The organism is Actinomyces capricornis (assembly GCF_019974135.1).
In the GTDB taxonomy this organism is placed as follows: Bacteria; Actinomycetota; Actinomycetes; order Actinomycetales; family Actinomycetaceae; genus Actinomyces; species Actinomyces capricornis.
This window is the reverse complement of the sequence record NZ_AP025017.1, coordinates 691108-806450: the sequence shown is the minus strand read 5'-3', so window position 1 is coordinate 806450 and position 115343 is coordinate 691108. Positions and strand designations below refer to the sequence as shown.

General features: G+C 71.0%; 95 protein-coding genes and 3 tRNA genes (2 of these 98 only partly in view). 76 read left to right on the top strand and 22 right to left on the bottom strand.

Annotation, left to right across the window (positions count from 1 at the left end):
• A protein-coding gene (locus MANAM107_RS03255; protein WP_308443639.1) for a M48 family metallopeptidase crosses the window boundary here: on the bottom strand, positions 1-38 show its 5' portion. Its footprint begins 1375 nt before the window's first position; the window shows 38 of its 1413 coding nt (coding positions 1-38); the start codon lies at positions 36-38; the stop codon falls past the left edge of the window.
• Positions 39-301: 263 nt separating this feature from the next.
• Between MANAM107_RS03255 and MANAM107_RS03250 the strand changes: the two genes are divergently transcribed.
• Positions 302-1021: an aminoacyl-tRNA hydrolase gene (locus tag MANAM107_RS03250; protein ID WP_223912815.1), complete on the top strand. Its 720-nt coding sequence runs from the start codon at positions 302-304 to the stop codon at positions 1019-1021.
• A gap of 238 nt (positions 1022-1259) precedes the next feature.
• Here MANAM107_RS03250 and MANAM107_RS03245 read toward each other — a convergent pair whose 3' ends face one another.
• Positions 1260-1802: a GtrA family protein gene (locus tag MANAM107_RS03245; RefSeq protein ID WP_223911067.1), complete on the bottom strand. Its 543-nt coding sequence runs from the start codon at positions 1800-1802 to the stop codon at positions 1260-1262.
• A gap of 270 nt (positions 1803-2072) precedes the next feature.
• Positions 2073-2762, bottom strand: coding sequence for an HAD family hydrolase (locus MANAM107_RS03240; protein WP_223911064.1), 690 nt, complete (start codon positions 2760-2762; stop codon positions 2073-2075).
• Between the two features lie 802 nt (positions 2763-3564).
• Here MANAM107_RS03240 and MANAM107_RS03235 point away from each other — a divergent pair.
• Both MANAM107_RS03235 and MANAM107_RS03230 read left to right on the top strand, forming a co-directional pair.
• Complete coding sequence (locus MANAM107_RS03235; RefSeq protein WP_223911061.1) at positions 3565-4992, top strand: M18 family aminopeptidase; 1428 nt, start codon at positions 3565-3567, stop codon at positions 4990-4992.
• A 2-nt stretch (positions 4993-4994) separates the two neighbouring features.
• Positions 4995-5468: a YchJ family protein gene (locus MANAM107_RS03230; RefSeq protein ID WP_223911058.1), complete on the top strand. Its 474-nt coding sequence runs from the start codon at positions 4995-4997 to the stop codon at positions 5466-5468.
• Positions 5469-5668: 200 nt separating this feature from the next.
• On the opposite strand, the gene MANAM107_RS03225 is transcribed toward MANAM107_RS03230, so the two are convergent.
• A complete protein-coding gene (locus MANAM107_RS03225) occupies positions 5669-6775 on the bottom strand; it encodes an oxidoreductase (RefSeq protein WP_223911055.1) in 1107 nt (368 codons plus the stop codon).
• Positions 6776-6888: 113 nt separating this feature from the next.
• Here MANAM107_RS03225 and MANAM107_RS03220 point away from each other — a divergent pair, with 113 nt between their 5' ends.
• Entirely contained in the window at positions 6889-7986 is a 1098-nt protein-coding gene (locus MANAM107_RS03220) for a patatin-like phospholipase family protein (protein WP_223911051.1), read from the top strand.
• Between the two features lie 194 nt (positions 7987-8180).
• Here the strand turns inward: MANAM107_RS03220 and MANAM107_RS03215 are convergent, their stop codons facing one another.
• Positions 8181-8720, bottom strand: coding sequence for an NUDIX domain-containing protein (locus MANAM107_RS03215; protein ID WP_223911048.1), 540 nt, complete (start codon positions 8718-8720; stop codon positions 8181-8183).
• A gap of 208 nt (positions 8721-8928) precedes the next feature.
• On the opposite strand from MANAM107_RS03215, the gene MANAM107_RS03210 reads away from it, so the two are divergent.
• The 14 genes from MANAM107_RS03210 (at position 8929) to MANAM107_RS03145 (ending at position 29561) form a co-directional block, all read left to right on the top strand.
• A complete protein-coding gene (locus tag MANAM107_RS03210) occupies positions 8929-9513 on the top strand; it encodes a P-loop NTPase family protein (RefSeq protein WP_223911045.1) in 585 nt (194 codons plus the stop codon).
• Positions 9514-9533: 20 nt separating this feature from the next.
• The gene (locus tag MANAM107_RS03205; RefSeq protein WP_223911043.1) at positions 9534-10535 is read left to right on the top strand and encodes an alpha/beta fold hydrolase; all 1002 of its coding nucleotides are present in this window, start codon (positions 9534-9536) and stop codon (positions 10533-10535) included.
• A 119-nt stretch (positions 10536-10654) separates the two neighbouring features.
• On the top strand, positions 10655-11266 hold the full coding sequence (locus MANAM107_RS03200) for a biotin transporter BioY (protein ID WP_223911040.1): 612 nt from the start codon (positions 10655-10657) through the stop codon (positions 11264-11266).
• A gap of 255 nt (positions 11267-11521) precedes the next feature.
• On the top strand, positions 11522-12748 hold the full coding sequence (locus MANAM107_RS03195) for an MsnO8 family LLM class oxidoreductase (protein ID WP_223911037.1): 1227 nt from the start codon (positions 11522-11524) through the stop codon (positions 12746-12748).
• A gap of 388 nt (positions 12749-13136) precedes the next feature.
• Positions 13137-14096: an ABC transporter permease gene (locus tag MANAM107_RS03190; RefSeq protein WP_223911033.1), complete on the top strand. Its 960-nt coding sequence runs from the start codon at positions 13137-13139 to the stop codon at positions 14094-14096.
• A gap of 2 nt (positions 14097-14098) precedes the next feature.
• A complete protein-coding gene (locus tag MANAM107_RS03185) occupies positions 14099-15049 on the top strand; it encodes an ABC transporter permease (RefSeq protein WP_223911031.1) in 951 nt (316 codons plus the stop codon).
• On the top strand, positions 15046-17235 hold the full coding sequence (locus tag MANAM107_RS03180) for an ABC transporter ATP-binding protein (RefSeq protein WP_373314067.1): 2190 nt from the start codon (positions 15046-15048) through the stop codon (positions 17233-17235). Before MANAM107_RS03185 ends, MANAM107_RS03180 begins: the two co-directional genes overlap by 4 nt.
• 258 nt (positions 17236-17493) lie before the next feature.
• The gene (locus MANAM107_RS03175) at positions 17494-19164 is read left to right on the top strand and encodes an ABC transporter family substrate-binding protein (RefSeq protein WP_223911028.1); all 1671 of its coding nucleotides are present in this window, start codon (positions 17494-17496) and stop codon (positions 19162-19164) included.
• Positions 19165-19399: 235 nt separating this feature from the next.
• Complete coding sequence (locus tag MANAM107_RS03170) at positions 19400-20203, top strand: hypothetical protein (RefSeq protein ID WP_223911025.1); 804 nt, start codon at positions 19400-19402, stop codon at positions 20201-20203.
• A gap of 278 nt (positions 20204-20481) precedes the next feature.
• The gene (gene typA / locus MANAM107_RS03165) at positions 20482-22404 is read left to right on the top strand and encodes a translational GTPase TypA (protein WP_223911023.1); all 1923 of its coding nucleotides are present in this window, start codon (positions 20482-20484) and stop codon (positions 22402-22404) included.
• A gap of 14 nt (positions 22405-22418) precedes the next feature.
• Positions 22419-25538, top strand: a complete 3120-nt coding sequence (locus tag MANAM107_RS03160; protein ID WP_223911020.1) for a VanW family protein — start codon at positions 22419-22421, stop codon at positions 25536-25538.
• Positions 25539-25660: 122 nt separating this feature from the next.
• Positions 25661-25999: a ferredoxin gene (fdxA, locus tag MANAM107_RS03155; protein ID WP_179900368.1), complete on the top strand. Its 339-nt coding sequence runs from the start codon at positions 25661-25663 to the stop codon at positions 25997-25999.
• Positions 26000-26301: 302 nt separating this feature from the next.
• A complete protein-coding gene (gene dapC, locus MANAM107_RS03150) occupies positions 26302-27462 on the top strand; it encodes a succinyldiaminopimelate transaminase (RefSeq protein WP_223912812.1) in 1161 nt (386 codons plus the stop codon).
• 677 nt (positions 27463-28139) lie between these two features.
• The gene (locus tag MANAM107_RS03145) at positions 28140-29561 is read left to right on the top strand and encodes a citrate synthase (protein WP_223911018.1); all 1422 of its coding nucleotides are present in this window, start codon (positions 28140-28142) and stop codon (positions 29559-29561) included.
• Positions 29562-29656: 95 nt separating this feature from the next.
• On the opposite strand, the gene MANAM107_RS03140 is transcribed toward MANAM107_RS03145, so the two are convergent.
• Both MANAM107_RS03140 and MANAM107_RS03135 read right to left on the bottom strand, forming a co-directional pair.
• Positions 29657-31849 carry a GDSL-type esterase/lipase family protein gene (locus MANAM107_RS03140; RefSeq protein ID WP_223911003.1) on the bottom strand — a complete coding sequence of 731 codons (2193 nt, stop codon included), beginning with the start codon at positions 31847-31849 and terminating at the stop codon, positions 29657-29659.
• 30 nt (positions 31850-31879) lie between these two features.
• The gene (locus MANAM107_RS03135; protein ID WP_223911000.1) at positions 31880-32401 is read right to left on the bottom strand and encodes a hypothetical protein; all 522 of its coding nucleotides are present in this window, start codon (positions 32399-32401) and stop codon (positions 31880-31882) included.
• Between the two features lie 305 nt (positions 32402-32706).
• Here MANAM107_RS03135 and MANAM107_RS03130 point away from each other — a divergent pair, with 305 nt between their 5' ends.
• Entirely contained in the window at positions 32707-33462 is a 756-nt protein-coding gene (locus tag MANAM107_RS03130; RefSeq protein ID WP_223912811.1) for a class I SAM-dependent methyltransferase, read from the top strand.
• 265 nt (positions 33463-33727) lie between these two features.
• Entirely contained in the window at positions 33728-34174 is a 447-nt protein-coding gene (locus MANAM107_RS03125; protein WP_223910997.1) for a DUF2087 domain-containing protein, read from the top strand.
• A 93-nt stretch (positions 34175-34267) separates the two neighbouring features.
• Here the strand turns inward: MANAM107_RS03125 and MANAM107_RS03120 are convergent, their stop codons facing one another.
• The 4 genes from MANAM107_RS03120 to dapD all read right to left on the bottom strand — a co-directional run bounded on the left by MANAM107_RS03120 (position 34268) and on the right by dapD (position 39009).
• Positions 34268-35023, bottom strand: a complete 756-nt coding sequence (locus MANAM107_RS03120) for a succinate dehydrogenase/fumarate reductase iron-sulfur subunit (protein ID WP_223910995.1) — start codon at positions 35021-35023, stop codon at positions 34268-34270.
• Positions 35020-36897 (bottom strand): fumarate reductase/succinate dehydrogenase flavoprotein subunit, encoded by a 1878-nt coding sequence (locus MANAM107_RS03115; RefSeq protein ID WP_263421947.1) that lies wholly within the window; start codon positions 36895-36897, stop codon positions 35020-35022. Before MANAM107_RS03115 ends, MANAM107_RS03120 begins: the two co-directional genes overlap by 4 nt.
• A 197-nt stretch (positions 36898-37094) precedes the next feature.
• The gene (locus tag MANAM107_RS03110) at positions 37095-37874 is read right to left on the bottom strand and encodes a succinate dehydrogenase cytochrome b subunit (RefSeq protein ID WP_223910989.1); all 780 of its coding nucleotides are present in this window, start codon (positions 37872-37874) and stop codon (positions 37095-37097) included.
• A 151-nt stretch (positions 37875-38025) separates the two neighbouring features.
• On the bottom strand, positions 38026-39009 hold the full coding sequence (dapD, locus tag MANAM107_RS03105; RefSeq protein ID WP_223910986.1) for a 2,3,4,5-tetrahydropyridine-2,6-dicarboxylate N-succinyltransferase: 984 nt from the start codon (positions 39007-39009) through the stop codon (positions 38026-38028).
• 102 nt (positions 39010-39111) lie between these two features.
• Here dapD and MANAM107_RS03100 point away from each other — a divergent pair, with 102 nt between their 5' ends.
• Positions 39112-39846, top strand: a complete 735-nt coding sequence (locus MANAM107_RS03100; RefSeq protein ID WP_223910983.1) for a histidine phosphatase family protein — start codon at positions 39112-39114, stop codon at positions 39844-39846.
• Entirely contained in the window at positions 39843-40676 is an 834-nt protein-coding gene (locus tag MANAM107_RS03095) for a hypothetical protein (RefSeq protein ID WP_223910980.1), read from the top strand. The genes MANAM107_RS03100 and MANAM107_RS03095 overlap by 4 nt, the downstream gene beginning before the upstream one ends.
• Before the next feature lie 145 nt (positions 40677-40821).
• Here MANAM107_RS03095 and MANAM107_RS03090 read toward each other — a convergent pair whose 3' ends face one another.
• The gene (locus tag MANAM107_RS03090) at positions 40822-41355 is read right to left on the bottom strand and encodes a PLD nuclease N-terminal domain-containing protein (RefSeq protein ID WP_223910977.1); all 534 of its coding nucleotides are present in this window, start codon (positions 41353-41355) and stop codon (positions 40822-40824) included.
• 153 nt (positions 41356-41508) lie between these two features.
• Between MANAM107_RS03090 and MANAM107_RS03085 the strand changes: the two genes are divergently transcribed.
• Together MANAM107_RS03085 and MANAM107_RS03080 are read left to right on the top strand one after the other, a co-directional pair.
• Positions 41509-43083: an AMP-binding enzyme gene (locus MANAM107_RS03085; protein ID WP_223910974.1), complete on the top strand. Its 1575-nt coding sequence runs from the start codon at positions 41509-41511 to the stop codon at positions 43081-43083.
• A 43-nt stretch (positions 43084-43126) separates the two neighbouring features.
• Positions 43127-44101, top strand: a complete 975-nt coding sequence (locus MANAM107_RS03080; RefSeq protein WP_223910970.1) for a 1,4-dihydroxy-2-naphthoate polyprenyltransferase — start codon at positions 43127-43129, stop codon at positions 44099-44101.
• 252 nt (positions 44102-44353) lie between these two features.
• Here MANAM107_RS03080 and MANAM107_RS03075 read toward each other — a convergent pair whose 3' ends face one another.
• Together MANAM107_RS03075 and MANAM107_RS03070 are read right to left on the bottom strand one after the other, a co-directional pair.
• Positions 44354-44929, bottom strand: coding sequence for a YagU family protein (locus MANAM107_RS03075; protein ID WP_223910967.1), 576 nt, complete (start codon positions 44927-44929; stop codon positions 44354-44356).
• Positions 44930-45163: 234 nt separating this feature from the next.
• A complete protein-coding gene (locus MANAM107_RS03070) occupies positions 45164-45484 on the bottom strand; it encodes a hypothetical protein (protein ID WP_223910965.1) in 321 nt (106 codons plus the stop codon).
• A 190-nt stretch (positions 45485-45674) separates the two neighbouring features.
• Here MANAM107_RS03070 and MANAM107_RS03065 point away from each other — a divergent pair, with 190 nt between their 5' ends.
• The 3 genes from MANAM107_RS03065 (at position 45675) to MANAM107_RS03055 (ending at position 48874) form a co-directional block, all read left to right on the top strand.
• Positions 45675-47348: a cytochrome c biogenesis protein CcdA gene (locus tag MANAM107_RS03065; protein ID WP_223910961.1), complete on the top strand. Its 1674-nt coding sequence runs from the start codon at positions 45675-45677 to the stop codon at positions 47346-47348.
• A gap of 69 nt (positions 47349-47417) precedes the next feature.
• A complete protein-coding gene (locus tag MANAM107_RS03060) occupies positions 47418-47972 on the top strand; it encodes a sigma-70 family RNA polymerase sigma factor (protein ID WP_179901074.1) in 555 nt (184 codons plus the stop codon).
• On the top strand, positions 47969-48874 hold the full coding sequence (locus MANAM107_RS03055; RefSeq protein WP_223910957.1) for an anti-sigma factor: 906 nt from the start codon (positions 47969-47971) through the stop codon (positions 48872-48874). Before MANAM107_RS03060 ends, MANAM107_RS03055 begins: the two co-directional genes overlap by 4 nt.
• Before the next feature lie 216 nt (positions 48875-49090).
• Here the strand turns inward: MANAM107_RS03055 and MANAM107_RS03050 are convergent, their stop codons facing one another.
• Complete coding sequence (locus MANAM107_RS03050; RefSeq protein WP_223910953.1) at positions 49091-50218, bottom strand: 1,4-dihydroxy-2-naphthoyl-CoA synthase; 1128 nt, start codon at positions 50216-50218, stop codon at positions 49091-49093.
• A gap of 191 nt (positions 50219-50409) precedes the next feature.
• Here MANAM107_RS03050 and MANAM107_RS03045 point away from each other — a divergent pair, with 191 nt between their 5' ends.
• The 3 genes from MANAM107_RS03045 (at position 50410) to MANAM107_RS03035 (ending at position 55437) form a co-directional block, all read left to right on the top strand.
• The gene (locus tag MANAM107_RS03045; protein ID WP_223910950.1) at positions 50410-51507 is read left to right on the top strand and encodes an o-succinylbenzoate synthase; all 1098 of its coding nucleotides are present in this window, start codon (positions 50410-50412) and stop codon (positions 51505-51507) included.
• 86 nt (positions 51508-51593) lie between these two features.
• Entirely contained in the window at positions 51594-53522 is a 1929-nt protein-coding gene (menD, locus tag MANAM107_RS03040; RefSeq protein ID WP_223910947.1) for a 2-succinyl-5-enolpyruvyl-6-hydroxy-3-cyclohexene-1-carboxylic-acid synthase, read from the top strand.
• A gap of 169 nt (positions 53523-53691) precedes the next feature.
• On the top strand, positions 53692-55437 hold the full coding sequence (locus tag MANAM107_RS03035; protein ID WP_223910944.1) for a S1C family serine protease: 1746 nt from the start codon (positions 53692-53694) through the stop codon (positions 55435-55437).
• 63 nt (positions 55438-55500) lie between these two features.
• Here MANAM107_RS03035 and MANAM107_RS03030 read toward each other — a convergent pair whose 3' ends face one another.
• Together MANAM107_RS03030 and MANAM107_RS03025 are read right to left on the bottom strand one after the other, a co-directional pair.
• Entirely contained in the window at positions 55501-56913 is a 1413-nt protein-coding gene (locus MANAM107_RS03030; protein WP_223910940.1) for an isochorismate synthase, read from the bottom strand.
• 12 nt (positions 56914-56925) lie between these two features.
• Entirely contained in the window at positions 56926-57663 is a 738-nt protein-coding gene (locus tag MANAM107_RS03025; RefSeq protein ID WP_223910936.1) for a demethylmenaquinone methyltransferase, read from the bottom strand.
• Between the two features lie 183 nt (positions 57664-57846).
• Here MANAM107_RS03025 and MANAM107_RS03020 point away from each other — a divergent pair, with 183 nt between their 5' ends.
• The 28 genes from MANAM107_RS03020 to MANAM107_RS02885 all read left to right on the top strand — a co-directional run bounded on the left by MANAM107_RS03020 (position 57847) and on the right by MANAM107_RS02885 (position 89045).
• Positions 57847-58167, top strand: a complete 321-nt coding sequence (locus tag MANAM107_RS03020; RefSeq protein WP_179900833.1) for a hypothetical protein — start codon at positions 57847-57849, stop codon at positions 58165-58167.
• A gap of 63 nt (positions 58168-58230) precedes the next feature.
• Positions 58231-60342, top strand: a complete 2112-nt coding sequence (locus MANAM107_RS03015) for a DUF6571 family protein (protein WP_223910933.1) — start codon at positions 58231-58233, stop codon at positions 60340-60342.
• A 329-nt stretch (positions 60343-60671) separates the two neighbouring features.
• Complete coding sequence (locus MANAM107_RS03010) at positions 60672-61061, top strand: hypothetical protein (RefSeq protein ID WP_223910931.1); 390 nt, start codon at positions 60672-60674, stop codon at positions 61059-61061.
• Between the two features lie 469 nt (positions 61062-61530).
• Positions 61531-61920, top strand: coding sequence for a hypothetical protein (locus tag MANAM107_RS03005; protein ID WP_223910928.1), 390 nt, complete (start codon positions 61531-61533; stop codon positions 61918-61920).
• Between the two features lie 158 nt (positions 61921-62078).
• Entirely contained in the window at positions 62079-62774 is a 696-nt protein-coding gene (locus tag MANAM107_RS03000) for a hypothetical protein (protein WP_223910924.1), read from the top strand.
• Positions 62775-63133: 359 nt separating this feature from the next.
• Positions 63134-63637, top strand: coding sequence for a hypothetical protein (locus MANAM107_RS02995; RefSeq protein ID WP_223910921.1), 504 nt, complete (start codon positions 63134-63136; stop codon positions 63635-63637).
• Between the two features lie 231 nt (positions 63638-63868).
• Positions 63869-64432 carry a hypothetical protein gene (locus MANAM107_RS02990; RefSeq protein WP_223910918.1) on the top strand — a complete coding sequence of 188 codons (564 nt, stop codon included), beginning with the start codon at positions 63869-63871 and terminating at the stop codon, positions 64430-64432.
• An 84-nt stretch (positions 64433-64516) separates the two neighbouring features.
• A complete protein-coding gene (locus MANAM107_RS02985) occupies positions 64517-65215 on the top strand; it encodes a hypothetical protein (protein WP_223910914.1) in 699 nt (232 codons plus the stop codon).
• Positions 65216-65664: 449 nt separating this feature from the next.
• Positions 65665-66051, top strand: coding sequence for a hypothetical protein (locus MANAM107_RS02980; RefSeq protein ID WP_223910910.1), 387 nt, complete (start codon positions 65665-65667; stop codon positions 66049-66051).
• A gap of 455 nt (positions 66052-66506) precedes the next feature.
• Positions 66507-66896, top strand: a complete 390-nt coding sequence (locus tag MANAM107_RS02975; protein ID WP_223910907.1) for a hypothetical protein — start codon at positions 66507-66509, stop codon at positions 66894-66896.
• 455 nt (positions 66897-67351) lie between these two features.
• Positions 67352-67774 (top strand): hypothetical protein, encoded by a 423-nt coding sequence (locus tag MANAM107_RS02970; protein ID WP_223910904.1) that lies wholly within the window; start codon positions 67352-67354, stop codon positions 67772-67774.
• A 759-nt stretch (positions 67775-68533) separates the two neighbouring features.
• Positions 68534-69862, top strand: coding sequence for a geranylgeranyl reductase family protein (locus MANAM107_RS02965; protein ID WP_373314066.1), 1329 nt, complete (start codon positions 68534-68536; stop codon positions 69860-69862).
• Positions 69859-70218 carry an NADH-quinone oxidoreductase subunit A gene (ndhC, locus tag MANAM107_RS02960; RefSeq protein ID WP_179901774.1) on the top strand — a complete coding sequence of 120 codons (360 nt, stop codon included), beginning with the start codon at positions 69859-69861 and terminating at the stop codon, positions 70216-70218. The genes MANAM107_RS02965 and ndhC overlap by 4 nt, the downstream gene beginning before the upstream one ends.
• Positions 70219-70261: 43 nt before the next feature.
• A complete protein-coding gene (locus MANAM107_RS02955) occupies positions 70262-70876 on the top strand; it encodes an NADH-quinone oxidoreductase subunit B (protein WP_373314082.1) in 615 nt (204 codons plus the stop codon).
• The gene (locus tag MANAM107_RS02950; RefSeq protein ID WP_223910898.1) at positions 70873-71628 is read left to right on the top strand and encodes an NADH-quinone oxidoreductase subunit C; all 756 of its coding nucleotides are present in this window, start codon (positions 70873-70875) and stop codon (positions 71626-71628) included. The genes MANAM107_RS02955 and MANAM107_RS02950 overlap by 4 nt, the downstream gene beginning before the upstream one ends.
• A complete protein-coding gene (locus MANAM107_RS02945; RefSeq protein ID WP_223910895.1) occupies positions 71628-73019 on the top strand; it encodes an NADH-quinone oxidoreductase subunit D in 1392 nt (463 codons plus the stop codon). Before MANAM107_RS02950 ends, MANAM107_RS02945 begins: the two co-directional genes overlap by 1 nt.
• Entirely contained in the window at positions 73019-73771 is a 753-nt protein-coding gene (gene nuoE, locus MANAM107_RS02940; RefSeq protein WP_223910892.1) for an NADH-quinone oxidoreductase subunit NuoE, read from the top strand. Before MANAM107_RS02945 ends, nuoE begins: the two co-directional genes overlap by 1 nt.
• Positions 73768-75126, top strand: a complete 1359-nt coding sequence (gene nuoF, locus MANAM107_RS02935; RefSeq protein ID WP_223910889.1) for an NADH-quinone oxidoreductase subunit NuoF — start codon at positions 73768-73770, stop codon at positions 75124-75126. Before nuoE ends, nuoF begins: the two co-directional genes overlap by 4 nt.
• 95 nt (positions 75127-75221) lie before the next feature.
• Positions 75222-78035 (top strand): NADH-quinone oxidoreductase subunit G, encoded by a 2814-nt coding sequence (locus tag MANAM107_RS02930; protein WP_263421946.1) that lies wholly within the window; start codon positions 75222-75224, stop codon positions 78033-78035.
• Entirely contained in the window at positions 78035-79480 is a 1446-nt protein-coding gene (gene nuoH, locus MANAM107_RS02925; protein ID WP_223910884.1) for an NADH-quinone oxidoreductase subunit NuoH, read from the top strand. The genes MANAM107_RS02930 and nuoH overlap by 1 nt, the downstream gene beginning before the upstream one ends.
• Entirely contained in the window at positions 79473-80162 is a 690-nt protein-coding gene (nuoI, locus tag MANAM107_RS02920; protein WP_223910882.1) for an NADH-quinone oxidoreductase subunit NuoI, read from the top strand. The genes nuoH and nuoI overlap by 8 nt, the downstream gene beginning before the upstream one ends.
• Positions 80159-81151: an NADH-quinone oxidoreductase subunit J gene (locus MANAM107_RS02915; protein ID WP_223910879.1), complete on the top strand. Its 993-nt coding sequence runs from the start codon at positions 80159-80161 to the stop codon at positions 81149-81151. The genes nuoI and MANAM107_RS02915 overlap by 4 nt, the downstream gene beginning before the upstream one ends.
• Positions 81148-81453: an NADH-quinone oxidoreductase subunit NuoK gene (nuoK, locus tag MANAM107_RS02910; protein WP_179900628.1), complete on the top strand. Its 306-nt coding sequence runs from the start codon at positions 81148-81150 to the stop codon at positions 81451-81453. The genes MANAM107_RS02915 and nuoK overlap by 4 nt, the downstream gene beginning before the upstream one ends.
• 28 nt (positions 81454-81481) lie before the next feature.
• Complete coding sequence (gene nuoL / locus MANAM107_RS02905) at positions 81482-83548, top strand: NADH-quinone oxidoreductase subunit L (protein WP_223912804.1); 2067 nt, start codon at positions 81482-81484, stop codon at positions 83546-83548.
• A 13-nt stretch (positions 83549-83561) separates the two neighbouring features.
• Positions 83562-85106 (top strand): NADH-quinone oxidoreductase subunit M, encoded by a 1545-nt coding sequence (locus tag MANAM107_RS02900; protein ID WP_223910876.1) that lies wholly within the window; start codon positions 83562-83564, stop codon positions 85104-85106.
• Entirely contained in the window at positions 85103-86680 is a 1578-nt protein-coding gene (nuoN, locus tag MANAM107_RS02895) for an NADH-quinone oxidoreductase subunit NuoN (RefSeq protein ID WP_223910874.1), read from the top strand. Before MANAM107_RS02900 ends, nuoN begins: the two co-directional genes overlap by 4 nt.
• Complete coding sequence (locus tag MANAM107_RS02890) at positions 86677-87783, top strand: polyprenyl synthetase family protein (RefSeq protein ID WP_223910870.1); 1107 nt, start codon at positions 86677-86679, stop codon at positions 87781-87783. The genes nuoN and MANAM107_RS02890 overlap by 4 nt, the downstream gene beginning before the upstream one ends.
• Before the next feature lie 44 nt (positions 87784-87827).
• Positions 87828-89045, top strand: coding sequence for an MFS transporter (locus MANAM107_RS02885; protein WP_223910868.1), 1218 nt, complete (start codon positions 87828-87830; stop codon positions 89043-89045).
• A 120-nt stretch (positions 89046-89165) separates the two neighbouring features.
• Here MANAM107_RS02885 and MANAM107_RS02880 read toward each other — a convergent pair whose 3' ends face one another.
• Both MANAM107_RS02880 and MANAM107_RS02875 read right to left on the bottom strand, forming a co-directional pair.
• A complete protein-coding gene (locus tag MANAM107_RS02880) occupies positions 89166-90488 on the bottom strand; it encodes a hypothetical protein (protein ID WP_223910865.1) in 1323 nt (440 codons plus the stop codon).
• 205 nt (positions 90489-90693) lie between these two features.
• On the bottom strand, positions 90694-92022 hold the full coding sequence (locus MANAM107_RS02875; RefSeq protein ID WP_223910862.1) for a hypothetical protein: 1329 nt from the start codon (positions 92020-92022) through the stop codon (positions 90694-90696).
• A 462-nt stretch (positions 92023-92484) separates the two neighbouring features.
• Here MANAM107_RS02875 and MANAM107_RS02870 point away from each other — a divergent pair, with 462 nt between their 5' ends.
• The 8 genes from MANAM107_RS02870 (at position 92485) to MANAM107_RS02835 (ending at position 105948) form a co-directional block, all read left to right on the top strand.
• Complete coding sequence (locus MANAM107_RS02870) at positions 92485-97815, top strand: DUF7927 domain-containing protein (RefSeq protein WP_223910859.1); 5331 nt, start codon at positions 92485-92487, stop codon at positions 97813-97815.
• A gap of 381 nt (positions 97816-98196) precedes the next feature.
• On the top strand, positions 98197-99681 hold the full coding sequence (locus MANAM107_RS02865; protein WP_223910855.1) for an FAD-dependent oxidoreductase: 1485 nt from the start codon (positions 98197-98199) through the stop codon (positions 99679-99681).
• A gap of 149 nt (positions 99682-99830) precedes the next feature.
• Positions 99831-100955 (top strand): alanine dehydrogenase, encoded by a 1125-nt coding sequence (ald, locus tag MANAM107_RS02860; RefSeq protein WP_223910852.1) that lies wholly within the window; start codon positions 99831-99833, stop codon positions 100953-100955.
• A gap of 129 nt (positions 100956-101084) precedes the next feature.
• Positions 101085-101948: a zinc metalloprotease HtpX gene (gene htpX / locus MANAM107_RS02855; protein ID WP_223910849.1), complete on the top strand. Its 864-nt coding sequence runs from the start codon at positions 101085-101087 to the stop codon at positions 101946-101948.
• 105 nt (positions 101949-102053) lie between these two features.
• A complete protein-coding gene (locus MANAM107_RS02850; RefSeq protein ID WP_223912802.1) occupies positions 102054-102563 on the top strand; it encodes a P-loop nucleotide/nucleoside kinase family protein in 510 nt (169 codons plus the stop codon).
• Positions 102564-102568: 5 nt separating this feature from the next.
• Positions 102569-103861: a phosphotransferase gene (locus tag MANAM107_RS02845; protein ID WP_223912798.1), complete on the top strand. Its 1293-nt coding sequence runs from the start codon at positions 102569-102571 to the stop codon at positions 103859-103861.
• Between the two features lie 195 nt (positions 103862-104056).
• Entirely contained in the window at positions 104057-105316 is a 1260-nt protein-coding gene (locus MANAM107_RS02840; protein ID WP_223910846.1) for a sensor histidine kinase, read from the top strand.
• Positions 105304-105948, top strand: a complete 645-nt coding sequence (locus MANAM107_RS02835) for a response regulator transcription factor (RefSeq protein ID WP_223910843.1) — start codon at positions 105304-105306, stop codon at positions 105946-105948. Before MANAM107_RS02840 ends, MANAM107_RS02835 begins: the two co-directional genes overlap by 13 nt.
• A 21-nt stretch (positions 105949-105969) precedes the next feature.
• Here MANAM107_RS02835 and MANAM107_RS02830 read toward each other — a convergent pair whose 3' ends face one another.
• Positions 105970-106467 (bottom strand): YajQ family cyclic di-GMP-binding protein, encoded by a 498-nt coding sequence (locus tag MANAM107_RS02830; protein ID WP_179900712.1) that lies wholly within the window; start codon positions 106465-106467, stop codon positions 105970-105972.
• A gap of 231 nt (positions 106468-106698) precedes the next feature.
• Between MANAM107_RS02830 and MANAM107_RS02825 the strand changes: the two genes are divergently transcribed.
• From MANAM107_RS02825 to MANAM107_RS02800, 6 genes are all read left to right on the top strand, one after another.
• A tRNA-Tyr gene (locus tag MANAM107_RS02825) sits at positions 106699-106783 on the top strand.
• 111 nt (positions 106784-106894) lie between these two features.
• Positions 106895-106967, top strand: a tRNA-Thr gene (locus MANAM107_RS02820).
• 38 nt (positions 106968-107005) lie between these two features.
• A tRNA-Met gene (locus MANAM107_RS02815) sits at positions 107006-107079 on the top strand.
• 60 nt (positions 107080-107139) lie between these two features.
• Positions 107140-107310: a 50S ribosomal protein L33 gene (gene rpmG, locus MANAM107_RS02810; protein ID WP_179900713.1), complete on the top strand. Its 171-nt coding sequence runs from the start codon at positions 107140-107142 to the stop codon at positions 107308-107310.
• 208 nt (positions 107311-107518) lie between these two features.
• The gene (locus tag MANAM107_RS02805; protein WP_223910840.1) at positions 107519-108511 is read left to right on the top strand and encodes a MaoC/PaaZ C-terminal domain-containing protein; all 993 of its coding nucleotides are present in this window, start codon (positions 107519-107521) and stop codon (positions 108509-108511) included.
• Positions 108512-109020: 509 nt separating this feature from the next.
• Positions 109021-109824 carry a MarR family winged helix-turn-helix transcriptional regulator gene (locus MANAM107_RS02800; RefSeq protein ID WP_223910837.1) on the top strand — a complete coding sequence of 268 codons (804 nt, stop codon included), beginning with the start codon at positions 109021-109023 and terminating at the stop codon, positions 109822-109824.
• A 55-nt stretch (positions 109825-109879) separates the two neighbouring features.
• On the opposite strand, the gene MANAM107_RS02795 is transcribed toward MANAM107_RS02800, so the two are convergent.
• A complete protein-coding gene (locus MANAM107_RS02795; protein WP_223910834.1) occupies positions 109880-110524 on the bottom strand; it encodes a nucleoside triphosphate pyrophosphatase in 645 nt (214 codons plus the stop codon).
• A 149-nt stretch (positions 110525-110673) separates the two neighbouring features.
• Between MANAM107_RS02795 and MANAM107_RS02790 the strand changes: the two genes are divergently transcribed.
• The 4 genes from MANAM107_RS02790 to MANAM107_RS02775 all read left to right on the top strand — a co-directional run bounded on the left by MANAM107_RS02790 (position 110674) and on the right by MANAM107_RS02775 (position 114745).
• Positions 110674-111576, top strand: coding sequence for a biotin--[acetyl-CoA-carboxylase] ligase (locus tag MANAM107_RS02790; RefSeq protein ID WP_223910831.1), 903 nt, complete (start codon positions 110674-110676; stop codon positions 111574-111576).
• A gap of 68 nt (positions 111577-111644) precedes the next feature.
• Complete coding sequence (locus MANAM107_RS02785; RefSeq protein ID WP_223912795.1) at positions 111645-112706, top strand: adenylate/guanylate cyclase domain-containing protein; 1062 nt, start codon at positions 111645-111647, stop codon at positions 112704-112706.
• A 137-nt stretch (positions 112707-112843) separates the two neighbouring features.
• Positions 112844-113515 (top strand): response regulator transcription factor, encoded by a 672-nt coding sequence (locus tag MANAM107_RS02780; protein ID WP_179901033.1) that lies wholly within the window; start codon positions 112844-112846, stop codon positions 113513-113515.
• A 150-nt stretch (positions 113516-113665) separates the two neighbouring features.
• Positions 113666-114745 carry a sensor histidine kinase gene (locus tag MANAM107_RS02775; RefSeq protein ID WP_223910827.1) on the top strand — a complete coding sequence of 360 codons (1080 nt, stop codon included), beginning with the start codon at positions 113666-113668 and terminating at the stop codon, positions 114743-114745.
• Positions 114746-114838: 93 nt separating this feature from the next.
• Here MANAM107_RS02775 and MANAM107_RS02770 read toward each other — a convergent pair whose 3' ends face one another.
• Positions 114839-115343, bottom strand: the 3' portion of a protein-coding gene (locus MANAM107_RS02770; RefSeq protein WP_223910824.1) for a DUF368 domain-containing protein. It continues 479 nt past the right edge of the window; 505 of the gene's 984 nt are visible here — the last part of the coding sequence; its start codon lies off the right edge, out of view; the stop codon is at positions 114839-114841.

Below are 115343 nucleotides of genomic sequence, written 5' to 3'. Positions count from 1 at the left end.
CCGGGGGTCGTGGGCGACGACGGTTGGGTGAATGTCATGGGAGGAATCTAGTGCTCGGTGGCGGCCCTGCCCTGCGGCTGGAGGAGGAGAGGCGCCTGCTCCTCATCCGACCACGGGAGGAGGGCGGGCAGAGGTCTGCGGGCCAGGGCCGGGGCGGTACCGCCACTCCGGTCAGCCCCGCCGTAGGCTCGTGGCCGTGCCCGATCCAGCAGCGCCACCGCCCGCCCCGCACCCCGAGCGTCCCACGACTGAGCGCCCCGCCGCCATACCCCCGGGCGCTGACCACCCGGTGCCCTGGGGCATGCAGATCGCCGTGCGCTACGACAAGGTCCACCCGCCCCGCCGCATCGACGTCGCCGAGGCTGCCGCCAGGGCGGTCGTCTCACTCCTGGCCGCCCCCGAGTCGGCCCCCGGCGGCCCCTGGCACGACGACGTCGTCCACTGGCGCGACGGGCGCATCCGCAAGCTCGTGCGCCGAGCCCGGGGCAAGCGGTGGGAGGAGATCGGGCGGCTCCCCGGCGTCACCGTCACCCAGGAGGGGCCGCTGGGGTGGGGGACGGCAGCCGCCCGTGCCTTCGTGCCCGCCCCCGTGCGGCCACTGCCCGCGGCGCTGGCCAGGACCCAGGTGGAGGGCACCCACTTCCCCAGCGGTGAGGATCTGCCGCCCCCGCCTGCCGCCGTGACCGCCGGCCTCGCCGACCTGGCGCAGGCAGGCGGTGTCATCGACCTGGGGGCGGAGTCGACCACCGTCGACGCCCTGGTGACTATCGAGGTCACGCCCTTCCACGAGATGACCTCCGGCAAGCTCGCCGCCCAGTGCGCCCACGCCGCCCAGCTGGCCTGGGAGAGCCCGGACATGGGGGAGGGGCTGCGGCGGGCCTGGGAGCGCGACGGCTACCGGGTGCGCGTCGTGCGGCCCTCCCGCGAGCAGTGGGAGGCCACCCGCCGCCCCGTCAGTGTCACCGATGCGGGCTACACCGAGCTCGACGGCCCCACGCTCACCACCCGCGCCTACTGGTGAGGGGTCGCCGGTCGACGGCGGGACAGGACGGCGGGACAGGTTGGGCGTCACTTCACGACGGAGGCGTCACTTCGCGACGGAGGCGACACCTGTGAGGGGTGTTCACGTCGCGAAGTGACGCGCTTTTCGCGAAACGACGTCGTTCTTGAGCCTCCTCAGCTCCCGGGAGGCGCCGGCGGGGCAGTGAGGGGAGCCGGGGCCCGCGCCCCCTGGGCCGGGCGCCGCAGGGCCCTGTGATTCAGGAGCCCTCGGGCTCGGGAACACCGCGGAAGACCCACAGACGCATGAGCACATACAGGTAGACGCCCTCGCAGCAGGCCGACAGGAACCGTGCCAGCTCGGCGTTCATCCCCAGCCAGTGCAGCAGGGAGGACAGCCCCAGGATGAAGATGACGTACTGGCTGATGAGGCCCACCACGTAGCGCGAGCCCTGGGCCACCAGGTGGCCGTGGGCCTGGAAGTTCAGCCACCGGTTGAGCAGCAGGGAGTAGAGCCCGGCGATGGCGTAGCCCACGGTGACCGCCAGCGGGTAGAACCAGTGCAGCTTCTCGTAGAGGAACCACAGGAAGGCGATGTCCAGCAGGAAGGCCGAGCCGTTGATGATCGCGTAGCCGATGAAGGTCACCGGCACGCGGCGGCGCAGCACTGCGGGCAGACGGCGGTGGATGGCGTGGATGAGCGCCTGGAAGCGCATGGGGGCACGACGCGAGGAGCCCGGCTGCGGGTCCTGTACCCGCAGGCGCTCCAACGGCACCGGGTCGGTGTGCGTCGTGGTCGCCATGGGGCCTCCGTTTCTCTGGGCTGTTCTGAACGGCCCCTGCCTGCGTCGTTGTCGCACCTGGTGGTGCGGGGCACTCGACGTCGGCGATGCGGGCACTGTGGGCGAGTCTTCCCCCGCCCGGTCCCGGTGGCAAGTCTCCTTCAGGATGAGTTCGACGACGTCGTCCCCTCCTCCCGACGGAGGAGGAGACCCGCGTGGGTGCGGTGCCCGGCCGGCCCCGGGCGGGGCCTGCTCGGCACCGGCGCAGGGCAGTGCTGGTGCCCCGATGGCTCAGGCCTCGGGGCGCACCGGGGGCTGGGCCCGGCCCAGCTCCTCGGCCAGCTCGCGGCGCAGCACCCGGCCTCCGGCGTCGGCCGGGTGGTGGATGGAGCGGATGCCCAGGCTCTGGGCCACGGAGATGTTCTCGGCATTGTCATCGACGAAGAGGGCCTGCTCGGCGCTGACCCCCGCCAGGGCGAGGACCCGGTGGAAGAAGTCGGGGCTGGGCTTGGCCGCTCCCACCTCGCAGGAGTAGGCGTCCAGGTCGCACAGGCCGTCATAGCCCAGCACGGTGCGCATCCAGTCCCGGCGCTCATGCTGCTGATTGGTGGCCAGGACTGTGAGGTAGCCGCTGGCGCGCAGGTCGCGCACCACCTGCCAGGCGGTGGGGTCGGGGGTGGCCCGCCACCACAGGTCGAGCAGCTCCTCGGTGCCGGCCTCCAGCCCCAGGCGCTCGACCAGGCGGGCCAGCAGGTCGCGCAGGTCCTCGCGGCCCTCCAGCGCGTCGACCTCCTCATCGAGCAGGGCCCGGGCGAAGCTCGGGCCGCCGCCTGCGGCCAGGGCCTGCTCCCAGGGGGTGCCGATGAGCTGGAGGACGCCGTCGGCATCCAGCAGAACGGCGCGCACGGCGCTCGCGGGCGGAAAAGCTGCGGGGGCGGCTGCGGAGGGGTCGTCTGCTGCGGCAGGGGGCATCGGAGTCATGGGCGAAGTCTGCCACCCGCCCCCGGTGGGGAAGCGCCCGCTGGGTCCAGGGCGACGGCGGTGAGCTCGTTGGCCTCCGGCCCTCGGGGGCCGCTGCCGACGTGTGCTCCTGGTGCCGCCTCTCCTGCCGGCTTCCACCCCGGTGCGAGGGACAGCTCGTGGTGCGGGGGCGGCGTGGCCGGGACGATCCACCGGGGCCGGGCTCGTCCCGGAGCGCTGGATCGGCTGGGCGGAGGCTGTGCCGGGGGAGCCGCGCCGCCCGGGGGCGCGGGCTGGAGCGGGCCGGGCCAGTGCCGGCGGTGAGGGGGCGCGGTTGGGCGTCACTTCGCGACAAGGGCGTCACTTCGCGGAATGGACGTACCCTGTAGGTGGCGTCGAAGTCGCGAAGCGACGCTCTTTCCGCCAACCGACGCCGATCCTGAGCCCCAGAGGCCCCAGAGGCCCCGGACAGGCGATCCCAGGCGCTCAACAGGCCCGACTGGGCTCCAGCCGAGCAGCAGCCATGCTGCACCCTGCCGGCCGCGCCCACCAGCCTCCCGGAGCGCCGGACCCTCCTGGTGCGCACCCAGGCCCTGCCCGCGCCGACGGCGTCGACCACCGCCCGGGGAGGTGCACCTGGCTGCGCGGTGCTGTTCCTGCCCTGGTGCTTGGGGCCCGCTCGTGGGGCAGTTGGGCGGCATGGCGGCCGGGCGGTGCGGCTGGGAGGCGCGGTGCGGCGGCCGGGCGGCGCAGGGCCGGGCCCCGGCCGTGCGGCAGCGCAGCAACACACTGAAACACACCGCCCCAGTGACACACTGGGCCCATGACGACCCCCGACTCCGAGCCCGCCACCTCGTCTGAGCCCACTGAGCCCACAGGCACCGCCGTCGCCGACAGCCCCGGCCCCGCAGCCTCGGCCGCCGCTCCCGGCCCCCTGCGCGATGAGGAGGCCTACACCAACTCCCTCATCAGCTTCGTGACCGCCTCCCCCTCCAGCTACCACGCCGCCGCCGAGACGGCGCGCCGCCTGGAGGCAGCCGGCTTCCAGCGGATGCGGGAGACCGAGGCCTGGGAGGGGGCGCCTGCCCGCGGCTACGCCGTCCGCGACGGCGCCATCATCGCCTGGCTCCTGCCCGAGCGGCTGGAGGCCGATGCGGGCTGGAGGATCGTCGGCGCCCACACCGACTCCCCGGCCCTCAAGCTCAAGCCGCGGGCCGCCGTCGTGCGCGACGGCATCCAGGCCCTGGGCGTGGAGGTCTACGGCGGGCCCCTGCTCAACTCCTTCCTGGACCGCGAGCTCGGGCTGGCCGGGCGCCTGGTCACCCGCGACGGCGCCGTCCGCCTCGTGCGCACCGGCCCCGTGGCGCGCGTCGCCCAGGTGGCCCCCCACCTGGACCGCAGCGTCAACGACTCCCTCCACCTGGACCGCCAGGCCCACCTCATGCCCCTGTGGTCGCTGCCGGCCCCGGGCTCCGACCCCGAGGCCCTGCGCCAGTGGGCCCGCCCCGACGCCCCCGAGCGCCACCTGTGCGAGCTGGCCGGGATCGACCCGCACGACCTGGCCCTCCACGACGTCGTCACCTACCCCACGCAGGCCCCGGCGCGCTTCGGGCTGCGCGGGGAGATGCTGGCCTCGGCCAGGCTGGACAACCTCTCCTCCGTCCACGCCGCCCTGTGCGCCCTGGAGGAGGCCGCCGCACCCGGCGGGCACACCCCCACCGGGCCCCTCCTCATGGTGGCCAACGACCATGAGGAGGTGGGGTCGAGCACCCGCTCGGGTGCCGGCGGGCCCTTCCTGGAGAGCATCCTTGAGCGCCTGTCCCGGGCCCTGGGCGTCGAGGGCGAGGCCCGGGCCGCCATGATCGCCCGCTCCCTGTGCGTCTCGGCCGACGCCGCCCACGCCGCCCACCCCGCCTACGGCCACCTCCACGACCCGGTGGTCCGGCCGGTCCTGGGCGGGGGGCCGGTGCTCAAGATCAACGCCCAGCAGCGCTACGCCACCGACGCCGTCGGCGCGGCCGTGTGGGCCCGGGCCTGCGCGGTTGCCGGCGTGCCCAGCCAGGACTTCGTATCGAACAATGCGGTTGCCTGCGGCTCGACCATCGGCCCCATCACCGCCACCCGGCTCGGCATCACCACCATCGACGTCGGCCAGGCCCTGCTGTCCATGCACTCCCAGCGCGAGATGTGCGCCGTGGCCGACGGGCCCCTCCTGGCCCGCGCCCTGCACGCCTACTGGCTGGGGGCCTGAGCATGGGGCGGCGAGCACGGCAGGCCGGTACTCGCGCGAGCGCGGATGCCGGGGCCTCGCCGGTGCGCAGCGCAGGCGTGCGGGGCGCCGACCCCTGCCCCTGCGGCACCGGCGCCAGCTTCGCCACGTGCTGCGAGCCCATCCACGATGGTCGGGTCGCCCCCACCGCTGAGGCGCTCATGCGCTCGCGGTACTCGGCCTTCGCCGTCGGGGATGAGGACCACATCTTCCGCACCTGGCACCCGCGCACCCGCCCGCCCGGCCCCTACTGCCATCCCGGCACGCAGTGGCTGGGGCTGCGCATCGAGGAGGTCGTGGCCGGGCAGGCGGATGATGAGGCGGGCATCGTGGAGTTCACCGCCCGCTACCGGGCGGTCGATGGGCGGGGAGGCATCGCCGTCGACGAGCTGCGGGAGCGCTCCCGCTTCGTGCGCCGCGCCGGGCGCTGGCTCTACCTGGAGGCCCTGCCCCGCTGAGCCCTGCCCCCTTCTGCGGATTGCCCCTTCAAGATGCGGGTCGCCACCCCGGCAGGCGTCGGATCCGCGTCTAGGAGCGCTAGGAGCGGGAGAGCCGCGCAGGGCCCGGGCCGGCCAGCCGCAGGCCTGCCGCCGAGGACGGCCCCGCGGCGGGAAGGGGCAGCGCCCAGGCGGCCCGGCCGTCCCGGGCGGGGCCCCGCCTACTGCCAGGTCCCGCGCCAGTACTGGATGGGCCACGGGGCCTCGTCCCAGGCGCGGGCCCCCAGGTCCGCGGCCCAGCGCAGCGGCAGGTAGGGGTCGCGCAGGGCCGCACGGCCCACGGCGATGGCGTCGGCCTGCCCGCTCACCAGCGCCTGCTCCGCCTGGGCGGCCTGCTGGATGAGCCCCACGCCCACCACCGGGGCCCGCCCCTCCACCGCCCGGCGCACGCCCTCGGACAGCGGCAGCTGGTAGCCCGGCCCCACCGGCACTTCGGCGGGGGCATTGCCGCCGCTGGAGATGTGCAGGACATCGACCCCCGCCGTCACCAGCTCGCCCGCCAGCCCAGCGGTCTCCTCCAGGGTCAGCCCGCCCTCCAGCCAGTCGGTGGCCGACAGGCGCACTCCCAGGGCCCGCTCCTCCCCGATCGCCTCGCGCACGGCCTGCGCCACGCGCAGCGCGAAGCGCCGTCGACCCACCGCATCGCCGCCGTAGTCGTCGTGCCGCTCATTGGACAGCGGGGAGAGGAACTCGTGGATGAGGTAGCCGTGCGCCCCATGGAGCTCGATGACCTCGTATCCGGCCCGCACTGCACGCCGGGCCGCGGCGGCGAAGGCCTCGACCAGGCGGTCGATCCCGGCGGCGTCGAGCTCGGCGGGCTCGGCATGCCCGGGGTAGGCGATGGGGGAGGGGGCGAGCAGCTCCCAGCCCTCCAGGGTGGTGCGCCGCGCCCCCGGGGCGGCCGGGCACATCGCCGGGGTGCCGGCCTTGCGGCCCCCGTGCCCCAGCTGGATGCCGGGCAGGGCACCGCCCTTGGCGATGGCCCGGGCCAGGCGGCGGTGGCCCTCGACCTGCCGGTCATCCCACAGGCCCAGATCCTGGGGCGAGAGCCGGCCCTCGGGGGAGACCGCGGTGGCCTCCACGATGACGGTCCCGAAGCCGCCCACCGACCGGCTGGCGTAGTGGGTGAGGTGCCAGTCGGACACCCGTCCGTCGCCGGCCTCGGCGCTGTACATGCACATGGGCGGCAGCCACAGGCGGTTGCGCGCCCGGGTGCCGCGGATCGTCAGGGGCTCCAGGATGCGGGGGGAGGCGTGAGAAGGGCTCATGCCGGTCACGCTACGCCGGTGCCCGGGCGCCGTCGTCGGCCGATGCGGCGGTGCGCGGGCAGCGGACAGCGCCGCGGGCGGGAATAGCCGGGATGCCGCAATAGGGTGCGGGCATGCCGAGTCCCAGCAGCCAGACCGACTCCCCACCCCCGATCCCGCCGCGCCCGACGCCGGAGGCCCGCCCTGCCAGTGCCCGCGCCACAGCCCTGACGACGGCGCGCGCTGCCGGCACCGCCCACGCCGCCTCGGCCACGGCGCGCCCCGAGCGCGGCAGGCCCGCGCCCCCCGCCCCACGGGTGCCCTTCGGCCACCCCGACCACCGGCCCGCCCCCATCACCCATGGGCCCGACGATGTCGCCCTGATCTTCGAGGGCGGGGGCATGCGCGGGGCCTACACCGCCGCACTGGTGCGGGTGATGCTGGAGGCCGGCCTGTCCTTCCCCTGGGTGGGCGGCATCTCCGCCGGCTGCACGCACACCTGCAACTTCGTCTCGCGCGACACCTGGCGCACCCGGGAGGCCTTCGTGTCCCTGGCCGCCGACCCGAGGGCCGGGGGCTGGGGGAGCTTCCTGCGGGGCCGGGGCTACTTCAACTCCGAGTACATCTACGAGCACACCTCGGCGCCCCAGGAGGCCCTGCCCTTCGACTGGCCCTCCTTCAGCTCCTCGGCCTCCACGGTGCGCATCGGCGCCCTGCGCTGCGACACGGGGCGCAGCGTCTACTGGGGGCTGGAGGACATGCCGGCCATGGGGGACCTGCTGGTGCGCGCCCGCGCCTCGTCCTCCATGCCGGTGCTCATGCCGATGGTGCGCATCGACGGTGTTCCCTACATGGACGGGGCCCTGGGGCCCACCGGGGGATTCGCCCTGGATGCGGCGCGCGGGGCCGGCTATGAGCGCTTCCTGGTGGTGATGACCCGTCCGCGGGGCTACGTCAAGCCTCCTGTGGGGCGGCCCGCCGCCTACCGGCGGCTCTTCGCGCGCTACCCGGCGCTGGCCCGGGGCATCATCGAGCGCCCCGCGAACTACAACCGGACCGTGGCCGAGCTCGAGGCGCTGAGCCGGCAGGGCCGGGCCTACCTCTTCCGCCCCGAGCGCATGTCGGTGGCCAACGGCGAGCTGCGCTACGACCGCATCGTCTCGGCCTTCGAGGCGGGGCTGGCGCAGGCCCACCGGGAGCTGCCCGCCATCGAGGACTTCCTAGCGGGTTGAGGGGCTCGGGGCGCAGGACCGTGACTGCCTGAGGCGTGGCCGGGAGCCCGGGCCCGGATTGATCCGCGGTTCCCCCTGAGACGCGGATCCGCCGCCCTGTGCTCGTCGGGCCTGCGCCTCCAAGGCCGGGTGCGGGCGGTTCGCCCTCGTGGGCGCCGCCCCGCTCCTCCGCGCCTGTGCGGCCCCAGTGCCCCTCAGTGGGGCAGTGCCGTCCCGTAGCGGTCGAGGCGCTCGCCGGGATCGAAGCCCATGGTCATGATCGCGGGCAGGGCGGCCCCGCCGTCCAGATGGTCGGCCAGGAGGGCGAGCACGCGGCGCTCATGCGGGGGCGTGGGCTCGGGCAGGCGGTCGAGGGCGAACCACTCAAGGGCAGCGGTCTTGCCTGGCTCCTGGATGCGCGGCTCCCCCGACCATGAGCGCAGGGTGAAGAAGAAGTCCACTCGCTGCTCCCGGGGCGCCCCGCCGGGGTCGTTGCTGCGGTGCATGGCGGTCAGGGGAGCCAGGTCGCCGGCCCCGGCACTGACTCCGAGCTCCTCACCCAGCTCGCGCAGCGCGGTGGCCACGACGCTCTCCCCGTCCTCCACATGGCCGGCGGCCCCGCAGGCCCAGTACCCGTCCATATAGCCGGTGCGCTGCCGCAGCTGGAGGAGCACCTGGTCGGCCCCGCCCTCGGGGCAGGGTCGCAGGAGCAGGATGTAGGCGGCCGGGATGAGGGCGAAGGAATGAGCGGGCACGGGGCAACACTAGGTGGTCGACGCCGGCGGCGCCCCCGCTCGCGATCTCGTACCCTGGCCCGCCGGCTCGTACCCCTGACTGACGAGATCGAGTGCAGGGGTATGAGATCGTGGAGCTCGACCTGCGGTGGGCCCCGCACGGTGGCCTCGCGTCGTCCCTGCCCGGTAGCCTGGCCGCTCGCATCGAGCCCGAGCCCCAGGAGGCCCCATGCCCCGCGCGAGGATCGAGGATGTGGCCCGCGCCAGGCGCATCCTCCTCTACGGGGTCACCGGCTCGGGCAAGTCCACGGCGGCCGCGCGCCTCTCCCGCGCCCTGGGCCTGCCGCTGCACCTGGCCGATGAGGAGATCGGCTTCCTGCCGGCGCAGGAGGCGGCGTGGACCAATCCTCCGCGGGGCCGGCAGCTGGCCCTGGCCCGCACCCTGGTAGCCCAGGACGAGTGGGTGCTCGATTCCGCCTATGGCCTCTGGCAGGACAGCGTCCTGGAGCGCGCCCAGGTGGTGGTCGCCCTGGACTACCCGCGGGTGGTCTCCTTGGCGCGGCTCGTGCGCCGCACCGCCCGCCGGGTCCGTGACCAGGAGCGGGTCTGCAACGGCAACACCGAGTCATGGGCCCGGGCGGTGGGACCGGAGTCGATCCTGCTGTGGCACGCCCGGACCTTCTCGCGCAAGCGCCGCTTTGTGCGCGAGCTGGAGGACTCCGCCCAAGGCCCCCCTGTGCTGCGCCTGCACCGCCCCCACGAGCTCGACCGCCTCCTGGCCGGCCTGGGCCGGCACCGGGGCGCTGACGGGTAGCCTCGGCGCCAGGAGGACCCATGCACACCCAGATCACCCATATGACGGCGGCCGACGGCGCCCGGCTGGCCATCCACTCCTGGCTGCCCGACGGCGTGGCGCCCCTGCGGGACGAGGGCCCCGAGGCCCGGCCTCAGGCCCCCGCCGCGGCCCGGCCCCGGGCCGTCATCCAGGTCGTCCACGGTATGGCCGAGCACGCCGCCCGCTATGGGCGCTTCGCCGCGGCGGCCGTGAAGGCCGGCTACGCGGTCTACGCCGACGACCACCGCGGCCATGGCGCCACGGCCGCCGCCGAGGACCGGGGCCACCTGGCCGACGAGGACGGCTGGAGCCTGGTGGTCGGCGACCTGTCCGCCCTCCTGGACCGGATTCGGGCCGCCTACCCCGGCGTGCCCGTCGTTCTCATGGGCCACTCCTGGGGCTCCTTCCTGGCGCGGGATCTGGCCACCCGCCGTGGGGAGGAGCTCGCGGGCCTCATCCTCCTGGGCACCGGCTCGGGGGTGGGGACGCTGACCGCACCGGGCATGGCCCTGGCCTCGGCCGAGTCGCGCATGCGCGGCAGGAGCCGTCCCAGCCGCCTCCTGCACGCCCTGGCCTTCGGCCCCTACCGCAGGCACTTCACCCCCAACCGTACCGAGGTCGACTGGCTCAGCCGCGACCCGGTGGAGGTCGACCGCTACGTCGCCGACCCCCTGTGCGGCTTCGTGACCACCTCCGGCTTCTTCCTCGACCTCCTGGCAGGGATGGCTACGGTCAGCAGTCGCGATCATGCGCGCTCCATGCCGCAGGGCCTGCCGATGCTCCTGGCCTCGGGCGACCACGACCCGGTGGGCGCCATGGGAGCCGGGGTGCGCCGAGTGGCCACGATGTACCGCCATGCCGGCGTGCGCGAGGTGGCCCTCACCCTCTACCCGGGCGCGCGCCACGAGCTGCTCAACGAGACCAACCGCGAGCAGGTCGTGGCCGACCTCCTGGCCTGGATCACCGCCCACCTCGGACCCAGCACTGCCGTAGGCGGTTGACCCAGCGCTCCCGTGGACGGCGGAACCCACCCGTGTTGTGTGATTCCTACAAGATGAGCCGGTGCTTCTCGGAGCAATGTGGCCAAGCGCTGGGTGCTCGCTGCCCTTAGGGTTGTGGCATGACGACGAAGAACACCTCATCCGCCTCCGCCGGGGAGCTCGCTGCGCAGGCAGGCGTCCGCCCCCTGAGCCCGCTGCGAGCCATCGCGCGCGAATCCGCCCTCATCCTGTCCGGTACCGCCGCCATCGCCCTCATCGGCCAGCTGGCCATTCCGCTTCCCTTCACTCCTGTCCCCATCACTCTGGGCACCTTCGCCGCCCTGGCGGTGGGTGTCGTCCTGGGCTCGCGCCGCGGCGTGGCAGCCTCCCTCCTCCTGGCAGCGCTGGCCGCTGCGGGCGCCCCCGTGTTGGCCGGCTGGACCTCGGGGGTCGGCGTGACCTTCGGCTACGTCCTGGGCTACGCCCTCATCGCCGACATCGCGGGCCGGGCGGCGCGACTGTGGACCCGCAGCGCCGACGCCTCTGCGCTGCACCGCACCCTGGTGGCCTTCGCGGTCATGCTCGTGGCCTCCTCCATCGTCTTCGTCCCCGGCGTCATCTGGCTCAAGCTCGCCACTGGCATGGACTGGGGCTCCGCCCTGGGCCTGGGCCTCGTGCCCTTCCTGGTGGGTGACGTCATCAAGGCGATGGCGGCCACCAGCCTGCTGCCCTTCCGTGGTCGTCTCCATTGAGATCGGGGCCACGCGGCCCTGAGATCCTCGGGCTCATCGCCCGCACAGCCCCCACCCGGCTGTGCGGGCGTGTGTGTGCCGCGTGATGCTCTGCTGATTCTCCGCGCGAGGGAGGGCGCAGCTGCCCGGGGCTTGCACGTCTTCCGCCCCTGGAGCGGGCGTGGCGGTGCTGAGGATGTGCAGCGGGCGGCCCGGTGACGTCAGGGGTGGCGGCCCCGCACGGCCGGTGGGTGACGGCGGGGTTAGAGTGCCGTCATGACTCAGTCGCACAGGGGCGGTGGCCCCGTCCTGTCCGTCCTGGACATGGTGCCGGTCAGTGCCGGTAGGAGCCGCCGCGATGCCCTGGAGGAGATGGTCTCCCTGGCGCGCTGCGCGGAGGCGGCGGGCTACCGGCGCTACTGGCTGACCGAGCACCACGGCTCGACCACCTACCTCTCCTCGGCCACGACGATTCTCATGGGTCAGGTCCTGGCGGCCACCGAGCGCATGGGGGTGTGCTCGGGCGGGGTCATGCTGCCCAATCATGCCCCGCTGGTCATCGCTGAGCAGATCGGCACCCTGGCCACCCTCTACCCCTCGCGCGTGGGCCTGGGCCTGGGGCGCGCGCCCGGCACTGACCGCCTCACTGCGGCGGCCTTGCGGCGGCGCAACGCCTCCCCCCGCCATTTCGTTGAGGGGATCCTGGAGGTCCTCACCTACCTGGGGGCGGTGCCGCAGGATGGCGACGGCGCGGTGCCCGGCTCCCTGCTGCTGGGCTCGGACTCCCCGGCATCCCCGATGCCGTCCGGGGCCTCGGCTCCCGGCGAGCAGCACTCCTGCGCCATGCAGCCCGGCGCGCCTCGCACCGCCGGCGGCCCGGGCGCAGCCACGTCAACGGCGGGCGCACAGGCTCCGGCCCCGGCGGGTGCCGCGCCCGCGCGCGTGCGGGCCATCCCGGGGGAGGGGACGGCCCCGGCCGTGTGGATCCTGGGATCCTCGGTCAATGGGGCCCGGGTGGCCGGCAGCCTGGGCCTGCCCTTCGCGGTGGCCTCGCACTTCGCCCCCTCCCAGGCGGGGGCCGCGATCACCAGCTACCGCTCGGTCTTCGACGCCCAGGCCCCCACCAGTCAGGGCGCCCCGCGGATCGCGGCGGCGGTTAACGCCGTCGTCGCCCCCACCGCCCAGGAGGCGGAGCTGCTGTTCTCCACGGCGATGGCGGCGGCGGCGCGGATCCTCGGGGGCCGCCCCGGCCCGCTGGACCCGCCCGACCCCGCTCCGGGGGCATGGCGTGCCCTGGCGCCCGGCCGGGAGGCGATGGTGGAGGGCGCCATGGCCCTGTCGTATGTGGGCGCTCCCGACGACGTCGCTGCGGGCCTGCGCGACCTGGCCCTGCGCTGGGACCTCGACGAGATCCTCGTGGTCTGCCACGTCCACGACGCCGCGGCGCGGCGCCGCTCCTATGAGCTGCTCGCCCAGGCCATGGCCAGGCCGGCCACCTCCTGAGCGACTGGCGTCCGCATGGTGGTCTTGGTCGCATCTGCGGGGGTGCGATGGCGCCGGGGGCCGGGCTCCGCGGATGGCTCCCCGTCGTCGGTCCTGGTCTTGCCGCGCCAGTGGTGGTGCGGGCGCACGGGGCCGTGGGCATCGTCGGGCCGCCGCCGTCGGGAGGGCGAGGGGCGGAACCGGACCACCTTAAGTCTGTTCATTCCTGTTATCTGTAGCACACCCTAGGTGTACGGCAGGTTTCACTCTGAGGGTATGGTTCTCCACACCATCCGGACACGGTGTCGCGACGGTGTGCACCTGATCGGACGGTGATGTCCGTACACCCCTGGGGCGCTCTGTCCTCTGCGGCAGTGGGGCCTGGGGGTATCCCGGAAGAGAAGACCATATGCTCCCCTATCTAGCGCGGCGGCTCGCGAATTACGTGCTCCTGCTGTTCATAGCGACCTCCCTGGCCTATCTCATGGCCTCTTCCTCCCTCGACCCCACAGCGCTGTGGAACCGAGAGGATCCCAAGCTCAACTGGGATGCCATCAACGCCTCCCTCATGGCATACAACATCCACCCGGATATGCCCGTCTGGGAGCGCTACACCACCTGGCTCCAACAGGTCCTCCTCCACTGGGACTGGGGCAAGACCCCCAAGGGTGAGGCGATCAACGCCCTCATCGGCATCAAGATCGGGGTCTCCCTGCGCCTGGTGATCATCGGCGCCCTCCTGGGCATGGTGGGCGGTGTGGCCCTGGGCGCCTGGACGGCCACGCGCCAGTACTCCCTGTCCGACCGCGGCTTCTCGCTGGCCTCGATGGTCGTCATCTCCATGCCCGCCATGGTCATCGCGATCCTCCTGCAGGTCATCGCCGTGCGGATCAACAGCGCCACCGGCTACCAGATCTTCGAGTTCGTCGGGGAGGGGGATGGCTTCGCCGATAGGGCCCAGCATCTCCTCCTGCCCACGCTATCGATGTCCCTGGGGGCGATCGCCTCCTATTCGCGGTTCCAGCGCAACCTCATGCTCGACACCCTGGGCGCGGACTATGTGCGCACCGCCCGCGCCAAGGGCCTGGTCAAGCGCGCGGCCGTCACCCGGCACGCGCTGCGCACCGCCCTCATCCCCATGGCCACCTACTTCGCCTTCGCCCTGGCCACCCTGTTCACCGGCGCCGCCATCACCGAGCGCGTCTACGGCTGGCACGGCATGGGCGAGTACTCCATCAACGCCATCTCCCAGATGGACATCAACGGCACCGTGGCGGTGGTGGCCTTCACCGGCACCTGCACCCTGGCGGGCGCGCTGCTGTCCGACGTCTTCGTGGCCATCGTGGACCCGCGAGTGAGAGTGAGCTGACCATGGCCGCTGACATCCTCATCGCCGCCGCCGACGCTGCGGAGGCCGACCAGACCGGGGCGCCGAATGACGGCTCCCGCGAGACCCGGCGCCTGAGCCGCCGGCAGATCATCACCCGCCGCTTCCTGCGCAACCGCTCGGCGGTGGTGGGCCTGGTGGGCCTCATCCTGCTGGTGGCCTTCGCGGCCTTCGGCAACCTGCTCACCCCGTGGGGCTACAGCGAGGTGGACTCGGGCCACTTCCTGGAGGCGCCCAGCGCCGACCACTGGTTCGGCACCACCCAGGGCGGGCGCGACGTCTTCGCCATGGTGGTGGAGGGCACCCGCAAGTCCATGATCATCGGGCTGAGCGTGGCCCTGCTCCAGACGGGCATCGCCGCACTGGTGGGCTCCTCGGCCGCCTACTTCGGCGGCTGGTGGGAGAAGGTGGCGCTGTGGTTCACCGATATGCTCCTGGTCATCCCCTCCTTCCTCATCATCGCGATCCTCTCCCAGCGCTTCGGTGCTCAGCGGGGCTCGATCACCCTGTTCATCGTGCTGCTGGCGGGCTTCGGCTGGATGCTCACGGCGCGCGTGGTGCGCTCCTTGACGCTGAGTGTGAAGAGCCTGGACTATGTCACGGCCGCGCGCTTCATGAGCGTGCCCAGCCCGATCATCATCGCCCGGCACATCATCCCCAATATCGCCTCACTGCTCATCGTGGATGCCACGGTCAATGTGGCCTACGCGGTCATCAGTGAGACCACTCTGTCCTACTTCGGCTTCGGGGTGCAGTCGCCCAACACCTCCCTGGGCACGCTCATCGCCGAGGGGCAGCGCTCGGCCACCACCTACCCGTGGATCTTCCTGGCCCCGGCCGCGGTCCTGGTCCTCATGCTGCTGTGCGTCAACTTCATGGGTGACGGTCTTCGTGACGCGATCGACCCCTCGTCCAAGTCCGGAGGCAAGGCATGATGACCTCGAAGAAGCGCGCTGAGAAGGATGCTGACGCCTCGGCCGCCCTGCCCGACCCCTCTGCCGGTGCACCCCTGCTGGAGGTCACCGACCTCAAGGTCTCCTTCCCCTCCGAGGATGGCCGCGTCAACGCGGTGCGCGGGGTGAACCTGTCCGTGGCCCGCGGTGAGGTCCTGGCCCTCGTGGGCGAGTCCGGCTCGGGCAAGTCGGTGACCTCGACGGCGGTCATGGGACTGCTGGACGACTCCGCGGATGTCTCGGGCTCGATCCGCCTGCACGGCACCGAGCTCCTGGGCCGCTCGGACGACTACATGTCCAAGATCCGCGGCGTCCAGCTCTCCATGGTCTTCCAGGACCCGCTCTCGGCGCTGACGCCCGTCTACACGGTGGGCGGCCAGATCGTCGAGGCGCTGAGGATCCACCAGGAGATCTCCGAGGCCGATGCCTGGAAGCGCGCCGTCGAGCTGCTCGACCTGGTGGGCATCCCCAACCCGGAGGTGCGGGCCAAGAACTACCCGCACGAGTTCTCCGGGGGCATGCGCCAGCGGGCGGTCATCGCCATCGCCATCGCCAACAACCCCGACCTCATCATCGCCGATGAGCCCACCACGGCCCTGGATGTCACGATCCAGGCCCAGATCCTCGACGTGCTGCGCACGGCGCAGAGGGAGACGGGCGCGGGCGTCATCATGATCACCCACGACCTGGGCGTGGTGGCGGGCCTGGCGGACCGGGTGGCCGTCATGTACGCGGGCCGGATCGTGGAGACCGGCAGCGTCGACGAGATCTTCTACCGCCCGGCGATGCCCTACACCATCGGCCTGCTGGGGGCCCTGCCGCGCCTCGACGCCCGCAAGGATTCGGCCCTGGCCACCCTGGAGGGCAACCCGCCCTCCCTGCTCAGCCTCCCGCCGGGCTGCCCCTTCGCCCCCCGCTGCCCCCTGGCCGACGAGGGCTGCACCTCGGCGGAGCCGGGGCTGGTGGCACTGGCGGACCTGCCGGGGGCCGACTCGCTGCGGACGGGTGCCACCGAGTTGCCCGAGGGCGGCGTGACGGCGGGCCACCGGACGGCCTGCGTGAAGTCGGCGCAGATCCTGGGGGAGGGGCTGGACTACACCGATATCTTCCCGGTCCCCTCGCTCAAGACGCCCGCCGCCCTGGATCTGCCGCGCGCCGAGCGCGAGGAGGTCCTGAGGGTGACCGATATGGTCAAGGAGTTCCCGCTGCTCAAGGGCGCGGTGTTCAAGCGCCGCGTGGGCACGGTCCACGCCGTGGACGGCGTCTCCTTCGATGTGCGCGAGGGCGAGACCCTGGCGCTGGTGGGGGAGTCGGGCTGCGGCAAGACCACCTCCCTCATGGAGGTGCTGTCCCTCAGCGCCCCCCAGGAGGGCACGATCGTGGTGCTGGGCAAGGACACGCGCGAGCTGGGGCGCCAGGAGCGCAAGCGGGTGCGCCGCGACCTCCAGATCGTATTCCAGGACCCCATGGCCTCCCTGGACCCCCGCCTGCCGATCTTCGACATCATCGCCGAGCCGCTGCGGCACAACGGCTGGGCCAAGGCGGACATCCCGGGGCGCATCGAGGAGCTCATGAGCCTGGTGGGCCTGGAGCCCAGCCACGCCAACCGCTACCCGCGCAACTTCTCCGGCGGCCAGCGCCAGCGCATCGGCATCGCCCGCGCCCTGGCCCTGGAGCCGAGGCTGCTGGTGCTCGATGAGCCGGTCTCGGCCCTGGACGTCTCGATCCAGGCCGGTGTCATCAACCTGCTCGATGAGCTGCGCGCCACCCAGAAGCTGAGCTACCTCTTCGTGGCCCACGACCTGTCCGTGGTGCGGCATATCGCCGACCGGGTGGCGGTGATGTACCTGGGCAAGATCGTGGAGATCGGCGACGTCGACTCCGTCTTCGAGGCCCCGGCCCACCCCTACACCCAGGCGCTGCTCTCGGCGATCCCCATCCCCGACCCGGCCAAGGAGCGCGGGCGTGAGCGGATCATCCTGGAGGGGGACCTGCCCAGTCCGGCCAATCCGCCCAGCGGCTGCCGCTTCCGCACCCGCTGCCCCAAGTTCTCCCTGCTCAACGAGTCCCAGCAGGCCCAGTGCCTGGAGGCGATGCCCGAGCACCACTCCATGGGGCCGGACCATGAGGCCGCCTGCTACTTCCCCGAGCACCAGGCGGTGTTCTGAGCCCCGCTCCGGTCCTGGCACCCCAGGCCGAATGGGTGGCCAGGACCGGGGAGTCGGCTCCCTCCTGCCCGACCCGGGAGGAGGAGTCGAGCGGGTGGGGGTCAGGAGCAGTCCAGAACCGGCCCGACCCGCCACTGATCACTATCTGAGCGCAGCGTGATCACTATGGAAACAATTGTATGATTCACTACCTCATCCCCTGGGGCAGGTAACCCACCCGCCCGGGACAGCATCAACGATTGATGAACGGAGATCCCTATGAAGATCAACCGCCGCATGTTCCTGGCTGGCAGTGCCTCCACTGCCGCCCTCCTCGCCCTGGCCGCCTGCTCCAAGACGGACGGCTCCTCGGGCTCCGGGGGCGCTGAGGGCATCAACGCCGTCGAGCCGGACAAGATCGAGCAGGGCGGGGAGCTGAAGTTCGCCATCACGGCGCCCATCGCCAACTGGAATGCCAATACGGTGGCGGGCAACGGCGTGGATCTGCGCAATATCTACAACTTCGTCTTCCCCTACTTCTTCGACTATGACGACAAGGGCGTGGCCACCCCCAACCCCGACTTCCTGGCCTCGGCCGAGGCCGAGGAGGTCGACGGCAAGACGGTGGTGAGTATCGAGCTCAACCCCAAGGCTGTGTGGGGCTCGGGCAAGCCGATCTCCCCCGAGGACTTCGAGGCCTTCTATGCCGCCGCCAAGAGCGAGGACTACTCCTGGGCCTCCACCGACGGCATTGAGAAGGTGGAGAAGGTGGAGAAGGAGTCCGACACGAAGTTCAAGGTGATCTTCGAGTCCCCCTATCCCGACTGGACTGCTGTCCTCGCCAGCTGCGCCCCAGTGGAGCTCATGAAGGACGCCGAGACCTTCAACACCTCCATGGAGAAGGACTTCAACAACGACTTCTTCTCCGGCCCCTTCAAGATCGAGTCCTGGGACGCCACCCAGGAGGTGGTCACCCTCACCCCCAATGACAAGTGGTGGGGGGAGGCCCCCAAGCTGGACAAGGTGACCTTCAGGGTCCTCGACGACTCCGCCGTGGCCACCTCCTTCGCCAATAGTGAGATCGACGTCATCCAGTACATCATTAACGCCGACGCCTACTCCCAGGCCTCGGGCCGCTCCGACGCCGAGGTGCGCCAGGCGGGAGGGCTCCAGTGGCGCCACTTCACCATCAACGCCGCCAGTGGACCCCTGTCCGAGGAGAAGGTCCGCCAGGCCATCATGCGCGCCTGCGACCGCGAGGCCATCGCCAAGTCCGACCTGGCGGGCCTGCCGGTGGAGGACATCTCCGAGGTCATGCTGGGCAACCGCTTCTTCATGCCCAGCCAGGAGGGCTACAAGGACAACTCCGGGCCCTGGTCCTACGACGTCGAGGCCGCCAAGAAGCTCCTCGACGAGGCCGGCTGGATGCTGCCCGAGGGCGGGGAGGTGCGCGAGAAGGACGGCAAGAAGCTGGAGATCGTCTTCACCTACCCGCAGGGCGCCTCCGCCTCGGCCAACGAGGGGACCCTCCTGCAGTCCCAGCTCAAGGAGGTCGGCATCTCCCTGAGCCTCAACTCGGTCGAGAGCGACAAGTACTTCACCGAGTACGTCCAGGTCGGCAACTACGAGATGACCGCCTTCACCTGGCAGAAGACCCAGTACCCCATGGCCAATGTCGGCCAGATCTACGGCACGGGCAGTGGCTCGAACTACTCCGGCCAGTCCGTTCCCGAGATCGACGATCTCATCGCCAAGATCGACGTCGAGACGGACAACGCCAAGCGCGTGGAGCTGACCAATCAGGTCGACGAGCTCGTCTGGGAGCACGTGCTCAACTTCCCCATGTACGAGCGCCGCGAGTTCACCGCCGTGCCCAAGCGCCTGGCGAACTTCGGCGCCCAGGGCCTGGCCTCCTACCGCCCCGAGCGCATCGGCTACGTCGCCGAGTGATCGGCTGACACCGGCCGGGCCGGAGGCTCTGGCAGCCGACCGGCCAGGGCCACCGGCGGGCTCCCGGCCCCACCCGTCAGCGGTGGGTCCGGGAGCCCACCTCTTCACGGCTCATGCCCCCTGCGCCTCATCGCCGTGCGGCCCAGGGGGCCGCCGTATGCGGGTGAGGGCCCCGGCTCCTCGGAGGAGGGGGCCGGCATTCAGGGGGCTGGCACTCCTGGGGCATGATGGGGCGGTGCCCACCGTCGTCATCCGCTCCTGGACCGCCCGCGCCGCGACCCTCCTGGTGGCCGCCCTGTGCGCGCTCGTCATCGCCGTCGTGCTCATTCCCGGCAGCCCGAGCGGTCCGGGAGGCCCTGGTGGCGGCCGGATGGCGGTGCAGGTGACCGCCTGGGGCGCCCTGCTCACCGGCGCGGCCATCGTGCTGTGGTGGATGCCCGAGCTGCGCCTGGAGACTCATGGCCTCACCGTCCGCAACGCCTGGCGCACCTGGGTGCTGCCCTGGGCGCGGATCGAGCGCTGCGCGGGGCGCTGGGGGGTGGAGATCGTCCTGGATGACGGCAGGCGCGTGCGCGCCGCGGCGGCCCCCCGGGAAGGAGGCCTGGCCGCGGGGCTGCGCTACCACGCCGAGCAGCGCGAGCAGCAGGCGGATCGGGACTCCGCCGGGCGCGGCCGGGGATCGACAGCGGGGGCGCTGGCCAGCCGCTCCCGAGTGCGCGGGGGGCCGGTGGCGCGCGAGGAGCTGATCACCCCGGGACAGGGCACCCACCGCGTCCAGCTCGACGCGGCCGGGGCGATGGACCTCATCGAGCTCTACCGGGAGCAGGCCCTGGCCCTGGCCTCCCAGGACTCCCCAGGCGCGGGCCGCAGCGGCCAGGCCCGGCCCCGGGGCCGCCAGCATCCGGAGCCGGCAGGGCGGGCCGTCCGGCCGGAGGCGGACCCCCCGCAGCAGGGCGCGCCGCTGGCGCGCACCAACTGGGGCGTCGTCGTGGGCACCGGCCTGACGGCCCTCCTCCTGGCCCTGGCTATCCTGCTGTAACCCCAACCCCTGCTGCACATCTTCAAGAATCGACCGCCTGGTGGATCCGCATGACTCCGCGGTTCGCCTCAGCGCAGTCCTGCCGTTGGGTGCCGAAGATGTGCAGCGGGGCCGGGTGGGCCGCCGGCCCCGTGGCGAGCGGCACAGCACGGGTGTAGGCCTGACCATGGCAGGTCAGGCCCGCCGTCGCCTAGCCTTGCCCTGTTTCCCGCCCATCGGTGCGGTCGCCGCACAGGCGCGCCGGACCCGGGGCCGCTTGACCTGAGGAAGAACCCCGTATGAGCCTGCGCCAGGACCTGCGCAATGTCGCCATCGTCGCCCACGTCGACCACGGCAAGACCACCCTCGTGGACGCCATGCTCTGGGAGGCCGGCGCCTTCGGGGCCCGCGCCACCACCGAGTCCACCGGCGAGCGCGTCATGGACTCCGGGGAGCTGGAGCGGGAGAAGGGCATCACCATCCTGGCCAAGAACACGGCCGTCCACTACGCCGGTCCCGCCGCGGCGGACGCCGGCTGCCCCGAGGGCATCACCATCAACGTCATCGACACCCCCGGCCACGCGGACTTCGGCGGGGAGGTCGAGCGGGGCCTGTCCATGGTCGACGGCGTCGTCCTGCTCGTGGACGCCTCCGAGGGGCCCCTGCCCCAGACCCGCTTCGTGCTGCGCAAGGCCCTGGCCGCCAACCTGCCGGTCATCCTGGTGGTCAACAAGGTCGACCGCCCCGACTCCCGCCTGGCCGAGGTGGTCTCGGAGTCCACCGACCTGCTGCTGTCCCTGGCCAGCGACCTGGCCGACGAGCACCCCGACATCGACCTCGACGCCGTCCTGGACGTGCCCGTCATCTACGCCTCGGCCAAGGCCCGCCGCGCCGGCACCACCGCCCCCGCCGACGGCGCCCTGCCGGACAACGACGACCTCGAGCCGCTCTTCCGCACCATCATCGAGCGCATCCCCGGGCCCTCCTACGACGAGGGCGCCCCCCTCCAGGCTCACGTGACCAACCTCGACGCCTCCCCCTTCCTGGGGCGCCTGGCCCTGCTGCGCATCCACAACGGGACCATCCGCAAGGGGCAGTCCGTGGCCTGGGCCCGCCACGACGGCACCCTGGCCTCGGCGCGCATCTCCGAGCTGCTCGTCACCGAGGGCCTGGACCGCAAGCCCGCCGAGGAGGCCCACGCCGGGGACATCGTGGCCATCGCCGGCATCGAGGACATCACCATCGGGGAGTCCCTCGTGGACCCCGAGGACCCGCGCCCCCTGCCTCTCATCACCGTGGACGACCCGGCCATCTCCATGACCATCGGCATCAACACCTCCCCCATGGCCGGGCGCACCAAGGGCGCCAAGGTGACCGCCCGCCAGGTCAAGGACCGCCTGGACCGCGAGCTGGTGGGCAACGTCTCCCTGCGCGTCCTGCCCACCTCCCGCCCCGACGCCTGGGAGGTGCAGGGGCGCGGCGAGCTGGCACTGGCGATCCTGGTGGAGCAGATGCGCCGCGAGGGCTTCGAGCTGACGGTCGGCAAGCCCCAGGTGGTCACCCGCACCGTGGACGGCAAGCGGCACGAGCCCGTGGAGCGCATGACCATCGACGTGCCCGAGGAGTACCTGGGCGCCGTCACCCAGCTCATGGCCGCCCGCAAGGGCCGCATGGAGACCATGACCAACCACGGCACGGGCTGGATCCGCATGGAGTTCCTCATCCCGGCCCGCGGCCTCATCGGCCTGCGCACCCAGTTCCTCACCGAGACCCGCGGCACCGGCATCGCCTCCTCCATCGCCGAGGGCTACGAGCCCTGGGCCGGCCCCATCGACTCGCGCACCACCGGCTCCCTGGTCTCCGACCGCGCCGGGGCCATCACCGCCTACGCCCTCATCCGCCTCCAGGACCGGGGGACCTTCTTCGTCGAGCCCACCCAGGAGACCTACGAGGGCCAGGTCGTGGGGGAGAATCCCCGGGGCGAGGACATGGACGTCAACGTGGTGCGCGAGAAGCAGCAGACCAATATGCGCTCCTCCACCGCCGACTCCTTCGAGGGCCTCACCCCGCCGCGGCGCCTCACCCTGGAGGAGGCCCTGGAGTTCGCCGCCGACGACGAGTGCGTGGAGGTCACTCCCGAGGCGGTTCGCATCCGCAAGGTCATCCTCAACTCCCAGGAGCGCTTCCGTGATGCCGCCCGGCGCCGCCGGGCCGAGGCCTGAGAGGAGCCCAGCCCATGAGCCAGACCCCGCGCAGCCAGGGCGAGCATCCCGACGCCAGCCACGGGGGTGCCGAGCCCGAGGCCGTGGCCGATGGTCCCGCGACTGAGGAGGCCCTCAGCCCCCCGGAGGCCCCCGAGGCCGGGGGCGCCGGCCCCGTCGCGGGGCAGGACGCCGCCGTGAGCGGGGGCGCCCAGGACGCAGCGGAGGCTGGGAGCACCGTGGAGGCTGAGGGCACCGGCGTCGACGGCGCGGCCTCCGGCGGCGCGGGACCTGACACTGCTGATGGCGCGGGTGCCGATAGCGCCGGCCCGGTCGGCGTGGAGCGCGCCGATGACGGCACGGGCCCCGGCGGAGCGAGCCCAGACAGCCCCGGTGGCACGGGTGCTGGCATCGCCAGCTCCAGCGGTACGGGCGCCGAGGATGCCAGCGGCTCCGACGACGCCGCAGGCGCGGCCGGCGAGGCCCCGTCCGCCAGCACCGGTGATGGCGCCGAGGATGCCGGCGGCGCGGCCTCCGGCAGTGCCGGTCCCGGCGGGGCGAGTCCCGACAGCCCCGGCGGCCCGGCCGATGAGGTGGCCCGGCCGCCGTCGTCGGCCTCCTCCGATGAGGCCGCGACCCCCGCCGAGCCGGGCCCCGATGACTACGGCATCATGCCGGCGCCGGACCGGGGCGCCCACATGATCAGCTGGATCCAGCACGGCGGCGGCAAGCTCCCGCCCTCGATCGCGCCGGCCATGCCGCCGGTGGCCGCATCCCAGCCCAGTGACGACCCCGACCCCGCCCCGCAGGAGGACCCCGCCCCCCGGGAGGGCGGCTTCGAGTCCTCCATCACCCCCGCAGTGGTTGCCCACCACGCCGAGCGGGTCTGGTCCGAGCCGGGCCACGACGCCAGCGAGACCGTCCTGGGGGAGGCGCGCTGGCCCGCGCTGCGCGGCGAGACCACCCGGGACGGCGCCGCGGAGTCCTCGGCGGACTCCGCCGGCTCAGCGGCCCCGGCAGCCCCGGCGGGCGCCGCTCCGGCCGGCGCGGGGCAGTCCGGCGCCACGCCGTCGCCGGGACAGCCGGATGCCGGAGGCCCGGCCGCCGGCTCGCCGGCTCGGGCCGGGGCCGCCGCCTCCCCCTCCACCGCCAACTGGGCCACAGCCCCCGCCTGGCCCCTGGCCACGGGAGACTCGGGCGCTCAGGACGGCGAGGGTGCCACCGGCGCCGCCGGCACTGACGCCCGCCAGGGTGGCAGCGGCCAGTTCAGCAGTGATCAGGCCAGTGCCGAGACGGCCAGGGTCGATGCGGACGACGCCGAGGAGGCCGCCGCCGCTTCTGGCCAGGATGGCGACGATCAGGGCGGTGCGGCCGGTGACGGCGGGCCCGCCGCGGATACTGCCGGGAGCGCCAAGACCGCCGGTGGGGCCAAGACCGCCCCCCGCCGTCGCCGTCTGCTGCCCCTGGGCGCGGCCGCCGGCATCGCGATCCTCCTGGTCTGGGGCGGGCTTGCCTGGTGGACCACGCAGCACATCGCCTCGGGCACCACCGTCTCCGGCGTCGACCTGTCCGGGCTCAGCCCCGAGCAGGCCAGCACCCGCCTGAGCGACCAGATCGGCACCCAGCTCGCCCAGCCCGTCACCCTCACCGTCGGGCAGGGCAGCTCCGAGCTCGTCCCCGCCGAGTCCGGCGTCTCCCTGGACGCCGAGGCCACCATGGATGAGGTCGCCGGCTTCACCCTCAACCCCCTGACCATCGCCCAGCGCCTGGGCGGGGCCCAGAGCGACGCCGTCCTGCGCGTGGACTCCGAGACCCTCACCGGCGCGCTGGAGGACCGCATCGACTCCATGGCCAACGGCGCCGTCTCAGCCACCGTCTCCCTGGAGGGCACCGAGGTGACCACCACCCCCGCCCAGGACGGCGTGGGCCTGGACGTCAAGGCCTCCGTGGCACAGCTCTCCCAGGGCTGGCCGCTGGGGCAGCAGAGCATCGCCCTGGCCGAGGGCGTGGCCGTCCCGGCGATCACCGACCAGGAGGCCAAGGACTTCGTCGACTCCACCCTGAGCCCCATGCTCTCGGCCGACATGACCATCACCGCGGTGGGCACCCAGGTGGAGTCCAAGGCCACCACCCCCACCGTCACCCTCGCCCCTGAGCAGACCGCCTCCATGACCTCCATCAGCACCGACGGCGGGCGCCTGACGGCCACCATCGACACCACCATGCTCCACGACACCATCGTGGGCACCATGGGGGACGTGGAGAAGCCCGCCATCGACGCCTCCTGGACCATCGACGGCACGCAGGCCGGAGCCGCGGGGGACAAGCCCCAGTACGTGGCCCCCGCCGAGGGCATGGGCATCGACATGGACTCCCTGACCCAGTCCCTGACCACCACCGCCGCCCAGGGCACCGACCCCGCCTCGCGCACCGTCGCCCTGCCGCTGGCCGTGCTCAAGCCCGAGGACACCACCCCCGAGGCCGACTGGGGGGTCAAGGAGGTCGTGGGGGAGTACGCCACGCCCTACAACGCCGACGACCTGCCGCGCACCCAGAACCTCCGCCGCGGCGCCGAGCTCATCAACGGCTCCGTGGTCAAGCCCGGCGAGGTCTTCTCCCTGGAGGAGGCCTTGGGCGAGGTGGACTACGAGCACGGATTCGCCGACGCCGGGGTGATCTCCAACGGGGAGCACGTGGACTCCCTGGGCGGAGGGCTGAGCCAGGTGGCCACCACCGTGTTCAACGCCGGATTCGAGGCCGGGATGGACGACACCGAGCACCACCCCCACCAGTACTACTTCGACCGCTACCCCGCGGGCCGCGAGGCCACCCTGTGGACCGGCAAGCTCGACGTGAAGTTCACCAACTCCACCACTCACGGCGTCCTGGTCCAGGCCTGGCTCGATGGTGAGCAGATCCACGTGCGCCTGTGGTCCACCAAGTACTACGACGTGACCATCACCGAGTCCGAGCGCTACAACTTCCGCCCCGTGGTCACCGAGCGAAAGTCCGGCCCCCAGTGCCAGCCCTACACCGGCGGCAATCCGGGCTTCGACATCACCATCACCCGCAAGCGCAGCCACAACGGCCAGGCCGTGCCCGACGACGTCCTGACCACCGCCTACTACCCGGACAACAACATCGTCTGCGGGTGAGGCGCGGCAGTGCTCATGCCCACGTCAGCGCGCTCTTGGGTCCAGGGGCGCGGGAGACGATACTTGTCCGTACACCAGTGCCGCACGCCGTCGGCACAACAGCATCGAGAGGACACGCAGCCATGACGTATGTCATCGCCCAGCCCTGTGTCGACGTCAAGGACCGCGCCTGCGTCGACGAATGTCCCGTCGACTGCATCTACGAGGGCGAACGCAGCCTCTACATCAACGCCGACGAGTGCGTGGACTGCGGGGCCTGCGAGCCGGTGTGCCCCACCGAGGCGATCTTCTACGAGGACGACGTGCCCGAGGAGTGGGCGGACTACACCCGCGCCAACATCGACTTCTTCGAGATCCAGGGCCTGGGCTCGCCCGGCGGCGCCCAGGCGGCGGGGCCCCAGTCCTACGACGACCCCATGATCGCCGCCCTGCCGCCGCAGAACCAGCACCTCCAGGGCTGAGACCGCGCCGGCCGGGCCCCATCCACGCTGAACCGGGACCACCCGCCTGGCCCTTTCCACCGCAGCCCCTTTCGCAGTATGCGAGTGCGGGGTGCAGAATGCGAGTACCCCGCACTCGCTTTCTGCACCCCGCACTCGCTTTCCATCCCCGGCCGCGCGCAGGGCGGGCCGCCCGGGGCCGGCCTGCAGGACGCCGGGCCCACCCAGGTGGACACAGGAGGGACAATGGCCCGGTGAACGCCACTTCCAACGCCGCCTCCAGTGCCGCCGCCCCCACCACTCCCGACGCCCGCCCCGCCCGGATCCTGCCCCGGGCCTCGGTCCTGCCCGACTTCCCCTGGGACTCCCTGCGCCCCTACCGGGCCCGCGCCGCCGAACACCCCGACGGCGTCGTCGACCTGGCCGTGGGCACTCCCGTGGACCCCACCCCCGAGGTGGCGCGGGCGGCCCTCACGGGAGCGGCCAACGCCCCCGGCTACCCCACCACCGTGGGCACGCCCCAGGTGCGGGCCGCCATCATCGAGTGGATGGCGCGGCGCCGCGGCGTGGAGGGGCTGGGTGAGGCCGAGGTCCTGCCGACCATCGGGTCGAAGGAGTCGGTGGCCCTCCTGCCCCTCCAACTGGGGGCCGGCCCTGGCGACCTCGTGCTCCACCCCCGCGCCGCCTACCCCACCTACGACGTCGGGGCCCGCCTTGTGGGTGCCGTGCCCGTGCCCGTGGACACCGACGCCGACCCCACCACCTGGACCCTGCCCGAGCAGGGGCGGGTGGCGATGGTCTGGCTCAACAGCCCCGGGAACCCCGACGGGCATGTGCTCAGCGTGGAGCAGATGGCCCGGATCGCCTCCTGGGCGCGCGAGCGCGGCGCCGTCGTCGTCTCCGATGAGTGCTACGCCGAGCTGGCGTGGGAGGAGCCGTGGGCCAGCCGGGGCGTTCCCAGCCTCCTGGACCCCGGCGTGGGGGGAGCGGCCGGGCGCGAGGGCCTGCTGGCGCTCTACTCCCTGTCCAAGCAGTCCAACCTGGCCGGATACCGGGCCGCCCTTCTGGCGGGCGACCCGGTGCTGGTCGCGGCGGTCACCGAGGTGCGCAAGCATGCGGGGCTGCTCGTGCCCGCCCCCGTGCAGGCGGCGCTGGCCGCGGCCCTGGGCGATGAGGAGCATGTGGAGGCCCAGAAGGCCGTCTACCGACGCCGCCGCGAGGCCCTGGTGGAGGCGACGGCGGCCGCCGGTCTGGTCAACGACCCGGCCTCCGTGGCCGGCCTCTACCTGTGGCTGAGCGGGCCGGCCGGGATGAGCGCCTACGACCTGGTGGGGGCCTTCGCCGAGCTGGGGATCGTCGTGGCCCCCGGGGACTTCTACGGCCGGGCCGGTGCCGGGCGGGTGCGCATGTCGCTGACCGACACCGATGAGCGGGTCGCCGCCGCCGTCGAGCGCCTGCGCTCCACCGACCTCTTCCGCCGCTGAGGCGCGCTGCGGGCCGTGCGGGCGGCGGGCCGCATGCGCGGTGAGCCGCGCGGCTGGAGGGCGCCGGGGAGGCGGGTCCCGGGGGTCCGGCGGAGTTGCTGGTGAGTTGTTGTGGAGTTGTTGAAAGAACTCGTCAAGAACTCACGGCGGACCCAGGGGGAGGGATCGGCGTGAGGGAGAGGCGGTTTTCCCTGCAATGCCAAGGGATCCGAGGCCCGGGTGGAGTTGTTGCGAGTTCTTTGAAGCTCTTGCCGGGCCGTGGAGGGCCCGTCGCGTGGTGCCCCGGCGTCATCCAGATGGCCCTCCGGGCGGGGGAGGAGGGCCCGGGTCGCCCGGATCGCCGGCCCCAGGCGCCCAGGAGCCAGGGCCCCAGCGCACAGGGGCCACACCGTCCGCCCCGAGGGCGTCGGCGGGGCCTTCAGGCGGCGGGTGTGAGCAGCGCTTTCCCCTCCGCCCCGGGCTGCGTCGTCGGCCGCCCCACCAGGACGCAACTCCGGCCCCGGTGCCCGGAGCGACCCGGGCCCCGCCGTCGTCGGCCCAAGAGCCCCGGTGGGACGAGCGGGCGCGTGCCCTGCGCGAGCCCGTACAGTAGGACCAGCCCCGGCCACGAGACCCGGGGGACGACGTCGATACCCCGCCGGCCAAGGCCGGCACAGAGCCGGCACCCAAGGAGCACCATGACGAGCGCACCCGCCACCCCGCCAGCCGAGCAGCCCGAGGCCCAGGACGGCTCCGCCGCCGACGGCCCCGGCCTCCTGACCGTTGACGGCCAGAGCATGGAGCTGGCGCGCTCCTTCGCCACCGACGGCTCCGACGGCCTGGAGGTCGGCAAGCTGCTGGGCACCACCGGCCTGGTCACCCTCGACCCCGGCTTCACCAATACCGCCTCGTGCACCTCCCAGATCACCTACATCGACGGCGCCGCAGGGATTCTGCGCTACCGCGGCTACCCCATCGAGGAGCTGGCCAAGTCCTCCTCCTTCGCCGAGGTCGCCTACCTGCTCATCTACGGCGACCTGCCCGACCGCGAGTCCTTCGAGCGCATGGAGCGCCGCATCGCGCGCCACCGCCTCCTGCACGAGGACTTCCTCAGCTTCTTCACCTCCTTCCCCTCCTCCGGGCACCCCATGGCCATCCTCCAGGCAGGTATTGCGGGACTGGCCACCTACTACGAGGACACCCTCAACCCGCACGACCCCTACGAGCGCGAGCTGGCCACCATCCTGCTGCTGGCCAAGATGCCCACGATGATCAGCTATATCGCGCGGCGCGCCATCGGCCTCCCCCTGCTCTACCCCGAGCCCAAGCGCGGCTATGTCGAGGACTTCATCCGCATGACCTTCGGCATGCCCTACCAGTCCTACGAGATCGACCCCGCCGTCGTGCGCGCCCTGGATATGCTCCTCATCCTGCACGCCGACCACGAGCAGAACTGCTCCACCTCTACCGTGCGCCTGGTCGGCTCGGCCGACGCCAACATGTACGCCTCCGTGGCCGCCGGCGTGGGGGCGCTGTCCGGCCCGCTGCACGGCGGGGCCAACGAGGCCGTCCTGCGCATGCTCGACATGATCCAGACCTCGGGGATGTCCACCTCCGAGTTCGTGCGCAAGGTCAAGGACAAGGAGGACGGGGTGCGCCTCATGGGCTTCGGCCACCGCGTCTACAAGAACTACGACCCGCGCGCCGCCATCGTCAAGGAGACCGCCCACGACGTGCTGACCCGCCTGGGCGGGGGCGATGGCGACCGCAAGCTGGAGATCGCCATGGAGCTGGAGGAGGTCGCCCTCAAGGACGACTACTTCGTCTCGCGCAAGCTCTACCCCAACGTGGACTTCTACACCGGCCTCATCTACCAGGCCATGGGCTTCCCCACCAAGATGTTCACCCCCCTGTTCGCCCTGGGGCGCCTGCCGGGGTGGATCGCCCAGTTCCGGGAGATGATCGCCGACCCGGCCAAGCGGATCGGTCGGCCCCGCCAGGTCTACAACGGCTCCACCGAGCGCCACTACGTGGCCATGCACCGGCGCCGCCACGACGAGGAGTACTACCCGGCCACCCGCGTGGGCGTGCCCAGCCTGGACCGCGTCACCCGCGTCTGACCCCGCCCTTCTTTTCGACAATTTGCATGAGATCGTACCTTTCCGGGCCTGGAAAACGCCGATCTCATGCAAATTGTCGAAGGTTGGGGGCTGGGCTATGTCATCGAGGGCTCAGGTGCCGGCCATGCCTGGCCTGTCTGTGTGAAGAGAGCCGTCTCGGCTTCTGCCGCCCGGTCTCCGTCTTGCCTTCGGGTCGAGGACGAATCAGCCCCAGTCGGTGTTGCCGGTGCAGAGTCGCTGGACGGATCGGCCGAGGGCGACGGCGTGGGGGTGGTGCTGGGGGGAGTGTTCGAGGGGTTGTTCGAGCAGGTCTCGCCCACGACGCACACCCCCGGCAGATCCTGCGTGGGGAAGCCCGGATCGGCATCGCAGTCGTCACCGATGCCGTCGCCGTCATAGTCGCTCTGGCCGTAGTTGTTGACGTCGGGGCAGTTGTCGCTCTCACGTGGAGTGATGTCGCCGTCATCGGTGACGTCTACCCGGGTCGTTGCGGTGGCCGTCTGCCCATCGGTTTGAGTGACGCGGAGTCCGATGACCCCGCTGTACACCTCTGAGAAGGTGTGGTGAATGCGGGTTGAGGAGGAGGTTTCCTCATAGGTGCCGTCGCCGTTGAAGTCCCACTCGATCTTCGTGATCTCTCCCTTGGTCGCATGGGAGGCGGCAGCATCGATCTCGATAGCCTCACCTGCCTTGGTGACGTAGGGCCCTTGAATCCAGGCGAACGGTTTATTGAGCTCGGCGTCGATTGCCTGATTGATGAGCCCCGTGATGTCGTCCGGTGAGGCGGCGTCGGTGATGGTGCCCCCGCTTTGAGACACTAGTGATTGGAATTCGGTGGAATTCAAGGCGCCATTGGTGTTGATCCCATAAACACTCACTGGGTCGACATCATAGGCTGCCTTTGCGACAGATTCAGCTGTGTATCCGGTTCCGGGCTCCGGGTCGCGGGGAGGGGCGTCTCCGATAACGAGGGCGATCTTCTTGGCCCCGTCGCGCCACGTGAGCCCCAGGGCCTGCATCGTGCCGCTGTAGACCGTGGCGTTGGTGTTGAAGAGATTTCCGCCCTCGAAGGTGAGTGAGTCGAATCCCCGCTCGATCGCTGCAGGATCGGTGGTGAAGTCTACGTCGGTGCGTGCCAGGTAGTTATTCTGATCGAACTGGGGGTGGTCCTTGTAATCCACGAGGGCGAATCGGTAGGAGGAGGATCGCTTGCTGGTCTGATCCATGATGGAGCGTATGTTGTTCCGCGCAGCCGTGGCATCGTCCTGCATGGAGCCGGTGGAGTCCATGACGAAGACGATGTCGACTGTTCCCCTGAGGTCCTGGGGCCTCACAGAGTTGGGAATGCCGACCTTCGCCTGAATCAGCTCGGCGATCTGGGCATGGCCGATGAGGTTCGGGTGGTAGAACACGTTCGTGTCCTTGCTCGCCTTTGATTCCGTCTTCCCGTCCTTGCCCTGTACGCCTTCTGTCTCGAAGAACTCGTTGAGCCAGCGGTAGTCATTCTTATTTCTCACGGAGGGATCTGGCTCGTGCTCGTTAAAAGCGTCGATGACACCGTCGATGTAGGTGACCTTGAGTCCGGGGTGTGCGGCGTTCCAGTTGTTGACGAGCTCCGACTGCACTGTTCTGGCGGCATCGCTGAGACCTCGAACACCAGTGCCAGCATCGTATGTGGAGCCCCATTCGCTAAGGATATACTCATTGTCGGTTGCCAGGCGGGGGTAGCCGACGAGAATCACTTGGGCGCCATCCAGAAGTTTGTCATCGATCTTCTGTAGGATCTCCTCCGTGTGCGTCCTCACGTCCGCTAGTCCGGAATTTGCTGCATCAACCTTCTGCTTGCAGGTTTCCGGGTCTCTGATGCCGAGGGTGAAGCACTGCTTGACGATGTCACTGAAATGCACATCGTTGCCGCCGATCGTGAACATGACGACGTCGGAGTCTGTGGGAATATTGTCGATTTGACCATCTCGTTCCAATAATTGTTGTGTCGTATGTCCGTTTGCGGCAAGATTGGTGAGGATTGCCGGCGTTCCCTGGCTGTTGATCCAATCAACATACTTGTGCGCCCAGTTGTTGCGGCTCCTATAATAAGCCCTGTCGCCGTAATAATCTCCAGCTCCAGTTCCCGCTGAGTAGGAGTCTCCCAGGAGAGTGATGTGCAAGGTGTTCTTGGATACGTCTGCCATCGCGGTAGGGGTGATTGTGGGCGGGGTAGCAATTGTAATAAGGGTTAGAATCGCAATGAGGAAGAGGCTGATGGTATTCTTGGTGTGCGACCGCATGCTGACTTCCTCTCTCTGGGTGATTGAAGGTTAGCGATAGTCTAGGATGACAAGAATCGCTCCTTGGAGATTCGAGGGGGCATATGAGTCTTCGTCCGTCATCGCAATGCCGAGGTGCATGTAGTCATCGGAGTCTCTCTCGGTGTGACGCGCAGACCAGAGGTCATCACTGGAGAACTTTTCGTCCTTTGTCCAGCCATGACCTTCTGCGTGGGTGATGAATTCTTGCATGAAGGCGGCCGGTGGTTGTTCGGTCTGAAAGTAGCGCCTTAGATACATTGACGTTGTCTTTTCCAACCATCCGGGGAGTCTGGCTCTCTCTGTGTGGAAGGCGGTGTGGCCGAGGATGGTCTCGGCTCCCATGGGGTCGTTCTCCAGGGCCCGTAGTTTGCGGGCGTTCTCGCCCAGGTAGCCCCCCGGGCCGAAGGCCCACGCCAGGCCGGTGGGGACCACCGTGATCCCCGCAAGGGCCGCACTCGCGATGACCCACCTGCGCGAGCGTCGTCGCGGCTGCAGCTCGAGGTGGTGGTCCTGAGGCTGTGAAGCGGCCATGGCCCGACGATAACGACCCAATAACAACGTGTCAAAGATCACGTAACAACGGCGTAGCGGCAGATCTCTGCTGTCTCGCGGTGGACCTCAGCCCACTGTCTGCGGAGTCCTGCATCGGCAGGTGATCGTGGGTAGCAAGGGCTGTGAGCAGTGAGAAACCCCTGCTTTCGTGATCGTGGTAAGGCTAGGCTTAGCGTATGTCAGTGCCTGATGATGCCCCCTCTCCGGTCCCCACCACTCCAGCCAGCGCCTCCTCCCACGGCTCCGACCCTGCCGGCCTCCCCCTGCCCCAGGCGGGTCGGCCCATGGCCACCGCCCCCGGCCACTGGGTGCTGGCCCGCGCCGGCAAGCGCGTCCTGCGCCCCGGTGGCGCCGCCCTGTCCGCCGCGATGCTCCAGCAGGCAGGGCTCCCCGGCGCCGACGTCGTCGAGCTCGCCCCCGGCCTGGGGCGCACTGCCGCCGAGATCCTCAAGGCCGGCCCGGCCTCCTACACCGCCATCGACCGCGACCCCGACGCCGCCCGGCGAGTCGCCACCGTCGTCGGCACTCGCGGCAGCGTCCGCCAGGGCGAGGCGGCCAGGACCGGCCTGGGTGACGCCAGCGCCGACGTCGTCATCGGTGAGGCCATGCTCACCATGCAGGGCGACAAGGGCAAGGCCGCCATCGTCTCCGAGGCCGCCCGCATCCTGCGCCCCGGCGGGCGTTACGCCATCCACGAGCTCGCCGTCACCCCCGACGACATCCCCGAGGAGCGCTACACCGAGCTGCGCAAGGACCTGGCCCGCGCCATCCACGTCAACGCCCGCCCCATGACCCCCGCCGCATGGAGACGGCTCATGGAGGAGGCCGGCCTGGAGGTCGAGTGGACGAGCACCGCCCCCATGGCCCTGCTCAAGGTGGGGCGCAACCTCCGCGACGAGGGCGTGGGCGGCTTCCTGCGCATCGCCCGCAACGTGCTGGGCGACAAGGAGCTGCGCGCCCGCGTCCTGAGCATGCGGCGCACCTTCAAGGCATGGGAGAAGGACATGGCCGGCATCGCCCTGGTCGCCCGCAAGCCCTGACCCGCCGCCCCTTCTTTTCGACAATTTGCATGAGATCGTACTTCTCCAGGCCCGGAAAAGGCCGATCTCATGCAAATTGTCGAAAGTGGGGGAGGGGGTGAGTCGGGCTGCTACCATGTCCGCCACGGCGAGCCAACGCCGAGCGGACGACAGCCCGGTCCTGTCGGCGATCCCGCGAAGGGGAGCGAATCCTCCGGCAGTCCGCACCGAGTCCTTCCACCCGTGGCGGCGATGGCCGGGATCGCGACCGCCCGAAGGGCCGACCATGACCACCGACCATGACTTCAAGAGGCTCGTGCGAGCCCGCATGGCCACCACCGGCGAGAACTACACGACCGCCCGGGCCCAATTGCTCGCCCAGCGCCAGGAGGCTGAGCGCTTCCACCGCCGCACCCTGAGCTCCTTCCTGCGCCAGGGGCGGCTGGTCTCCATCCCCGCCAAGCGGCGGGCCCGCGTCGTCATCCTCCTGGAGCTCCTCAGCCGGTTCGAGACAGGCCGCGACTACACCGAGGCCGAGGTCGGCGACATCCTGCGCCCCGTGCACGACGACGTCGCCTACCTGCGCCGCGAGCTGGTCGACTACGGCTTCATGACCCGCAGCTCCTCGGTCTACCGCGTGGCCGAAGAACTGCCGCAGGCACAGGGCAACGTGCTCAGCGAACTGCCCCACGACGTCGAGCGCCGCTTCGCCGCCGCGGCCCGCAAGCCCTGACCCGCCGCCCCTTCTTTTCGACAATTTGCATGAGATCGTACTTCTCCAGGCCCGGAAAAGGCCGATCTCATGCAAATTGTCGAAAGATAGGGGTTAGTCGTCGTGGGTGGGGCCGCGCCAGGCGGCACGCAGCACCTCCCGATTCGCCGCCGCGATCGCCTCCAGTGGGATGCCCGCCGGGCAGGTGGGCACGCACTCCCCATAGACCGAGCACGGCCCGAAATGCTCATCCAGCGCCCGGGCCATCCCCCGCGCCCGGCGCGAGCGCTCATGAGCGCCCTGCGGCATGAGCGCCAGGTGGGCCAGCTTCGCCCCCGCGAACAGCATCGCCGCACCATTGGGGCATGCCGCCACACAGGCCCCGCAGCCGATGCACACCGCGAAATCCAGCGCCGCCTCGGCATCGGCACGGGGCTGGGCCACCGCATCGGCATCCGGCGCGGTCCCGGCCGCGACATCCACCGTGCCGCCGGCGCGCACCAGCTCATCCAGAGCGGTGCGATCCACCACCAGATCCCGGATCACCGGGAAGGCCCCCGCCCGCAGCGGCTCGATGCGCACCGTGGTCACCCCCGGGAAGGCCCGCAGGTGCTGGCGGCAGGCAGGCGTGTTGTCCACCGGCCCATGCGGGCGGCCGTTGACCAGGAAGCCGCAGGCCCCGCACACGCCCTCACGGCAGTCCGATTCGAAGACCACCGGCTCCCCACCGGCCTCGATGATCTGGTCATTGAGCCGGTCCAGCAGCTCGAGCAGGCTCATCTCCGCGGTGGCGTCCTCCACCACGTGCGTCTCGAAGCGGCCCTCGGCCCTCGGGCCGTCCTGCCGCCAGATCTCCAGGGTGATCCTCATCGGTAGTCCCTCTCCTGCAACTCGACGACGCGGAAGTCCAGGGGCTCACTGCGGCGCACATGGGCGCCGTCGGGCTCGGTGATCCAGGCCGACACGGTGCGCCAGGCCTCGTCGTCGCGCCGGGCCTCCCCGCCCTCGGTGGCGAACTCCTCCCGGAAGTGGGCGCCCGCGGACTCGCGGCGATCCAGGGCGTCGAGCACCATGAGCTCGGCCAGCTCCAGGAAGTCCGCCACCCGCCCGGCCCTCTCCAGCTCCTGGTTGAGGCGGTGCTCCCCGCCGACGACGCGCACATCCCGCCAGAACTCCTCGCGCAGCGCCCGCACCTGCGCCAGTGCCTCGATCAGCCCCTCCTCGGTGCGGCTCACCCCGCAGCCGGCGTAGAGGATCTCGCCCAGACGGCGGTGGAACCACACCGGCCGGCGGCTGCCGCCCACCGCCAGGAGCCGCGCCACCCGCTGCGAGGCCCGCTCGACGGCGTCGAGCGCCTCGGGGGCGCCCGTATCCAGCACCGGGGCGCCCACCAGGCCCGCCAGGTAGTCGGGCACCGCCAGGGGCAGGGTGAACCAGCCATCCACGCAGGCGCTCAGCAGCGAGTTGGCCCCCAGGCGGTTGGCCCCGTGGTAATTGTTCGAGGCCTCCCCGCCCACGAAGAGCCCGGGGATGGTGGTCATCTGGTCGAAGTCCACCCACAGGCCGCCCATCGTGAAGTGGGCCCCCGGCGCGATGCGCATCGGCATCTCGTAGGGGTCCTCGCCGGTGGCATCGAGGTACATGGCGAACAGGTTGCCGTAGCGCGCGGCGATGGTCTCGCGCCCCAGGCGCTCCAGGGCGTCGCGGAAGTCCAGGTAGACCGAGTTGCGCAGCGGCCCCACGCCGTGGCCGGACTCGATACGCTCGCGGGCGTTGCGCGAGGCCACATCGCGCGGCGTGAGGTTGCCGAAGGCCGGGTAGCGCCGCTCCAGGTAGTAGTCGCGCTCCTCCTCGGGGATGTCGCCCGGGGCCCGCTCGTCCCCGGGCTGGGCCGGCACCCAGATGCGCCCGTCGTTGCGCAGGGACTCGCTCATGAGCGTGGTCTTGGACTGCCAGTGGGAGCTGACCGGCAGGGCCGTGGGGTGGAACTGGATGTAGCTGGGGGAGGCGAAGGCGGCCCCGGCGCGGTGGGCCCTCCAGGTGGCGGTGGCGTTGGAGGCCATGGCCAGGGTGGAGAAGTGGAAGACCGAGCCGTAGCCGCCCGTGCACAGGACGACGGCGTGCGCGCCCCAGGCCCGGATCTGCCCGGAGAGCAGGTCGCGGGTAACGATGCCCTGGGCGCGGCCGTCGGCCACGATGAGGTCGAGCATCTCGGTGCGCGTGTGCAGGGTGACGGTGCCGGCGGCCACCTGCTCCTGGAGGGCCTGGGCGCAGGCCACCTCCAGCTGCTGGCCGGTCTCCCCGCGCGTGTAGTAGGTGCGCGAGACCTGCACGCCGCCGAAGGAGCGGGTGGCGAGCTGGCCGCCGTACTCCCGGGCGAAGGGCGCCCCGATGGCGTACATGTGGTCGATGACGCGCCCCGACTCCTGGGCCAGGCGCACCACGTCGGCCTCCCGCGCCCGGAAGTCCCCGCCCTTGATGGTGTCCTTGACGAATCGGCGCAGGGTGTCGCCGTCGACCTTGCGGGCGCGGGCGGCGTTGATGCCGCCCTGGGCGGCCACCGAGTGGGCGCGGCGGGCGGCGTCGTGCAGGCTGAAGCACTCCACCCGGTAGCCCAGGCGCCCCAGGGCGGCGGCGGCCCCCGAGCCGGCCAGGCCCGTGCCCACCACGATGACCGTGAGCCGACGGCGGTTGGCGGGGCTGACGAGCCGGTAGGAGTCGCGGCGGGACTGCCAGGCCCCCATCGGGTCCCCCTCGGGCAGGTGGGGGTCGAGGTCCTCCCCGACGCGGTAGTCGGGGGTGGCGGGGCCCGGCGGGCGGGGCGCGGGGCGGGCCCCCGGCTCACCGGGGGTGCTCGCGGCGCCGTCGGGCCCGGGAGGGGGTTCATCGGATTCGGCGGTGCCGTGGGAGCGGACGGCGTCGAGGACCCAGCGCAGGCGGCTCATGAGATCACTCCGGTCAGGACGAGGAGGGGGAGGGAGCCGTTGCCCACGGCGATGGCCAGGGCCACCAGGAGGGCCAGCGCCAGCCAGATGCGGCGCAGGCGGGGCGCGGTGCCGCCCAGGTCGTGCAGGACGCTCCACAGGCCCTGGGCCAGGTGGAGGCCGATGACCACCATGACGGCGGTGTAGAGCAGTGCCATCCAGGGGCGCGACAGGCTCGCCACGAGGTTGGCGTAGGCGTGGACCTCCAGGTGGGGGCCGTGCCCCGATGGGGGCCGGTAGGCGGGGGGTGCCACGAGGCGGCCGATGGTCAGGTCCAGCAGGTGCACGACGACGAAGACCCCGACGACGGCGCCCGAGAGCAGCATGGTGCGGGCGGCGAAGGAGCGTGGCAGCAGGCCCCGGCGCCGGTGCGGCCCGCGGGCGAGACGGGCGCGGCGCCACAGGGCGGCCCCGGCTGCGGTGTGGGCCAGGATGCAGGCCAGGAGCACGAGGCGCAGGGCCCACAGCAGCCCCTCGTGGGGCAGGAGCGGGTAGGCGAAGGTGCGCAGCATGGCGGCGTAGCCGTCGTAGGCGCGCGGGCCCTGGAAGACCTTGAGGTTGCCGATCATGTGGACCAGGACGAAGAGCCCCATGATCGAGCCGGTCACCGCCATCGTGGTCTTCAGCACGGCGTGCGGCAGGCGCCGGGTGGCGGGGGAGGGGCGGGTGGCGGGGGAGCGCGCGGGCGGGGAGTCCCCCAGGGGAGGTGCTGCTGGTTGCTGACCGGTGCTGCTCATGGCCCACGCTCCATGTGATCCCGCGGACAACAAGTGTATCGCGGATCACAGCAGCGCGCACCCGCCCCCCTTCCTTTCGACAATTTGCATGAGATCGGCCTTTTCCAGCGCCGGAAAAGGCCGATCTCATGCAAATTGTCGAAAGGTTGGGCTACTGGTTGGCGTGGAGGGCGGTGTTCAGTTCGATGCCCTTGCCTCCGCGCGCCAGGGCCTCGACGGCGCCGGACTGGGAGTTGCGGCGGAACAGGACGTTGGAGACCCCCGCCAGCTCGCGGGCCGAGACCACGCGCGGCTCCTTGAACAGGCCGTGCGCACCGGGGACGACGCCGCCCTGGGGCATGACCGAGACCTTCGTGCCCGCCGTGAGGTAGAGGCCGGCCTCCACCACGCAGTCGTCGCCCAGGGGGATGCCCAGGCCGGAGTTGGCGCCCAGCAGGCAGCGCTCGCCCAGGACCACGCGCTGGCGCCCGCCGCCCGAGAGCATGCCCATGGTCGAGGCGCCCCCGCCCACATCCGAGCCGTCCCCGATGACCACGCCCTGGGAGATGCGGCCCTCGACCATGGAGCGGCCCAGCGTGCCCGCGTTGTAGTTGACGAAGCCGGCGTGCATGACCGTGGTGCCCTCGGACAGGTAGGCGCCCAGGCGCACATTCGCCGCGTTGCCGATGCGCACCCCCGAGGGCAGCACGTAGTCGGTCATGCGGGGGAACTTGTCCACCGAGTTGACCTGGACCGGGCGGCCCAGGGCGGCGCGCAGGCGGGTGCGGGTGGCCTCGAAGTCCTCCGCGGGGCAGGGGCCGGCCGAGGTCCACACCACGTTGGGCAGGCGGGAGAAGATCCCATCGAGGTTGACGGTGTTGGGCTGGGCCAGGCGGTGGGACAGGACGTGGAGGCGCAGGTAGGCGCCGGCCACCGTCAGAGGCGCGTCGTCGAGGTCGGCCCAGGTGCGCACGACGGCGGTGCGCACCCCGCGGGCCTCGTCGCGGCGCTCCATGGCGCTGAGGGTCTCCAGGAGGTCGGCGTGACCGTCCTCGGGCTCATCGCCCAGAACCGGACGCGGGTACCACACATCGAGGGTGTTGCCGTCTTCGGTCACGGTCGCCAGACCGAGGCCCCATGCACTGCGAGTCGTCATGGCCGCCACGATACGGCAGGCGCGCCCATGGCGTCGCCTCGCCCGCGATCCGGGCGCCGTGCGCTCGTGCCACCCGTCGTCGGGGCGTGCGAGAATCACCGCATGGCGCGTACGACGATCCACCTGATGCGGCACGGCGAGGTCCACAACCCCGAGTGCGTCCTGTACGGCCGCCTGCCCGGCTACCACCTGTCCAACCTCGGCTCCCGCATGGCCCAGCAGGTCGCCGATGTCCTGGCCGCCTCGGGCCACGACCTCACCCACGTCATCACCTCGCCCCTGGAGCGGGCCCGCGAGACCGGCGCCCCCGCCGCCGCCGCCTTCGGCCTGACCCCCACCGTCGACGAGCGGCTCATCGAGGCCGGAAGCCACTTCGAGGGAGTCGCCGTCAACGACGACCGCCGCCTGCTGGCCAGCCCCCGGTACTGGCGCTACTACATCAACCCGATGCGCCCCTCCTGGGGCGAGCCTTATCGGGACATCGTGGCGCGCATGCGCGCCGCCGTCGTCTCGGCCCTGACCGCCGCCCACGGCCACGAGGCCCTCCTGGTCTCCCACCAGCTGCCCGTGTGGTCCCTGCGGCTGTTCCTGGAGGGCCGGCCCCTGGCACACGACCCCCGCCGCCGGCAGTGCTCCCTGGCATCCCTGACCTCCCTGACCTTCGAGGGGCGCACCCTGGTGGGCATGGCCTACTGGGAGCCCGCCGGCGATCTGCTGCGCGAGGCCCGCGACATGGTCCCCGGCACCTCCCCGGCCAGCACTGCCGCCGGCACCGGCGTCTATACCCCCGGGCACGACGACGCCGCGCAGGCCCCCGCGCAGGGAGCCCCGGCGTGACGCAGCAGCCGCCCTCCCGACCGACGGGCGGCGCAGGTGGGGGCCGTGACGGCGGGGGTCGCACCAACGGGCGCCCGGACGGCGTCGGGCCCACCGGGGGAGAGGTGGTGCGGGCCGGTGCGCGCGACCTGGCCGCCACGGCGCGCAGGCCCACCCCGCGGCGGCCCTGGACCGGGCAGGACTTCGTGTGGTGGAACACCGCTGCCGTCCTGACCGCCACCCGCCGCGGCTACCGGCCCAGCCCGGTCTCCCCGCATATCGACCCCGTGCGCCGTGTGTTCGCCGCCGATGAGACCATGCTCGCCACCTGCGACGCAGAGCTGCTCATGTGGCGGCGGGGCGACGCCACCTACAACCCCTCCCGGGGCTTCTTCCTCGCCGGGGGGGCCGTGGGCCTGGCGCTGACGGCCGCCTTCTTCGGCGGTCAGGCCTACCTCAACAACCGGCGTAAGAAGGCCGCCGAGGCCGACGCCGTCGAGAAGTGGCGCCACCTGGCCCGCGCCCGCCTGACCGTCTCCACCCACGGCATCTACCTGGGCACGGGGGAGGGGATCATGCCGGTTCCCTTCGAGCAGGTCCAGGAGGTCCAGCTCACCGCGCCCGGCGAGATCGTCATGGCCGCCACCAACGCCTCGGGCTCAGCGCGCTGGAAGCTGCGCGGCCAGTGGGCCGAGCTGGTCCTGGTGCTGTGGGCGGTGCGCTACCTGCCCAACCATCCCCAGCTGGTCTCCGGCAGCTGGCTGCCCGCCGACTGGCTCACCCACGCCGCCGCCCACGGCTACGAGGTCGACACCGGCCCCTGGCCCCGCGGGGGAGCCCACCTGCCCTGACGTCGCGCCCTGCCCGTTGCACATCTTCGGGGCCCGGGCGGGCGGTTGCTGGTGGCTGGTTGTTGGGATGGCGCCGATCTGCTGACCGGGGCAGTGCTGAAGATGTGCAGGCAGGACGGGCGGGGGCCCAGTGGGGCCTTCCAGGTCAGGGCGCCGGTGGGGCAGCGGTGGGATCCTCCGGCTCCTCGTCGGCAGGGCCTGTGCCGTCGGCAGGGCCTGTGCCGTCAGCCGGCCCCTCGGTGCCCGCTGCGGGCGTGTCCTGGCTCCTCGCGCCGCCGGTGCCGGGGGCCCCGCCCGCCTGCCCGGGCTGTGCGCTCCCCGGTGCTTGATCGCCCTGCTCCGGGTGGTGCCGACGGCGACGGATGCCCTGCTCCAGGTCCCGCAGGAACTCCGGGTCGTCGTCGGGCGCCACCGGGCGCGGTCGTTCCGGGCGGCGCAAGGTGGTGCCCTCCTTGGAGGACCACACGGTCGGCTCCACGTACCCGCCCCGCTCCTCGGCGGCCTTGACCCGAGAGACGATGATCCAGGCGATCGCCCCGACCGTGGGGAAGAGGATGATGAGCGCGATCCACAGGAACTTGGGCATCCGGGCGGGCATGCTCTCCTCAGGAGTGCGGGCGCAGTCCAGCAGCGAGTACAGGACGAGGGCGAACGCCAGGACGATGAGCACGATGCGCATGGGCACACCATAGAGGAACCCGGCGCCGGCCCGTCCACGCCGGCGCCTCCACCACCAGTGGCCCGAGCCCCTTGCGCCCGCCCCTGCCCGCATCCCTCTTCATGGGCCCCCGGTGGTACTCATCGGTCCCCGGTGGTGACATGCTGGCCCGCGATGAGCGCCCCGACCACCACGCCCCGCCCCCTCCTGCTGCTGCGCGGCGGAACCCGGCCCGACGACGTCGCCCGGCTGGGCCGGGCCCTCGCCGAGCGCCTGGAGGACCGCGGTCTTCAGCGGCCCGGCCCCGATGAGAGGCCTGACCGTCGAGCCGCCCAGCCGCTGCCCCTCATCGTGCCGATCGGCCCGAGGGAGGACCCGGCCCGGGTCCGCGCCGATCTCGCCCGACGGCTCGACCCCCATGGCCCCGGCACCGACCCGGGCACCGACCTGCTCCTGCGCACCTCGGGCTCGACCACCGGCACCGGGCGACTGGTGGCCATGAGCGCGGCCGCCATGCTCGCCTCGGCCCGCGCCACCCACGAGCGCCTCGACGGCCCCGGGCACTGGGTGCTCGCGCTGCCGGCGCACCATGTGGCGGGACTCCAGGTCATCCTGCGCAGCCTCATCGCGGGGGGCCCGCTCCGGGGTCCTGAGCCGGACCGGGGCTCCGGGACTCGCGGTGGCGCCGGGACCCACCACGGCCCCGGGATACCCCAGGATGACGGGGCCGGCCCGGGGCTCCACCTGCCCACCGTCGTCGAGACCACGGATGGCTTCGACCCCGTGGCCCTGGCCGGGGGCGTGACCCGCGCCCTGGCCGCCGCGGGCCCGAGCCCGGTCTACACCTCCCTGGTGCCTGCCCAGCTCCTGGCCGCCCTGGCCCCCGGTCAGGAGCGCGCCGCCGCGGCCCTGGCGCGGCTGGGGGCGGTCCTGGTGGGTGGAGCGGCGGCCGACGCCGGGATGCTCCGCCGTGCCCGCGATATGGGCATCCGGGTGGTGACCACCTACGGCATGAGCGAGACCGCGGGCGGCTGCGTCTACGACGGCCTGCCGCTGGAGGGCGTTCAGGTGCGCCTGCGGCAGGGCCGCATCCTGCTGTCCGGCCCCACCCTGTTCGCCGGCTACGCCGAGAAGGGGGGCGACGCCGAGGGAGCCGGCACTCTCCTGGTCGAGGACAGCGCCGAGGGGGAGGGTGTCGCCGGGGCCGAGGCCCGGGACGGCGCCCGGACCGCGGGGCCGGCGCGCGCGGTCATGCCCGAGGAGCCCCCTGTGCCCGCGCCGGCTCCGGAACCGCCGGCCGGGGATCCGGGAGCCGACCCGCGACGGGCCCGCCGGTGGCTGGCCACGACCGACCGCGGCCGCCTGGAGCCCGGCCCCGACGGCCGCCCCCGCCTCATCGTCGAGGGCCGCCTGGACGACATCATCATCACCGGGGGCATCAAGGTCGACCCGGCCCGGGTCGAGGCCGAGATGACGGCCCTGCCCGGCGTCGCCGAGTGCTGCGTGCTGGGCCTGCCCGATCCGCGCTGGGGGGCCGCGGTTACCGCCGTCGTCGTCCCCGAGCCGCAGGCCGCCGCCCGGCCCGGCCTGCCCGAGGCCCTCAGGCGCGGCGCGCGTCAGCGGCTCGACGGCGCCCACGCCCCCAAGCGGGTCGTCGTGGTCGAGGCGCTGCCGCGGCTGGGCCCGGGCAAGGTCGATCGGCGCGCCCTGGCCGCGCGGCTGGGGGCGGGCGGCGCCGGGGCGGGGTAGGCTCCCCAGGCTCCCCGCAGACCCATGACGATGAGAGGACACCATGACCACAGGCCGCCCCGCAGCCCGGCCCGACGGCGCTAGGCCCGACGCGCAGCCCTCCGCCACCAGCTGGAGCGAGGTGGTCCGCCTGCGCACCCTGCCCGCCGCCGTCGCCCCCGTCATCCTGGGGGCCGGAGCGGCCTGGGCCCTGGGCGCCTTCTCCGCGCCCCGCACCCTGCTGGCCGCCGGCGTGGCCCTGGCCCTGCAGATCGGCTCCAACCTGGCCAACGACTACTCCGACGGGGTGCGGGGCACGGACGACGAGCGCACCGGCCCGCCCCGTCTGACCGCCTCAGGTCAGGTCGACCCCCGCAGCGTCAAGCTCGCCGCCTTCGGCTGCTTCGGTGCGGCGGGCCTGCTGGGCCTGGCCCTGGTGGGGCTCTCGGGGCAGTGGTGGCTGGTGGCCGTGGGCCTGGCGGCCGTGGCCGCGGCCTGGTTCTACACCGGCGGCCCCCGCCCCTACGGGTATGCGGGCCTGGGGGAGGTCTTCGTCTTCATCTTCTTCGGGCTGGTGGCCACGGCCGGCACCGCCTATGTCCAGGTCGGCTCAGTGCCGCCGTGGCTGTGGCCGGCGGCCTGCGGGATCGGCCTCATCGCCTGCTGCCTGCTCATGGTCAACAACCTGCGCGACATCCGCACCGACCCCGCGCACGGCAAGCGCACCCTGGCGGTGCGCCTGGGGCAGGCCCGGGCGCGGGGCGCCTTCGTGCTCATGGTCGTCGTGGCCCTGGCGGCGGGGGCGGCCTGCCTGGTCTGGGCGGCCGGAGCGCTCCACCCGGATCGGAGCGCGGCGGTGGTCCTCGCGGTGACGGCCGGTTTCCTGGCGCTGACCGGGGCCGTGGCCTGGAGGGCGGTGCGTCCCGTCCTGCGCGGGGCGCAGGGTCTCGCCCTCATCCCCGTGCTTCGCGACGCCGGTCTCCTGGAGCTGGTCTACAGCCTGCTCCTGGTGGCGGGCCTGGCCGCCGTCCTGCGCTGAGGCCCGTGGGCCCCGGGGCTCCCCCGTGGCCCGCTTCAGGCCGTAGTCCCCGGCCCGGGGTGCAGTTCACGGGGGTTGTCCCCGGATTGCAGGCGCTGTCAGCACTATGCAGGTCTGGGACCCCGCCAATGCGCCGACAGCACCTGCAATGTGCCGACAACCCCCGCGATCTGCAGCCGGCCTCTCACAGGGGCGGGGGCAGTCACCATGGTGACTGCCCCCGCCCTCATGCCCTGACGGCTGCCGGGGCGCTCAGCGGGTGGCGTCCTTGAGGGGCACCTCGGCATCGGGCTCATGGGTGATGCGGTTGCGCAGATCGCGGCGCACGATCTCAATGGCCCACAGCCAGATGACGTGGCCGAGGATCTCGGAGAAGTGCTCGGCCCAGGTCTGGCCGCCGGCCACCCAGGGGAAGGGGGAGGGCACCCAGCCCAGCAGGGGCATGACCACCACGTGGGCGCCGATCCATACCAGGATGCCGAAGGCCGCCCCCTGCCACAGCTTGATCCTGGGGTAGTACTCGGCCACCACGCAGTAGATGAGGGCGAAGACGATGGCGAAGGCGAAGTGGACGATGAAGGAGTAGATCGGCAGGCCGTCATTGCCGTTGAAGGACACCGCCGTGTGCGACTGCTCGGGGGTCATCCCGAACCACTCCAGCATCGTCTGGGGCGGGTTGGTGGCGTTGCGCTCGGGGGTGCGGGGAGGGAAGGGCACCTCCCAGCCGAACTTGACGATGGCGGAGAACAGGCCGCCGATGATGCCGACGACGATGGCCACGCCGACCCGTCGGCGGGCCGGATCGGTCTTCTCAAGGAAACTGGACAAGGGAAACCTCCATGGGCTGGCGGCCAGGGGCCGCCGGGATAGGCGGGCCCCGAGTCCCCGGGGCCGTCAACCGCCTGGTAGGGGGCGAGTCGACTCAACAGACTGTGTCATGGATCTTCCCCCGTGGTCCAGCAGGGAGGCGGTGCAGCACCGGCCCGGCAGTCGGGCTCAGTGAGCCGCGGCGCCGGGCCGGTACGGGTGAGCCGGCCCCGCGGGGAGAGCCGGGGCGATCGGCTACTTGCCGTCGCTCATCGTGGCGTCGTCCATGGCCTTGTCCTTGTCGGACATGGCGCCGTCGGTGGCGCCGTCGCTCATCGCCCCGTCCTTGTCCGACATCTTGTCGTCGCTCATCTTGTCGTCGGACATCTTGTCGTCGCTCATGGCGGACTCGGTCATGTAGGGGGTGGCCTCGACCTTGTCATCGTTCCCGGAGTCCGAGGCGCCCCCGCAGGCGGCCAGGCCCAGGCAGGCGCCGGCCGCGAGAAGCGCGGTGGCCAGGGTCCTGGTGGTGGAGGTGGTCAGTCGCATGGCGATCTCCTTGCTCGTGGTGTTCATGGTTCTCAGATATGAGCGCGGGCCTCGTGCCCGTCCGAGGAGTGATTCGGAGCCGGCGGGCCCCCGGATCGCCCCACCAGCCCGACCCCGCAGTGATCATCGTCACATCACTGATCCCGGCTCCGATGGTGATCCGGCGGGCCCCCGGCTCCGAACCTCTCGCGACACGCTCAACGAGAGGACACACCTCATGACCAGCCTTGCGCTCATCGGCCTCCTGGGAGGCCTCATCACGGGAATCTCGCCCTGCGTGCTTCCCGTCCTGCCCGTCATCCTGCTCTCCGGAGCCCAAGGGGCGGCAGGACAGGGGCAGGCCGCCCCGCCCTCACGGCTGCGCCCCTACCTGGTGGTGGGCGGGCTCGTCATCAGCTTCACCGTCTTCACCCTCCTGGGCTCCACCCTCCTGACCCTGCTGCACCTGCCCCAGGACTTCATCCGCTGGACCGGCATCGTGCTGCTGGCCGCCATCGGCGTGGGCATGATCGTGCCCCGCGTCATGGAGATCCTGGAGAAGCCCTTCCTGCGCTTCCAGCGCTTCGGCTCGGCCAACCCCTCCAACGGCTTCCTCCTCGGCCTGGTGCTCGGCGCCGCCTACGTGCCCTGCGCCGGCCCCGTCCTGGCGGCCGTGGCCGTGGCCGGCTCCACCGGCATGATCGGCACCGACACCCTGGTCCTGGCCATCTCCTTCGCCCTGGGCACCGCCATCCCCCTGCTGGGCTTCGCCCTGGCCGGACGCGGCATCACCGAGCGCATCAAGGCCTTCCGCACCCGCCAGCGCGCCATCCGCGTCACCGCCGGCGTGGTCATGATCGGCCTGGCCCTGGCCCTGGTCACCAACGCCCCGGCCGCCCTCCAGCGCCTCCTGCCCGACTACACCGCCTCCCTCCAGGCCGGCACCGACGAGCTCCTCCAGCAGGGGCGGGGCGAGGGCCTGGGCGGCTGCGTGCCCGGAGCCGACGCCCTGGCCGACTGCGGCGCCCTGCCGCAGGTCGAGGGTGCCCTGGCCTGGCTCAACACCCCCCAGGAGGCCCCCCTGAGCGCCGAGGACCGGCAGGGCAAGGTCGTCCTCATCGACTTCTTCGCCTACTCCTGCATCAACTGCCAGCGCAATATCCCCAGCATCGAGCGGCTCCACGAGACCTACGCCGACCAGGGCCTGCAGGTCATCGGCGTCCACTCCCCGGAGTACGCCTTCGAGAAGGACGTGGACAACGTGCGCGGCGGGGTCAAGGACCTGGGCATCACCTACCCGGTGGCCGTGGACTCCGACCTCACCACCTGGACCAACTTCGACAACCACTACTGGCCCGCCCACTACCTGGCCGACTCCACCGGCAAGCTGCGCCAGCTGGGCTACGGCGAGGGCGGCCTGGCCACCACCGAGCGCCTCATCCGCGAGCTGCTCACCGAGGCCAACCCCTCGGCACAACTCCCCTCGCCCATCTTCTCCGACGACGACCCCTCGGTCACCGGATCGCGCACCCCCGAGCTCTACCTGGGCGCGGGGCGGGACTCCGGCTTCGCCGGCGGCGACCTGACCACGGGCGAGCAGGCCCTGGCCTTCCCCGAGACCCTCCCCGAGGACTCCTTCGCCCTGGAGGGGACCTGGAGGATCGAGGCCCAGCACATCGAGCCCGTCGACGGCCCCGGGCGCGTGCGGCTGTCCTACCACGGCAAGCAGGTCAACCTCGTGGTCTCCGGGGAGGGGGACCTGACCTGGACCGTGGGCGGCCAGGAGCGCACCATGCACATCTCAGGGGTGCCCAACGGGCTGGAACTGGTGAGCACCGAGGACACCCAGGAGGGCGTGGTCGAGATCACCGCATCCCCGGGCCTGAGCCTGTACTCCTTCACCTTCGGGTGATGAGTCCGGCACCCCGCGGTGGCGGACCTGCATCCCGGGCCCGCCACCGGCGGCGTCTAGGATCACGGCGTGACCAAGGAGAACCCAGATGAGGACGGGCAGTGCGTCCAGCAGGTGGCGGCGGGTGACGCCGAGGCCTTCGCCCGGCTCTACGACCGGTGGTCGGGCCGCCTCTTCGCCCTCATCCTCCAGATCGTGGTGGATCGTGCGCAGAGCGAGGAGGTGCTCCAGGAGCTCTTCCTGGAGGTGTGGCGCACCGCCGCCTCCTACTCGCCCCAGCGGGGCAGTGCCCGCGCCTGGCTGGTCACCATGGCCCGGCGCCGGGCGATCGACCGGGTGCGCGCCGCCCAGGCCGCGCGGGACCGCGAGAGCCGCTGGAGGGCCTACATGCCCGACACCGACCTGACCCTGCAGAGCGTCGAGGAGCGCATCGAGGCCGCCGAGGTCAGGCGGGCACTGGCCGCCGTCGGCGAGCCCCACCGCTCCACCATCGAACTGGCCTACTTCACGGGCCTGACCCACCAGGAGATCGCCGAGCGCACCGGGGTCCCCCTGGGAACCGTCAAGTCCCGCATCCGGGGCGGCATGGCACGACTGAGGAAGGAACTGGGGGTGGAGCAATGACGAACCGTGATGACAGCACCGGGGCGCCGGGCCAGCAGGGCCCGGCCCCCCGCACGGCGCCGCTTGAGACCGGGGCGCTCGCGGGCGCTGCCGGCGGGATGGGCGCTGCTGGCGCCACGGGGGCCTCGGGCGCTGAGGACATCGAGAGCCGCGAGGGCACGCAGCCCGAGGAGTACTTCAACGATGAGGCGGCAGCCCTCCTCGGCGCCGGCCTGACGCCCGTGCCGCCCCCGCAGGACCTGCGCGCCCGGCTGCTGGCCGCCGTCGCCCAGGAGCCCGCCCGCCCGAGGTCCCAGCCGGCGGCCGGGAGCCCCGGCGAGCCGGCGGGTGAGACGGCGGAGGCCCCGCAGCGGGCCGGCGCCGAGGCGGAGGCCGCCCCTGCGCCCCCCGACTCCCAGGAGGGCGCGCAGGTGGTCGCCCTGAGCTCGCGGCGCCGTCGACGCACCTGGATCATGCAGGCGGCCGCCGTCCTGGTGCTCATCAGCGCCGGCTTCGGCGCGGGGCGCTGGAGCGCCATGGAGTCCATGGAGCCCACCGAGCACTACGCCGATCTCAACCAGGCCCAGGACGTCCAGCGGGTGACCGACACCATGCCCGACGGGCATGTGGCCACTCTGACCTGGTCGCAGGACATGAGCATGACCGCCCTGAGCCTGCCCTCGCAGATGATGGATTCGGCCGGTGAGCGCAGCCTCCAGGTCTGGCTGCGCGACGGGCAGCAGCTGACCTCCCTGGGCATCTACGACCCCGACTCCGAGACCGGATTCTCCTTCCTCGACATCATGCCCCAGGCGGGCCAGGAGGTCGTCATCACCATGGAGCCGGCCGGCGGCTCGGCCCAGCCCACCAGTGAGCCCCTCGTGGTGCTGCGCGTGGGCGCCCCGGGAGCGCAGAGCACCTGAGCTCTCCAAGCGGTGTCCGAATCGCTGACACACGCCCGCGCTGCTCCCAGCTAGCCGAGCAGGATCTGCGGAATCATGCGGCTCGCGATTCCCCTGATCGGCGCGCGGAGCGCCTTTGTCAGCGATCTGGACGCCCACCGGCCCTCACCGGGCCAGGGCCGGCAGGTCAGAGCCGGTCGGGGCCGGCCAGAGCCGGCCAGGGCCGGCTGGAGGGGTTCAGAAGTAGTAGGGGAAGGGCGACCAGTCGGGGTCGCGGCGCTCCAGGAAGGCGTCGCGGCCCTCGAGCGCCTCATCGGTCATGTAGGCCAGGCGCGTGGCCTCCCCGGCGAAGACCTGCTGGCCCGCCAGGCCATCGTCGGCCAGATTGAAGGCGAGCTTGAGCATGCGGATCGCCTGGGGAGACTTGCCCGCCACGGTTGCCGCCCACTCCAGGGCCCGCTCCTCCAACTCGGCGTGGGGCACCGCCTCATTGACCACGCCCCAGCGCTCGGCGGTGGCGGCATCGTAGGTGCGGGCCAGGAAGAAGATCTCCCGGGCCCGCTTGTCGCCCACCTGCCGCGCCAGCAGCGCCGAGCCGTAGCCCGCATCGAAGGAGCCCACATCGGCATCGGTCTGCTTGAAGCGGGCGTGCTCGATCGAGGCCAGGGACAGGTCCGCGACGACGTTGAGGCTGTGCCCGCCGCCCGCCGCCCAGCCCGGCACCGCGGCGATGACCACCTTGGGCATGGTGCGGATGAGGCGCTGGACCTCCAGGATGTGCAGGCGCCCGGCCCGGGCCGTGTCCACCCGGGCACGGGCCGCGGCCACATCGGCCTCATGGGAGTAGGGCCCGGCGGTGGCCGCATCCTCGGCCTGCCCGCCGCTGCGGGCCGGCTCGGACTCGTAGCGGTAGCCGTCGCGGCCGCGGATGCGCTGATCCCCGCCGGAGGAGAAGGCCCAGCCGCCGTCGCGCGGGGAGGGTCCGTTACCGGTGAGGATGACGGCGCCGACGTCGCCGCTCATGCGCGCATGGTCCAGGACCCGGTAGAGCTCATCGACGGTGCGGGGGCGGAAGGCGTTGCGCACCTCGGGGCGGTTGAGGGCGACCCGCACCACCGGCAGGTCCCGCAGCCAGGCGCCGGAGGCATCGCGCAGGCAGCCCCGGTGGTAGGTGACGTCGGTCAGGGCCGGCTCGGCGCCGCCCCCGGTGCTCGGGCCGGTGGCGACGGCGCTCGCGGCGGGTGCCGCGCCGACAGCGGCATGGGGGAAGCCGGGGACCTCCCGCCAGCGGGACGGGTCGAAGATCTCGGAGACCCGGGCGGGCACGGGGTGGAGGGACACGGCGTCGGTGCTGGCCTCAGACATGGGCACAGCCTAGGCGCACTGCTCGGGCGGGTGGCTCACCCGGCCCGCGGGCCACGGGTGTCCGCCGGCCCCGCCCGCTCCGGCAGCGCGCGAGCCCGACCGCCTGCATCTGCCTGGCCCGCCCGCCAGCGCCCGCCCCGCGCGCGTCTCAAACGTCCTCCCCGCCCGTGACCTTTCCGTATCCTGACGCGGTGACTCCTGAACCCGCATCCCGACGTGGCGAGCTCGACCTCGCGGCGCTGCGCGCCCAGGACCCTACTGGTCTGCTGGAGGGCATCGACCGCGCCGTTGTCTGGGACATCCCGCTGACCACCCGATTCCGCGGCCTGACCCGCCGCGACGGCGTGCTGCTGCACGGTCCCGGGGGCTGGGGCGAGGTCGCCCCCTTCTGGAACTACGGCTCCGAGGCCGGTGCGCCGTGGCTCGCCGCGGGACTGGCCCAGGCCCGGGGCGCGGTGGCCCCGCCCCGCTACCGCGATGCCATCCCCGTCAACGTCACCGTCCCCGAGATCTCCGGCTCCCAGGCGGGCAAGCTCGTGGCCACCTCGGGGGCGGGCACCGCCAAGGTCAAGGTCTCGGGCAGCGACTCGGCCATGGACCTGGCTCGGGACATTGAGCGCCTGGAGGCCGTGCGTGACGCCCTGGGGCGCTCGGGCAGGATCCGCATCGATGCCAACGGCGGCTGGGAGCTGGAGGCCGCCACGCGGATCCTGCCCCGGCTGGACCGCGCCGCCGGGGGCCTGGAGTACGCCGAGCAGCCCTGCGCCACCGTGGAGGATCTGGCGGAGCTGCGCCGCAAGGTGGACGTGCCCATCGCGGCCGATGAGTCCATCCGCCTGTCGCCCGACCCCATGGAGGTGGTGCGCTCCAAGGCCGCCGATGTGGCGGTGGTCAAGGTGGCGCCCCTGGGCGGGGTGCACCGCGCCCTGGACCTCATCGAGCGCCTGGGGCTGCCGGCCGTGGTCTCCTCGGCCCTGGACACCTCGGTGGGGATCTCGGCGGGGGTGGCGCTGGCCTCGGCCCTGCCGGTGCTGGGGCATGCCTGCGGGCTGGGCACCGTCCGCCTCATGCGCAGTGATGTCGCCGTGCCCAGCGCCGTGCCCCGGGACGGCGAGCTGCCCGTGCGCGAGGTCCACGTCTCCGCCCGTCTGCTGGAGGCGACGGTGGCCGACGACGACCTGACCTCCCGCTGGCAGGTGCGCATGACCCACCTGCTGGGCGCCCTGCGCGCGCGGCGCGAGCGGGAGGCCCGCGACCCCTCGACGGCGGTTGCCGGGCTGCCGCTCTGAGCGCGGCGGCGCGGGCCGGGCGGGGGCGGGGAAGGCCCGTTTCCGCCTTTGTCACGGAACACGGGCAGGTCTCGTATTCTTGGCCGATGACCCTCCATCCATGCGCGCCGGTCAGCGCCGAGCCGCCGAATCCTTCGATGGTGGCCGCGTGCAGTCTCGTGGAGGCGCTGGTGGAGCGGGGGGTGCGCGAGGTCGTGCTGTGCCCCGGCTCGCGCAGCGCCCCCCTGGCCTACGCCCTGGCCCAGGCGCAGGAGGAGGGGGCCGTGAGCCTGCGGGTGGTCCTCGATGAGCGCAGCGCCGCCTACATGGCCCTGGGCCTGGCGCGGGCCCACGCCCTGGCCGGCGAGCTGCGCCCCGCCGCGGTGGTGACCACCTCGGGCACGGCCGTGGCCAACCTTCATCCCGCCGTGTGCGAGGCCGACGCCGCGGGCATCCCCCTGCTGCTGCTCACCGCCGACCGGCCCCATGAGCTGGTGGGCACCGGGGCGAACCAGACCACCGAGCAGACGCGCGTCTTCGGGGCGGCTAGCCGGCTGGTGGTCGATCTTCCCGCCGACCTGTCGCGCGACCTGGGGCAGGGGGCCGCCCGCGCGGCCATCGCCGGGCAGGTGCGCCGCTGCGTGGCCGCCGCCACCGGGGAGATCAGCCGCGACCCGGGGCCGGTGCAGATCAACATCCGCTTCCGCCCGCCGCTGGCGCCCTCGGGGGTGTCCGCGGCCGACGTCGGTGCCGGTGACGTCGGTGGTGCTCACGGTGCTGGCGGTGCCGGCGACGCTGATGGCGTCGTCAGCACCGGTGGTGCCGGCGGCGCTGATGCCGCCGCCGATGCGGGAGGGCCCGGCCAGGCAGGGCCAGCCACCGGGGGCCACTCGGACCCGCGGGCCTGGCCGGCCCCGCCGGAGTGCCGGCCCTTAGAGCATCGGGGCCTGCGGGAGTGCCGGGGCGTGGTGGTCGCGGGGGATACGCCCTTCCCGGGCGTGGGGGAGGCGGCCCGTGGCCTGGCCGAGCAGCTGGGCTGGCCGCTCCTGGCCGAGCCGACCTCCCATGCCCGCGCCGGCGACCATGCCCTGACCCACTACGCCGAGCTGCTGGCCTCGCCTGCCGGGCGGGAGCTGGCCGACCAGGTGACCGATATCGTCGTGGCCGGCCACCCGACTCTTTCGCGCGGGGTCGGCGCCCTGCTGTCGGGGACCGGGGCCCGCCTGCACGTGCTGGCCGAGCGGGCCCGGTGGAGCGATACGGCGGGCAGGGCCGCAACGGTCCTGCCCGTGGATGTGCGGGCAGGGGCGCAGCAGGTCGACGGCATCATCGCCGCGCTCGGGCTGAGCCCGGCCCGGCAGTGGGTGCGGGCCTGGAAGGAGGCGACCCACCGCCTGAGCCGCCAGGAGCGGGAGGCCGCTCAGGGCGGACCGGCCGGTCGGGACGCCCGGGCCTGCCGGGCCGATGCCGCTGCGGGCGCGGCCTGGGACGCTGCTCTGGGCCACGACGGGCCGCTGCTGTTCCTGGGCTCCTCCATGACCCTGCGCCGCCTGGACCGGCTCGCCGCCCCCGCCCACTCGGCGGCTACCGCCCTCGGCTCGCACCGCCCCCCGACAGCACTGGCCAACCGGGGCCTGGCCGGTATCGACGGCACCCTGGCCACCGCCACGGGAGTGGCGCTCGGCGCGCGGCGGCCCGTGCGCGCCGTCGTGGGCGACCTGTCCTTCCTGCACGACGCCATGTCCCTGGGCCGGGGCGCCATGGAGGAGGAGCCCGATCTTCAGGTCCTGGTCGTCGACGACGGCGGGGGTGCGATCTTCTCGACCCTGGAGTACGCCGCGCTGCCACCGGCCCAGCGCTTCACGCGCCTGTTCACCACGCCTCAGGCCGCTGATATCCCCGCCCTGGCCGCCGCGTTGGGGGCCCGGGTCCACCGGCCCACCGACCTGCCCGGCCTGCGCGAGGTGCTGGAGCAGCCCGTGCGCGGGCTGAGCGTCATCGTGTGGGAGGCCCGGGAGAATGATGCCTATGAATAGGTCCATGAAGCGCGGTTATGAATATGGGTAGGCCGCCCCGTTGCTGACGAGACACAACAGTTACAGAATCCACAGTGAAGACTCAGACGGGGGTCGGGAACGCTCCAGGGCGTGAGTGTTTTCTGACGCTCGATTGACGTAAGGGCCTGGGGCCTCAGGGAGGACGACATTGAGCACGCACGATGACAGCACTGACAACGGCTATGGGCGCCAGCCGCAGAGCCCCGGCCCCCAGGCGGAGAGCGGTCCGGAGGGGGAGACCGGCTCGGAGGCGGAGCACCAGGCCCCGCCCGAGCAGGCTCAGCAGCCCCAGCCCTCCCATGACCACGCCCGCAGTGCTGGCCAGGCCCACAGTGCTGATCAGGCCCACGGTGCCCAGGCGCAGGGCTCGTCCTACGGGGTGACCCAGGACTCCCACTCCCGCTACGCCCCGCCGTCGATCCCGCCGTCGGGCAGGCCCGCTCCCTCGCCCACCCCCGGCGGGTCCGGCTCCTCGGGCTCGCCCTACACGGGCGTGCCCGCCACCCCCGCCGGCTACGACTTCTCGCGCGCCTCCTCGCGCCCCCAGGGCCTGAGCGCCGCCACCGGCGCCTACGGCTCGACCGCCTCGACCGCCTCGAGCGCCTCGGGGCCCTATGCGGCCAGTGCCGCGGGCGCCCCCGGTGCGGCTGGTGGCCCCGCCCCCGGTGCTCCCGGTGCGCCGGGGGCCGGTCCGGCGTACCTGGGGGCCTCGTCGCCCACCGCCCAGCACCAGCAGGCCTATGCCCCGGCCGACGCCGGCTACCAGGCCCGCCAGGAGCGTCGCGGCCCCGGGTGGGGGGCCCTCGTGGGTGCCACGGTCGTCGCCGCCCTCCTGGGCTCGGCCGGTGCGGTGGCCGTGGTCAAGGCCACCGACTCGGGCCAGGGGCCTGCCGCAGCCGCCTCCTCCGCCCCCACCGCCATCGCCACCGGGGACACCACCCAGACGGTCACCACCCAGGGGCAGACCCCCGACTGGGAGGGCGTGACCGCGGCGGTCTCCAACGCGGTGGTGGCCATCGCCATTGAGAAGGACGGGCAGCGCGGAGAGGGCTCCGGCTTCATCTACGACAAGGCCGGGCACATCATCACCAATGATCACGTGGTCGGCGGTGCCAGCAGGGTCGCGGTGACCCTGGCCGACGGCCGCATCTACGACGCCGAGATCACCGGTACCGACCCGGCCACCGACCTGGCCGTCATCGAGCTGGTGGGCGCGCCCAAGGACCTCACCGTCGTCCAGCTGGGCAACTCCGATGAGATGGTCACCGGGCAGGACGTCATGGCCATCGGCAACCCGCTGGGCCTGTCCTCCACCGCCACCACCGGGATCGTCTCGGCCCTCAACCGGCCCGTGGTCACGGGCAAGGGCGAGTCCACCGGGGGCGATGGGACGGTCTACACCAATGCCATCCAGATCGACGCCGCCGTCAACCCGGGCAACTCCGGTGGTCCCCTGTTCGATGAGCGGGGGCACGTCGTGGGGGTGACCAGTTCGATCATCACCGCCAGCGAGGACAATCCGGGCAGTATCGGTATTGGCTTCGCCATCCCCGTCAACCTCGCCGATAAGGTCGCCAAGCAGCTCATCGATTCCGGCTCGGCCACCCACGCCTACCTGGGCGTGGGGCTGGACAATGGTGTGGGTGAGGTCGGCGATGAGGTGCGCAGTGGCGCCAAGGTCACCAAGGTGGAGTCCGGGGCGCCGGCGGATAAGGCGGGCTTGAAGGAGAACGACGTCATCATCGCGATCGACGGCAAGCCCACGGCCCAAGCCGATGCGCTCACCGGATTCGTGCGCCAGTACTCGGCGGGGGAGACCGTCAAGCTCACTGTCATCCGCGACGGGGAGAGGAAGGACGTGGAGGCCACGTTGGTGGAGCGCCCCGACTCCTGAGCCCGGCTCATCCCGGGGCCCGTCCAGCCCTACCCGGGCCGCCCTCCGCGGTCTGCGCGCCGGTCAGGGAAGGGCGGCCAGGGCCTCCAGGACGGGGCGCATCTTGGCCTCGGTCTCGGCCAGCTCGTCGGCCGGGTCGGAGTCCGGCATGATGCCGCAGCCCCCGAAGGCCCGCAGGGGCCCGCCCGGCTGCGCCCCGAGTTGGGCGCTGCGCAGGGCGATGCACCACTGGCCCTCCCCGTGCCAGTCCACCCAGCCCACCGGCCCGGCGTAGCGGCCCCGGTCCATGCCCTCGACGGACTCGATGATGCCGGTGGCCGCCGCGGTGGGGGTCCCGCCCACGGCGGCCGTGGGGTGGAGAGCGCCCACGAGGGACAGGGCCCCGGTGTCCCCGGCGACGACGCCGCGCACGTCACTGGCCAGGTGCAGGACGTTGGGCAGCTCCAGCACGTGGGGCTCCTGGGCCTCCACCACCGAGCACAGGGGCTCCAGGGCCTCCAGCACCGAGGCGCGCGCCAGGGCATGCTCGCGGGTGTTCTTCCCCGAGGCCCGCAGCCACTGGGCGAGCTCGGTGACGGCCTGGGCCCGCTGCTGGGGCACCATGCCGCGGGGGAGCCGGGCGGTGCCGGCCAGGACCCGGCTGAACAGGCGCCGGCTCTCCAGGCGCACCAGCATCTCGGGGCTGGCGCCCACCATCCCGTCGACGGCGAAGGTCCAGCAGGTGGGGTAGGCCCGGCCCAGGCGGGCCAGCAGGTCCCCGGTGGTCATGGTGGGCGGGGGGTCGATGAGGACGTCGCGGGCCAGGACGACCTTGTCGGCCTCGCCGCGGCGCATGCGCTCCTGTGCGGCGATGACGGCGGCCTGCCACTGCTGGGCGCTCAGGGTTCCTTGGCGCGGGCGGAGATGGCGCTGGGCCTGCGGGTGGGCCTGGGTGCTCGGGGACGGCGGCGGCGCACCGGGGCGGGCGGGGGCGAGCGTGGGCAGGAGGGCGGCGAGATCGGGGTGCTCCTGGCCTTCGGGGACGGCGGTGGTCGCCCAGGCCCCCTGGTCGTCCAGGCCCACAAGCACGTGGGGGATGAGGAGGACGGAGGACTGGGCGGAGGTGGGGGAGAAGGTGAGGGTGCCCAGGGCGACGGGCCCGGTGCCGGGCCGCACGAGCGGGTCGCGCCACCAGGAGGCGTAGACCACCGCGCGCCAGGCACTGCGCAGGGCCTCGATGCGCTGGGGGCCGCGGGCGGTGAGGGTCAGGGCGCGTCCCAGGCCGATGAGGCCCCGGCCTTGGTGCACCCAGGAGGTCACGTCGTCCCGGCCTTCGAGGAGGCTGAGCAGGTCGGGGGAGCGGGTGCCCAGGAGCTCTTCGGGCAGGGGGCGGGTGAGGAAGGACAGGCGGGGCGGTGCCGAGCGGCAGGCCTCGGCGTCGAGCGTGGGTGCGGGTGGGGTCGTGCGAGGGCGCGACTGGGGGCGGTGGCGTGGCATGGGCGGGGGTGCTCAGGCGGGCGTGCTGGCGCTGGGCGAGGGGCGCTGGGGCTTGGTGGCGCGGTGGATGGCGACGATGCCGCCGGAGAGGTTCTTGTAGCCCACGCCCCGCCAGCCGGTGTGCTGCATGAGGGCGGCCAGGGACTGCTGGTCGGGCCAGGCCAGGATGGATTCGCCCAGGTAGTCGTAAGCGGCGGTGTTGGAGGAGATGAGGCGGGCGGCGGCGGGCAGGGCGGTGCCCAGGTAGTAGCGGTAGACGGCGCGGAAGGGGCGGGAGGTGGGGGTGGAGAACTCGGCGATGACGAGGCGGCCGCCGGGCCTGGTCACCCGGTGCATCTCGCGCAGGGCGGTGCGCGTGTCCTGCACGTTGCGCAGGCCGTAGGAGATGGTGACGACGTCGAAGGACTCATCGGCGAAGGGCAGGGCGGTGGCGTCCCCGGCGACGAAGCTGATGCGGGGGTGGCGTCGGCGGCCCTCGGCGACCATGCCGGTGGAGAAGTCGCAGGCGACGACGTCGGCGCCTGCGGCCGCGTACTCGGCGGAGGAGGTGCCGGTGCCGGCGGCCAGGTCGAGGATGCGCATCCCGGGGGCGGGGGCGACGGCGGCGCGGGTGACGGCCCGCCACATGTGGACCTGGAACAGGCTCATGACGTCGTTGCTCAGGTCGTAGCGGCGGGCGACGGCGTCGAACATCCCGGCGACCTCGCGCGGGTCCTTGGCGAGGGTGGCTCGGCTGGCGGAAGGGCTCATTGCCTCATCATCGCAGACGACGGTGCGGTGGCGCCTCATCGGTGTGATGACGCCGAAAACGCAGAACTGGATAAACCCTGAACGCCGCCGCATGCTGAGATAAGTTCCGGAGGTCGTTGCTTCTCTGTGATCTTATGGTTACGCTGCAAGTGCCCGTGCAGTCGAATGAGAGATCGTGACCTCATGGCATCAATCATGACCCCGACGTCAGACGGTGGTAGTAGTAGTGCGACTGATGACGCCTCCAAGGATAAGGAGAAGCTGGAGGCCTTCAAGGCGGATGTTGACCGCAGGAACGCCGGGCTGGGCTTCTCGATGTCCCCTGATGGTGGTGGCGCCCAGCCAGGTGAGGATCTGTCCAAGGGGATCAATGCCGACGATACGTGGACGGGTCCGCTTGCTTTGGAGATGAAGAACCTCGCGAAGGATGAGGTGGATGCGCTCGCCTCCTTGTTCACCGGTTTGAGCAGCGGCATCCAGGCTGAGATCAATGGCGCGGGGTAGCGCAACGCCGGTGCGGAAGTACCTGACGACAGTGTCCTGTGACGACGAGAGGAATGGACAGTAATGGCCTCGATCTTTCTTGACCCTGAGAAACTGCAAAGGAAAATTGATAGTCTCCAGGCGATGGCGGATGAGTGCAAACGAGTCAATGTTCTGCTGGACGCGGACTCGGAGTCTCACGGGGATCCGTACTTGAAATTCACTGATTTTTATGAGGCGGTGCCGGAGGCGGCGAGGACGGTGGCCGATCGTGCTACCACCATCAAGAACATCAAGGACAAGATCGTCCAACTGAACCAGAACGGTGTCGGGGTCAAGGACAAGGAGACCGGCACGATCACCTGCGAGATTCCCGAAGGGGTGACGATCGAGTCGAAAGAAGGCTTCGATCAGTGGGCGCAGGGTGCTACCGACGCTCATGATCTGCAGCAGTTGGCCAAGTCTGGAAAAAATAAGACGAAGGACGGTCGAACCTATGATGAAGTGATCGCCTCGATGGAGGCTAATAAATCAAATTCGAATCACACCAACAGTTTCATTGATACGATTGGTGCTGAGAATCTCACCGGGTTGCCGTTGGTTATTGACGGAATCTTCATGCAGCAAAGCCCTTACGGCTCTGGAGGCCAGGTGAATGTGAGGCCTGATGCGGGTCCTGAGCTTGCGGATCTGTTGGGTACGATGCTCGCGACATCGTCGAGAACATGGAGTGCAGATAAGGCTCAGAATGTTGCTGAGGATATTCGTTCCTCTGTTGATGAGAGGGGCGAGTATGGTCGCATCACTGTGCTCAATGCCATGATCGGCGGGCATGATGCTGACGGCAATGGCGTCACCGACCTGCGCTTCGGAACGGACTTCCTGGTCTCCATGGGGGAGGAGATGGAGAAGGTCGATCTTGAGAAGGTGCAGCGGGCAGTGGAGGATTCTCAGAATGATGGCGCGTACCAATCCGGTTATGGCGATGTTTCAAAGTATGCAAAGGCTGCCATTGGCGAGCATTTTTCTGAGCAGTCGTTCGATCCTCTGGCGGGAGTGCTGGATGCCATGGGCGGCAATGCCGAGGCGGCGAGCAGGTTCATCGCCCCTGAGGGGGAGTCTCCATCAGAGGTGGATCTGACTCGCTACAATCGGCTGATGGAGCGGACGTGGGATGAGCAAGGATTTGAGGGCTTCACAGCTGCGGTGGCGGCGGTGTCCTCACTTCGGGGTTCGGAGAATGCTGATGAAGCCGAGCGAGCGCGTGTTCTTTCCGGTAATGCGATTCATGATTTCGCAACGAAGACTGAGGAGAGTAAATACACTGATGATGCCAAGGCGCGTATCGGCCTGTTGTTGGCGAACAATCCTGCAGAGCTGACTCAGGTTGCTGATGACGGTAGTTTTTTGGATCCTGACACAAATACTATCATGCCAGTTGCTGAAGGAGAACATGTCGAGGAACTCATGCGGCGTGTTGCTGACAACTCTACTGCGACAGGGACCATTGCCGCCACGCTTGGTGAATACGCGAAGAGACAGGCGGAGGTGGGCGTTGAGACTCATTCAGGGAAACCTGATCTGCAGAGAGAAAAAATTGATCGCGCCTATGATCGCGGCGCGAATGCTGTTGGTCTGCTGGCGGGGATGGCGGACGCTAAGGCCGATATTGTGAATGAGGGGAACAAGGAAAAGATGCAGGCCGAGTCACAATCCGCGCAGACTGCTCTCAATGTGTTCTCCACCGTGGTGGGGGCTGGGGTGAGCGCTGTCAGTGGTCCTGCAGCTCCTGCGGTTAGCACCGCTTGGTCTGCAGGGAGCACGTTGGCGGTGCCTGTACTTGCGGACCAGGGGAAGGCGGCGGAAATCGAGTCGGCCGCGCCGGACTACATGTCGGACGGGATGTGGGCAGCGTCGGTACGGGATGCAGCGAGCGCGGGACTACTCAACCCCAGTGATTTTGAACATGTGACCGATCCGGATGGTCATCAGTACAGTTGGATCACCCAGAACGAAGATGGCAGTTATAGGATTGATCTCTCAAATGTTAGGGATACAGAAGAGGCGTATCAGCAGATGCATGACTGGGAGGCTGTCGTTAATTCACCTGAAAAAGAGGGCGATCCAATTCTGGAGGATATGAAAAATGCGCGGAGACGTGCCTATAATGATGGTTACAATGACGGAAACAAGTGAGAAAGGTAGGGATGATGAAAATAGGTCGTCGAATAATGTGCACGATCGGTTGCATACTGCTATTCGGGATGGTGTCACTAGGGCTTTCGGGCTGCTCCGAGATTGACGTTTCCGGGAGTGCCTCACCTTCACCTTCGGTTGCGCCGACGGGTCTGCCCGAGGATGTCAAGGTGTGTGGTTTTCTTTCCCCGTCAGAGGCGGGGAAGGCCTTAGAGTTTACCGTAACGCAAGTAAGTTATTCGCATAGTCCGGGTGATGGAAGGGACGTGGATCCTGCGACTGCGACTTTGTATTGTACTATATATTCCTCAGTTGCTGAGGATCCTCATGTGACTGTCTGGTATGAGCCTGACGGTATTATTGATAAAGTTATCGCTGTGCCGCAGTCGGAGCCTCCTCCGGTATTTGATGATGCGAAGGCTCTTGAGAGTGCCGAGGAGTTCAGTATTGAAGGGGTTGAGGGTGAGGGGTTGACGTTTGTCAGTGGGCGGCAATCGGTTGCGATGTGGCACTACCCTGATGATCACGTGCTGATCGTCGAGATGCAGTATTTTGGACCGGTGGAGACCGTTGACCGAAGACCGCAGGCCAAGGCCCTGGTGGAGGCCTCGGTCAGTGGTGTCGTGGAGCAGGCCTCCAAACCGGAGCAGGAACTGACAGGATATCCTCCAGATTCGGCAGCGCCCGGTATCGAGTATGCGACCCCTGATCCGGGATGATTGTAGGCAGAGTGTCATTCCTGGCTCCCGCAAGTGACTCAATCGGCCCGACTCGGGTCGAGGAAGCACGGACGAATTCAATTCGGACCTACTTGTCGCGCTCGGTTCCTGTGGTGATCCGGAGCGGGGTGAGAGGACAGGGTGGATTCGGTGATTCTTTGAGGTGGTACGGATGGTTCGTTCTGTGGGCTCCTGGTGTCTGTCGGTCGGTGCTGTGGTGGCGCTGGGTATTTCGGGCTGCGTGGGAGGACCGGTGGAGGCGACGTCGTCGTCACCCTCTTCTCCGACGGGTCTGCCCGAGGATGTCAAGGTGTGTGGTTTTCTTCCGCCGTCAGAGGCGGAGAAAGCTCTAGACTTCACCATAACACAGGTAAGTTATTGGCATCGTCCTGGCGATGGAGGGGATGTGGATCCTGCGACTTCGACTTTGTTTTGTGGTATATCTTCGTCAGTTGCTGAGGATCCTCATGTGACTGTCTGGTATGAGCCTGGCGGTATTATCGATAGCGTTATCCCTGTGGCGCCGTCGGAGCTTCCTCCGGTGTTTGATGATGCGAAGGGTCTTGAGAGTGCTGAGGAGTTCAGTATTGAGGGGGTTGAGGGTGAGGGGTTGACGCTTATCAGCAAGCGGCAGTCGGTTGCAATGTGGCACTACCCTGATGATCACGTCCTGATCGTTGAAATGAAATTTGTTGGACCGGTGGAGGCTATTGACCGAAGACCGCAGGCCAGGGCCCTGGTGGAGGCCTCGGTCAGTGGTGTCGTGGAGCAGGCCTCCAAGCCGAAGCAGGATTTGACGGGGTATCCTCCAGATTCAGCAGCGCCCGGTATCGAGTATGCGACCCCTAATCCGGGATGATTGTAGGCAGAATGCTATTCCTGGCTCCCGCAAGTGACTCAATCGGCTCGACTCGGGTCGAGGAAGCACGGACGAGTTCGATTCGGGTCTACTTGTCGCGATCGATGTCTGTGGGGCTCCAGAGCGGGGTGCGGGGCCAGAGCGGGGTGCGGGGTAGGGTGATTTTTGAGATGGTAGGGATGGTTCGTTCTGTGGGCTCCTGGTGTCTGTCGGTCGGTGCTGTGGTGGCGCTGGGTATTTCGGGGTGTGCGGAGGCCGGTCGCCTTGGAGAGGCCTCCCCTTCGCCAAAAGGCTTGCCTGAGGATGTCAAGGTATGTGGTTTTCTCAAGCCGTCGCAGGTGGAGGAGGCGTTGGGGGTCGCTGTGAAAAATTTTTCCTATAGTCACTATCCGGGTGACCAGGCGGCTAATTCTGACCTTTACTGTGGTCTCGCGACTTTAGGGAATGTTCGGCCAATTGTAAGGTTGTGGTATGAGCCTCGTGGGAATGTTCGTGAGGTGTTGATGATTATTCCGGGGGAGGATCCGAGGCCGCCGAGGTTCGATGATCTCAAGGATGTTGAGGGGGCGGAGCTGTTCGCCATCGATGGGGTTGAGGGTGAGGGGGTGGCGCTGATCAATGATGGTGTCTCCTATGCGGTGTGGCGCTATCCCGATGATCATGTCCTCATCGTGGAGATCAGTTTCTCTCACTCGAAGGACATCACGGACCAGCGGCCGCAGGCCAAGGCGCTCCTGGAGGCCTCCGTCAACGGCGTGGTGGAGCAGGCCGCCAAGCCGAAACAGAAGTTGACGGCGTATCCTCCGGATTCGGGCGCGCCCGCCATCGAGTATGCGACCCCTAATCCGGGATGATTGTAGGCAGAATGCTATTCCTGGCTCCCGCAAGTGACTCAATCAGCCCGACTCGGGGCGAGGAAGCACGGACGAGTTCGATTCGGGTCTACTTGTCGCGATCGATGTCTGTGGGGCTCCAGAGCGGGGTGCGGGGTAGGGTGATTTTTGAGATGGTATGGATGGTTCGTTCTGTGAGCTCCTGGTGTCTGTCGGTCGGCGCTGTGGTGGCTTTGAGTGTTTCGGGCTGTGTGGGAGGACCGGTGGAGGCGACGTCGTCGTCACCCTCTTCTCCGACGGGTCTGCCCGAGGATGTCAAGGTGTGTGGTTTTCTCAAGCCGTCGGAGGCAGAGGGTGCTCTTGGATTTACTATAGCGCGGGTGATGTATGAGCACAGTCCAGGGAGTCTGGGGGAATCGGATTTTTCGACCGCAAGTCTGTTCTGTGATATTACGTCGACATCTGGCACTGAAGACCCCCATGTGAATGTTTGGTATGAGCCCGCCGGCGTCATTGATGAAGTAGTATCTGTAGCGCCGTCTGAGCCTACTCCTGTGTTCGATGATGCGAAGGCTCTTGAGAGTGCCGAGGAGTTTAGCATTGAAGGGGTTGAGGGTGAGGGGTTGACGCTGATTGATGAGCACAGATCGATTGCGATGTGGCACTACCCTGATGATCACGTCTTGATCGTGGAAATGCAATTTATCGGAGCGGTGGAGTCTGTTGATCGTAGGCCGCAGGCCAAGGCTCTACTGGAGAGTGCCGTTACTCGAGTTGTCGAACAGGCGTCTAAGCCGAAACAGGAACTCACATGGTATCCGTCGGACCTTGAGATGACAGGCCTTGAGTATCATACGCCAAATGCGGAGCCTTCGGTTGGGTGATCATGGCGGTCTGGTTCCAGATGAGGGTGGCTCTGCCTCTGATGCGGTCTTGTCGGGGGCTGAATCGTCGTATGGTGGGGAGGCGTTGAGGCTGTGGGGCTGGTTCATGGTGCGCGGTGGGTGTCTGTGGGGGCTGTGGTGGTGCTGGGCGTCTCGGGGTGTGCGGGGCCTGGTTCTGGTGGGGCGGCCTCGCCTTCGCCTTCGTCAACGGGGATTCCTGAGGATGTCAAGGTGTGTGGCTTTCTCAACTCCTCTGAAGTCGAGAATTCTCTTGGCTTCGTCGTGGATCGAATGACATATAGCCACAGTCCAAGAACTGAATGGGAAAGAGATTCAGGGACTGAGTACCTGTTTTGTGGTCTGACGCCTGGGGCGCCCGAGGATCCTCGTGTATCTTTATGGTATGAGCCTGGCGGATATATTAACAAGGTTGCTCCTATTGGGGCTGATGGTGACATTCCTGTGTTTGATGATGCTAAGGCGTTTGAGAATGCTGAGGGGTTTACTATCGAGGGGGTTGAGGGTGAGGGGTTGACGCTGATTGATGAGCGCCGGTCGATCGCGATGTGGCACTACCCTGATGACCATGTCCTCATCGTGGAAATACAGTTTCGTGGCTCTAGTGATCCGGTTGATCGCAGGCCGCAGGCCAAGGCTATGATCGAGCTCTCGGTCCATGGTGTGGTGGAGCAAGCCGCCAAGCCGCGACAGGAGCCTACGGTGTATCCACCGTATTCGATGGCGCCTGGTGTCGAGCATGCGACTCCTCATCCAGAGTCATCGGGCGGGAGCTGAGGGTCTTCACGGCGAGTTCCTGGGAGGGATGATGCTGGGTCTCATGTGGTGTTGTCGGGGGCTGATTCGTCGTATGGTGGGGAGATGTTGAGGCTGTGGGGCTGGTTCCGTGGTGCTGGTGCGTGGTGGGTGTCTGTGGGGGCTGTGGTGGTGCTGGGCGTCTCGGGGTGTGCGGGGCCTGGTTCTGGTGGGGCGGCCTCGCCTTCTCCATCGTCCACGGGAATTCCCGAGGATGTCAAGGTGTGTGGCTTCCTTTCTCCGTCTCAGGTAGAGGATACTCTGGGGTTTGCCGTGGATAAGTTCTTCTATAGGCATCGTCCGGGTGATCAGTCTGCTGATGCGTCTCTTTCTTGTGATATCGTGGTCTCAGGGGATGGGTTGCGACATACGGCCATGCTGTATGAGCCTCGTGGGAATGTTCGTGAGGTGTTGATGATTATTCCGGGGGAGGATCCTCGGCCGCCGCGCTTCGATGATCTCAAGGATGTCGAGGGGGCGGAGCTGTTCGCCATCGATGGGGCTGAGGGTGAGGGGGTGGCGCTGATCAATGATGGTATCTCCTATGCGGTGTGGCGCTACCCCGATGATCACGTCCTCATCGTGGAGATCAGTTTCTCTCACTCGAAGGACATCACGGACCAGCGGCCGCAGGCCAAGGCGCTCCTGGAGGCCTCCATCAACGGTGTTGTGGAGCAGGCTGCCAAACCCAGGCAGAGGCTCACAGGATATCCTCCAGATTCAGCAGCGCCCGGTATCGAGTATGCGACCCCTAATCCGGGATGATTGTAGGCAGAATGCTATTCCTGGCTCCCGCGAGTGGCTCAATCGGCTCGACTCGGGTCGAGGGATCTCCGACGAGTTCGATTCGGGTCTACTTGTCGCGCTCGGTTCCTGTGGTGATCCGGAGCGGGGTGATAGGGTGGATTTTTGAGGTGTTGTGGATGGTTCGTTCTGCTGGCTCTTGGTGCCTATTGGTCGGTGCTGTGGTGGTGTTGGGTATTTCGGGGTGTGCGGAGGCCGGTCGCCTTGGAGAGGCCTCCCCTTCGCCAAAAGGCTTGCCTGAGGATGTCAAGGTGTGTGGTTTCCTTAAGCCGTCTGAGGCGGAGAAAGCTCTCGGATTTGTGGTCACTCAAATGGGATATAGTCACAGTCCCGCAAGTGGGGCGGAGCAGGAGTCTGGGACAGAAGAACTGTACTGCTATATGGCTTCTGAGAGTTCCGACGATCCTCATGTGACGATGATGTATGAGCCTGGGGGTCTGATTAATAGGGTTGTGTATTTGGGTGTGGGGCAGGTGACTGTGTTTGATGATGCCAAGACTTTTGAGAATGCTGAGGGGTTCAATATTGATGGTGTGGAAGGTGAGGGGCTGACGCTGATTGAGGAAAATCGTTCGATTGCGATGTGGCATTACCCTGATGATCACGTGCTGATTGTGCAGATTGGGCATGCTGAATCTGATGATGCGGCTGATCAGAGGCCGCAGGCCATAGCTCTGGTGGAGGCGTCAGTCAATGGTGTGGTGGAGCAGGCCTCTAAGCCACTTCAAGAGTTCACGGTATATCCTCCGGATTCGGGCGTGCCCGGTATCGAGTATGCGACCCCTAATCCGGGATGATTGTAGGGAGAGTGTTATTCCTGACTTCCGCAAGTCACTACAATCGGATCGACTCGGGTCGAGGGAACACGGACGAGTTCAATTCGGGTTTCTATCAATCATCGCGCTCGGTGCCTGTGGTGCTCAAGAGCGGGGTGATAGGGTGGATTTTTGAGGTGTTGCGGATGGTTCGTTCTGCTGGCTCTTGGTGCCTATTGGTCGGTGCTGTGGTGGTGTTGGGTATTTCGGGGTGTGCGGAGGCCGGTCGCCTTGGAGAGGCCTCCCCTTCGCCAAAAGGCTTGCCTGAGGATGTCAAGGTGTGTGGTTTTTTTTCCCCGTCAGAGGCGGAGAAAGCTCTAGACTTCACCATAACACAGGTAAGTTATTGGCATCGTCCTGGCGATGGAGGGGATGTGGATCCTGCGACTTCGACTTTGTTTTGTGGTATATCTTCGTCAGTTGCTGAGGATCCTCATGTGACTGTCTTGTATGAGCCTGGCGGTATTATCGATAGCGTTATCCCTGTGGCGCCGTCGGAGCTTCCTCCGGTGTTTGATGATGCGAAGGGTCTCGAGAGTGCTGAGGAGTTCAGTATTGAGGGGGTTGAGGGTGAGGGGTTGACGCTTATCAGCAAGCGGCAGTCGGTTGCAATGTGGCACTACCCTGATGATCACGTCCTGATCGTTGAAATGAAATTTGTTGGACCGGTGGAGGCTATTGACCGAAGACCGCAGGCCAAGGCACTGGTGGAGGCCTCGGTCAGTGGTGTCGTGGAGCAGGCCTCCAAGCCGAAGCAGGATTTGACGGGGTATCCTCCAGATTCAGCAGCGCCCGGTATCGAGTATGCGACCCCTAATCCGGGATGATTGTAGGCAGAATGCTATTCCTGGCTCCCGCGAGTGACTCAATCGGCTCGACTCGGGTCGAGGGATCTCCGACGAGTTCGATTCGGGTCTACTTGTCGCGCTCGATGTCTGTGGGGCTCCAGGGCGGGGGTGGGAGGGTGATTTTTGAGATGGTAGGGATGGTTCGTTCTGTGAGCTCCTGGTGTCTGTCGGTCGGCGCTGTGGTGGCTTTGAGTGTTTCGGGCTGTGTGGGAGGACCGGTGGAGGCGACGTCGTCGTCACCCTCTTCTCCGACGGGTCTGCCCGAGGATGTCAAGGTGTGTGGTTTTCTTTCCCCGTCAGAGGCGGGGAAGGCCTTAGAGTTTACCGTAACGCAAGTAAGTTATTCGCATAGTCCGGGTGATGGAAGGGATGTGGATCCTGCGACTGCGACTTTGTATTGTACTATATATTCCTCAGTTGCTGAGGATCCTCATGTGACTGTCTGGTATGAGCCTGACGGTATTATTGATAAAGTTATCGCTGTGCCGCAGTCGGAGCCTCCTCCGGTATTTGATGATGCGAAGGCTCTTGAGAGTGCCGAGGAGTTCAGTATTGAAGGGGTTGAGGGTGAGGGGTTGACGTTTGTCAGTGGGCGGCAATCGGTTGCGATGTGGCACTACCCTGATGATCACGTGCTGATAGTCGAGATGCAGTATTTTGGACCGGTGGAGGCCGTTGATCGAAGACCGCAGGCCAAGGCCCTGGTGGAGGCTTCGGTCAAAGGCGTTGTGGAGCAGGCGTCCAAGCCGGAGCAGGAACTGACGGGATATCCTCCAGATTCAGCAGCCCCCGGTATTGAGTATGCGACCCCTAACGAGGCGGCCTCAACTCCTCGTAGGACGGCTGGGGCGGGATGAAAGAATAAATAATGATGGGCTGTCAGGAATCGGACTCGGTGGCATAGGCATGATGAAGCCGGTTGGGTGGGCACGGGCGCTGCTTGCGCGCCCAGAGCCCCGCCAGGTCGGTGATGGCGCTGACGCCGACATCCCCGGGCCCTCCCGGGCCAGTGGCCTCCGGGACCGGAACGGCCGAGGCGACGGCCAGTGCGGGAGGGAGTGGCTGCGCATCGGTGGTGCGCAGCCACGGCAGCACCAAGGGCGGGGCGGCATCTCGGCTGCTGCGCTCCGCCAGCATCGTCCAGCTCCCGGCCTCGCGGCATCATGCGGGAAGGCCAGGGCCCGTCGCCGCACCAGCGGCTGAGGATCGTAGGGGGGGGGTGAGGCCGGGCGCCGGCGGCCGGATGGCTTCAAGCACGTGCTCGCGGAGCACCGGCAGGCCCCCACGCCCCGCCCGGCCGGACCCGCCCGGCCGGACGTAAGCCCCACCCCGACCGCCCGCCCTCGCCCCTACCCACGACGCGCCATGGGACCCACGTCCCATGGTGCGCGTCATATATTCGTCATCCTTGTGCGACGTAATTCAAGAAGGCCCGTCGACCCGCCCCCGGCCCCACCGCAGCACCCCAATGACGCGATAGCGCTGAAAACCCCTGGTCGCCGCCCTCGGCATCCAGGGCGCTCCAGGCCCGCGGCCGTCCTGGGTAGTGTCTGGGGCGGCGCCCGCAGATCGCGGGGCCGGCGTCGTCGTGCCGAGCAGGGAAAGAGGGGAACTCAGTGACCACTCAGGCCACCCAGCCCGCAGGCGCCGCCAGCCCAAGCACAGGCAGCCCGGGAGCCAGTGCCGACGTCATCGTCGTCGGCGCCGGGCCCGCCGGATGCTCTGCCGCCCGCCACCTGGCCACCGCCGGCCTCGACGTCCTGCTCCTGGAGAAGAACGAGTTGGGGCGGGACAAGGTCTGCGGCGACGGCCTGACCCCCTCGGCCGTGCGCGAGCTCGTGCGCCTGGGCATGGACACCACCGGCTGGCAGCGCAACTCCGGCCTGCGCGTCATCGGCGGCGGCCACCGCCTCCACTTCCCCTGGCCCGAGCAGGCCTCCCTGCCCTCCTACGGCCTGGCCCGCCCCCGCGCCCTGCTCGACCGCGACCTGGCCGAGCACGCCGCCGCCGCCGGCGCCCGCCTCCTGACCGGCGTCACCGTTACCGCCCCGCGCACCAGCCGGACCGGGCGCATCACCGGCGTCGAGGCCAAGCCCACCCCCCGCGTGACCTACCCCGGCATCGAGGCCCCCGCCACCCTGACCGCCCCCCTGGTCATCGACGCCGGGGGAGTCTCCGCCCGCCTGGCCACCGCCGTGGGCCGCACCAAGAACGAGCGCCGCCCCCTGGGCGTGGCCGTGCGCGCCTACTTCCGCTCCCCGCGAGCCGACGACGCCTGGATGGAGTCCCACCTGGAGCTGTGGGACGGCCCCGCCGGAGCCTCCGAGCTCCTGCCCGGCTACGGCTGGATCTGGCCGGTGGGGGAGGGCCTGGTCAACGTCGGGCTCGGCTCGGTCTCCTCGCGCGCCGCCACCACCCGGATCGACTACAAGAGCGTCTTCTCCACCTGGATGCGCAACGTCCCGCAGTCCTGGGGCCTGACCCCCGACAACCAGGTGGGCCGCCTGGCCAGCGCCGCCCTGCCCATGGCCTTCAACCGCAAGCCCCACTACGCCGACGGCCTCATGCTCCTGGGCGACGCCGGGGGCATGGTCTCGCCCTTCAACGGCGAGGGCATCGCCCAGGCCCTCATGTCCGGGCGCCTGGCCGCCGAGGCCGCCGCCCAGGCCGCCGCCCGCTCCACCGCCTCCGGGCGCGAGCAGGCCCTGGCCCAGTACCCCCGGGCTCTGAGCGCGGAGATGGGCGGCTACTACACCCTGGGCCGCGTCTTCGTCTCCCTCATCGAGCACCCCGAGGTCATGCGCCTGTGCACCCGCCACGGGCTGCCCCGCAAGCACCTCATGCGCATCGTCACCAAGCTCCTGTCCGACGGCTGGGAGCGGCGCGGCGGCGACTCCATCGACCACTTCATCCAGCTCCTGACAAGGATGGTGCCCGCAGCATGAACCCCTATGCCCCCCTGCTCATCATGGCGGCAGTGGCCCTCCTGGTGGCCGTCGGCGGCCTGGCCATGAGCGCCCTCATCAGCCCCACGCGCCACAACCGCGTCAAGGTCGCCAACTACGAGTGCGGCATCGACCCCACCCCCGCCAACACCGAGCACGGGCGCTTCCCCGTCTCCTTCTACCTGGTGGGCATGACCTTCATCATCTTCGACGTCGAGGTCGTCTTCCTCTACCCCTGGGCCACGGCCTTCGCCCGCCTGGGCTTCTTCGGCCTGAGCGCCGCCCTGGTCTTCATCGCCCTCATCACCGTGCCCTACATCCTGGAGTGGCGCCGCGGCGGACTGGACTGGGACTGAGGCTGGGGAGACGAGCGCAGGAAAGGCAGGCACAGATATGAGCATGAAAGAGCACAACGCCTTCATGGCGTCCATCCCCTCCAAGCGGGACGATCCGGCCGCCCAGGCCGCGGCCGAGGTGGACTCGCCCGGCTTCCTGCTGACCACGGTGGAGAAGCTGGCGGGACTGGCCCAGGCCCGCTCCCTGTGGCCGGTGACCATGGGCCTGGCCTGCTGCGCCATCGAGATGATGGCCGCCGGCACCCCCCGCTTCGACATGGCGCGCTTCGGCTGGGAGGTCTTCCGCGCCTCCCCCCGCCACGCCGACGTCATGATCGTCTCGGGCCGGGTCTCCCACAAGATGGCCCCCATCGTGCGCAATGTCTACGACTCCATGCCCGAGCCCAAGTGGGTCATCTCCATGGGCGCCTGCGCCTCCTCCGGCGGCATCTTCAACAACTACGCCGTGGTCCAGGGCTGCGACCACATCGTGCCGGTGGACATCTACCTGCCCGGCTGCCCGCCCCGCCCCGAGATGCTGCTCAACGCCATGCTCGAGCTCACCCGCCAGATCGAGCGCAAGCCCCTGTTCAAGCACCGCGAGGAGATCGCCCGCGCCGTCGAGGCCGCCGCCCTGTCCGCCACCCCCACCCACGAGATGAAGGGCCTGCTGGCATGAGCGAGACCACCCCCTCCCCGCAGACCCCCGCCGCGCCCGAGCCGCCCGCCGTCCCCGAGATCGCGGGCACCCCCGTGCGCCCCGACCTGGCCCTGGAGGTCATCGCCACCCGCTCGGGCCAGTTCGGCGCCCCCGACTCCGACACCACCGGCTACGGCCTGCACACCGAGACCATCACCCTGGCCCCCGCCGCCACCCGCCCCTACGGCGGCTGGTTCGACGACGTCGTCGACCACCTCGCCGAGGACCTCGCCCAGGATGGGGTGGACCCGGCCGCCGCCATTGAGAAGGTCGTCATCGAGCGCGGTGAGCTCACCGTGTTCATCGCCCGCGAGCACCTCCTGGCGGTGGCCCGGCACCTGCGCGACGACCAGGACCTGCGCTTCGAGCTGTGCCTGGGCGTCAGCGGGGTCCACTACCCCGGTCTGACGGGCCGTGAGCTGCACGCCTGCATCCAGTTGATGAGCCTGACCCACGGCGGGCGCCAGCTGCGCCTGGAGGTCGCCTGCCCCGAGACCGACCCCCACATCCCCTCCATCGTCGCGATCTACCCCGGCAACGACTGGCACGAGCGCGAGACCTGGGACCTCATGGGCATCGTCTTCGACGGGCACCCCTCCCTGACCCGCACCGCCATGCCCGACGACTGGGTGGGCCACCCCCAGCGCAAGGACTACCCCCTGGGAGGCATCCCCGTGGAGTACAAGGGGGCCACCACCCCGCCCGCCGACACCCGGAGGTCCTACAGCTGATGAGCACCCCCACCTCTGCCTTCCACGCCACCGGGCCCGCCACCGACGACCTGGCCCAGGGCGCCGAGCAGTTCACCGCCAACGGCGGGGACTGGGATGAGATCGCCGCCCGCATCGCCGAGCGCGACGAGGCCGACCGCCTGCGCAACGACCGCATCGTGGTCAACATGGGCCCGGTCCACCCCTCCACCCACGGCGTGCTGCGCCTGGTCCTGGAGGTCGACGGCGAGACCGTCACCGAGGTGCGCGTGGGCACTGGCTACCTGCACACGGGCATCGAGAAGAACATGGAGTACCGCACCTGGACCCAGGGCGAGACCTTCGTGACCCGCATGGACTATGTCGCCCCCTTCTTCCAGGAGGTCGCCTACGCCCTGGCCGTCGAGAAGCTCCTGGGCATCACCGACGACATCCCCGAGAAGGCCACCGTCACCCGCGTGCTGCTCATGGAGCTCAACCGCATCGCCTCCCACGTGGTGGCCGTGGGCACCGGCGGCAACGAGATGGGCGGCACCACGCTGATGACCATCGCCTTCCGGGCCCGGGAGAACATCCTCAAGGCCTTCGAGATGGTCTCCGGGCTGCGCATGAACCACGCCTTCATCCGCCCCGGCGGCCTGGCCCAGGACCTGCCCGAGGGCTTCACCGGCTTCGTGCGCTCGGTCATGCCCGACATCAAGAACGACATCCACGAGCTCGAGCTGCTGCTCATGGCCAACCCCATCCTCAAGGCCCGCTTCATCGGGGTCGGAGAGATCAGCCTGGCCGGCGGCCTGGCCCTGGGCCTGACCGGCCCCTGCCTGCGCGCCGCCGGCTACCCCCTGGACCTGCGCCGCACCAGCCCCTACTGCGGCTACGAGACCTACGACTTCGAGGTGCCGGTCTACGACCGCTCCGACTGCTTCAACCGCCTGCGCATCCGCCTGGACGAGTGCTACGAGTCCCTGGTCATCATCTCCCAGTGCCTGGAGCGCCTCGATGAGATCTCCGCGCGCGGGGACGACCCCTCCAACACCACCATGGTGGCCGACCCCACCATCGCCTGGCCCGCCCGCATGGCCATCGCCACCGACGGCCAGGGCCAGTCCCTGGAGCACGTGCGCGAGATCATGGGCAGCTCCATGGAGTCCCTCATCCACCACTTCAAGCTGGTCACCCAGGGATTCCGGGTCCCCGCCGGGCAGGTCTACCAGACCATCGAGCACGCCAAGGGCGTCCTGGGCGTCCACGCCGTCTCCGACGGCGGCACCCGCCCCTACCGGGTCCACTTCCGCGACCCCTCCTTCTCCAACCTGCAGTCGGTGGCCATGATGGGCGAGGGCGGCATGATCGCCGACCTCGTGCCCGCCCTGGCCTCCGTCGACCCCGTCCTGGGAGGTGTGGACCGCTGATGAGCACCACCGACAGCGCCACCAACAACGCCGTGGCCACCCGCGACCAGGCGCCGGCCGAGCCCGGCCCGGCCCGGGAGCTGGGCTACAGCCCCGAGGCCGCCGGCCGCCTGGAGGCCGACATCGAGCAGATCATCGCCCGCTACCCCGTGGGCCAGGAGCGCAGCGCGCTCATCCCCATGCTCCACCTCATCCAGTCCGTGGACGGCTACGTCTCTCCCGCCGGCATCGCGCTGTGCGCCCAGCGGCTGTCCCTGAGCCGCTCCGAGGTCTCTGCAGTGGCCACCTTCTACAGCCAGTTCCGCCGCCACCCCTCGGGCACCTACCACGTGGGGGTGTGCACCAACGCCCTGTGCGCCGTCATGGGCGGGGACGAGATCTGGCAGGCCGTGGCCGAGCACACCGGCCTGGGCTCCGATGAGACCAGCGAGGACGGGACCATCAGCCTGGAGCGCGTGGAGTGCAACGCCGCCTGCGACTACGCCCCCGTGGTCATGGTCAACTGGGAGTTCTTCGACAACCAGACCCCCCAGAGCGCCGTCGCCCTGGTCAGCGCCCTGGAGCGCGGCGAGGCCGTGAGCCCCACCCGCGGGCCCGAGGTGCTGCCGACCTTCAAGGACAACGAGCGCCTCCTGGCCGGCTTCGAGGACGGGCACGGCGACGAGGGCCCCGGCGGCGCCGAGCCCACCCTGCGGGGCCTGCGCATCGCCCGGGAGAAGGACTGGACCGCGCCCAAGGAGGAGGGCAAGTGAGCGAGACGAGCAACGAGCCGCAGGACCCCCAGGGCCCCGCCTTCACGGCCCCCGGCACCCTCACCCCCGTCCTGACCGACATCTGGGACGCCGAGCGCTCCTGGAGCCTGGAGACCTACCGCGCCCACGGCGGCTACCAGGGCCTGGCCCGTGCACGCGAGCTCGGCCCCGAGGACCTGGTGGGCATCGTCAAGGACTCCGGGCTGCGCGGACGCGGGGGAGCGGGCTTCCCCACCGGCCTGAAGTGGTCCTTCCTGCCCCCGCCCGACGGCGGCCCCCGCTACCTGGTGGTCAACGCCGACGAGTCCGAGCCGGGCACCTGCAAGGACATCCCCACCATCCTGGCCAACCCCCACGCCCTCATCGAGGGCATCGCCATCACCTCGCGGGCCATCGGCTGCGACCACGCCTTCGTCTACCTGCGCGGGGAGGTCGCCCACGTCTACCGCCGGCTCCTGGGGGCCGTGCGCGAGGCCACCGAGGCCGGCCTGCTGGCCACCGGCTTCGGCCTGGACGGCTCCCAGCCCCTGCGCATCACCGCGCACGCCGGGGCCGGCGCCTACATCTGCGGTGAGGAGACCGCGCTGCTGGACTCCCTGGAGGGGCGCCGCGGCCACCCCCGCCTCAAGCCGCCCTTCCCCGCGGTCGCCGGCCTCTACGCCCGGCCCACCGTGGTCAACAACGTGGAGACCATCGCCTCGGTGCCCGCGATCCTGGCGCGCGGCGCCCAGTGGTACGCCGCCATGGGCACCGAGAAGTCCAAGGGCCACGGCATCTTCTCCGTCTCGGGCCACGTGGCCCACCCCGGCCAGTACGAGGCCCCCTTCGGCATCACCATGCGCGAGCTCATCGAGCTCTCCGGCGGCATCCGCCCCGGCCACGAGCTGAAGTTCTGGGTGCCCGGGGGCTCGTCCACCCCCATCTTCGGCCCCGAGGAGCTCGACGTCCCCCTGGACTACGAGTCCGTGGCCGGCGCCGGCTCCATGCTGGGCACCCGCGCCCTCCAGGTCTTCGACGAGACCGTCTCGGCGGTGCGCGTGGTGGCCCGCTGGACCGAGTTCTACCAGCACGAGTCCTGCGGCAAGTGCACCCCCTGCCGCGAGGGCACCTACTGGATGCGCCAGATCATGCTGCGCCTGGAGGCCGGCCGGGGACTGCCCGGGGATGTGGAGAAGCTGGAGGACATCGCCGGCAACATCGCGGGCCGCTCCTTCTGCGCCCTGGGCGACGCCGCCGCCACCCCGGTCCTGACCGGCATTCAGAGATTCCGCGCCGAGTTCGAGGCGGGCTGCACCACCCCGGCCAACGAGCTCTTCCCCTACGCGGCCTCCTCCATCTTCGAAAGGGCCCGGTGAGGCCAGCCATGACTGATACGACCGCGACCAAGACCACCGGCACCGGCACGACCGGGAAGAAGGGCTCCGTGCCCGCTGTCCCGGCCGCCGCCGAGATGGTGACCATGACCATCGACGGCATGCCGGTGAGCGTGGAGAAGGGCACCCTGCTCATCCGCGCCGCCGAGCAGGTGGGAGTGCGCATCCCCCGCTTCTGCGACCACCCGCTCCTGGCGCCCTCGGCCAACTGCCGCCAGTGCCTGGTGGAGGTGGCCATGCCCGGGCGCGACGGCGTCGTGCGCCCCATGCCCAAGCCCCAGCCCTCCTGCGCCATGACCGCCATGGAGGGCATGGAGATCTCCACCCAGGCCACCAGCGAGGTCGCCGCCAAGGCCCAGGCCGGCACCATGGAGTTCCTCCTCATCAACCACCCCCTGGACTGCCCCGTGTGCGACAAGGGCGGGGAGTGCCCCCTGCAGAACCAGGCCCTGGAGCTCATGGCCTCCGGGGCCCGCAGCGCCACCCGCTTCACCGACGTCAAGCGCACCTTCCCCAAGCCGCTGCGCCTGACCAGCAACGTCCTGCTCGACCGGGACCGCTGCATCCTGTGCCAGCGCTGCGTGCGCTTCGCCCGGGAGATCCCCGGAGACCCCTTCATCGCCCTCCAGGGGCGCGGCGGGGGCCACCCCTCCACCGACATGGACGGCCACCCCGAGCACGCCGGGGGCCTGTACTCCGAGCAGATCGGCCGCTTCGACCCCCAGGTCCTGGACTTCCACGACCCCCACGCCGGTCCCTCCTCCACCATCCGCGGGGGCCACGGCCTGAGCGCCGCCGACGACCTGGCCGGCCCCGGAGGGGACCCGGGCGTGGCCGGGGGCCTGGCCGGCGGGCCGGGAACCGGGCCGGGCCTGGTGGACATGGACGCCTCCGGGCGCCCCTTCGCCTCCTACTTCTCGGGCAACATCATCCAGATCTGCCCGGTGGGCGCGCTGACCAGCGCCCGCTACCGCTTCCGCGCCCGGCCCATGGACCTGGTCTCCACCGACTCGGTCACCGAGCACGACGCCTCGGGCTCGGCCATCCGCGTGGACATGCGTCGCGGCACGGTCCTGCGCCGCCTGGCCGGCAACGACCCCGAGGTCAACGAGGAGTGGATCACCGACAAGGACCGCTTCGCCTTCCCCTGGTCCAGCCTGCCCGACCGCCTCACCGTGCCCCTGGTGCGCGACGAGGACACCGGCGAACTGGTGGCCACCAGCTGGTCCGACGCCCTGGACACCGCCGCCCGCGCCCTGGAGGACGCCAAGGGCCGGGGCGGGGTCGGCCTGCTGCCGGGCGGCCGTCTGACCCTGGAGGACGCCTGGGCCTGGTCCCGCTTCGCCCGCACCGTCCTGGGCACCCACGACATCGACCAGCGCGTGCGCGACCACAGCAGCGAGGAGGACTCCTTCCTGGCCGCGCGCGTGGCCGGCACCGGCCTGGGGGAGGTCACCTACCGCTCCCTGGAGAGCGCCGGCCAGGTGCTCCTGGTGGCCCTGGAGCCCGAGGACGAGTGCGGCTCCCTGTTCCTGCGCCTGCGCAAGGGGGTGCTCGCCGGCGGCGTGCGCGTGGCCACCATCGCCCCCGGCCTGACCAACGGCAGCCGCAAGCTCTCCGCCCAGGCGATCCTGGCCGCCCCGGGACAGGAGGCGCGCACCCTCGCCCTGCTGCCCCGCACCCACCCCGAGCTCGTCGAGGCCCTGCGCGCCCCCGGCGCCACCATCATCGTGGGCGAGCGCGCCGCGGCCGTGCCCGGCCTGCTCAGCGTCGTCGACGTCCTGGCCACCGCCCTGGGCGCCCGCCTGGCCTGGGTGCCGCGCCGCGCCGGGGAGCGCGGGGGCATCGAGGCCGGCCTGCTGCCCGGCCTGCTGCCCGGGGGCCGCCCCGTGGCCGATGCCGCCGCCCGCCGGCAGGTCGAGCGCGCCTGGGGCATGGCCGAGGGCGCCGAGCTGCCCGCCGCCCCGGGCCGCGACACCACCGCCATCCTCACCGCCCTGGCCCAGGGGGACCTGACCGGCCTGGTCATCGGCGGGGTGGACCTGCGCGACCTGCCCGACCCCGCCCTGGCACGCACCGCCCTGTCCCAGGCCGGCACCGTCATCCAGCTCGAGGTGCGCCGCTCCGAGGTCAGCGAGGCCGCCGACGTCGTCCTGCCCGTGGCCCCGGCCGTGGAGAAGAACGGGACCTTCGTCAACTGGGAGGGCCGCGTGCGGCCCTTCGGCCAGGCCCACGTCTCGCGCGCCCGCACCGACCGCCAGGTCCTGGGCATGCTCGCCGCCGAGATGGGCGCCGACCTGGGCGTGGCCGACCTGGAGGCCCTCCACGCCGAGCTCGCCGCCCTGGGCCTGTGGGCCGGGCAGCGCCCGCGCGTGACCCCCACCGGGCCGGCTCACGCCCTCAGCGGCGCCGAGGACGCCCCCGCGCAGGACGTCCCCGTTCAGGAGCCCCCCGCGCAGGACAGCGCCGCGACCCAGGAGCCCGCCGGCGCCCCCGCCGAGGGCGTAGCCGCCCACCTGGCCACCCACAAGCCCATGCTCGACGCCGGCCGGCTCCAGGACGGCGAGCCCTTCCTGGCCGCCACCGCCCTGCAGCCCGTGGCCAGGATCGCCACCGACCTGGCCGCCGGCCTGGGCCTGCGCCCCGGGGACCCGGTGACCATCGCCTCCCCCCAGGGCCGGATCACCCTGCCCGCCGCCGTTGGGGCCGTGGCCGAGGGCACGGTCTGGCTGCCCGAGTGCTCGGCCGGCTCCACCGTGCGCCAGACCCTGGGGGTCGGGCACGGCTCGCCGGTGCGCCTCAGCGCCGGCTCCCCGCCGGGAGGCGCCACCGCCCCGGCGGCGCCCTTCGCCGCAGCCACCACTCCTGAGACCACCGGGGAGGCGCACTGATGACCACCACCACGGCCCCCATGCAGGCCGCACCGGACCTTGGCGGCGTCGTCGCCGACTTCTCCCAGGAGACCTGGTGGCTGACCCTCATCAAGGCCGGCTTCATCGTCGCCTTCCTCATCGTCAGCGTCATCATGGCCCTGTGGGTCGAGCGCCGCGGCCTGGCCCGCATGCAGACCCGCCTGGGCCCCAATGTCAACGGCCCTCTGGGCCTGCTCCAGGCCATCGCCGACGCCGGCAAGCTCATCATGAAGGAGGACTTCTGGCTCAAGGGGGCCGAGAGGCTCGTCTACATCCTGGCCCCGCTCCTGGCCGCCTTCAGCGCCTTCATGGTCTACGCGGTCATCCCCTTCGGGCCCCAGGTCTCGATCCTGGGCCACTCCACCCCCCTGCAGCTGACCGACTTCCCGGTGGCGGTGCTCTACATCCTGGCCATCACCGCCTTCGGCGTCTACGGCATCATCCTGGGCGGCTGGTCCTCCCACTCCACCTACCCGCTGCTGGGAGCCGTGCGCAGCGCCGCCCAGGTCATCTCCTACGAGCTGAGCATGAGCCTGTCCATCCTCACCGTCTTCCTGGCCTCGGGCACCATGTCCACCTCCGGGATCGTGGCCGCCCAGGAGCGGATGTGGTGGGCCCTGGCCATGATCCCCTCCTTCCTCATCTACGTGGTCTCCATGATCGGGGAGGTCAACCGCCTGCCCTTCGACCTGCCCGAGGCCGAGGGCGAGCTCGTGGCCGGGCACATGGTCGAGTACTCCTCGATGAAGTTCGCCTGGTACTTCCTGGCCGAGTACATCAACATGTTCAACGTCTCGGCCGTGTGCGTCACCCTGTTCCTGGGCGGCTGGCGCTCGGTCATCCTGGCCAGCTTCTGGGAGGGCGCCAACAGCGGCTGGTGGCCCATGCTGTGGTTCATCGCCAAGGTGTGGATGGTCATGTTCTTCATGGTCTGGACTCGCGGCACCCTCGTGCGCATCCGCTACGACCAGTTCATGAGGCTGGGCTGGAAGCTCCTCATCCCCGTCTCCCTGGCGTGGTTCGTCATGGTCGCCGTCGTCCAGGCCTACCGCTCCTTCTCCGGGGCCTCGGTGCAGTCCCTGCTGCTCATCCTCGCCGTCCTGTTCCTGGTGGCCATGCTCATCCTCTTCCTCCTGCCGGACAAGGAGGCCGACGAGGCCGCGGGCACCCAGGAGGACGAGGACTGGGAGGACGGCGAGGACGGGGCGCAGATCACCGCACCCGGGGCCGAGCACCTGGCCTTCGCCGGCGGCTACCCCGTGCCCCCGCTGCCCGGCGAGCACCTGCCGCCCTCGCCCCGTGCCCGGCGGGCCCAGGGCGCACCGCAGGAGACCACCGACTCCCAGCCGAGCGACGACGCGGCCGCCCTGCCCGCGCTCGCCCTCGGCCTTGAGGACCCCTCCCAGGAGGACAACGATGACTGACAAGCCCACCCCCTCCGACGCCGACCACGAGCAGTGGCTGCGCGACGCCCCCTCCGGCCTGGCGCGCCTCTTCGCCCCCGTGGCGGGCTACGGCGTGACCATCTCCTCGATGTTCCGCCCCGTGGTCACCGAGCAGTACCCCTTCGAGCCCGCCCAGCCCATGCCCCGCTACCACGGCAGGCACCGGCTCAACCGCTACGAGGACGGCCTGGAGAAGTGCATCGGCTGCGAGCTGTGCGCCTGGGCCTGCCCCGCCGACGCCATCTACGTCGAGGCGGCCTCCAATGAGCCCGGCGCCCAGTACTCCCCCGGGGAGCGCTACGGGCGCGTCTACCAGATCAACTACCTGCGCTGCATCTTCTGCGGCCTGTGCATCGAGGCCTGCCCCACCCGGGCCCTGACCATGTCCACCGACTTCGACGAGCTCGTGGGCCCCAACCGCACCGGCCTCATCTACGAGAAGGACGACCTGCTCGCCCCCGTGCCCCCCGGCGGCCTGGAGGCCCCCCACCCCATGGTGGCCGGCACCGAGGACGGCGACTACTACCGCGGCGCCGTCACCGGCCCCACCCGCGACCAGATCGAGTGGGTGCGCGCCCACCGGCCCGAGGACCCCACCCTGGACACCGCCCGGCCCGTGCCCGGCCCCACCTCTCACCCCGTCGAGGAGGCCCTGCGATGACCCCGCTCGCACACGCCTCAGCCGCCCTGAGCCAGCAGGGGGCCATGACCACCGGCGAGGCCGTCCTCTTCGGCGTCGTCGCCCTGGTGACCGTGGCCTGCGGCCTGGGCGTGCTCACCGCCAAGCGGGCGGTGAGCGCCGCCATCAACATGATCGGCATCATGATCGGCCTGGCGGTGCTCTACATCGCCTCCGAGGCCCCCTTCCTGGGCATGACCCAGGTCGTGGTCTACACCGGGGCCGTCATGACCCTCGTGCTGTTCGTCATCATGCTCGTCGGCGTGGGCGGCGAGGAGCCCGTGGCCGGCACCACCTCCCCGCTGCAGCGCCCCCTCCTGATCGTCATGGGCATGGCGCTGGTCGCCGTCCTGGTCGCCGTCGTCGTGCGCACGCCCCTGCCGGCGGCCGCCGGGCTCGACGACGGGAGGCTGGCCGTCCCGCCCACTATCGCCGAGGTGCTCTTCGGCCAGCACGTGGTCACCATGCAGCTGACCGCCCTGCTGCTGGTCATCGCCGCGGTGGGCGCCCTGGCCCTGACCCACCGCCAGCGCATCCGCGCCAAGCGGACCCAGGGCGAGGTCGCCCAGGACAAGATGCGCGCCTACGCCGCCACCGGCGCCCACCCGGGCCAGAAGCCCATGCCCGGCGTCTACGCCTCCACCAACTCCGCCGCCGCCCCGGCCCTGGACGCCGCGGGCAGGGCCGTGGAGGACTCCGTGCCCCGCGTCCTGCGCGCCCGCGGCCAGGAGCTGGACCTGGCCGAGGCCTCCCCGGAGCGCGCCGTGGCCCCCGGCGGCCAGGCGGCCGCGCCCCGCACGGAGCGCGGCACGGGACTCTCGGGCATGCCCGCCATGCCCGGCGCCCCCGCCCCCCGCGTGCACCAGCCCCGGGCCGCCCAGCCCGAGCCCAGCGCCGAGCCGGAGCAGGAGGCCGCGCAGGAGGCCACCAGCGCCACCAGTGAGCCCACGAGCACCCAGGAGGACGCATGACGCTCCCCGTGACCGCCTACATCATCCTGGCCCTGGTCCTGTTCACCCTGGGGGCCCTGACGGTCCTGCTGCGCCGTAACGCCATCATCGAGCTCATGGGGGTCGAGCTCATGCTCAACTCCGTCAACCTCGTCCTGGTGACCTTCTCCCGCATCCACGGCAACCTCACCGGGCAGGTCTTCGCCTTCTTCGTCATGGTGGTCGCCGCCGCCGAGGTCGTCGTGGGGCTGAGCATCATCGTGTCCATCTTCCGCACCCGCAGGTCCACGTCGGTCGACGACGTCAACCTGCTCAAGAACTGAGAGGGCCGAGGTGACAGTCATGACACTCATGACCGCCATGAGCACCGCGGCGGGCGCTCCCGCCCTGGCCGCAGGAGCGGCCGCCGGAGCGCTGCCCGCCGCCGAGGGCTCCGGCTCCGTCGTCGGGGCCGCCGCCCCCGCCACCGGACTGGCCGCCCTGGCCTGGCTCCTCATCGCCGCCCCCGCCGCCGGGGCCGCGATCCTCCTGCTGGCCGGGCGCCGCAGCGACGCCTGGGGGCACTGGCTGGGCCTGGCCGCCTCCCTGGTCTCGGCCTGCCTGGGCGTGGGCATCCTCGCCCAGGTCCTGGGCCTGCCCGCCTCCGAGCGGGTCATGGAGGCGGACCTGTGGCGGTGGTTCTCCTCGGGGGACCTCACCGTGGACGTCGGGCTGCGCATCGACCCGCTGTCCCTGACCTTCGTGGTACTGGTGACCTTCGTCGGCTTCCTCATCCACCTGTACTCGGTGGCCTACATGAGCCACGACCGCGACCGGCGCCGCTTCTTCGCCTACCTCAACCTGTTCGTGGCCGCCATGCTCACCCTGGTCCTGGGCGACAGCTACCTCGTGCTGTTCGTCGGCTGGGAGGGTGTGGGCCTGGCCTCCTACCTGCTCATCGGCTTCTGGAACACCGCCGAGGCCGACGCCCCCCGCTCCGAGCGCGAGAAGTCCGTGGACAACGCCACGGCCGCCAAGAAGGCCTTCCTCATGAACCGCGTGGGGGACATGGGCCTGCTGGCCGCCATGATGGCCATGGTCGCCCAGACCGGCTCGGTGGCCTTCGACGCCGTCCTGCCCGCCGCCGCCTCCGGGCAGGTGAGCACCGGCTGGCTGACCGCCATCGGCCTGGCGCTGCTGGTGGCCGCCTGCGGCAAGTCCGCCCAGTTCCCCCTCCAGGCCTGGCTGGGCGACGCCATGGCCGGCCCGACGCCGGTCTCCGCCCTCATCCACGCCGCCACCATGGTCACCGCCGGTGTCTACCTCATGGTGCGCTCGGGGGCGATCCTCGAGGGCGCCCCCGCCGCCGCCCTGGCCGTGGCCGTCATCGGGGCCATCACCCTGCTGCTGGGGGCCATCATCGGAAGCGCCAAGGACGACATGAAGAAGGTCCTGGCCGCCTCCACCATGAGCCAGATCGGCTACATGATGCTCGGTGCGGGCCTGGGACCCATCGGCTACGCCTTCGCCATCTTCCACCTGCTCACCCACGGCTTCTTCAAGGCCCAGCTCTTCCTGGGCGCCGGAAGCGTCATGCACGCCATGGGCGACCAGGTGGACATGCGCCGCTTCGGCGCCCTGCGCACCGCCATGACGATCACCTGGATCACCATGGGCATCGGCTGGCTGGCCATCCTGGGCGTCCCGCCCCTGTCCGGGTTCTGGTCCAAGGACAAGATCATCGAGGCCGCCTTCATCGGGCACGGGGCCCAGCCCTGGATCCTGGGAGGCGTGGCGCTCCTGGGCGCGGGGCTGACCGCCTTCTACATGTCCCGGCTGTTCTTCATGATCTTCCACGGCACCGCCCGCTGGACCACGCAGGACGACCCCCAGGGCGCGGTCCACCCCCACGAGTCCAGCCCGCTCATGACCGCCCCGCTCATCATCCTGTCGGTCTTCTCCCTGGGCCTGGGCGGCCTGCTCAGCGCCGGGGACGCCTTCGCCATCTGGCTGGAGCCCGTCACCGGGCACGTCGACCACACCCACCACGTGCCGGTGCTGCCCGTACCCGTCATCATGGGCGCCACCCTGGCCCTCGTCGTCGTGGGCGTGGCCGCCGCCTGGCTGCTCTACGCCCGCCGCGCGGTGCCCACCACCGCCCCGCCCGCCGGCGCCCTGGTGGAGGCCGCGCGGCGCGACATGTACCAGGACGCCATCAACGAGACCCTGGCGATGCGCCCCGGGCAGGCCCTGGTGACCGCCACCCGGGCCACCGAGAGCCACGTCGTCGACGGCGCCGTGGAGGGCGTGGCCATCGGGACCACCGCCGCGGGGCGCCTCGTGCGGCGCACCGAGTCCGGCTACGTGCGCTCCTACGCCGGCTACATGCTGGCGGGCACCGTCCTGGCGCTCATCGCCGTTGTGGCCAGCAGGTTCTGAGAGGACACGACATATGCAGACCATCTCCGCACCGCTGCCGATCCTGAGCCTCATGGCCATCGTCCCCCTGGCCGGTGCCCTGGTGCTGTGGGCCCTGCCGCTGCGCGCCTCGGCCCGGGCCGTGGGCCTGGCCGTCTCCGCCGCCACCCTGGGGCTGGGCCTGTGGGCCGCCGCCCACTTCGATACCGCCCAGGCCGCCACCATCCAGTTGGCCGAGCAGCGCCCCTGGATCCCGGCCTTCGGCGTCCACTGGGCGCTGGGCGTGGACGCCCTGGGCCTGGCCATGCTGCTGCTGGCCGCCTTCCTGGTGCCCATCGTCCTGCTGGCCTCCTGGCAGGAGGTTCCCGATGAGCGCCAGCGCGAGTTCACCGCGCTGGTCCTGGCCCTGGAGGCCTTCATCGTGGTCATCTTCGCGGCCCGGGACGTCTTCCTGTTCTACATCTGCTTCGAGGCCATGCTCGTGCCCGTCTACCTCCTCATCGGGCGCTTCGGCGGGCCCGGGCGCCGGCGCGCCGCCACGAAGTTCATCCTGTACTCCCTGGCCGGCGGGCTCATCATGCTCATCGGCGTGGTCAGCCTGCCCCTGTACGGGCCCACCGACCACTACTCCTTCCTCATCGCGGACCTGGCCGGGCAGATCCAGGCCCCCACGGGGGTCTCCCGCTGGCTCTTCGCCAGCTTCTTCCTGGCCTTCGCCATCAAGGCCCCCATGGTGCCGGTGCACACCTGGCTGCCCGACACCGCCGAGCAGGCCACCCCCGGCACCTCAGTGCTGCTCATCGGTGTGCTGGACAAGATCGGCACCTACGGCATGATCGCCCTGGTGCTGCCGCTCTTCCCCGAGGCCTCGGCCTGGGCGGCCCCGGTCATCGTCATCCTGGCGGCCGTGTCCATCATCTACGGGGGCCTGGCCGCCATCGCCCAGGACAACCTCTACCGGCTCATCTCCTACACCTCGGTCAGCCACTTCGGCTTCATGGTGCTGGGCATCTTCATCGGCAGCCGGCTGGCCGCCAACGGTGCCATGGTCTACATGGTGGCCCACGGCCTGTCCATCGCCGGCCTCTACCTGGTGGCCGGCTTCCTGGCCCGGCGCACCGGGACGGTGAGCATCAAGGAGCTGGGCGGACTGGCGCGGGTGATGCCCGTGGCCGCCGGGACCTTCCTGGTGTGCGCCCTGGCCTCCATCGCCCTGCCGGGCCTGAGCGGCTTCGTCCCGGAGTGGATGGTGCTCACCGGCACCTTCTCCCGCTCGGTGGTGCTGGGCCTGGTGGCCCTGCTTGGCGTCGTGCTCGCCGCCGTCTACATGATGCTGCCCTACCAGCGGGTCTTCACCGGAGCGCCCGCGAAGGAGCGCACCGGCGCCGCCGACCTGGGTGCCCGTGAGAAGCTCGTCCTGGTCCCCCTCATCGCAGCCATGCTGGTCCTGGGCCTGGCGCCGGCCCTGCTGACCGACGCCCTCGACGGCGTCGCCGAGCAGGTCTCCACCACCGTCAGCAGCGCCCCCCAGGGCGCCACCGCCGCCGGAGCCTCCGTCACGGAAGGGATCCTCAAGTGAGCTTCACCGCGCCGATCATCAACTGGGCCGCCCTGGCCCCGGCCCTCCTCATCCTGGGCGGGGGCGTGCTGGGGGTGCTCGTGGAGGCCTTCGCCCCCCGCGCCTCGCGCCACACCACCCAGGTGGTCCTGAGCCTGGCCTCCGTCCTGGCGGCCGGCGTGGCCCTGGTCCAGCGCTGGGAGGTCGTGCCCGCCGGCGGGTCGGCGCCCATGTCCCAGGGGCTGAACGAGGACCCCTTCGCCGTGGCCGCCCAGGGTGTCCTGCTCGTCATCGGGTTCCTGGCCCTGCTGGTCATGGCCGACCGCACCTCCCTGGGCGACGGCGCCTTCGCCGCCCAGGCCGCCGACCGGCCCGGCAGCGCCGAGGAAGCCGAGTCCCTCCACGCCGGGTGGACCACCACCGAGGTCTTCCCCCTGGCACTGCTGTCCCTGGGCGGCATGATGCTCTTCGGGGCCGCCAGCGACCTCATCACCCTGTTCGTCGTCCTCGAACTGGTCTCCCTGCCCCTGTACATCATGGCCGCCACTGCGCGCCACCGCCGCCTGCTCAGCCAGGAGGCCGCCGTGAAGTACTTCGTCCTGGGCGCCTTCGCCTCGGCCTTCATGCTCATGGGCGCGGCCCTCCTCTACGGCCTGAGCGGCGCGGTGGACTACCTGACCATCGGCCAGGCCCTGACGGTGGGCGCCCAGCCGGGTACCGACTACCTGGCCCTGTGCGCGGTGGCCATGGTGACCATCGGCCTGCTGTTCAAGGTGGCCGCCGTGCCCTTCCACGCCTGGAGCCCGGATGTCTACCAGGGCGCCCCCACGCCGGTGACCGGCTTCATGGCCGCCGGGGTCAAGGCGGCCGCCTTCTTCGCCCTGGTGCGCTTCCACTACGTCCTGGCCGGGCTGCTGGGCTGGGACCTGGCGCCCTTCCTGTGGGCCGTGGCGATCGCCACCATGGTGGTGGGCACTGTGGTGGGCATCGTCCAGCGCGACGTCAAGCGCATGCTCGCCTACTCCGCCATCGCCCACGCGGGCTTCATGCTCATCGGCATCATCGCCTACAACCAGGAGTCCATCGCCGCCCTGGTGCTCTACGCCCTGACCTACGGCGTGGCCACGGTGGGGGCCTTCGGCCTCATCGGCCTGGTGCGCTCCAGCCAGGAGGGCGCCGTGGGCGGTGAGCGCAGCGACCTGGCGGCCTTTACGGGCCTGGCGCGGCGCAGCCCCTGGGCGGCGGGCGCCATGACGGTCTTCCTGCTGTCCTTCGCGGGCATCCCGCTGACGGCGGGCTTCACCGCCAAGTTCCAGCTCTTCGTGGCCGGAGCCAAGGGCGGGGCCTCCTGGCTGGTGATCCTGGCGGTGCTGTGCTCGGCGGCCACGGCCTTCTTCTACATGCGCCTCATCGTCCTCATGCACTTCCACGAGCCCGAGGATGGGACCGAGGCCGGTGGGGCCACCGCGGTGGTCGCCAGCCGGGGCCTCATCACGGCGGCGGTCGCGATCGCGGTGGCGGCCACGATCGCGCTGGGCGTGCTCCCGCAGGCGGTCATCGAGTTGCTCAGCCGGGCCGCTATGCTCCTGCCGTGATCGGATCCCTGTCATTGAGCAACACGCAGCTCGAGAGCCGCATCTCGGGCGCCCTCGAGGCCGTCGAGGCGCGCCTGCTGGATGTGGTCACGCGCGCCGATGAGACGATCAACCCGCCCACCTCGCATCTGGCCAAGGCCGGGGGCAAGCGGCTGCGCCCGATGCTGGCGCTCCTGACGGCCCAGCTGGGCGACCCGGAGCTGGCCACGGGGGAGGGGGTGCGCGACGCCTGCGTGGCCGTCGAGCTCACCCATATCGCCACCCTCTACCACGACGATGTCATGGATGAGGCGCCGCTGCGCCGGGGCGCCCCCAGCGCCCACGCCGTGTGGGGCAACTCGGCGGCGATCCTCACCGGGGACGTGCTGGTGGCCCGCGCCTCCCAGCTGGTGGCGGCCCTGGGGCCCGAGGCGGTGCTGGCCCAGGCCCTGACCTTCGAGCGCCTGTGCATGGGCCAACTCCATGAGACCCTGCCGCGCCCCGCGGGCACCGACCCGGTGGCGCACTACATCCAGGTCCTGGCCGACAAGACCGGCTCCCTCATTGCTGTGGCGGCCCGCTACGGGGCCATGCTCACCGGGGCGGGGCGGGGCACGGAGAGGATCGTGGAGGACTTCGCCGAGCGGATCGGGGTGGCCTTCCAGCTGGCCGACGACGTCATCGACCTGGCGGGGGACAGTGCCGTCACCGGTAAGACCCCGGGCACGGACCTGCGCGAGGGCGTGGACACCATGCCGGTGCTCCTGCTGCGCCAGGCCCTGGCCGCAGGCGAGCTCGACGCCGCGGGGCAGTCGATCCTCTCGGCCCTGTCCAGCTCCGACCTGCGCGACGACGGGGCCCTGGCCCAGGTGGTGGCCCAGTTGCGCGAGCACCCGGTGCTCGCCCGCACCCGCGAGATGGCGACCGACTGGTCCCGTCAGGCCATCGCCTCCCTCGATGGGCTGGAGGAGGCCGTGGCGGAGGGCACCCGCGAGCGCCTGGCCGCGCAGGGGACTACCGGCCCCGAGGCCGAGGCCGCCCTGGCCGAGGCCAGGGAGCGCACCGCCCTCGTGCGCGCCGGCATGGAGGACTTCGCCCACCTCCTGGTGGACCGCGCCGCCTGAGCCGCCTGAGCCGCCCGGGCCTGCCGGCGCGGGGAGTGTGAACCATGAGCGATGCAGCCCGCAGGCAGCGGCAAGAGGCACTGAGCCGCAGGCTCTACACCACTGCCACGCTCAACCTGCTCGCGGATGCGATCGCCTCGGTGGCCCTGCCGCTGGCCTTTCTCCAGGCGACCGGGTCGATCTCCCTCTCGGCGGCCCTGGTCACGGCGGGCCACCTTCCCCGGCTCGTCCTGGCACTGCCGCTGAGCGCCGTCGCGGACCGCCTGCCGCGTGCTCCAGTGGTGATCACCTCCTACACGGCGGAGTTTGCCTGCCTGGTGGGGCTGGCGCTCATGCTCCACCAGCGGGTGGAGAGCCTGGTGCTGGTCTCGCTCATCGGCGTGGTGCGGGGGACGATGAGCGAATTGGGCGCCTCGGCCTCGGCCGGATACGTCCCGCAGGTGCTGGGGCGCGAGAATCTGCTGCGCTACCACTCGCGGATCGAGACGATCGAGGGAGGCGTCGCGATCGCCGGTCCCTCGGTAGGAGGATGGCTTGTCGGAGTGCTCGGAGGGGTCGTGTCCCTGGCGGTCCCCGCGGTCATGTCCGCCTTCAATGCGGTGGTCTACTACCTGCTTCCGCGCCTGCCCTCTCCCGCCCGGGATCGTGGGACGCGGGCCGTGTGGCGGGGCCTGCTGCCGGATATCGGCGCGGGGCTGCGCTTCGTGGTCGAGGACCGGACACAGGCCACCGTGTTGGCGGTCAACCTGGCGCTGGGCGCCTCGACGGCGAGCTACGTCTTCGGCGTGGTGGTCCACCTGCGTGAAGGTCTGGGCCTGAGCCCGTCCGTCGTCGGGCTGGTCATGGCGGCCTCCGGGGCGGGTGGCCTGGCCTGCTCCCTGGTGCTCGATCGGCTCATCAGCGTCAGGCAGGGCCTGGCGGTCCTGCTGATCGCCATCGGCCTGGCCGGCCTGCTCCTGGCATCCTTCGGGCTGGTGCCCCATGCGTGGGTCGCTGCTGTGTGGCTGTTCCTGCTGGATGTCGCATGGGTGGCCTGCTTCATCGTGGCCGGGACGCTCCAGCAGTACGCGACTCCCGATGATCTCCTGGCACGCGTGGACGCGGTCAACGGCCTGGTGTTCACCGCCGGTGCGGCGGGTGCCTCCGCGATGGCCGCCGCCTGGCTGCCGAGCACCGGGGCTCCGGTCTTCCTTCTGGGCGTGGGCGCCACCGCCCTCATCCCCATCGCCGTCGCCGCGGTGGCGCGCCTCCGTACCGCCTGACGGAGCGGGCCCCAGGCGCTCCGGCGTCCCAGAATGCGAGTCCGGGGTGCAGAATGCGATGGCACCGCAGTCGCAATCTGCACCCCGGACTCGCATAGTGCGGGACGGGCCCTTGTCCGCTCAGTGCTGGTGGGTGTGCTTGGCGAAGGCCACCTCGGAGGGGGCTGCGCCGACCTCGGCCTTCGTCACCTCCCCGCTGGTGAGATCCACCTTGTGGACGGTCTTGGTGGCCGGCTCGGTCACCCAGGCCGTGTCCCCCTCGATCTGCAGCGCCGGGTGGGCCTCCTGCCACTTCTCCGGGGCGCTCCAGGCGCCGATGACCGGGATCGAGTCCGTCACGGCCTTACCCGCCACATCCACCTTGTGCAGGGCGCCGTCCGTGCCCAGCACCCAGGCGTTGTCCTGGCCGTCACGGCGCACCCCCCGCCAGGTGTACTCCACACCCTCGGGCAGGTCGATCACCTCGAAGGAGGCGGACTGGGAGTCCAGGATGCCCAGGCGGCTCAGGGACAGCTTCTCGGAGTCGGGGTCCTCCTTGTAGTCGGTGACCGCCACCGGGCTGGAATCGGTGACGTAGGCATTGCCCACGCGCCCGCCCCCGGTATCCGGGCTCGCGATCTTGGTGAAGGCGCCGTCCTTGTACAGCAGCACCCCGTCCTGGCAGCCGAGCACGACCGCCTCGCCCTTGAGGGCGCCCTCGCCGTGGACACCGGGGCACTCCTCGCTGCGGGCGGTCTCCTTGCCCGAGGCGTCCTGGGCCAGTGCCCCCACCCGGGTCTCCTCATCGCCCAGGGTGCGCAGCACGGTGCCATCCGAGAGCCTGATGGCCACCCCGTGGTGGGCCTTGTCGGAGGCGATCTCCTCCGAGGCCGGCAGGGAGGCGACGGTCTCGGCGGCCGAGTGGCCCAGGGAATCGGTCTTGACCATGGTGATCTTGCCGGTGCCGTCGTCGAACAGCACCGTCCAGTCCCCGTGGGGCGTGACATGGCCGGCTTTGGTGGCGGGGAAGACCAGGTCGGTCAGCGCCGGCTCGCCGCCGCCGGCCCCCGTGCTCAGCACCTGGAAGCCCGCCTCGGTGGTCACCAGCACGTGCTCGTTGTCGCCGAAGGCGTTGAGGCGCAAGAATCCCTCCAGGGGGAAGTCGGCGACCTCCTCCAGGCTGGAGGCATCCAGGACCTTCACCCCGCCGTCGTAGGCCAGGACGAAGCGGTCGGAGCCGTGGCCGTGCCCGCCATGGGCATCGTGGTCGTCGTGATCGTGAGCCGGGGCGCTGGAGGCCGCCCGGGTGGCGGCCTGTGAGGCGTCCCCGGAGGCGCTGGTCCCCGAGCCGGTGCCGGCCGACCCGCAGGCCCCCAGGGCCAGGGCGCCGCTGCAGGCCATCGCCAGCAGGGCCACCGCCCGGGAGCGGCGCGGCGCTGCAGGCCTGAGTGGGGTGATCGTCATGAGCGTTCCTTTCGTTCTTCATCGGTCTGCGCCGCCATGGGGCCGTCACCGCAGGACGGCACCCGACGGCGGAGCAAGTGCTGTGGTCAGTGATGGGCAGGTCATCGGCATGGAGGAGCAGGTGGTCGAGGTGGGAGCGTGGCTGCGGGTCTTGGCGGGCGGCGGCGCCCAGCGTGAGACGGCGCGGCCGGGGCCGGCGGCCTGCTCAGGCGCCCACCATCTGAAAGGTCAGGAGCCCGGGGGCGGGGATCGTGCGCTCGACCCCCGCCTGGGCCTGCGGATCGATCTCCAGGATCTCCTCGCCCGAGGCGGCGGGCAGGTAGACGCGATCGGCGGTGGCATGGATGCCGCTGCGCGCCACCAGATCGGGGGAGGCGATCGGATCGGTGACGGCCTCCTCGGCTCCATCGGCCCACACGTGGATGCGGCCCTGGTCATCGACGCCCACCACGCGGTCATGGGTGTCGTCCAGGGCGCAGACGGCCACCAGTGGGGCCCCCGCGCCGGACTCGGCTGTCTCGGCAGGATCCGCCTGGGGGCCGGACCAGCTGCGCTCGCGGATGCTGAGCAGCCACCAGCCGCCCTGGGCGTCCAGCGCAGCCACCGTCGCGCGGCCTGGGCGAGCACCGAAGGACACCAGGCGCGTGCCCGCGGGTGCCGTCTCGGGCAGGGACACCCACTCCAGGACCGGGGTGCGGGCCTGGGGGTCGGGCAGGGAGGCCACTACCGCGCCGCCCTCGCAGCCCAGGGCCACACCGGCCCGGGTGGAGATCCCGCCGGAGGGCTGGGGGCAGGGGAGGGGCTCGCCGACGGCGGTGCCGTGCTCATCGAGGAGGAGCGCCTGGCCCTGGCGGACCACGACCACGTGGGCGCCCAGCGGGGCGGCATAGCTGCCCGGGTCGACGTCGGCGGTCATCACGGGGGAGACCCGCCCCTGCTCCAGGGCCCGGCGGTCCAGGAGCGTCAATCTCCCAGCGGCGGTGACGACGGTGTACTGGGCGCTGCTGGCGATGGTGGGCGGGGCGCTCTCGGCCTCGACGGCGGCCTGGCCCCCGGCTGCCGCCGGCGCCGCCAGGGGGCCCAGGGCCGTGGCGGGAGCGCGGTAGTAGTGCTGGTGGTCCCCGTGGTCCTGGGTCCACACCCCCGAGTCGGCCAGGCTCACCTCGACCCCCGGGCCGCCCAGGGCCAGGAGCCTGCGGTCGGTGGCGGCGGTGGTGGCGCCCTCGACCCTGGTCACCGGCGTGAGGGACAGGTCCTCCAGACCGATGAGGCCCAACTCCCCGGTGGCGCTCAGCACGGCCAGGGAAGTGGCGGCCTCATCCAGCTCCTCGGCGCCCTCGACATGGCCGTGGCCGCCGGCGCCATCGCGACTGCCGTGCGCACCGGGGGAGGGGGAGAACGCCGTCGTGGCCTGGGCGGTGGGGCTCTCCGCAGTGGCTGAGGGCGCGGCGGGGGCGCCGCAGGCGGTCAGTGCCAGGGGCGCAAGTGCGCAGGCGGCCAGTGGGGCGCGGAGGCGGTGGAGGAGGCGGAGCACACCACTACATTAATGAAAACCATTCTCATCAGATGTGGGGAGTGGGGAATGAGAGTGAACTCACCCTGCTGGGTCGGGCTCGGTGGCGGGCTGTCGGGCGGGACTCGGGTGGGGGTGCGGCGGCGTGGGCGAGGCGGGGTATCCAACCGTGATAATCGTGACCCTTTTGCGACCTTCGGGGAATCCTGGGTTGCCCTTGCCGTGCAACGGTAACGGTTGAGCCGCTGTTGTGGTGGTGGCAACGAAGAATAGCCACGGCCATGTTTATTCTGTCGGGACCTGTGTGCTGCCCGCCCCTGTTCAGGGTGGGGGTGCGTGGGTCAACGCCGGCACGGTGGTCGCCCCGGTCCTCCCCGACCCCACCATGACCACCGCCGTCCCACGATGCGACCTGTCCCCTCGGGCGCAGATGAAGGAGTAGAGATGAAGCAACGAGGAGCATGGCGAGGCTGGGCCCGCTCCGTGACCGCGGCAGCATGCGCCAGCGCCCTGTTCCTGGGGCTGGGAGCCACTGCCTCGGCAGCCCCGCACCAGGCCGTCCCCGCGGCCGCTCGGCACGGCATCGCCCCCGCCGCGCTCACCGCCAATGACCTGTCCCTGACGGTCACGGTGAGCGAGGACGGGACGGCCGACTTCTCCGCGGATGACACTCCCGGAAACGACTCCGGGTCCAAGAACGGCATCGTGCGGGTCAACGACACCGTCACCTACGCCCTGGAGTACGTGGTCAGGTCCGCCACCGCCGACAACCTCACCTTCAGCGTCACCCTGCCCAAGGGCATGGAGGTTGTCGAGCTGCCCGGCTACTGCACCGGAGCCGGCAGCTCGGTCTCGCCCAAGACCGCCGGCGCCGCGAGCCTGCCCCTGAAGGCCAACTCCCTCGATGAGCTCAGCTCCCAGACCGTGACCTGCAACGTCGGTACCAAGGAGGCCGCCACCGACAAGGTCTACCTCACCGCTAAGGTCTCCAACCTGGTCCCCAACGGCCAGGCCCTGACCCTGACGGCGGCGAGTGTCACCGCTGACGGCCTGGCCGCCCCCGTGCCGGCCACCAGCCTGCCCAGTGTCACCGCCTCCTCGCGGCTGAAGTGGGATGTATCCAAGAACTCCATCGCCCCCAATGCCAACGGCGGCTACGTCTACGGCCCGGCCTACTCCCCGTGCCCCTGGGACAAGAGCACCGGCTGCTTCATCACCGGCTACACCGTGCAGGTCTCCTCCCTGGACCGCGGCAAGGGCGCCATGCCGGCCACCGGTGACATCACCGTCACCGACGACCTCAGCTTCGAGGGGCTCTACCCCCAGCTCAGCCCCGAGCAGATCAACCAGCTCAAGGCCGATCCGGAGAAGTACGGCTCGCGCGCCTACCCCTCCGTGCGTAACTACCTGGCACCGGGATCCAAGGTGGGCATCACCGAGAACGGTGTCGCGCTGACGGCCACCAATGCGGTGCCCGACTCCGGCACCCTGGTCCTCGACCAGCCCGGCGGCCCGGGCACGCCCGTGACCATGACGATCAAGAACCCGGACACCTCCCTGCGCACGGTGCCCACACAGGCCGCCCGGCCCGCGGGCACCGCCCTGCCCGCCGATCGGGCCTACGCGGTGGCCCTGGCCTTCGACGTCTACACCCCCGCCGCCGTGGTCAAGGACTTCGGCCTCGCAGACGCCAGTGGCACCAGCTGGACCTTGCCCACCGAGAACCGGTTTAAGGATCTGGACATCACTGGACTGGCGCCCACGGACAAGCAGGCCACCAGCGACCAGCCGGAGTGGAACGACTCGCGCAGGACCAACCCCAACGTGTCGGTGGGCGGGGCCTTCACCAAGTACTTCGCGGGAGTGCCCGGCGCCCCCGGCAACATGACGCCCACGGAGTTCGTGCCCGGTGACAGGTGGCTCGCCGAGGGCCCCGTCGGCGGGGCCACCGAGCGCTCGGGCGGGATCACGGCCGCCCCCGGACAGGAGATCCTCTCCCTGCTGTACACGCGCGGGTCCAACCCGCTGCTGCCCACCCCCATCAGCACCGTCATGTGCGACGCGTGGGACAACACCAAGCTGCACCTCAAGGCCAAGGACTACCCGGCCTCCACGACCGCCGGCGGTCAGAGCCTGCCCTCGGGCGGCAGCGCCGTGTGGGTCTCGGGCTACAACAACCTCGCCAATGAGGCGGGCACGGATGCACGGGACGCGGTCCCCGGCGACCAAGTCCCCGCCATCAAGGTCCAGTACTCCGCCATGCCCGGCGCCACCGGGGAGACTTCGCGCTGTGGTGAGGAGCAGGGGCCCTGGTACGACGACCCCGCCCAGGTGCCGGGCAACGACCCCGCCCGCGCGGCCGAGGGCGTCTACACCGGCGTGGCGCGCGTGCGCGTGCACACGGTGCTGCCCGAGCCCGTGGGCGCCTTCCCCGCCTTCGCCACGGGATTCAGGATGCAGGTGGCCATCGGCCTGGAGGTCGCCGACAGCGGTGAGCCGGCCGGCACGCCCCTGCCCAACTGGGCGGCCTTCAAGCGGGTCATCGGCAGTCAGACGGACCTGCCCGGCGTCATCAGCGCCAAGGACCACTGGAATCAGTCGACCTACGACCCCACGACCCATGTCGGGATCAGGGGCGACCGCCTGCTGCTGGCCGACGTCCAGGCGCGCATCGACAAGACCGTGCGCAAGGGCGACAGTGGCGACTTCAGCAAGACCCCGCCCAGTGTCACCGGCTACGACACGGTCCAGTACCAGCTCAAGCCCTCCCTGTCCTCGGCGGTCTCCGTGCCCGGGCAGACCAAGGAGCTGTGGGTGGAGGACTGCCTGCCCGACTCGCAGGACTACACCTCCGCCTCCGTGGAGCCGGCCCTGGTGAGCAAGGGCTCCACCCCCGACGACGCCAAGCGGCCCGCCTGCTCCCCAGGCCAGACCTACATCCGCTGGGTCATCCCCTCCCAGGAGGTCAACGCCGCCATCGAGCCCATCATCCTGACCGCCGAGGTCTCCCCGACGGCCCGTGATGGGGTGCACACCAACAGGGTCCAGGTCTGGGCCCAGGGCGACGCCTCCACCCCCGCGCAGCGCACCTCCGCCGCCGACGTCCAGATCTCCAACATCGCCGGCGTCAAGCTGGAGAAGGTGGCGCTGACCCCGGTGGTCCAGGTCAACCGGGAGGGCCAGGCCACCGATGAGCTCAACAAGTGGCGCATCCGGCTGACCAACACCCTGCCCGGCTCGGATGCCACGAAGGTCGAGGACCCCGAGATCATCGACGTCCTGCCGCGCAATGGTGTGGGGGACACCGACTTCACCGGCGCCTTCACCTTCGTCGAGGCCGAGGTCCTCAAGGGGGCGGGGGTGACCATCCAGTACACCAGTGCCGCCCAGGTCGCCGTCGATCCGAAGGACCCGACCAATGGGGCCAACGGGACGACCGCCTGGTGTGACGCCCCGGCAGGCGGAGCCGTGGTGACCGGGACGGGCGTCTGCCCCGCCTCGGCCGCCGAGGTCACCGCGGTGCGCGTGCGCCAGCCCGGCGTCATGGCCTCGCGCTCGGTCATCGAGCTCGACCTGTCGATGCGGGGAGTGGGCGACTCCGGTGGGGACAGCTTCGTCAACACCGTGGCCGCCGCGGCCACAGGACTGGAGAACACGGTCGGCCCGCTGTCCCGCCCCGAGCGCGCCATCGCCTCCTCCATCGGCGACCGCTTCTGGGTCGATGAGAACGGCAACGGCATCCAGGACTCCGGCGAGCGCGGGGTGAGCGATGCGGAGGTGGCCCTCACCGGCGTCGATGACCTGGGCAATCCCGTCAAGCTCAGCACTCGCACCGACTCGGCGGGCAACTACGCCTTCACCGGGCTGCGGTCCTCCGACGCCAAGGGCTACACGGTGGCCTTCACCATCCCCCAGGCCCTGAAGGATCAGGGGTACGAGTTCACCGCCACCACGACCGGGGACGACCGCGAGCTCGACTCCGATGCCGATGGCCAGGGCGTGGCCGCCGCGGTGGTCATGCCTGCCGGCACGGACATCGCCCATGTGGACGCCGGCATCGTCAGGCCCTCGATCGCTCTGGTCAAGGCGGCTGACGTCACCGAGGTCGCGGCCGGTGAGGTGGTCACCTACACCTTCACCGCCACCAACGACGGCCATGCCATCCTCAGTGGTGTGACTCTGAGCGAGGACTCCTTCACCAACGCCCAGGGCCAGAGGATCGCCCTTGATGCGGCCCCCGCCCTCCAGGCCGACCAGTCGACTGGTACGCCCGACCAGCTGGCCCCCGGCCAGACCCTGGTGTGGACGGCCCGCTACACGGTCAAGGCCGAGGATCTGGAGGCCGGTAAGAGCGTGGTCAATGCCGCCTCGGTCACGGGCACCTCGCCGCGCGGAACCGAGGTCAAGGCCGGCGACGATGAGTCCGTGAGCCCCAAGGGCACGGCCTCCTTCGAGTTCTCCAAGACCGCCGACCCCGCCACGGGCGGCAAGGTGGCAGCGGGGGACAAGATCTCCTACACCGTGACTGTCCGCAGCCGCGGGGACCTGCCCGTGCGCGCAGCGCGGATCAGTGATGACCTGTCCAAGGTGCTCGACGACGCCGTCTACAACAGCGACGTCCAGGCCACCTCGGGGGACGCCTCCATCGAGAACGGCCGCCTGTCGTGGACCGGCGACCTGGCCAAGGACCAGGAGGTGACCATCACCTACTCGGTGACCGTCAAGGAGGGCGGTGACGCCGCCCTGACCAACACGGCGACCACCGATGATGATCGCGGAGCCTGTGATGATGCCGTGGGCTGCACCACGGAGCACACGCTGACGCCGGCGGCCTTCGTGCTGTCCAAGACGGCGGATCCGGCCTCGGGCAGTGAGGTCGCCATCGGTGGGACGATCACGTACACGCTCACGGTGCGCCACGCCGGCGGCGGCGCGGTGGCCGGGGCCGCGATCAGTGATGACCTGTCCAAGGTGCTCGACGACGCCGACTACAACGGCGACGTCCGGGCCACCTCGGGGGACGCCTCCATCGAGAACGACCGCCTGTCGTGGACCGGCGACCTGGCCAAGGACCAGGAGGTGACCATCACCTACTCGGTGACCGTCAAGGAGGGCGGCAACAAGGCGCTGAGCAACACCGCAACCACCACCGACAAGCGCGGCAGGTGTGATGACGCGGTGGGCTGCGCCACGGAGCACACGGTGGCCGCGCCGCCGAAGCCGGAGCCCTCGCCGAGCCCGACGCAGGAGCCCACCCAGGCGCCCACCGTGGCCCCGAGCCAGGGGTCTACCGAGGCCCCGAGCCAGGAGCCGAGTCAGGGGCCTAGTCAGGAGCCTACCGAGGCCCCGAGCCAGGGGCCTACCGAGGCCCCGAGCCAGGAGCCTACCGAGGCCCCGAGCCAGGAGCCGAGTGGCGGCGCCACGGAGAGCCCCACGGCTGCCCCCTCGCAGGCCCCCTCGGCCACGCCGACGGCGGATGCCAGTGCGGACGCCGGGGACAAGCCCACCGGCACTCCGAGTCCCGACCCCAGCCAGGACCCGACGTCGGACCCGAGCGCGGATCCGACGAGCCCGGCCCCCGACGGGGAGGCCTCCGGTGACCCGGGCACGGCCCCGGGCGGGCCGGAGGGCCCCGGATCGCAGGGCCCGGCAGCTCCCGGCCAGGCGGGCGACCCCGCCTCCTCGGCGGTCCCGGCCCCCGGCAGTGGCCCGCTGGCCAGTACCGGAGCCGCCGTCCTGGGAACCCTCCTCATGGCGGGACTGGCCCTCATCGCCGGCGCCGCGCTGCTGCGGGCGCGCCGTCGGGAGGACTGAGCCCGAGCGCATGAGCGCCTGAGGGGGCGGGGCTGCTGGCGCGGCCTCGCCCCCTCGGTGCTGCTCGGTGCTGCACGCGCCCATGCGGCTGAGCCCTCTGCTGCGAGCCCCGGTGCCGCTCATGCCCCGGTGCTGCCGGCCCTCGGTGCGCCCTCGTGCCGCCCCTTCCAACGCTGCCCTCGGCGCTGCCGGCTTGCGTCCGGGGCTCCCGGTGCCGGGGTGGAGTGACGCGGTTCAAACCGGGTTCCGGCCCATGCGGGCTGGGTTGTGGGCCGGTGAGTCCATAGACTGTGCCCGGCCCATCGCAGACGCTGGACTCCGCCGAGCGGAGTCAGCCCGTGCTGGGCCATCGTGCTACCCCACCCGTCAGGAACGAGAACAGTGAACACCCGCCCGCTCTCCGTTGCCGTCGTCGGCGCCGGCCCCGCCGGAATCTACGCCGCAGACATCCTGTCCAAGTCCGGCCTGGACGTGAGCATCGACCTGTTCGAGCGCCTGCCCGCCCCCTACGGCCTGGTGCGCTACGGGGTGGCCCCCGATCACCCGCGCATCAAGCAGATCATCGTCGCCCTGTACAAGATCCTCCAGCGCGGTGACATCCGCCTGGTCGGCAATGTCGAGGTCGGCCGCGACATCAGCGTGGCCGAGCTCCAGGAGCACTACGACGCCCTGGTCTTCTCCACCGGCGCCGACACCGACGCCCCCCTGGACATCCCCGGCCTCGAGGCTCCCGAGTGCTATGGGGGCGCCGATTTCGTCTCCTGGTACGACGGGCACCCCGACCACCCGCGCACCTGGGACCTGAGCGCCAAGGAGGTGGCCGTCATCGGTGTGGGCAATGTGGCCCTGGACATCGCCCGGGTCCTGGCCAAGCACTCCGCCGACCTCATGACCACCGAGATCCCCGCCAATGTCGCCCAGGCCCTGGCGGCCTCCCCGGTCACCGACGTCCACGTCTTCGGGCGCCGCGGCCCCGCCCAGGTCAAGTTCACCCCCCTGGAGCTGCGCGAGCTGGGCAAGCAGCCCGACGTCGACGTCATCGTCTACGAGGAGGACTTCGAGTACGACGAGGGCTCCCAGGCCGCGCTGGCCGCCTCCAACCAGCAGCGCCAGGTGGTCAAGGCCCTGGAGGGCTACGCCATGCAGGAGCCCGAGGACCTCACCGCCTCCCGCCGCATCCACATCCACCTGTTCGCCGCCCCCGCCGAGGTCCTCACCGATGAGGAGGGCCACGTCGTGGGCCTGCGCACCGAGCGCACCCGCCTGACCGGCGACGGCGGCGTCACCGGCACGGGGCAGATGCGCGACTGGCCGGTCCAGGCCGTCTACCGCGCCGTGGGCTACGCGGGCAGCCCGATCCCCGGCCTGCCCTTCGACGAGGCCGGCCATGTGCTGCCCAACGAGGGCGGGCGCGTGCTGGGGGAGGACGGCAGGCCCCTGACCGGCATCTACGCCACCGGCTGGATCCGGCGCGGCCCGATCGGCCTCATCGGCTCCACCAAGTCCGATGCCCAGGAGACCATCACCAACCTGGTCGCCGACGCCGAGGCGGGGCTGCTGCACGCCGGCGCCGAGGACTCCCAGGTCGGTCACGAGGCCGTCATGGCACTGCTGACCGAGCGGGGCGTGCCCTTCACCACCTGGCAGGGCTGGGAGCTCCTGGACGCCTACGAGCGCGAGCTCGGCCAGGACCATGGGCCGGTGGAGGTCTCCAACGGCGAGGCCAGGGACCGCGAGCGGGTCAAGGTGGTCTCCCGTGAGGCCATGACCGCCATCTCCCGCTCCACCTCCGTGCCCGAGGACCTCATCGGCCAGCCCGAGGCCGACCGCGTGCCCGAGCGCGTGGCCCACCGCCTCCAGGACTGAGCCTCGGGCGCCGCTGCGCCCGCCATGCACGGTGCCCGTCGCAGACACGACGGCGGGCACCGCCACGGGCCCCGCCGTAGAATGATGGGCCTGTCCGGTGGCCGCAGGCCGCGCCCACCGCTCGTCCAGAACCCGCAGAGAGGCACTTCATGAGAATCGGCGTTCCCACCGAGATCAAGGACAACGAGTTCCGCGTCGCCCTGACGCCGGCCGGTGTGGACGCCCTGGTGCGGCGCGGGCATGAGGTGAGCATCCAGGCCGGTGCGGGCCTGGGCAGTGGCATCACTGACGAGGCCTACCGCCGTGCCGGCGCGGTGCTCGTGGACGATGCGCACGCGCTGTGGGAGGGCTCCGAGCTCATCCTCAAGGTCAAGGAGCCCGTCGCCTCGGAGTACGGGCTCCTGCGGCCCGGGCTGGTGCTCTTCACCTATTTGCACCTGGCCGCCGACCGGTCCCTGACCGAGGAGCTCCTGGCCCGCGGCGTGACCTCCATCGCCTATGAGACCGTCCAGGACGACGAGGGCGGCCTGCCCCTGCTGGCCCCCATGTCGGAGATCGCCGGGCGCCTGGCCGCCCAGGTCGGGGCCGACTGCCTCCTGAGGCCCCACGGCGGCTCCGGGGTGCTCCTGGGCGGGGCGCCCGGGGTGCGGCGCGGCCGCGTCGTCGTTCTGGGCGGGGGCGTCGCGGGACTGCGGGCGGCCCAGGTCGCCGTCGGCATGGGGGCAGACACGGTCGTGTTCGACATCAGCGCCTCGCGCATGCGCTACATCGAGGAGGTCTCCGGCGGCGCCATCCGCACCCGGTACTCCACCCCACTGGATGTGGCCGAGGAGACCGCCAAGGCCGACCTCGTCATCGGCGCCGTCCTGGTGCCCGGGGCCCGGGCCCCGCGACTGGTGACCCGCGAGATGGTTCGGGCCATGCGCCCGGGCAGCGTCCTGGTGGACATCGCCATCGACCAGGGCGGGTGCTTCGAGGACTCCCGCCCCACCACCCACACCAACCCCACCTACGAGGTCGAGGGCACCACCTTCTACTGCGTGGCCAATATGCCCGGCGCCGTGCCCCACACCTCCACCTACGCCCTGACCAACGCCACCCTGCCCTATGTGCTGGAGCTGGCCGACTCCGGCTGGAGGCGGGCATGCGCCGCCCGGGGGGACCTGGCCCGCGGCCTGAGCACGCATGAGGGTGCCCTCTACACCCCGGGTGTGGGGGAGGAGCTGGGGATCGAGGCCGCCGACGTCGTCGAGCTGCTGGAGCGCCAGGGCTGAGGGCCGCTGCTGTGGCGGGCACTGAGGCGGCGCAGGGGCGATGCGGGGCCTCCGAGGGCGGCTCCCGGGCAGGTGTACCGCACAGGTAGCATTAAGGGAACCTTCAACGAGTTTTGATAGGATCGTCCCATGACCGGGACGAATCATCACAACGGGCTCAAGACCGCCATCCTCATGGGAGGGCTGTGGGGCCTGCTGCTCCTCTTCGGCTGGCTGCTGGCCCGGGGGACGGGCTCCAGCATCTGGCTGTTCATCATGCCGCTCATCGGCGTGGCCCAGACCGCCTACACCTACTGGAACTCCGACAAGCTGGCGGTGCGCTCCATGGGCGCCATCGAGGTCAGCCAGGCCCAGCAGCCCGCCATGCATGCCATCGTGCGCGAGCTCTCCGAGCGCGCCGGCCAGCCCATGCCCCGGCTGTACGTGGCCCCCACGATGAGCCCCAACGCCTTCGCCACCGGCCGCGACCCCCAGCACGCCGCCGTGTGCTGCACCCAGGGGATCCTCCAGCTCCTCAACGAGCGCGAGCTGCGCGGGGTGCTGGGCCACGAGCTCTCCCACGTCTACAACCGCGACATCCTCACCGGCTCGGTGGCCGCCGGGATCGCCGGCATCATCTCCTCGGTGTCCATGATCGCCCTGTGGTTCGGGGGCGGGCGGGACAGGCGCGAGGGCAATCCGATCGCCGTCCTCCTCCTGGCACTCCTGGCGCCCCTGGCGGCCTCCCTCACCCAGTTCGCCATCTCGCGGACCCGGGAGTACGACGCCGATGAGGACGGCGCCGCCCTCACCCAGGACCCCCTGGCGCTGGCCAGTGCGCTGAGCAAGCTGGAGTCCGGGGTCTCCCGGGTCCCCATGGCCCAGGACCCGAGGGTCGAGCCGGTCTCGGCCATGATGATCGCCAACCCCTTCGGCTCGATCCGCAGCCTCTTCGCCACCCACCCGCCCATGAGCCAGCGCATCGCCCGCCTGGAGAAGATGGCCGGGTACTGATGACGGCGGTGTCCGGTGCGTCCGCATATCCCCGTGACCAACCCCGCTGCGCCGCTCGATGCCGGTCAGGCGCGAGGCGGCCCGCTCCGCCCGTGCCTCGTCGTCATCGGTGGCCTGCCCGGCGTCGGCAAGACCACGGTGTGCCGGGAGGTCCTGGGCCTGCGGCCCATGACCTGGCTGCGGATCGACTCCATCGAGCAGGCCCTGCGCGAGAGCGGCGAGATGCGTCCCGGTACGCCCGGCGGCGCCGGGTACGCCGCGGCCGCAGCGGTGTCCCGAGATGTTCTGGCCACTGGCGGGGATGTGCTGGCCGAATGCGTCAACCCCATGCCTCTTACCCGGCGCCTGTGGGAGGCGACTGCTGGTGACCTCGGGTGCGCCTTCCTCGGCGTTGAGCTGGTCTGCTCAGATGCGGGTGAGCACCGCCGCCGTGTGGAGGGGCGCGCCAGCGACATCAAGGGACTGGTGCTGCCCGATTGGCGGGAGGTCCGCACCCGCGACTACGAGCCCTGGCCCGAGGCGGGCCTGAGGCTGGACACCGCGCGCCTGCCCCCCGCGGGCGCTGCGGGTCGCATCATTCGCGCCTTGTCGACCCTGCTCGGGGCAGGGCCGTGAGCGCGATGGCGCCGCCTGGTGCGCTCGGAGGAGGGAACGCGGACCTGGGCGGGCGGATCCGAGCCGCGGCGCAGGCCGGTGAACTGCGCGGCATCCCCAGCGGTGGGGCCCGCGTGGAGGCACTCGGCCGAGGGGAGAGTTACGCCGCCTGGCTGGTGCGCAGCGGGGGCCGGGCGCGGGTGGTGCGCGTGCAGCGACGCGCCACCGCCGACATGCCCCGGCCCATGGCTGCCGAGTTCGCGGCGCTTGGGCGCATCCCGCCCGAGCTCGGCACCAGGGCCATCGCCATGGAGCCGGGCCCCGACAGCCCCCTGGGCGCCCCCTACATGGTGACCACCCACGTGCCCGGGCGGGTCCTGCCGCCCCGGGACTGGGGGCCGCCCCTGCTCGCGGCGCTCGCCGGTCAGCTCGCCCGGCTCCACCTCGCCCTGGTCGGGACGGCCGGGGAGATGGTGGCCGAGGCGCTGGGCGAGGCGGTCGGTGAGAAGGGTCTGGGAGGGGGCGCTGCGCCGTCGTCGGCCACCGCCTGCGACAGGACCCCGGTGGCCATGATGCCGACGACGGTGGCCCCCGCCAGCGCGCAGGGGGATGAGGTACTGGCCTGGTGGCGGGGGAGTGCCCCGTGGACCCTGGAGCACCCCCTGGTGGCCCCGCTGCTGGGGGCCTGGCGCGAGGCGCTGACGCGCCACGATCCGGCCTTCCGGGAGGCCCCCGTCCACCCCCTCATCCATGGCGACGTGGTGCGCACCAACGTCGTGGTCTGCGAGGGCGTGCCGCGGCTCATCGACTTCGAGTGGGCCGGGCCCGGGGACGTGGCCAAGGACCTGGCGCTCATCGGCGGGCGGGTCAGTGGCGGGCCGTGGTACGTGCCCCTGGGGAGCCTGGATGTCCAGGCGCTGGTGGAGGAGTATGTGCGCGTCATGGCGGCCCAGGCGCCCCGGATGGGGTGTCGGGCGCCCGGGGCGGGGGGAGGGGCGGGCCCGGTGCGGTGGAGTCCGGGGCATGCCTCGGTCAGGGACGCGGCCTGCCTCCTGGCCCGGCGCGATGCCTATGAGCTCATCGACAGGATGGGCAACCTGCTGTACTGCCTGAGCCGAGGCGAGGCCACGGGCGATAGGGGCGTGCACGGGGCGGGAGCGCCCGAGGAGACCCCGGGCGGGGCCTCTCGGGTGGGGCAGGCGCATGGCGAGGCCGCGCGAGACGACGCCGCGCGAGAGGAGGCCGCGCGCTACGCCCGGTGGGCCGCGCAGATCGCCGCGGGCATGGCGGCCGCTCTCGCGCAGCCTCGCACGCCCTGATGAGGTTGTGGGCCGGGGACTGCCTGGGCGCAGTCGGGGCCTACCGAAGGCGTGCTCAGGCACTGCTTGGACAAGGGCCTGCTCGACTGCGGGCCCCAGCACGGTGTACCCGCCAGCGGTTGTCGGGCTGGCCCGACAACCGCTTGGCCAGGTCGCCGGGCTGCCAGCGGGGGAGCGCGCGATGAGAATTGAGCCATGAACCTCCTCCGCTCCTGGTCCCGCCGCCTGCCGCAGGCCCGCAGGGACGCCGCCTACCTCCTACTGGCCTGGCCCGTCCACCTGATGGCCTTCTGCCTCGTGGTCCCCCTCACCTCACTGGGCATCGGCACGATCGTCATCTGGGTGGGCCTGCCCATCCTGGTGATGACCCTCCTGTTCACCGGCGGCTTCGCGGACATGGCCCGCCGGGCGGCCAGCGCCGTCGACGGCTCCGCCCCCGTTCCCGCCCACTACCTCCCCGTGCCGCAGGGCGCCAGCACCATCCGGGGCCTCCTGCACCCCCTCAAGGACCCCCAGCGGTGGATGGACCTGCTGTGGATCGTGGTCTCCTTCCCGGTCTCCCTGGCCCTGTGGTCCCTGACGGTGATATGGCTCTCCGTTGCCGTGGGCGGCCTGCTGGCGCCGATCGTCGAGGTCGTCCCGGAACTGATCGTCCCCGAGAGCAATCAGGGCTGGGCCGAGCTGCTGGGACTGCCGTACCCCCTCCTGTGGAACATCGTCGTCGACCTCATCATCGCAGTCCTCTTCCTGGCCGCCGCACCCGCCGTCCTGCGGGGCCTGGCAGCCGTGCACAGCGGACTGACCCGCCTCATGCTCTCCTGGCGCGGTGAGGTGGGACGCCTGGAGACCTCCCGGGCCGCCGTCCAGCGCGCCGAGTCCGACACCCGCCGCCGCTTGGAGCGCGACATCCACGACGGCCCCCAGCAGCGCCTCGTGCGCCTGACGATGGACCTGGCGCGCGCCAAGCGCCAGGCGGGCAAGGACCCGCAGGCCACCACCCAGATCCTCCAGGAGGCCATGGGCCAGGCCCAGGCCACCCTCGACGAGCTGCGCCACCTTTCGCGCGGCATCGCCCCGCCGATCCTGGTGGACCGCGGCCTGGGCGCCGCGATCTCGGAGGCCGCTACGCTCTCATCCGTGCCCGTCACCGTCAGCGCCGACCTGCCCGACCTGCCCGACCACGCCGCCCAGGCCGCCTACTTCGTCATCAGCGAGGCCCTGGCCAACGTCAACAAGCACTCCGGGGCCACGCGCGCCCACGTGGGCGCCGCCGTGCGCGACGGCCTCCTTCACGCCTGGGTGGAGGACAACGGCATGGGCGGGGCCTCGCCGGCCAAGGGCCACGGCCTGTCCGGACTGGCCGAGCGCCTGGCCGGCGTGGATGGGCGCCTGACGCTCACCTCCCCGCAGGGCGGCCCCACTCGCGTGGAGGTGGTGATCCCGTGCGCGTCCTGATCGCCGACGACTCCGTCCTGCTGCGCCAGGGGCTCGCCCTCATCCTGGCCGAGGGCGGCCACGAGGTCGTCGCCGACGTCGGGGACGGCCCGGCCTTGGTGGCCCAGGCCCTGGAGCTGCGCCCTGAGATCGTCATCGCCGATATCCGCATGCCGCCCTCGCACACCGACGAGGGCCTCAGGGCCGCCGCCGCCATACGCGCCCAATGGCCCCAGGCCCCCATCCTCCTGCTCAGCCAGTACGTGGTGGCCGGCTACCTGCCCGAGCTCATGGCCGACGGCGGGGGAGCACTGGGCTACCTGCTCAAGGACCGGGTCAGTCATATCGACACCTTCCTGGAGGCCGTCGAGCGCGTGGCGCGCGGCGAGCTCGTGCTCGACCCCGACGTCGTGGCCCAGGTGATGCAGCGAGGACGGCGAGACGACCCCGTGGAGCGCCTCACCCCGCGTGAGAGGGAGGTGCTCGGCCTCATGGCCGAGGGCCACACCAACGCCGCGATCGCCGAGCGCCTGGTGGTCACCGAGGGGGCCGTGGAGAAGCACACCCAGCGGATCTTCGCCAAACTCGGGCTGCTGCCCGACTCCGCCGTCCACCGCCGCGTCAAGGCCGTCCTGACGATCCTGTCCTCGTGAGGCCAGGCGGCCGTGCGGCCCTCAGCGGTAGTTGACGAACTGGAGGGCCGCGTCGACGTCGAGGTCCTTGAGCAGGGCGATGACCGCCTGGAGGTCGTCGCGCGACTTGGAGGACACGCGCACCTCGTCCCCCTGGATCGTGGCCTTGACGCCCTTGGGGCCCTGCTCGCGGATCGCCTTGGTGACCTGCTTGGCCACCTCCTGGGTCAGGCCCTCGCGCAGGGGGCAGGCCAGGCGGTAGATCTTCCCGCTGGGCCGGGGCTCCTTGTCGCCCAGGTCCAGGGCCTTGAGGGAGACCCCGCGGCGGAAGAGCTTGGACTCCAGGACGTCCAGGATCGCCAGGACCCGCTCGGGGCTGTTGGCCTCCATGGTGATCGTGTCCCCCGACAGGGAGACCGCGGCATCCACTCCCCGGAAGTCGTAGCGCTGGGAGATCTCCTTGGCGCACTGGTTGACGGCGTTGTCCACCTCCTGGCGGTCCAGCCGGGAGACGACGTCGAAGGAGGAGTCGGATGCCATGGTGTGCCTCTCTGGTCGGTTCTGGTCAGGTGCGCCGGCCCCGTGGGTCGCGGCCCACGGGGGAGCGCCACCGGCTCGGGCGGGCCCGGCCGGCGCCGCCGGACGGCCCGATCCTCCCACGGATCACCCCTGTGAGCAGGGTCCTACGGAGGGGATTGGCGCCCCAGCTGAGGACTTGCTATTCTTCCACGGCACCAAGCGGAGGCCCTGCCGGGCCCCGTGCGGAGCGAAGGCGGGTTGCCCGAGCGGCCAATGGGAGCTGACTGTAAATCAGCCGCGGAATGCTACGGGGGTTCGAATCCCTCACCCGCCACCATGATCACCCCGGTGATCAGATCCGCCTCCGGGCGGAGGCCCGCAATGAGAGGGAGGCCACGGGCGGTCGGATTGCCAAGGCGATCCGGATCTGCCTAGGATTCCGCTCGTTGCCCCGATAGCTCAGTAGGCAGAGCGTCTCCATGGTAAGGAGAAGGTCAAGGGTTCGATTCCCTTTCGGGGCTCTCACAGCGGGGGCCAATGGCCCCCATTGTGTTCCTATGGCGAGGTAGCTCAGCTGGTTAGAGCGCACGACTCATAATCGTGAGGTCGAGGGTTCGAGTCCCTCCCCCGCTACGCAAGGTTCGAGTACAGCGCTTCCGACGCATGCTCGAGGATCGACACGAGGAGTCAAACGTGGCCAGCAAGTCCGCCGACGTTCGCCCCAAGATCACTCTGGCCTGCTCGGAGTGCAAGGAGCGCAACTACATCACCAAGAAGAACCGCCGTAACACCCCCGACCGCCTGGCCGTCTCGAAGTTCTGCGCCCGCTGCGGCAAGCACACCGAGCACCGCGAGACCCGCTGAGTCGGCCACCAGCCGATCGGCTGCCGCCCAGGGCGGACCTGCGAGCCCCGTCGACCATGCGTCGGCGGGGCTCCTTCATGCCCTCGCGCCCCTGCTGCACACCTTCGGATGGCGTGAGGACCGGATGGTGCGGGAGGGGCGGGGTCGATCCGCCGGGGTAGCACCGACGACGTGCAGCGGGAAGCGGGGAGGGCCTAGCATCGAGCGGGTGAGCCCCGAGCCCCCCAACGATGCGCGTGCCCAGGCGCTGGCCGCAGTGCTGCGACCCATCCTGCGCCGGGCGCGGGAACCGGCTCCACCACCGGCTCCACAGGCGGGCGCCGCCCCGCGCCCGCCGGACGGCAGCGCCGTCCCGCCGTCCGGGGCGAGCGGTGGCGCAGGGCAACAGCTGCAGGAACAGGGATTCGCCGAGACCGCCGGCTGGCGCGGCGCCGTGGGCATCCTGCCGGCTGTCCTGACCCTGGAGGAGCTGCAGCGCGTCATCGCGCCCTGGGACGGGCTCATCCACCGTTCATGCTCACAGCAGCTCCTGGCAGCGGCAGGTGGCCGGCGCCCTCCGCCAGTGGGCCGGGCCTCCTGGGAAGGCGCCCGCCTGATGGCGCCCGACGGCACGGGGACGATCGGCGTCCTGCCGAAGACCTCGGCGCTCTCGGAGGTCCCCGCGCCAGGAGACCGGCACCCCTCCACGCGCCCCACGGTCCGCACCGTGAAGCGCTCCGGGTGGGAGCTCATCCGCACCTGTTCCACGGTGCACGTCCTGGGCGCCGCCTGGGTGGTCCGCCACGAGCTCGCCCGCAGGCTCGATGCGGCCGGGCGTGCCGCCGACACCGACACCGCCGCCGCTCCTGAGGGGCCCGGGCGCCAGGAGCCCCGGCGCGGCGCATTCGAGCTGCGGCTGCGTCGGGACGACGTCGAGGCCTGGGCCCTCAGGAGCGGTGACCGCAATGCGCTCCACCTGTGCTGCGGGGCGGCGGCGCAGGCGGGACTCGATGTGGGCCGGCGGTCCGTCGTCGCCCACGGGCTCCTGCTCGGGGCCCTGTCCCTCGCCCTCGTGCCTGGGGACGGGGGGCCTGCCCACCACCTGCGGTTCCGGTTCACCGCCCCCCTTGAGGTTCCACCGGGGGAGGGCGCCCCCCTCCTGGTGGATCTGGGAGGTTCCTGTGTGAGCCAAAAGAATTGGCTTGTCCTTGCGCGTGTGTAGCGTGAGCAGCCCCTGTGCTTGAGTGCGACATCAACAGATAGGCAGCGGTGAAGAGCCTCGGGGTTGTTCCGGAGTGCGGTCGGCACCTGATCGTCCTTGGGGTGCGGCCATGAGGGTGCGCTCACCTGCACTGGAGCGGGTCGGCGATAGTGAGAAAGGTCAAAGAGGTCTGATGAGGTCGGCCTCCCGTCGGCGGGTGGCCGCCAGGCCCCTCCGCGTCGATGAGGGGCTGCTGGCGCCGGGAAGTGCGCAGGTCACGGAAGAGTGTCGGTGCGGCTGCCCCAATGACTGCCGTTCCGGGAGTCGTGACCATGATGGGATCATGTGCGGGGACGGCCCCCGCCATCCGCGCCGCCGTGTCCCACGGCACTTGCCGACCGCGACAAAGAACGCGACGATAGCCTTAGCAAGTGTTATAAATAGATCATGTGAGTTGTTCAATCCTGAACGACAAGCAGAAGGTGGCGAGTGGCCGTGGTGCACAGCCGTGGTCGGAAGGAGTTAAAGCGGTGAGCAGCGCCGAGAAGAAGACCGCTGAATCCGGCATCGAGGAGCCCGGTGGCGCGGCGACCGCCTGCGGGCAGGCTGTCATCGATCCCGCCCCTGCGCCCGGCCGCACAGCCGTCGACCCGGCCCGCACCCGTGGGCAGAACGTCGTCGATCCAACCCGGAGCTGCGGCCAGGAGGCCGTGCCGGCCAACACCTGCGGCCAGGAGGCCGTGCCGGCCAACACCTGCGGCCAGGAGGCCGTGCCGGCCAACACCTGCGGCCAGGAGGCGGTACCCGCCAAGGAGGAGGCCCCGACCGCCTGCGGCCAGGCCGTCGAACCGGCCCAGACCTGCGGGGATACGGCCCAGTACCGGCACCTCGACCCGCTGGAGATGGACTCCTGGCGCGCCTTCCTCGCCGCCTCCACCGCCGTGACCGCGCGCCTCAACCACGAGCTCGAAGCCGGCTGCGGCATCTCCATGCACGAGTACGAGATTCTCGTGCGCCTCTCCGAGGCCCCCCAGCACTCCATGCGCATGTCCACCCTCGCCGAGCACGTCTCCCACTCCCGCTCCCGCCTGACCCACACCGTCGGGCGCCTGGAGAAGGAGGGCTACGTGGTGCGGGTCTCCTGCGCCTCCGACAAGCGCGGCGTCAACTGCGAGCTGACCGAGGCCGGCCTGGCCTTCCTGCGGCAGGCCGCACCCGTCCACCTCGACGGCGTGCGCCGCCACGTCCTGGACCGCCTCAGCCGTGACGAGCTGGGCCTGCTCTCCCAGCTCATGAAGGTCATCTCCGCGGCCCCCGGCACCCAGGCCGCCTGAGCCCTCCACTCCGCCTCCATCGCCTGACTCGGCGGTGGAGGGGACTGGGGCCGCGTCAACCGCCCACGTCCGGATCGGTCGATGACGGAGCCCACAGGTCGGTCCAGGTCACCCCCAGCTGTGCCAGGAGCCGGCGCAGCAGCGGCAGGGAGAGGCCCACCACCCCGTGCGGGTCTCCCTCCACGCCCTCGATGAAGGCCCCGCCCAGGCCGTCGATCGTGAAGGCGCCCGCACACCACAGGGGCTCACCGGTGGCGATATAGGCCTCGATCTCCTCCAGGCCCGGCTCACCGAAGTGCACCACCGTCGAGCTCACGCCCTGCGCGCTGGCGCCATCGGCCGTGCGCACCAGGAAGTGGCCGGAGTGCAGCGTGCCGCTCCTGCCTCGCATGGACAGCCAGCGCTCGCGGGCCTGCTGGGCGCTGGCCGGCTTGCCCACCACGAGGCCGTCGATCTCCAGCATCGAGTCGCAGCCCACGACGACGCGGGCCTCCTGCGCGTGCGTGCGACCGGCGACCTCCAGGGCCTTGGCCCGGGCCAGCTCCTGGACCTGCTCGGCGGGCCCCGCCTCGGGAGCGCGCCGCCTGAGCGCCCCCAGCACGGCCTCCTCATCGACTGTCGAGACGCGGACGAGGGGCTCAACGCCGGCGGCGCGCAGCGTCGCCAGGCGGCCGGAGGACCGGGATGCCAGGAGGATCACGCCCCCACCCTAGCGGCCCGCTGGTACCCGGGACGGGGCCCATCCCGGGCGGTCCGCGCCGCGAGCCCACCGGGCGGGACGCGGCCAGGGCAGGCCCGCCCCATGCCCTATCCCGCCCTATCGCCGTCCTGTGGCGGTAGGGTCGTCGCATGAGCTGCACCACCTCCGCCGCGGACAGTGCGACGAGTGTCTTCTCCCCGCTGCGGGTCGTGCCCATGACCGGCTCCACCCAGGATGACCTGCGCGCCGACCTCACCGGGGCCAGGGCCGACCACTGGCCGCACTTCTCCGCCCTGCACGCACTGGGGCAGAGCGCCGGGCGCGGACGCTCGGGCAACACCTGGACCACCCCGGCCACCGGGGCGCTGACCGTCTCGGTCGTGCTGCGCCCGCTCGTGCCCGTCGATGCCCTGGCCTGGCTGCCGCTCCTGGCGGGCCTGGCCGTCCACGACGCGCTGGCCCCCCGCATCGACCCCCGGCGGTGGCGCCTGAGCACCAAATGGCCCAACGACGTCGTCGCCCTGCCCACCGCCCCCGCCGAGGACCCGGCCCCCGCGCCCCCCGAGGTCGAGGGCTGGGGCACCAGCCGCAAGCTCGCCGGCGTCCTGGCCGAACTGGTCCCCCTACCGGGGCTGCCCCTGCCCGATGGCCGGCCCCCCACGCGCGATCAGGCCCCCGCCATCGTCCTGGGCATCGGCGTCAACGTCCGTCAGAGCGTCGAGCAGCTGCCCGTCCCCTGGGCCGCCTCTCTGCGCACCCTGGGGGTGGAGGCCGAGCCCGAGGAGGTGCGCGAGGAAATCGGTGCCCGACTGCGCCAGCGCCTGGTCCAGTGGGAGGAGGTCGGTGGAGATCCGCGGTCCGCCGGTGGAGGGCTCGCCCAGCAGTTGCGCGAGGCCTGCGCCACCCTGGGCCAGCGGGTCAGCGTCCAGGCCCCCAGTGGCTGCGTGGAGGGCCTGGCCATCGACCTCGACCCGGGCCTGGTCCTGCGCACTGAGAGTGGGACGGTCGTCCTGCAGGCCGGGGATGTCAGGCTTGTGCGCGGTCGTTCCTGAGCCCCGTGTTTCACGGAGTGAATCCTCAACGAGCGCTTGCGTGTGACCTGCGCTACTCTAGCGCGGTGATGGCAGTTAAGGAGAGCCCCGAGGAGGGCGAGAGTAGGCAGGCGGGGGTCGAGGACTGGGCCGCGCTGGCAGGCCACCAGCGCCTGCTCCTGGGGGAGGACCCCATCCTGACCCTGGAGCAGATGGCCGAGCAGGCGGGCACTGACCTGGAGATGGCCAAGCGCTTCTGGCGGGCCATGGGCTTCGCCGACGTCGCCCCCGATGAGGTCCGCTTCACCGGGAGCGACGCCGCGGCGCTGCGCAACACGCTGTCCCTCATCTGCCAGGACGGCGACCAGGGCATGGAGGTGGCCGGGGCCCTGGAGCTGCTGCGCGCCCAGTCCTACACCATGGACCGCCTCGTGCTGTGGCAGTTCGAGACCCTCGTGGGCGACCTCATCCAGCGCCGCGGCCTGAATGACACCCAGGCGCGCCTGGAGGCGCTCAGCGAGGTCGGGGACATGGTCGACACCCTGTCCAAGCAGCTGGCCTACGTCTGGCGCCGCCACCTGGCCTCCCTCCTCAGCCGCACCGACGCCGAGGTCGCCAACCGCGACCGCGAGGACACCGGCCCCGACTTCTACCCCCTGACCCGGGCCCTCGGATTCGTCGACATCGTCTCCTTCACCCAGCGCGCCCAGGGCATGAGCAAGCGCGCCCTGACCCTCCTGCTGGAGGACTTCGAGAACACGGCCCGCGACGTCGTGACCTCCCGGGGGGCGCGCGTGGTCAAGACGATCGGCGACGCCGTCATGTACATCGCCGACGACCTGCCCACCGCCGCCGACGTCGTCACCTCCCTGGTCGAGGAGCTCCAGAGCGGCCCCGACGCCATCCGGGTGCGCGCCTCCCTCGTGCACGGGCGCGTGGTCTCCCGCTCCGGGGACGTCTTCGGCCCCACCGTCAACCTCGCCTCCCGTCTGGTCGACGCCGCCGATCCCGGCGGCATCCGCATGGACGAGACCACCGCCATGGCCATCCTCCACGGCCCGGTCGCCGGCAGGTACCGCGTGGGCCAGTGCCATGAGGTGGTGGCCAAGGGGCTGGGGCAGATCGTGCCCTGGTCCCTGGAGCGGGCCTGACCAGCGCATTCCCGGGCCGGCCGAACCGGGCGCCCCCGCTGAGGCCGCCCACGGCGGCGCCGGCTCATGGGGCGGCGATGAGATCTCGGTCCGGCGGACGATGGCGGTCCTCGCCATCGTCGCCTACGATCACCAGTGTGACCACTGTTCTGCTCGTTGAAGACGACCCTGCTATCTCTGAGCCGCTCGCCCGAGCCTTCGGCCGGGAGGGCTATGCGGTCCTGACCCATGGCACCGGCAAGGGGGCCCTGGAGGAGGTCGGGAGCGCAGACATCATCGTGCTCGACCTCGGACTGCCCGATATCGACGGCCTGGACGTCGCCCGTCAGGTGCGCGCCCAGGGCCTGACCATCCCCATCCTCATGCTCACCGCCCGCAGCGACGACACCGACCTCGTCGTCGGCCTGGACGCCGGAGCGGACGACTACGTGACCAAGCCCTTCCGCCTGGCCGAGCTCCTGGCCCGGGTGCGCGCCCAGGTGCGGCGCGCCTCCGGTGAGGCCACCGAGGACGAGCTCGCCCTGGGGCAGGTCCGCGTCGACGTCGCCGCGCACCGCGCCTTCGTCGGCAGCCGCGAGCTGCAGCTGACCATCCGCGAGTTCGAGCTGCTGCGCGTGCTCGTGCGCGGCGGCGGGGCCGTGGTCCACAGCGACGACATCCTCAAGGAGGTGTGGGGCGAGGACCCCACCGGCAGCCCCCAGACCCTGGAGATGCACGCCACCTGGCTGCGGCGCAAGCTCGGCGACGACGAGGAGGCCCCCGGCCTCCTGCTCGCCGAGGCCGACGGCTACCGCCTGGCCGAGGGCTGAGCCGGGGCCCAGTCGGCCGTCGCGGCCGCCCGGCACCGCCAGCCCCGCCCACTGCGGTCCACCACCAGGACCGCCGCACCATGCGCCCCGGCCGCACCCTCGTGGGCCGGGGCGCTGCTCGCCCGCCGACCCGTTGAGAAGAGGTAGCAGATGCGCCGTCGAACCATGGTCACCTCGATGTCCGCCGTCGCCGTGGCCGTCGTCCTGCTGGGGGCGCCCCTGGGTGGCGGGTGGATCATCCTGGCCCTGCGCACCACGCAGGACCGCTCCGGCCAGGTCAGCGCCATCCTCACGGTGGTGGCCACCATCGTCATCCTCACCGTCGTGGCCCTGGCGGCCGCCTCCGTGGTGGCCTCCAAGGCGGCCCGGCGCCTGTCGGCACCACTGATCTACCTGGCCGCCGAGGCCGAGCAGCTGGGCAGCGGGCAGGTGCGCCCCCGCCTGCGCTCCTCGGGCATCGAGGAGATCGACCTGGTGCAGGCCGAGCTGGTCCGCTCCGCCGAGCGCGTCGCGGGGCGCCTGGCCGCCGAGCGCCAGTTCGCCTCCGACGCCTCCCACCAGCTGCGCACGCCCCTGACCTCCCTGAGCCTGCGCCTGGAGGAGATCGAGCTGCTCTCCGACCAGGAGGAGGTGCGCGCCGAGGCCCACGCCTGCCTGGAGCAGGTCGAGCGGCTCACCGGCGTGGTGGAGGACCTGCTCAAGATCTCCCGGCGCACCGGCGGGGGCACCACCGAGGCACTGCACCTGGCCGACGTCTTCGCCCAGCAGCGCGAGGAGTGGGAGCCGGCCTACCAGCAGGAGGGACGCACGATCACCTTCAGCGATGAGGTGGGCCACCCGGTCCTGGCCACCCCCGGCTCCCTGGCCCAGGTGCTGGCCACCGTCATCGAGAACTCCCTGCGCTACGGCGGGGGCGCCACCAGCGTCAGCGTGCGCGGCGCCAATGGTGGGCACGGCGTCTTCATCGACGTGGCCGACGAGGGGCCGGGCGTGGAGGACGAGCTCGCCCCCTACATCTTCGACCGCCACGTCTCGGGCCACGGTTCCACAGGGGTGGGCCTGGCCCTGGCCAAGGACCTGGTGGAGGCCGACGGCGGTCGCATCGAGCTGTCCCAGCGGCGCCCGGCGGTCTTCTCCATCCTGCTCAATGCCGTGCCCAAGTCGCTGGACCCCAATAACGTCCTGCCCCAGGGGGCGCTGGTCTCGGTGGGGCGACGCCGGCGCTTCTGAGGGCGCTACTGGGCCTGGCTCTGGTCCTGGGGCCGGCAGGCAAGGCCCAGCACCGGAGGCGGTGCCTGCCGGAGGGAGCCCGGCGGAGCGGGCTCAGGAGCCCGTGTCGGGCAGTCGCTCGCGGGCCGAGCGCCGGGCGATGGCGAGGTCGACGACGATCATCGTGGTCACCAGTGCGAAGCCCAGCAGTCCCAGGGCCAGGACGGCGCCCAGGGAGTGGCCCGGGGCCAGTGCACGGTTCATCTCGTCCTGCCATGGCCACAGCGCCCTGAGGCCGCCCACCATGAGCCCGATGAGGGCGCACAGGGTCATCACCTGGTGGTGGGCCAGCAGCCATTGGAGCGATTTGACCACCAGGGCCAGGCCCAGCATGGCCCCCAGGATGAACAGCCCCAGGTAGCCCAGGTCGCGCTCATCCACGGCGCGCAGGGTGGGCTCGTAGAGGCCGAAGGTCAGCAGGAGGAAGGAGCCGGAGAGCCCGGGCAGCACCAGGGCGGCCACGGCGACGGCCGCGGCGGGAACGATCACCAGGGGATGGGGCTCGATATGGGAGGGCTGGCGCGAGACCAGCAGCCAGGTGATGACGGCCGCCGTTGCA

Bases quoted from the DNA above. Each gene is read 5' to 3' on its own strand.
- dapD (WP_223910986.1), bottom strand. From the start codon at position 39,009: ATGACGACTCGCAGTGCATGGGGCCTCGGTCTGGCGACCGTGACCGAA.
- MANAM107_RS02845 (WP_223912798.1), top strand. From the start codon at position 102,569: ATGGCGCCGCCTGGTGCGCTCGGAGGAGGGAACGCGGACCTGGGCGGG.
- MANAM107_RS03080 (WP_223910970.1), top strand. From the start codon at position 43,127: ATGACCACAGGCCGCCCCGCAGCCCGGCCCGACGGCGCTAGGCCCGAC.
- MANAM107_RS03205 (WP_223911043.1), top strand. From the start codon at position 9,534: ATGCACACCCAGATCACCCATATGACGGCGGCCGACGGCGCCCGGCTG.
- MANAM107_RS03160 (WP_223911020.1), top strand. From the start codon at position 22,419: ATGAGCCAGACCCCGCGCAGCCAGGGCGAGCATCCCGACGCCAGCCAC.
- MANAM107_RS02950 (WP_223910898.1), top strand. From the start codon at position 70,873: ATGAGCGAGACCACCCCCTCCCCGCAGACCCCCGCCGCGCCCGAGCCG.
- MANAM107_RS03065 (WP_223910961.1), top strand. From the start codon at position 45,675: ATGACCAGCCTTGCGCTCATCGGCCTCCTGGGAGGCCTCATCACGGGA.
- MANAM107_RS03025 (WP_223910936.1), bottom strand. From the start codon at position 57,663: ATGAGCCCTTCCGCCAGCCGAGCCACCCTCGCCAAGGACCCGCGCGAG.
- MANAM107_RS02785 (WP_223912795.1), top strand. From the start codon at position 111,645: ATGGCAGTTAAGGAGAGCCCCGAGGAGGGCGAGAGTAGGCAGGCGGGG.
- MANAM107_RS02775 (WP_223910827.1), top strand. From the start codon at position 113,666: ATGCGCCGTCGAACCATGGTCACCTCGATGTCCGCCGTCGCCGTGGCC.
- MANAM107_RS03245 (WP_223911067.1), bottom strand. From the start codon at position 1,802: ATGGCGACCACGACGCACACCGACCCGGTGCCGTTGGAGCGCCTGCGG.
- MANAM107_RS03240 (WP_223911064.1), bottom strand. From the start codon at position 2,762: ATGACTCCGATGCCCCCTGCCGCAGCAGACGACCCCTCCGCAGCCGCC.
- MANAM107_RS02880 (WP_223910865.1), bottom strand. From the start codon at position 90,488: ATGACGATCACCCCACTCAGGCCTGCAGCGCCGCGCCGCTCCCGGGCG.
- MANAM107_RS03235 (WP_223911061.1), top strand. From the start codon at position 3,565: ATGACGACCCCCGACTCCGAGCCCGCCACCTCGTCTGAGCCCACTGAG.
- menD (WP_223910947.1), top strand. From the start codon at position 51,594: ATGACCCTCCATCCATGCGCGCCGGTCAGCGCCGAGCCGCCGAATCCT.
- MANAM107_RS03030 (WP_223910940.1), bottom strand. From the start codon at position 56,913: ATGCCACGCCACCGCCCCCAGTCGCGCCCTCGCACGACCCCACCCGCA.
- MANAM107_RS03195 (WP_223911037.1), top strand. From the start codon at position 11,522: ATGACTCAGTCGCACAGGGGCGGTGGCCCCGTCCTGTCCGTCCTGGAC.
- MANAM107_RS03145 (WP_223911018.1), top strand. From the start codon at position 28,140: ATGACGAGCGCACCCGCCACCCCGCCAGCCGAGCAGCCCGAGGCCCAG.
- MANAM107_RS03130 (WP_223912811.1), top strand. From the start codon at position 32,707: ATGGCCACCGCCCCCGGCCACTGGGTGCTGGCCCGCGCCGGCAAGCGC.
- fdxA (WP_179900368.1), top strand. From the start codon at position 25,661: ATGACGTATGTCATCGCCCAGCCCTGTGTCGACGTCAAGGACCGCGCC.
- ald (WP_223910852.1), top strand. From the start codon at position 99,831: ATGAGAATCGGCGTTCCCACCGAGATCAAGGACAACGAGTTCCGCGTC.
- MANAM107_RS02840 (WP_223910846.1), top strand. From the start codon at position 104,057: ATGAACCTCCTCCGCTCCTGGTCCCGCCGCCTGCCGCAGGCCCGCAGG.
- nuoL (WP_223912804.1), top strand. From the start codon at position 81,482: ATGACCGCCATGAGCACCGCGGCGGGCGCTCCCGCCCTGGCCGCAGGA.
- MANAM107_RS03115 (WP_263421947.1), bottom strand. From the start codon at position 36,897: ATGGGGGCCTGGCAGTCCCGCCGCGACTCCTACCGGCTCGTCAGCCCC.
- MANAM107_RS03220 (WP_223911051.1), top strand. From the start codon at position 6,889: ATGCCGAGTCCCAGCAGCCAGACCGACTCCCCACCCCCGATCCCGCCG.
- MANAM107_RS03180 (WP_373314067.1), top strand. From the start codon at position 15,046: ATGATGACCTCGAAGAAGCGCGCTGAGAAGGATGCTGACGCCTCGGCC.
- MANAM107_RS02885 (WP_223910868.1), top strand. From the start codon at position 87,828: ATGAGCGATGCAGCCCGCAGGCAGCGGCAAGAGGCACTGAGCCGCAGG.
- MANAM107_RS02790 (WP_223910831.1), top strand. From the start codon at position 110,674: ATGAGCTGCACCACCTCCGCCGCGGACAGTGCGACGAGTGTCTTCTCC.
- nuoI (WP_223910882.1), top strand. From the start codon at position 79,473: ATGACTGACAAGCCCACCCCCTCCGACGCCGACCACGAGCAGTGGCTG.
- MANAM107_RS02985 (WP_223910914.1), top strand. From the start codon at position 64,517: ATGTTGAGGCTGTGGGGCTGGTTCCGTGGTGCTGGTGCGTGGTGGGTG.
- MANAM107_RS02830 (WP_179900712.1), bottom strand. From the start codon at position 106,467: ATGGCATCCGACTCCTCCTTCGACGTCGTCTCCCGGCTGGACCGCCAG.
- nuoK (WP_179900628.1), top strand. From the start codon at position 81,148: ATGACGCTCCCCGTGACCGCCTACATCATCCTGGCCCTGGTCCTGTTC.
- ndhC (WP_179901774.1), top strand. From the start codon at position 69,859: ATGAACCCCTATGCCCCCCTGCTCATCATGGCGGCAGTGGCCCTCCTG.
- MANAM107_RS03055 (WP_223910957.1), top strand. From the start codon at position 47,969: ATGACGAACCGTGATGACAGCACCGGGGCGCCGGGCCAGCAGGGCCCG.
- MANAM107_RS03135 (WP_223911000.1), bottom strand. From the start codon at position 32,401: ATGGCCGCTTCACAGCCTCAGGACCACCACCTCGAGCTGCAGCCGCGA.
- htpX (WP_223910849.1), top strand. From the start codon at position 101,085: ATGACCGGGACGAATCATCACAACGGGCTCAAGACCGCCATCCTCATG.
- MANAM107_RS03200 (WP_223911040.1), top strand. From the start codon at position 10,655: ATGACGACGAAGAACACCTCATCCGCCTCCGCCGGGGAGCTCGCTGCG.
- MANAM107_RS03175 (WP_223911028.1), top strand. From the start codon at position 17,494: ATGAAGATCAACCGCCGCATGTTCCTGGCTGGCAGTGCCTCCACTGCC.
- MANAM107_RS03090 (WP_223910977.1), bottom strand. From the start codon at position 41,355: ATGCGCATCGTGCTCATCGTCCTGGCGTTCGCCCTCGTCCTGTACTCG.
- MANAM107_RS02900 (WP_223910876.1), top strand. From the start codon at position 83,562: ATGCAGACCATCTCCGCACCGCTGCCGATCCTGAGCCTCATGGCCATC.
- MANAM107_RS02945 (WP_223910895.1), top strand. From the start codon at position 71,628: ATGAGCACCCCCACCTCTGCCTTCCACGCCACCGGGCCCGCCACCGAC.
- MANAM107_RS03210 (WP_223911045.1), top strand. From the start codon at position 8,929: ATGCCCCGCGCGAGGATCGAGGATGTGGCCCGCGCCAGGCGCATCCTC.
- MANAM107_RS03070 (WP_223910965.1), bottom strand. From the start codon at position 45,484: ATGAACACCACGAGCAAGGAGATCGCCATGCGACTGACCACCTCCACC.
- nuoE (WP_223910892.1), top strand. From the start codon at position 73,019: ATGAGCACCACCGACAGCGCCACCAACAACGCCGTGGCCACCCGCGAC.
- MANAM107_RS03250 (WP_223912815.1), top strand. From the start codon at position 302: ATGCAGATCGCCGTGCGCTACGACAAGGTCCACCCGCCCCGCCGCATC.
- MANAM107_RS03190 (WP_223911033.1), top strand. From the start codon at position 13,137: ATGCTCCCCTATCTAGCGCGGCGGCTCGCGAATTACGTGCTCCTGCTG.
- MANAM107_RS03085 (WP_223910974.1), top strand. From the start codon at position 41,509: ATGAGCGCCCCGACCACCACGCCCCGCCCCCTCCTGCTGCTGCGCGGC.
- MANAM107_RS02955 (WP_373314082.1), top strand. From the start codon at position 70,262: ATGAAAGAGCACAACGCCTTCATGGCGTCCATCCCCTCCAAGCGGGAC.
- MANAM107_RS03020 (WP_179900833.1), top strand. From the start codon at position 57,847: ATGGCATCAATCATGACCCCGACGTCAGACGGTGGTAGTAGTAGTGCG.
- MANAM107_RS03230 (WP_223911058.1), top strand. From the start codon at position 4,995: ATGGGGCGGCGAGCACGGCAGGCCGGTACTCGCGCGAGCGCGGATGCC.
- MANAM107_RS02915 (WP_223910879.1), top strand. From the start codon at position 80,159: ATGACCCCGCTCGCACACGCCTCAGCCGCCCTGAGCCAGCAGGGGGCC.
- MANAM107_RS03110 (WP_223910989.1), bottom strand. From the start codon at position 37,874: ATGAGCAGCACCGGTCAGCAACCAGCAGCACCTCCCCTGGGGGACTCC.
- MANAM107_RS03140 (WP_223911003.1), bottom strand. From the start codon at position 31,849: ATGCGGTCGCACACCAAGAATACCATCAGCCTCTTCCTCATTGCGATT.
- MANAM107_RS03015 (WP_223910933.1), top strand. From the start codon at position 58,231: ATGGCCTCGATCTTTCTTGACCCTGAGAAACTGCAAAGGAAAATTGAT.
- MANAM107_RS03050 (WP_223910953.1), bottom strand. From the start codon at position 50,218: ATGTCTGAGGCCAGCACCGACGCCGTGTCCCTCCACCCCGTGCCCGCC.
- MANAM107_RS03100 (WP_223910983.1), top strand. From the start codon at position 39,112: ATGGCGCGTACGACGATCCACCTGATGCGGCACGGCGAGGTCCACAAC.
- MANAM107_RS03125 (WP_223910997.1), top strand. From the start codon at position 33,728: ATGACCACCGACCATGACTTCAAGAGGCTCGTGCGAGCCCGCATGGCC.
- MANAM107_RS03185 (WP_223911031.1), top strand. From the start codon at position 14,099: ATGGCCGCTGACATCCTCATCGCCGCCGCCGACGCTGCGGAGGCCGAC.
- MANAM107_RS02930 (WP_263421946.1), top strand. From the start codon at position 75,222: ATGGTGACCATGACCATCGACGGCATGCCGGTGAGCGTGGAGAAGGGC.
- typA (WP_223911023.1), top strand. From the start codon at position 20,482: ATGAGCCTGCGCCAGGACCTGCGCAATGTCGCCATCGTCGCCCACGTC.
- nuoH (WP_223910884.1), top strand. From the start codon at position 78,035: ATGACCACCACCACGGCCCCCATGCAGGCCGCACCGGACCTTGGCGGC.
- MANAM107_RS03120 (WP_223910995.1), bottom strand. From the start codon at position 35,023: ATGAGGATCACCCTGGAGATCTGGCGGCAGGACGGCCCGAGGGCCGAG.
- MANAM107_RS03225 (WP_223911055.1), bottom strand. From the start codon at position 6,775: ATGAGCCCTTCTCACGCCTCCCCCCGCATCCTGGAGCCCCTGACGATC.